Origin of the sequence: Nocardioides psychrotolerans (assembly GCF_900113685.1) — a bacterium.
Classification (GTDB): Bacteria; Actinomycetota; Actinomycetes; order Propionibacteriales; family Nocardioidaceae; genus Nocardioides; species Nocardioides psychrotolerans.
Genome location: NZ_FOQG01000012.1, coordinates 56,374 through 154,178 on the forward strand (window position 1 = coordinate 56,374; position 97,805 = coordinate 154,178).

95 protein-coding genes, 1 rRNA gene, 1 pseudogene and 1 riboswitch (1 of these 98 running past the window's edge) are annotated in these 97,805 nt (G+C 71.0%); of the genes and pseudogenes, 79 read left to right on the forward strand and 18 right to left on the reverse strand.

Going from position 1 to position 97,805, the window contains the following annotated elements; translation table 11 throughout:
- From secF to BM204_RS14680, 3 genes are all read left to right on the forward strand, one after another.
- On the forward strand, positions 1–436 hold the final stretch of the coding sequence (secF, locus tag BM204_RS14670) for a protein translocase subunit SecF (protein WP_091114777.1). 806 nt of this gene lie to the left of the window's left edge; 436 of the gene's 1,242 nt are visible here — the last part of the coding sequence; its start codon lies beyond the left edge, outside the window; the stop codon is at positions 434–436.
- Between the two features lie 9 nt (positions 437–445).
- Positions 446–988 (forward strand): adenine phosphoribosyltransferase, encoded by a 543-nt coding sequence (locus BM204_RS14675; RefSeq protein WP_091114780.1) that lies wholly within the window; start codon positions 446–448, stop codon positions 986–988.
- 112 nt (positions 989–1,100) lie between these two features.
- Positions 1,101–3,332, forward strand: coding sequence for a RelA/SpoT family protein (locus BM204_RS14680; protein ID WP_174813022.1), 2,232 nt, complete (start codon positions 1,101–1,103; stop codon positions 3,330–3,332).
- A gap of 40 nt (positions 3,333–3,372) precedes the next feature.
- Here the strand turns inward: BM204_RS14680 and BM204_RS14685 are convergent, their stop codons facing one another.
- Positions 3,373–4,602: a DUF349 domain-containing protein gene (locus BM204_RS14685; RefSeq protein ID WP_091114784.1), complete on the reverse strand. Its 1,230-nt coding sequence runs from the start codon at positions 4,600–4,602 to the stop codon at positions 3,373–3,375.
- A 96-nt stretch (positions 4,603–4,698) separates the two neighbouring features.
- Here BM204_RS14685 and BM204_RS14690 point away from each other — a divergent pair, with 96 nt between their 5' ends.
- The 21 genes from BM204_RS14690 to BM204_RS14790 all read left to right on the forward strand — a co-directional run bounded on the left by BM204_RS14690 (position 4,699) and on the right by BM204_RS14790 (position 27,078).
- Positions 4,699–5,370 (forward strand): MBL fold metallo-hydrolase, encoded by a 672-nt coding sequence (locus BM204_RS14690; RefSeq protein WP_091114785.1) that lies wholly within the window; start codon positions 4,699–4,701, stop codon positions 5,368–5,370.
- A gap of 1 nt (position 5,371) precedes the next feature.
- Positions 5,372–6,742 (forward strand): histidine--tRNA ligase, encoded by a 1,371-nt coding sequence (gene hisS, locus BM204_RS14695; RefSeq protein WP_091114788.1) that lies wholly within the window; start codon positions 5,372–5,374, stop codon positions 6,740–6,742.
- Entirely contained in the window at positions 6,739–8,529 is a 1,791-nt protein-coding gene (aspS, locus tag BM204_RS14700; RefSeq protein WP_091114791.1) for an aspartate--tRNA ligase, read from the forward strand. Before hisS ends, aspS begins: the two co-directional genes overlap by 4 nt.
- 259 nt (positions 8,530–8,788) lie before the next feature.
- Positions 8,789–9,724 (forward strand): ABC transporter permease, encoded by a 936-nt coding sequence (locus tag BM204_RS14705; protein ID WP_246166247.1) that lies wholly within the window; start codon positions 8,789–8,791, stop codon positions 9,722–9,724.
- A 77-nt stretch (positions 9,725–9,801) separates the two neighbouring features.
- Positions 9,802–11,547, forward strand: coding sequence for an ABC transporter substrate-binding protein (locus BM204_RS14710; protein WP_091114796.1), 1,746 nt, complete (start codon positions 9,802–9,804; stop codon positions 11,545–11,547).
- A 127-nt stretch (positions 11,548–11,674) separates the two neighbouring features.
- Positions 11,675–12,682 carry an ABC transporter permease gene (locus BM204_RS14715; protein ID WP_091114799.1) on the forward strand — a complete coding sequence of 336 codons (1,008 nt, stop codon included), beginning with the start codon at positions 11,675–11,677 and terminating at the stop codon, positions 12,680–12,682.
- 11 nt (positions 12,683–12,693) lie between these two features.
- Entirely contained in the window at positions 12,694–13,773 is a 1,080-nt protein-coding gene (locus tag BM204_RS14720; protein ID WP_091114954.1) for an ABC transporter ATP-binding protein, read from the forward strand.
- Positions 13,773–15,053, forward strand: a complete 1,281-nt coding sequence (locus tag BM204_RS14725; protein ID WP_091114801.1) for an ABC transporter ATP-binding protein — start codon at positions 13,773–13,775, stop codon at positions 15,051–15,053. Before BM204_RS14720 ends, BM204_RS14725 begins: the two co-directional genes overlap by 1 nt.
- Before the next feature lie 37 nt (positions 15,054–15,090).
- Positions 15,091–16,416, forward strand: a complete 1,326-nt coding sequence (locus BM204_RS14730; RefSeq protein WP_091114957.1) for a replication-associated recombination protein A — start codon at positions 15,091–15,093, stop codon at positions 16,414–16,416.
- A gap of 35 nt (positions 16,417–16,451) precedes the next feature.
- The gene (locus BM204_RS14735) at positions 16,452–16,976 is read left to right on the forward strand and encodes a hypothetical protein (RefSeq protein ID WP_091114804.1); all 525 of its coding nucleotides are present in this window, start codon (positions 16,452–16,454) and stop codon (positions 16,974–16,976) included.
- A complete protein-coding gene (locus BM204_RS14740; protein WP_174813017.1) occupies positions 16,973–17,287 on the forward strand; it encodes a DUF6167 family protein in 315 nt (104 codons plus the stop codon). Before BM204_RS14735 ends, BM204_RS14740 begins: the two co-directional genes overlap by 4 nt.
- Complete coding sequence (gene alaS, locus BM204_RS14745) at positions 17,287–19,995, forward strand: alanine--tRNA ligase (RefSeq protein ID WP_091114805.1); 2,709 nt, start codon at positions 17,287–17,289, stop codon at positions 19,993–19,995. The genes BM204_RS14740 and alaS overlap by 1 nt, the downstream gene beginning before the upstream one ends.
- Positions 19,995–20,456 (forward strand): Holliday junction resolvase RuvX, encoded by a 462-nt coding sequence (gene ruvX / locus BM204_RS14750; RefSeq protein WP_091114808.1) that lies wholly within the window; start codon positions 19,995–19,997, stop codon positions 20,454–20,456. Before alaS ends, ruvX begins: the two co-directional genes overlap by 1 nt.
- On the forward strand, positions 20,449–21,651 hold the full coding sequence (gene mltG / locus BM204_RS14755) for an endolytic transglycosylase MltG (protein WP_091114810.1): 1,203 nt from the start codon (positions 20,449–20,451) through the stop codon (positions 21,649–21,651). The genes ruvX and mltG overlap by 8 nt, the downstream gene beginning before the upstream one ends.
- Before the next feature lie 13 nt (positions 21,652–21,664).
- The gene (locus tag BM204_RS14760; RefSeq protein ID WP_091114812.1) at positions 21,665–22,477 is read left to right on the forward strand and encodes a shikimate dehydrogenase; all 813 of its coding nucleotides are present in this window, start codon (positions 21,665–21,667) and stop codon (positions 22,475–22,477) included.
- Positions 22,474–23,196: a prepilin peptidase gene (locus BM204_RS14765; RefSeq protein ID WP_091114814.1), complete on the forward strand. Its 723-nt coding sequence runs from the start codon at positions 22,474–22,476 to the stop codon at positions 23,194–23,196. The genes BM204_RS14760 and BM204_RS14765 overlap by 4 nt, the downstream gene beginning before the upstream one ends.
- Before the next feature lie 40 nt (positions 23,197–23,236).
- Positions 23,237–24,415: a chorismate synthase gene (gene aroC, locus BM204_RS14770; protein ID WP_091114816.1), complete on the forward strand. Its 1,179-nt coding sequence runs from the start codon at positions 23,237–23,239 to the stop codon at positions 24,413–24,415.
- On the forward strand, positions 24,412–24,924 hold the full coding sequence (locus BM204_RS14775) for a shikimate kinase (RefSeq protein ID WP_246166248.1): 513 nt from the start codon (positions 24,412–24,414) through the stop codon (positions 24,922–24,924). Before aroC ends, BM204_RS14775 begins: the two co-directional genes overlap by 4 nt.
- Entirely contained in the window at positions 24,921–26,051 is a 1,131-nt protein-coding gene (gene aroB, locus BM204_RS14780; protein WP_091114819.1) for a 3-dehydroquinate synthase, read from the forward strand. Before BM204_RS14775 ends, aroB begins: the two co-directional genes overlap by 4 nt.
- The gene (locus BM204_RS14785; protein WP_091114821.1) at positions 26,048–26,491 is read left to right on the forward strand and encodes a type II 3-dehydroquinate dehydratase; all 444 of its coding nucleotides are present in this window, start codon (positions 26,048–26,050) and stop codon (positions 26,489–26,491) included. Before aroB ends, BM204_RS14785 begins: the two co-directional genes overlap by 4 nt.
- 20 nt (positions 26,492–26,511) lie before the next feature.
- Positions 26,512–27,078, forward strand: a complete 567-nt coding sequence (locus BM204_RS14790) for a hypothetical protein (RefSeq protein WP_091114824.1) — start codon at positions 26,512–26,514, stop codon at positions 27,076–27,078.
- 93 nt (positions 27,079–27,171) lie between these two features.
- Here the strand turns inward: BM204_RS14790 and BM204_RS14795 are convergent, their stop codons facing one another.
- Positions 27,172–27,573, reverse strand: a complete 402-nt coding sequence (locus BM204_RS14795) for a hypothetical protein (RefSeq protein WP_091114826.1) — start codon at positions 27,571–27,573, stop codon at positions 27,172–27,174.
- A 197-nt stretch (positions 27,574–27,770) separates the two neighbouring features.
- Between BM204_RS14795 and BM204_RS14800 the strand changes: the two genes are divergently transcribed.
- The 8 genes from BM204_RS14800 (at position 27,771) to BM204_RS14835 (ending at position 34,962) form a co-directional block, all read left to right on the forward strand.
- Complete coding sequence (locus tag BM204_RS14800; protein ID WP_143099779.1) at positions 27,771–28,574, forward strand: SIMPL domain-containing protein; 804 nt, start codon at positions 27,771–27,773, stop codon at positions 28,572–28,574.
- A 112-nt stretch (positions 28,575–28,686) separates the two neighbouring features.
- Complete coding sequence (gene efp / locus BM204_RS14805; RefSeq protein ID WP_091114831.1) at positions 28,687–29,250, forward strand: elongation factor P; 564 nt, start codon at positions 28,687–28,689, stop codon at positions 29,248–29,250.
- A complete protein-coding gene (gene nusB / locus BM204_RS14810) occupies positions 29,250–29,657 on the forward strand; it encodes a transcription antitermination factor NusB (protein ID WP_091114834.1) in 408 nt (135 codons plus the stop codon). Before efp ends, nusB begins: the two co-directional genes overlap by 1 nt.
- Positions 29,658–29,669: 12 nt before the next feature.
- Entirely contained in the window at positions 29,670–30,464 is a 795-nt protein-coding gene (locus BM204_RS14815; RefSeq protein WP_170259171.1) for a DUF1206 domain-containing protein, read from the forward strand.
- Positions 30,465–30,509: 45 nt separating this feature from the next.
- Positions 30,510–31,883: a dihydrolipoyl dehydrogenase family protein gene (locus BM204_RS14820; RefSeq protein ID WP_091114840.1), complete on the forward strand. Its 1,374-nt coding sequence runs from the start codon at positions 30,510–30,512 to the stop codon at positions 31,881–31,883.
- 113 nt (positions 31,884–31,996) lie between these two features.
- Positions 31,997–33,388: a MinD/ParA family ATP-binding protein gene (locus BM204_RS14825; RefSeq protein WP_091114842.1), complete on the forward strand. Its 1,392-nt coding sequence runs from the start codon at positions 31,997–31,999 to the stop codon at positions 33,386–33,388.
- A 53-nt stretch (positions 33,389–33,441) separates the two neighbouring features.
- A complete protein-coding gene (locus tag BM204_RS14830; protein WP_091114844.1) occupies positions 33,442–34,452 on the forward strand; it encodes an NADPH:quinone reductase in 1,011 nt (336 codons plus the stop codon).
- Positions 34,453–34,506: 54 nt separating this feature from the next.
- Positions 34,507–34,962: an NUDIX hydrolase gene (locus tag BM204_RS14835; protein ID WP_091114847.1), complete on the forward strand. Its 456-nt coding sequence runs from the start codon at positions 34,507–34,509 to the stop codon at positions 34,960–34,962.
- On the opposite strand, the gene BM204_RS23300 is transcribed toward BM204_RS14835, so the two are convergent.
- The 3 genes and pseudogenes from BM204_RS23300 to BM204_RS14850 form a co-directional block, all read right to left on the reverse strand.
- A complete protein-coding gene (locus BM204_RS23300; protein ID WP_091114849.1) occupies positions 34,946–35,338 on the reverse strand; it encodes a YkvA family protein in 393 nt (130 codons plus the stop codon). The genes BM204_RS14835 and BM204_RS23300 overlap by 17 nt on opposite strands.
- Before the next feature lie 400 nt (positions 35,339–35,738).
- Positions 35,739–35,900, reverse strand: a pseudogene (locus BM204_RS23560) (TetR family transcriptional regulator); the annotation flags it as partial.
- Between the two features lie 232 nt (positions 35,901–36,132).
- Positions 36,133–36,540: a PPOX class F420-dependent oxidoreductase gene (locus tag BM204_RS14850; protein WP_091114852.1), complete on the reverse strand. Its 408-nt coding sequence runs from the start codon at positions 36,538–36,540 to the stop codon at positions 36,133–36,135.
- A 173-nt stretch (positions 36,541–36,713) separates the two neighbouring features.
- Here BM204_RS14850 and pyrR point away from each other — a divergent pair, with 173 nt between their 5' ends.
- From pyrR to ligD, 20 genes are all read left to right on the forward strand, one after another.
- The gene (gene pyrR / locus BM204_RS14855; RefSeq protein ID WP_091114856.1) at positions 36,714–37,310 is read left to right on the forward strand and encodes a bifunctional pyr operon transcriptional regulator/uracil phosphoribosyltransferase PyrR; all 597 of its coding nucleotides are present in this window, start codon (positions 36,714–36,716) and stop codon (positions 37,308–37,310) included.
- Positions 37,307–38,296, forward strand: coding sequence for an aspartate carbamoyltransferase catalytic subunit (locus BM204_RS14860; RefSeq protein ID WP_091114859.1), 990 nt, complete (start codon positions 37,307–37,309; stop codon positions 38,294–38,296). The genes pyrR and BM204_RS14860 overlap by 4 nt, the downstream gene beginning before the upstream one ends.
- Complete coding sequence (locus BM204_RS14865) at positions 38,293–39,591, forward strand: dihydroorotase (protein ID WP_091114861.1); 1,299 nt, start codon at positions 38,293–38,295, stop codon at positions 39,589–39,591. Before BM204_RS14860 ends, BM204_RS14865 begins: the two co-directional genes overlap by 4 nt.
- Entirely contained in the window at positions 39,588–40,766 is a 1,179-nt protein-coding gene (gene carA / locus BM204_RS14870) for a glutamine-hydrolyzing carbamoyl-phosphate synthase small subunit (protein ID WP_091114863.1), read from the forward strand. Before BM204_RS14865 ends, carA begins: the two co-directional genes overlap by 4 nt.
- Entirely contained in the window at positions 40,766–44,113 is a 3,348-nt protein-coding gene (carB, locus tag BM204_RS14875; protein WP_091114866.1) for a carbamoyl-phosphate synthase large subunit, read from the forward strand. Before carA ends, carB begins: the two co-directional genes overlap by 1 nt.
- The gene (locus tag BM204_RS14880) at positions 44,113–45,201 is read left to right on the forward strand and encodes a quinone-dependent dihydroorotate dehydrogenase (protein ID WP_091114869.1); all 1,089 of its coding nucleotides are present in this window, start codon (positions 44,113–44,115) and stop codon (positions 45,199–45,201) included. Before carB ends, BM204_RS14880 begins: the two co-directional genes overlap by 1 nt.
- Before the next feature lie 97 nt (positions 45,202–45,298).
- Entirely contained in the window at positions 45,299–46,462 is a 1,164-nt protein-coding gene (locus BM204_RS14885) for an alpha-hydroxy-acid oxidizing protein (RefSeq protein WP_091114872.1), read from the forward strand.
- A gap of 29 nt (positions 46,463–46,491) precedes the next feature.
- On the forward strand, positions 46,492–47,307 hold the full coding sequence (gene pyrF / locus BM204_RS14890) for an orotidine-5'-phosphate decarboxylase (protein WP_091114873.1): 816 nt from the start codon (positions 46,492–46,494) through the stop codon (positions 47,305–47,307).
- A complete protein-coding gene (locus tag BM204_RS14895; protein ID WP_091114876.1) occupies positions 47,304–47,762 on the forward strand; it encodes a hypothetical protein in 459 nt (152 codons plus the stop codon). The genes pyrF and BM204_RS14895 overlap by 4 nt, the downstream gene beginning before the upstream one ends.
- Positions 47,763–47,914: 152 nt before the next feature.
- Complete coding sequence (gene mihF, locus BM204_RS14900; RefSeq protein ID WP_091114878.1) at positions 47,915–48,235, forward strand: integration host factor, actinobacterial type; 321 nt, start codon at positions 47,915–47,917, stop codon at positions 48,233–48,235.
- On the forward strand, positions 48,228–48,827 hold the full coding sequence (gene gmk, locus BM204_RS14905) for a guanylate kinase (protein WP_091114881.1): 600 nt from the start codon (positions 48,228–48,230) through the stop codon (positions 48,825–48,827). The genes mihF and gmk overlap by 8 nt, the downstream gene beginning before the upstream one ends.
- A gap of 35 nt (positions 48,828–48,862) precedes the next feature.
- Positions 48,863–49,195, forward strand: a complete 333-nt coding sequence (rpoZ, locus tag BM204_RS14910) for a DNA-directed RNA polymerase subunit omega (protein ID WP_091114885.1) — start codon at positions 48,863–48,865, stop codon at positions 49,193–49,195.
- Positions 49,196–49,226: 31 nt separating this feature from the next.
- Positions 49,227–50,462, forward strand: coding sequence for a bifunctional phosphopantothenoylcysteine decarboxylase/phosphopantothenate--cysteine ligase CoaBC (gene coaBC / locus BM204_RS14915; protein WP_091114962.1), 1,236 nt, complete (start codon positions 49,227–49,229; stop codon positions 50,460–50,462).
- 76 nt (positions 50,463–50,538) lie between these two features.
- Positions 50,539–51,726 (forward strand): methionine adenosyltransferase, encoded by a 1,188-nt coding sequence (metK, locus tag BM204_RS14920; RefSeq protein ID WP_091114887.1) that lies wholly within the window; start codon positions 50,539–50,541, stop codon positions 51,724–51,726.
- Positions 51,727–51,925: 199 nt separating this feature from the next.
- Positions 51,926–53,962, forward strand: coding sequence for a primosomal protein N' (locus BM204_RS14925; RefSeq protein ID WP_091114889.1), 2,037 nt, complete (start codon positions 51,926–51,928; stop codon positions 53,960–53,962).
- Positions 53,963–53,987: 25 nt separating this feature from the next.
- Entirely contained in the window at positions 53,988–54,533 is a 546-nt protein-coding gene (gene def, locus BM204_RS14930; RefSeq protein WP_091114891.1) for a peptide deformylase, read from the forward strand.
- Positions 54,533–55,459 (forward strand): methionyl-tRNA formyltransferase, encoded by a 927-nt coding sequence (fmt, locus tag BM204_RS14935; RefSeq protein ID WP_091114893.1) that lies wholly within the window; start codon positions 54,533–54,535, stop codon positions 55,457–55,459. The genes def and fmt overlap by 1 nt, the downstream gene beginning before the upstream one ends.
- A gap of 34 nt (positions 55,460–55,493) precedes the next feature.
- The gene (locus BM204_RS14940) at positions 55,494–55,907 is read left to right on the forward strand and encodes an MmcQ/YjbR family DNA-binding protein (protein WP_174813019.1); all 414 of its coding nucleotides are present in this window, start codon (positions 55,494–55,496) and stop codon (positions 55,905–55,907) included.
- 28 nt (positions 55,908–55,935) lie between these two features.
- A complete protein-coding gene (locus tag BM204_RS14945) occupies positions 55,936–57,315 on the forward strand; it encodes an RsmB/NOP family class I SAM-dependent RNA methyltransferase (protein ID WP_091114963.1) in 1,380 nt (459 codons plus the stop codon).
- Positions 57,316–57,317: 2 nt separating this feature from the next.
- Positions 57,318–58,301, forward strand: a complete 984-nt coding sequence (ligD, locus tag BM204_RS14950; protein WP_091114897.1) for a non-homologous end-joining DNA ligase — start codon at positions 57,318–57,320, stop codon at positions 58,299–58,301.
- Here ligD and ggt read toward each other — a convergent pair.
- Positions 58,298–60,190, reverse strand: coding sequence for a gamma-glutamyltransferase (ggt, locus tag BM204_RS14955; RefSeq protein ID WP_091114900.1), 1,893 nt, complete (start codon positions 60,188–60,190; stop codon positions 58,298–58,300). The two genes, ligD and ggt, sit on opposite strands and share 4 nt — an antisense overlap.
- 111 nt (positions 60,191–60,301) lie before the next feature.
- Here ggt and rpe point away from each other — a divergent pair, with 111 nt between their 5' ends.
- The 5 genes from rpe (at position 60,302) to ribH (ending at position 64,853) form a co-directional block, all read left to right on the forward strand.
- Positions 60,302–60,964 carry a ribulose-phosphate 3-epimerase gene (rpe, locus tag BM204_RS14960; protein WP_091114901.1) on the forward strand — a complete coding sequence of 221 codons (663 nt, stop codon included), beginning with the start codon at positions 60,302–60,304 and terminating at the stop codon, positions 60,962–60,964.
- A gap of 188 nt (positions 60,965–61,152) precedes the next feature.
- Positions 61,153–61,282: riboswitch (FMN riboswitch) on the forward strand.
- Positions 61,283–61,363: 81 nt separating this feature from the next.
- On the forward strand, positions 61,364–62,446 hold the full coding sequence (gene ribD, locus BM204_RS14965) for a bifunctional diaminohydroxyphosphoribosylaminopyrimidine deaminase/5-amino-6-(5-phosphoribosylamino)uracil reductase RibD (RefSeq protein WP_246166249.1): 1,083 nt from the start codon (positions 61,364–61,366) through the stop codon (positions 62,444–62,446).
- Positions 62,447–63,088 (forward strand): riboflavin synthase, encoded by a 642-nt coding sequence (locus tag BM204_RS14970; protein WP_091114903.1) that lies wholly within the window; start codon positions 62,447–62,449, stop codon positions 63,086–63,088.
- The gene (locus tag BM204_RS14975; RefSeq protein WP_091114904.1) at positions 63,085–64,368 is read left to right on the forward strand and encodes a bifunctional 3,4-dihydroxy-2-butanone-4-phosphate synthase/GTP cyclohydrolase II; all 1,284 of its coding nucleotides are present in this window, start codon (positions 63,085–63,087) and stop codon (positions 64,366–64,368) included. Before BM204_RS14970 ends, BM204_RS14975 begins: the two co-directional genes overlap by 4 nt.
- Complete coding sequence (gene ribH / locus BM204_RS14980) at positions 64,365–64,853, forward strand: 6,7-dimethyl-8-ribityllumazine synthase (RefSeq protein WP_091114906.1); 489 nt, start codon at positions 64,365–64,367, stop codon at positions 64,851–64,853. Before BM204_RS14975 ends, ribH begins: the two co-directional genes overlap by 4 nt.
- Here ribH and BM204_RS14985 read toward each other — a convergent pair.
- Positions 64,841–66,994 (reverse strand): molybdopterin-dependent oxidoreductase, encoded by a 2,154-nt coding sequence (locus tag BM204_RS14985; protein ID WP_218031233.1) that lies wholly within the window; start codon positions 66,992–66,994, stop codon positions 64,841–64,843. The genes ribH and BM204_RS14985 overlap by 13 nt on opposite strands.
- A 118-nt stretch (positions 66,995–67,112) precedes the next feature.
- On the opposite strand from BM204_RS14985, the gene BM204_RS14990 reads away from it, so the two are divergent.
- From BM204_RS14990 to BM204_RS15000, 3 genes are all read left to right on the forward strand, one after another.
- On the forward strand, positions 67,113–67,376 hold the full coding sequence (locus tag BM204_RS14990; RefSeq protein WP_091114969.1) for a phosphoribosyl-ATP diphosphatase: 264 nt from the start codon (positions 67,113–67,115) through the stop codon (positions 67,374–67,376).
- Between the two features lie 62 nt (positions 67,377–67,438).
- A complete protein-coding gene (gene hisG, locus BM204_RS14995; RefSeq protein WP_091114973.1) occupies positions 67,439–68,281 on the forward strand; it encodes an ATP phosphoribosyltransferase in 843 nt (280 codons plus the stop codon).
- Entirely contained in the window at positions 68,265–68,735 is a 471-nt protein-coding gene (locus BM204_RS15000; protein ID WP_091114909.1) for a PH domain-containing protein, read from the forward strand. The genes hisG and BM204_RS15000 overlap by 17 nt, the downstream gene beginning before the upstream one ends.
- Here the strand turns inward: BM204_RS15000 and BM204_RS15005 are convergent.
- From BM204_RS15005 to BM204_RS15035, 8 genes are read right to left on the reverse strand one after another with little or no spacing between them, the layout of a single operon-like run.
- Positions 68,700–69,623 carry an aldose 1-epimerase family protein gene (locus tag BM204_RS15005; RefSeq protein WP_091114911.1) on the reverse strand — a complete coding sequence of 308 codons (924 nt, stop codon included), beginning with the start codon at positions 69,621–69,623 and terminating at the stop codon, positions 68,700–68,702. The genes BM204_RS15000 and BM204_RS15005 overlap by 36 nt on opposite strands.
- A gap of 47 nt (positions 69,624–69,670) precedes the next feature.
- Positions 69,671–71,413, reverse strand: a complete 1,743-nt coding sequence (locus BM204_RS15010) for a sulfatase family protein (RefSeq protein ID WP_143099780.1) — start codon at positions 71,411–71,413, stop codon at positions 69,671–69,673.
- 9 nt (positions 71,414–71,422) lie between these two features.
- Positions 71,423–72,043, reverse strand: coding sequence for a uridine kinase family protein (locus BM204_RS15015; protein ID WP_174813021.1), 621 nt, complete (start codon positions 72,041–72,043; stop codon positions 71,423–71,425).
- Complete coding sequence (locus tag BM204_RS15020) at positions 72,021–73,259, reverse strand: amino acid deaminase/aldolase (RefSeq protein WP_091114915.1); 1,239 nt, start codon at positions 73,257–73,259, stop codon at positions 72,021–72,023. Before BM204_RS15020 ends, BM204_RS15015 begins: the two co-directional genes overlap by 23 nt.
- On the reverse strand, positions 73,259–73,918 hold the full coding sequence (locus BM204_RS15025) for a hypothetical protein (protein ID WP_091114917.1): 660 nt from the start codon (positions 73,916–73,918) through the stop codon (positions 73,259–73,261). Before BM204_RS15025 ends, BM204_RS15020 begins: the two co-directional genes overlap by 1 nt.
- Before the next feature lie 30 nt (positions 73,919–73,948).
- The gene (locus BM204_RS23000) at positions 73,949–74,164 is read right to left on the reverse strand and encodes a hypothetical protein (RefSeq protein WP_218031234.1); all 216 of its coding nucleotides are present in this window, start codon (positions 74,162–74,164) and stop codon (positions 73,949–73,951) included.
- Positions 74,165–74,200: 36 nt separating this feature from the next.
- Entirely contained in the window at positions 74,201–75,001 is an 801-nt protein-coding gene (locus tag BM204_RS15030; protein WP_218031235.1) for an ABC transporter substrate-binding protein, read from the reverse strand.
- The gene (locus tag BM204_RS15035) at positions 74,998–75,663 is read right to left on the reverse strand and encodes an ABC transporter ATP-binding protein (RefSeq protein WP_091114919.1); all 666 of its coding nucleotides are present in this window, start codon (positions 75,661–75,663) and stop codon (positions 74,998–75,000) included. The genes BM204_RS15030 and BM204_RS15035 overlap by 4 nt, the downstream gene beginning before the upstream one ends.
- Before the next feature lie 29 nt (positions 75,664–75,692).
- Here BM204_RS15035 and BM204_RS15040 point away from each other — a divergent pair, with 29 nt between their 5' ends.
- The 5 genes from BM204_RS15040 to BM204_RS15060 all read left to right on the forward strand — a co-directional run bounded on the left by BM204_RS15040 (position 75,693) and on the right by BM204_RS15060 (position 78,778).
- Positions 75,693–76,199 carry an SseB family protein gene (locus BM204_RS15040; RefSeq protein WP_091114921.1) on the forward strand — a complete coding sequence of 169 codons (507 nt, stop codon included), beginning with the start codon at positions 75,693–75,695 and terminating at the stop codon, positions 76,197–76,199.
- 303 nt (positions 76,200–76,502) lie between these two features.
- A complete protein-coding gene (infC, locus tag BM204_RS15045) occupies positions 76,503–77,216 on the forward strand; it encodes a translation initiation factor IF-3 (protein WP_091114975.1) in 714 nt (237 codons plus the stop codon).
- Between the two features lie 84 nt (positions 77,217–77,300).
- Positions 77,301–77,495 (forward strand): 50S ribosomal protein L35, encoded by a 195-nt coding sequence (gene rpmI / locus BM204_RS15050; RefSeq protein WP_091114978.1) that lies wholly within the window; start codon positions 77,301–77,303, stop codon positions 77,493–77,495.
- A gap of 72 nt (positions 77,496–77,567) precedes the next feature.
- Positions 77,568–77,960 carry a 50S ribosomal protein L20 gene (gene rplT / locus BM204_RS15055; protein ID WP_091114924.1) on the forward strand — a complete coding sequence of 131 codons (393 nt, stop codon included), beginning with the start codon at positions 77,568–77,570 and terminating at the stop codon, positions 77,958–77,960.
- A gap of 20 nt (positions 77,961–77,980) precedes the next feature.
- Positions 77,981–78,778: a TrmH family RNA methyltransferase gene (locus BM204_RS15060; protein ID WP_091114927.1), complete on the forward strand. Its 798-nt coding sequence runs from the start codon at positions 77,981–77,983 to the stop codon at positions 78,776–78,778.
- Between the two features lie 58 nt (positions 78,779–78,836).
- Here BM204_RS15060 and BM204_RS15065 read toward each other — a convergent pair whose 3' ends face one another.
- A complete protein-coding gene (locus BM204_RS15065; RefSeq protein ID WP_091114930.1) occupies positions 78,837–80,486 on the reverse strand; it encodes a hypothetical protein in 1,650 nt (549 codons plus the stop codon).
- Positions 80,487–80,636: 150 nt separating this feature from the next.
- Here BM204_RS15065 and BM204_RS15070 point away from each other — a divergent pair, with 150 nt between their 5' ends.
- The 3 genes from BM204_RS15070 (at position 80,637) to pheT (ending at position 85,409) form a co-directional block, all read left to right on the forward strand.
- Positions 80,637–81,701, forward strand: a complete 1,065-nt coding sequence (locus tag BM204_RS15070; RefSeq protein WP_246166251.1) for a sensor histidine kinase — start codon at positions 80,637–80,639, stop codon at positions 81,699–81,701.
- Between the two features lie 118 nt (positions 81,702–81,819).
- Positions 81,820–82,932 carry a phenylalanine--tRNA ligase subunit alpha gene (pheS, locus tag BM204_RS15075; RefSeq protein ID WP_091114933.1) on the forward strand — a complete coding sequence of 371 codons (1,113 nt, stop codon included), beginning with the start codon at positions 81,820–81,822 and terminating at the stop codon, positions 82,930–82,932.
- Complete coding sequence (pheT, locus tag BM204_RS15080) at positions 82,929–85,409, forward strand: phenylalanine--tRNA ligase subunit beta (RefSeq protein WP_091114934.1); 2,481 nt, start codon at positions 82,929–82,931, stop codon at positions 85,407–85,409. The genes pheS and pheT overlap by 4 nt, the downstream gene beginning before the upstream one ends.
- A gap of 21 nt (positions 85,410–85,430) precedes the next feature.
- Here pheT and mgrA read toward each other — a convergent pair whose 3' ends face one another.
- Both mgrA and BM204_RS15090 read right to left on the reverse strand, forming a co-directional pair.
- Entirely contained in the window at positions 85,431–86,477 is a 1,047-nt protein-coding gene (gene mgrA / locus BM204_RS15085) for an L-glyceraldehyde 3-phosphate reductase (protein WP_091114935.1), read from the reverse strand.
- A gap of 12 nt (positions 86,478–86,489) precedes the next feature.
- On the reverse strand, positions 86,490–87,284 hold the full coding sequence (locus tag BM204_RS15090; protein ID WP_091114936.1) for a maleylpyruvate isomerase family mycothiol-dependent enzyme: 795 nt from the start codon (positions 87,282–87,284) through the stop codon (positions 86,490–86,492).
- An 88-nt stretch (positions 87,285–87,372) separates the two neighbouring features.
- Between BM204_RS15090 and argC the strand changes: the two genes are divergently transcribed.
- The 11 genes from argC to BM204_RS15145 form a co-directional block, all read left to right on the forward strand.
- On the forward strand, positions 87,373–88,407 hold the full coding sequence (gene argC, locus BM204_RS15095; RefSeq protein WP_218031236.1) for an N-acetyl-gamma-glutamyl-phosphate reductase: 1,035 nt from the start codon (positions 87,373–87,375) through the stop codon (positions 88,405–88,407).
- Complete coding sequence (locus BM204_RS15100; protein WP_091114937.1) at positions 88,404–88,916, forward strand: ACT domain-containing protein; 513 nt, start codon at positions 88,404–88,406, stop codon at positions 88,914–88,916. Before argC ends, BM204_RS15100 begins: the two co-directional genes overlap by 4 nt.
- Positions 88,913–90,064, forward strand: coding sequence for a bifunctional glutamate N-acetyltransferase/amino-acid acetyltransferase ArgJ (gene argJ / locus BM204_RS15105; protein WP_091114938.1), 1,152 nt, complete (start codon positions 88,913–88,915; stop codon positions 90,062–90,064). The genes BM204_RS15100 and argJ overlap by 4 nt, the downstream gene beginning before the upstream one ends.
- Positions 90,061–91,023: an acetylglutamate kinase gene (gene argB / locus BM204_RS15110; protein ID WP_091114939.1), complete on the forward strand. Its 963-nt coding sequence runs from the start codon at positions 90,061–90,063 to the stop codon at positions 91,021–91,023. Before argJ ends, argB begins: the two co-directional genes overlap by 4 nt.
- Positions 91,020–92,198: an acetylornithine transaminase gene (locus tag BM204_RS15115; RefSeq protein WP_091114940.1), complete on the forward strand. Its 1,179-nt coding sequence runs from the start codon at positions 91,020–91,022 to the stop codon at positions 92,196–92,198. The genes argB and BM204_RS15115 overlap by 4 nt, the downstream gene beginning before the upstream one ends.
- Positions 92,192–93,124, forward strand: a complete 933-nt coding sequence (gene argF, locus BM204_RS15120) for an ornithine carbamoyltransferase (RefSeq protein ID WP_091114941.1) — start codon at positions 92,192–92,194, stop codon at positions 93,122–93,124. The genes BM204_RS15115 and argF overlap by 7 nt, the downstream gene beginning before the upstream one ends.
- A complete protein-coding gene (locus BM204_RS15125) occupies positions 93,121–93,687 on the forward strand; it encodes an arginine repressor (RefSeq protein ID WP_091114942.1) in 567 nt (188 codons plus the stop codon). The genes argF and BM204_RS15125 overlap by 4 nt, the downstream gene beginning before the upstream one ends.
- Positions 93,684–95,114 carry an argininosuccinate synthase gene (gene argG / locus BM204_RS15130; protein ID WP_091114943.1) on the forward strand — a complete coding sequence of 477 codons (1,431 nt, stop codon included), beginning with the start codon at positions 93,684–93,686 and terminating at the stop codon, positions 95,112–95,114. Before BM204_RS15125 ends, argG begins: the two co-directional genes overlap by 4 nt.
- Complete coding sequence (argH, locus tag BM204_RS15135) at positions 95,114–96,550, forward strand: argininosuccinate lyase (protein ID WP_091114944.1); 1,437 nt, start codon at positions 95,114–95,116, stop codon at positions 96,548–96,550. Before argG ends, argH begins: the two co-directional genes overlap by 1 nt.
- Before the next feature lie 3 nt (positions 96,551–96,553).
- Positions 96,554–97,162: a DNA-3-methyladenine glycosylase gene (locus BM204_RS15140; RefSeq protein ID WP_246166252.1), complete on the forward strand. Its 609-nt coding sequence runs from the start codon at positions 96,554–96,556 to the stop codon at positions 97,160–97,162.
- A gap of 465 nt (positions 97,163–97,627) precedes the next feature.
- Positions 97,628–97,805: ribosomal RNA gene (locus BM204_RS15145) — 16S ribosomal RNA — on the forward strand; the annotation flags it as partial.

Sequence of the window (97,805 nt, forward strand, 5' to 3'; positions counted from 1 at the left end):
CGTGAGCGCCGTCCAGCTCGGTGCCAGCTCGCTGCAGGACCTCGCGCTCGCGCAGTTCGTCGGCATGGCCGTCGGCGTCTACTCCTCGATCTTCCTGGCCCCTCGGGTGCTGGTGCACCTCAAGTCGGGGGAGAGCGAGGTCGTCCTCCAGGAGCGCCGCGCCAAGGCCCGCGCCAAGGCGCAGGCCGACCGCTACGCCACCGTGCCGTCGTTCGTCGAGGACATGCCGGTCGCGGCCGGTCCCGACGACGACCTCGACGAGGACGACGACGAGGGTCGCCCGGTCACCCGGTCCGCCGTTGCCCCGCCGCGTCAGCCCGAGGCGAGCGACCGCGGTCGTGTGGCGCCTCCCGCGCGAGGCCCGGTCAAGCAGGGCAACGCCTCCGGTCGGGTCCAGCCCGTGCGACAGACGAAGTCCAAGCGCGGCAAGAAGTGAGCCTTGCCGGTGAGTGAGGAGGCCCGCGAGGCGCTGGCCCGCCTCGTGGTCGACGTCCCCGACTTCCCCGAACCCGGCATCGTCTTCAAGGACATCACTCCTCTGCTCGCCGATCCGTCCGGCTTCGCGGCCGTGGTCGCGGCCCTGGCCGCGGGTGGTCGTGACGCCGACGGTGTCGTCGTGGTCGACAAGGTGGTCGGCATGGAGGCACGCGGGTTCATCTTCGCCGCCCCCGTCGCGCTGGCGCTGGGCGTCGGGTTCGTGCCGGTGCGCAAGGCCGGCAAGCTGCCGCGGGCCACGCACGGCGTCTCCTACGCCCTGGAGTACGGCGAGGCCACGCTGGAGCTCCACGAGGACGCGATCGGGGCCGGCGACCGGGTGCTCGTCATCGACGACGTGCTCGCCACCGGCGGGACGGTCGCGGCGACCGTGCAGCTCATCGAGCGGTGCGGGGGAGTGGCCACAGCGGCGGCCATGCTGCTGGAGCTCTCGTTCCTGCCGGGCCGAGCGACGATCGGCGACCTTCCGCTGACCGCGCTGATGGTCGTGTGAGCCGGACTAGACTCTCCACGTGACCGAGGAACGCACGGGCCCCCCGACGCGTGTGCGCGCGCCCGAAGCCACCCCGGCCGGCTCCGACCAGCAGCCACCGTCGGCGCGCAGCATGCGCGCGCGCCTGGCCCGCATGGGCACGCGTGCCCAGACCGGCAACCCCGTGCTCGAGCCGTTGTTCCGCGCCGTACGCGCCAACCACCCCAAGGCCGACCTGGTGCTCCTCGAGCGGGCCTACACGACCGCCGAGACCATGCACGGCACGCAGATGCGCAAGAGCGGTGACCCTTACATCACCCATCCGCTCGCGGTGACGACGATCCTCGCCGACATCGGCATGACCGAGTCGACCCTGGTCGCGGCGCTGCTGCACGACACGGTCGAGGACACGCCCTACACGCTCGAGGCGTGCCGCGCCGACTTCGGTGACGAGGTCGCCCGGCTCGTCGACGGCGTGACCAAGCTCGACAAGGTCCAGTACGGCGACTCGGCACAGGCCGAGACCATCCGCAAGATGATTGTCGCGATGTCACGCGACATCCGGGTCCTGGTCATCAAGCTGGCCGACCGGCTCCACAACATGCGGACCCTGCGCTACGTCCCGCAGAAGAGCCAGGAACGCACCGCCCGCGAGACCCTCGACATCTATGCGCCGCTGGCCCACCGCCTCGGCATGAACACCATCAAGTGGGAGCTCGAGGACCTCGCGTTCGCGACCCTGCACCCCAAGATCTACGACGAGATCGTGCGGATGGTGGCCGAGCGCGCCCCGTCGCGCGACTCGTTCCTGGCCGAGGTGATCACCCAGGTCGAGAAGGACCTGCGCGACGCCAAGGTCAAGGGCACCGTCACCGGACGGCCCAAGCACTACTACTCGATCTACCAGAAGATGATCGTCGGCGGGCGCGACTTCTCCGACATCTACGACCTGGTCGGCATCCGGATCCTCGTCGACGAGGACCGCGACTGCTACTCCGTGCTCGGTGTCCTCCACTCCCGGTGGAACCCCGTGCTCGGGCGCTTCAAGGACTATGTCGCGATGCCGAAGTTCAACATGTACCAGTCGCTGCACACGACCGTGATCGGTCCGCAGGGCAAGCCGGTCGAGATGCAGATCCGCACCTTCGCCCAGCACCGCCGGGCGGAATACGGCGTCGCGGCCCACTGGAAGTACAAGGAGGACGGCCGCACCGGCGCCGACACCGAGCGCATGGGCGACAAGGACGACATGTCGTGGGTGCGCCAGCTGCTCGATTGGCAGAGCGAGGTCGAGGACCCGGGCGAGTTCCTGGAGTCCTTGCGCTTCGAGATCAACCGGGCCGAGACGTATGTCTTCACCCCGCGCGGCGACGTGATCGCGCTGCCCGCGGGCTCGACCCCGGTCGACTTCGCCTACGCCGTCCACACCGAGGTCGGCCACCACACGATCGGCGCGCGCGTCAACGGCCGCTTGGTCCCGCTCGAGTCGACGCTCGAGAACGGCGACGTCATCGAGGTCTTCACCTCCAAGGCTGCCAACGCGGCCCCCTCCCAGGACTGGCTGACCTTCGTCCGCTCGCCGCGCGCCCGCTCCAAGATCCGCCAGTGGTTCACCAAGGAACGCCGCGAGGAGGCCATCGAGCAGGGCAAGGACCAGATCGCCAAGCTCATGCGCAAGGAGGGCCTGCCCCTCAAGCGGCTGCTGTCCCACGAGTCGCTCATGCAGGCGGCTGCCCACTTCAAGATCGCCGACGTGTCCGCTCTCTACGCCTCGGTCGGCGAGGGCAACCTCAGTGCCCAGGCCGTCGTACGACGGGTCATCGAGCTGCACGGCGGCGACGAGGGCGCGCGGGAGGACCTCGCCGAGGCGGTCACGATCACCGGTCGCCGTGGCCGGTCGAAGGTGTCCAGCGGCGGTGACTCCGGGGTCATCGTCAAGGGCTCACCCGACGTGTGGCTCAAGCTGGCCAAGTGCTGCACACCGGTCCCGCCCGACGACATCCTCGGCTTCGTCACCAAGGGTGGGGGAGTCTCGGTGCACCGTTGTGACTGCACCAACGCCACCTCGCTGCTCCGGCAGCCCGAGAAGGTGCTCGAGGTCGAGTGGGCCCCGACCGGCCAGTCGACGTTCCTGGTCAACATCCAGGTCGAGGCCATCGACCGCGCCCGACTGCTCTCCGACATCACGATGGTGCTCTCGGACGCCCACGTGAACATCCTCAGCGCCAACCTCTCCACGACCCGCGACCGGGTCGCCAAGAGCCGCTTCACCTTCCAGATGGCTGAGGCCAAGCACCTCGACACGGTCCTCAAGGCCGTCCGCGGTGTCCCGGGCGTCTTCGACGCCTATCGGGTCACGCAGTAGCGCGACCCGCCGCTCTCGCTCGTTGCTCGCCGGGCCGTGCTCAACCGGAGAATTCGTCGGACGCGCGTTTGGCCATCTCGAGGAACGCCCGTCGGGAGGCGAGGTTCTCCTCGAGCTCCTTCACCTTCGCGGCATTCCCCGCAGTGCGGGCCTTCTCGAGGTCGGCCTCGACACCGGTGATCGCGGCCTGGAGCTTCGCGACCATGTCATCGGCGCGCGCGGACTTCTCGGGGTCGGACTTGCGCCACTGCTCTTCCTCGAGCCCGCGGATCGTCTGCTCGACGGTGCGCATGCGGCCCTCGAGGTCCTTCATGCGGTCACGGGGCACCTTGCCGGCGGCGTCCCACTTGTCGGCGAGGTCGCGGAAGGTCTTCTTGGTGGCCTCGACGTCGGTGACGGGAAGCAACGCCTCGGCCTCGACGATCAGCGCGTCCTTCACCTCCGCGTTGGCGGCGAACTCCTGGTCGAGCGCGGCGTTGGCGGCGTCGCGTGCCCCGAAGAACGCGTCCTGGGCGCCACGGAAGCGCGCCCACAGCTGGTCGTCGACGTCCTTGGGCGCAGGACCCGCGGCCTTCCAGTCACGCATGAGGTCGCGGTAGCGGCCCGCGGTGATGCCCCACTCGGTCGAGGAGGACAACGACTCGGCCTCGGTGGCCAGACGCTCCTTGACGACCCGGGCGGAGTCGCGCTTCTGGTCCTGCTCGGCGAAGTGGGACTTGCGGCGTCGGGTGTAGGCGGTGCGGGCGCCGGAGAAGCGCTTCCACAGTGCGTCGTCGGAGGGGCGGTCGATGCGCGGGAGTGCCTTCCACTCGTCGAGCAGCTCACGCAGCTTGTTGGCGCCGTGGCGCCAGTCGTTGCCGTCGGCGATCTTCTCGGCCGCGGCGACGAGCTTCTCCTTCTGCTCCTTCGCCTCGGCGGACTTCTTCGCCTTCTCGGCGCGCTTGAGTGCCCGCTGCTGGGCGATCACCGGTCCGAGCGAGTCCAGTCGGCCGGTGAGACCGGCCAGGTCGCCCACCGCGTTGGCCTCGACCAGCTGTCCGCGCACCATCTTGATCGACTCGGTCGCCTCGTCGGGACCGAGCACGCCGGAGCGCACGCGCTGGTCGAGCAGCGAGACCTCGGTCTCGAGCGCCAGGTAGCGGTCGGTGTAGAACTTCAGGGCTTCGTCGGGGGTCCCCACGGGGTACTGGCCGACGGCTCGTTCGCCCTCGGCGGTCTTCACGTAGACGGTGCCGTCGTCGTCGACACGACCCCATTCGGTGCTCGTCACTGCCAGTCCCTCATTCGGTCGCCTGCATAGCAGTGGCCCACCCTAGTGCCAGAGACCGCCGAGACGGCGCCGTGTCGGTCTCGATAGTGTTACCGAGTGTTGATCGCCGGCTTCCCCGCAGGTCCTTGGGGCACCAACTGCTACGTCGCCGCCACCGGCCCGGGCAGCGAGTGCGTCGTCATCGACCCCGGCAAGGACGCTGCAGCGGGCGTCGCGGAGGTCGTGCGCGAGCACCGTCTCAAGCCTGTAGCGGTCCTGGTGACCCACGGGCACGTCGACCACATGTGGTGCGTCGCCCCCGTCGCCGGCACCTACGACGCCACGGCCTGGGTCCACCCCAGCGACCGCCACCTGCTCAGCGACCCGATGGCCGGCATGTCCCGCGAGACCACCGCGATGCTCCTCGGCGGCGACTACACCTGGGCCGAGCCCGACGACGTCCAGGAGCTGAGCGACAACCAGGTGCTCGAGCTCGCCGGTCTCAGCTTCGTCGTCGACCACACCCCGGGCCACACGGAGGGGTCGGTCACGTTTCGCACGCCCTACGACCAGGCCGAGATCTCGGAGGTGATGTTCTCCGGAGACCTGCTCTTCGCCGGGTCCATCGGCCGCACGGACCTCCCCGGAGGCGACCACCCCACGATGCTGCGCAGCCTCGCCCAGAAGGTGCTTCCGCTGTCCGACGACATCGTGGTGCTCCCCGGCCACGGCGAGCAGACCTCCATCGGCCGCGAGCGCGTGACCAACCCCTACCTCCAGGACCTCTGAGATGGCAAAGACACCCCCGCGTGGTCCGCTCAGCGGGTTCCCCGAGCTGCTTCCTGAGCAGCGCTTCGTCGAGCAGCAGGTCATCGACACGTTGCGCCGCGTCTTCGAGCTGCACGGCTTCGCCGGCATCGAGACCCGCGCCGTCGAGCCCCTCGATCAGCTGCTGCGCAAGGGCGACACCTCCAAGGAGGTCTACCTCCTGCGTCGCCTCCACGAGGAGTCCGCCGAGGGCCACGCCGGGCTGGGCCTGCACTTCGACCTCACCGTTCCCTTCGCCCGCTACGTCCTGGAGAACGCCGGAAAGCTGGCCTTCCCGTTCCGCCGCTACCAGGTCCAGAAGGCCTGGCGCGGCGAGCGGCCGCAGGAGGGCCGGTTCCGCGAGTTCACCCAGGCCGACATCGACATCGTCGGTCGTGACTCGCTCGCGTTCCACCACGACATCGAGGTCACCCGCGTCATGGTGGACGCCCTGACGCGCCTGGACTTCCTGCCTGCCTTCCGCCTGCAGGTCAACAACCGCAAGCTCATCCAGGGCTTCTACGCCGGCCTCGGCCTCGGCGCCGACGACACCGACGAGGTCATGCGCCTGGTCGACAAGCTCGACAAGCTGTCGGTGGACAAGGTGCGCGAGCTGCTCCTGGCCGATGCCGGCATCTCGGCCGCCGACGCCGACAGGGTGCTCGAGCTCGCCACGATCCGCTCCGACGACGACGGCTTCGTCGAGCAGGTGCGTGCCCTCGGTGTGGAGCACGAGCTCCTCGACGAGGGCCTGGCCGAGCTGGCCGAGCTGGTCCGCGGCTGCGCCGACCTGGTCTCCGACCGGGTGCGCGTCACGGCCGACCTCTCGATCGCTCGTGGCCTGGACTACTACACCGGCACGGTCTTCGAGACCCGTCTCGACGGTTACGAGTCCATGGGCTCGATCTGCTCCGGTGGTCGCTACGACGCGCTCGCCAGCGACGGCCGTACGACGTACCCCGGCGTCGGCATCTCCCTCGGCGTCAGCCGGGTCGTCGTCCCGCTGCTGGCTCGGACCGGTCTGACCGCGTCGCGCTCGGTGCCCAGCGTGGTGCTGGTCGCGGTGGTGGACGAGGAGGGTCGGCCCACGAGCAGTGCGGTCGCCGACGGCCTGCGCCGACGTGACATCGCCTGCGAGGTCGCGCCCGACGCGGCCAAGTTCGGCAAGCAGATCCGTTACGCCGAGCGGCGTGGCATCCCCTTCGTCTGGTTCACCACGACGACCGAGGACGGCACGGTGACCCACGAGGTCAAGGACATCCGATCGGGGGAGCAGGTGAGCGCCGACCCGGCCGCCTGGACCCCACCCACCGATGACCTGCGACCGCAGGTCCTCTTGAAGGAGCAGCAGTGATCCGCACCCATGACGCCGGCGCCCTCCGCGCCGAGCACGTCGGTCAGACCGTCACCCTCGCGGGCTGGGTGGCCAAGCGCCGCGATCACGGTGGCGTGGCCTTCCTCGACCTGCGCGAGGCCAGCGGTGTCGTCCAGGTCGTCGTGCGTGACGAGGCCGTCGCCCACGCGCTGCGCAGCGAGTTCTGCATCAAGGTCACCGGGCAGGTCAGCGCCCGCCCCGAGGGCAACGCCAACCCGGGCCTGCCCTCCGGCGAGATCGAGGTCATCGCCGACGACCTCGAGGTCCTCAGCGCCGCGGCGCCGTTGCCGTTCCCGATCGACGACACGGGTCACAAGGGTGGGGACGTGGGGGAGGAGGCGCGGCTCAAGCATCGCTACCTCGACCTGCGTCGCAGCGGCCCCAACGCGGCGCTGCGCCTGCGGTCCAAGATCAACAAGGCCGCGCGCGACGTCCTCGACTCCCACGACTTCGTCGAGATCGAGACCCCCACGCTGACGCGCTCGACGCCCGAGGGCGCCCGCGACTTCCTCGTGCCCGCCCGCCTGCAGCCGGGCAGCTGGTACGCCCTGCCCCAGAGCCCCCAGCTGTTCAAGCAGCTGCTGATGGTCGCCGGCATGGAGCGCTACTTCCAGATCGCGCGCTGCTACCGCGACGAGGACTTCCGCGCCGACCGGCAGCCGGAGTTCACCCAGCTCGACATCGAGATGAGCTTCGTGGACCAGGAGGATGTCATCGAGCTGATGGAGGACGTCCTCGCCGCCATGTGGAAGCTCATCGACGTCGAGATCCCACGCCCGCTGCCGCGCATGACCTACGCCGAGGCCATGCGACGCTTCGGCTCCGACAAGCCCGACCTGCGCATGGGCCTCGAGCTCGTCGAGTGCACCGACTACTTCAAGGAGACGCCCTTCCGGGTCTTCCAGGCGCCGTACGTTGGCGCGGTCGTCATGCCCGGCGGCGCGAGCCAGCCGCGCAAGAAGCTCGACGCGTGGCAGGAGTGGGCCAAGCAGCGCGGTGCCAAGGGCCTGGCCTACGTCCTGGTCCAGGAGGACGGTGAGCTGACCGGGCCGGTCTCCAAGAACATCACCGACGACGAGAAGTCCGGCTTGGCCGCCCACGTCGACGCGAAGCCGGGCGACTGCATCTTCTTCGCCGCCGGCCCCGCCAAGTCGAGCCGGGCCCTCCTGGGTGCCGCGCGCCTGGAGATCGGTCGTCGCGGTGAGCTGATCGACCAGAGCGCCTTCGCCTTCACCTGGGTTGTCGACGCGCCGATGTTCGAGCCCAGCTCGGACGCCGTCGAGAGCGGCGACGTCGCCGTCGGAGCCGGTGCCTGGACAGCGGTGCACCACGCGTTCACCGGCCCCAAGCCGGAGTTCGCCGACACCTTCGACACCGACCCGGGCAGCGCCCTGGCCTACGCCTACGACATCGTCTGCAACGGCAACGAGCTCGGGGGTGGCTCGATCCGGATCCACCGCGAGGACGTCCAGAAGCGGGTCTTCGCGGTGATGGGGCTGAGCGAGGCCGAGTCGCAGGAGAAGTTCGGCTTCCTGCTCGACGCCTTCAAGTTCGGCGCACCCCCGCACGGCGGCATCGCCGTGGGCATGGACCGCATCTGCGCGATCCTCGCCGGGACCGACTCGATCCGCGACGTGATCGCCTTCCCGAAGTCCGGTGGGGGCTTCGACCCGCTCACCGCAGCACCCGCGCCGATCACGCCCGCACAGCGCAAGGAAGCCGGCGTGGACGCCGTCATAGAGAAGGATTCTGCGACCCGTCCCTGATCCGCAAGAGAAACCAGTGGACAAGTGCGCTGAGACCAGATCGTTACGCGGGGGAGACCCGTAGTGCGTGCTGTGTCACATAGAGTCCGGGGCGGCGCACAGGGCGCACCCGGGACGATCTTCCGGTCCGCCGACGAGTGGCAGCAGACTCTGCCTGGACGAGGTGAGCATGTCGACACCCACGATGGGGTCCGAGACTCTCGGGCACTTGAGTGACGAGGCAGAACCTGGCGGCGATCCGACCGCCACGAGGAGCCCGGTGTCGGGTAAGTCGCCCCTGGCGATCGCAGCCGGTCGACTGCGTCGCGACAAGGTCGCGATGGTCTGCCTGAGCATCGTGATCATCTTCGCGCTGATCGCCATCTTCGCCAGCCAGATCGCGTCCCTGTTCAACGTCACGACCCAGCCGGGCAACCCGTCACAGCAGCTCGACTTCATCAACGACGGGATGCCACTGAAGGGCCCGCCCCGCAACGGCTTCGACCCCGAGCACCCGTTCGGCATCGCGCCCAAGACCGCCAAGGACAACCTGGCCAGCTGGCTCTACGGTGCGCGCACCTCGATGCTCATCGCGACGTCGGCCACCGTCGTGGCCTCCCTCGTGGGGATCGTGCTCGGGCTGGTCTCCGGCTTCGTGGGTGGCGCGGTCGACAAGGTCATCTCCTTCGTCATCGACCTGTTCCTGACGCTGCCGTTCCTGCTGATGGCCCTGGTGATCGCCCCGATCCTCAACGAGCGCTTCGCCCTGACGCCTGATCGCTACCAGACCATGCAGGTGGTGTCGCTGATCGGCATCCTGGCGGCCTTCGGCTGGATGGGCGTCGCCCGTCTGGTGCGTGGTGAGGTGCTCTCACTGCGCGAGCGCGAGTTCATCCTCTCCGCGCGGGTGATCGGCATGCCGACCACCCGCATCATGGTCAAGGAGCTGCTGCCCAACCTGGTGGCCCCGATCGTGGTCGCGATCTCGCTGATGCTGCCGGCGTTCATCGCCGCCGAGGCCGGTCTGGCCTTCCTCGGGGTCGGCATCACCCAGGGCGAGTCGTGGGGCCAGACGATCCTGCTGGCGAGCGCCTACTTCGAGCTCTACCCCCTCTACCTGTGGGAGCCCCTGCTCGGCATCGTCGTGCTGGTGCTCGCCCTCAACCTCCTCGGCGACGCGATCCGCGACGCCGTCGATCCCAAGACCCGACGCTAGGCGTCGGTCCTCCCCCAAATGTTGTCGCGGGCTGGGGCCCGTGGCACGGATGAAGAAAACAGAGAGGCTGGACAACCATGAAGCGCACTAAGTCGCTTGCCGTTGTCGCAGGCTTCGCCATGGTCACGCTTGCGGCCTGTGGTGGAGACGGCGGAGGCGGAAACGCAGGGGGCAACAGCCCTAGCGAGTTCATCAACCCGGAGTCCGACTTCGGGAAGGTCGCCGACGCCGAGGGGCCCGCCCCCGAGGTCGAGGGCGCCACCACCGGTGGCACCATCACCGTCGCCATCCCGGGCGACCCCGGTCCGGAGGACCTCGACCCCGCCAACGGCTGGTCGGTCCTCGGCAACTCGATCCAGCAGGCGCTCACGCACCGTTCGCTGGTCCAGTTCCGTCGTGACCAGGAGACCGGCGCGATGGAGCTCGTGCCCGACCTCGCCACCGACCTCGGTCGTCCCAACGAGGACTTCACCGAGTGGACGTTCACCATCAAGGACGTCAACTGGGAGAACGGCAACCCGATCACCGCCGAGGAGGTCAAGTACGGCGTCGAGCGCACCTTCGACTCCGAGACCTTCACCTCAGGCCCCGGCCAGGTCTACTCCGTGTCGAATTTCGACTGCGGCGAGGGCTACACCGGTCCGCAGGACGGCGACTGCCCCGGCATCACGGTCGACGGCCAGGACATCACGTTCGCGATGCAGGGTCCCTTCCCGGACATGGACTTCTGGTCCACCTTCATGGCGATCGGTCCGATCCCGCTCGAGAACTCCGAGTTCCCGGCCTACGGTCGCATGCCCCTCTCCAGCGGCCCCTACAAGATCAAGGAGTTCCGCGTCAACGAGTCGCTGACCCTTGAGAAGAACCCCGAGTGGGACGCCGCGTCCGACCCGGCCCGTCACCAGTACGCCGACGAGTGGGTCTTCAAGTTCGACCAGGACCAGGAGAAGACCGACCAGCTGCTGCTGAGCGACTCTGCCGACGCGCAGACCACCGTCTCCAACGGCCTCGGTGCGACCAACGTCGCCGCGCTGCGGGACGCCCTGGGCGACAACTTCATCCAGCAGACCGGTCAGTGCGTGAGCTACCGCACGCCTGACTACACCAAGATCGACGACATCAACATCCGCAAGGCGATCGCCTGGGCCTACGACTTCGAGAACATCACTCTCGCGGGCGGCAACATCCCCGGCGTGACCCGGATCCCGGCCAGCACGATCATGCCTCCGGGCATGTCGGGTCGCAAGGAGTACTTCCCGGACACGGAGCAGTTCGTCTACGACCCCGAGAAGTCGAAGGCCCTCCTCGCGGAGGCCGGCGCTGAAGGCTACAAGCTGACGTTCGTCTACGACGACTCCGACGCCGAGGCCAAGGCTGCGGCCGAGCAGGAGAAGAAGGGCTACGAGAACGCCGGCTTCACCGTCGAGATGATCCCCTACCAGGAGGACGCCTACGCCCTCTGGGACGACGCCGAGAGCCCGATCAACGCCAAGCTCAACCTGCGCTCGGTCAACTGGTGCTCGGACTGGCCGTCCGCGTCCACGATGATCCCGCCGCTGGTCGAGAGTGGTCAGCCCTACAACACGTCGTACTTCTCGGAGACCGAGGTGGACGACCGCATCAAGGAGATCGCCACCCTGCCTCTCGAGGACCAGGCTGCGGCCTGGGGCGACCTGGACGAGCTCATCGGCACGAAGTACTTCCCGATGATCCCGACCGCCTACCGCAACGACCTGTTCGGTGCGGGCAGCAAGATCGGTGGCTTCACTGGTGACGCCGCCATGAGCGCGATCTACTACAAGGACCTCTTCGTCATCCAGTGACCTAGGTCCAAGAAGTAGTTCCGTTCGACACGGACACCAGGATGGGGGTCGGGCCACGGCCCGGCCCCCATCCGGTCCGCTCTTCTCCAGCCACCGTGGAGTGCTTCCACGCGAGAGGTTCGCAGCGATGTTCGCCTACATCATCAAGCGCCTGATCTCCGGCGTGATCGTCGTCATCTTGGTGTCGATGGCCGTGTTCGCCCTGTTCTGGTTCGGTCCTGAGGATCCGGCCCGTCCGATCTGCAACCAGCAGACGGGCAACCGGTGCACGCCCGATCGCCTTGAGAACTTCGAGGAGCAGATGGGCTACAACAACGGGTTCGTCTCCGAGTACGCCGCCTATGCCAAGGGGATCTTCGCCGGTCGCCAGATGGAGATCGGGTCGACCCAGATCGACTGCGACGCCCCGTGCCTGGGCTACTCACACCGGACCTTCAACCTGGTCTGGGAGGAGCTCATCGACCGAGTGCCTGCCACGATCTCGGTGGCGGCGGGCGGTGCTGTGCTCTACCTCCTGCTGGGTGTGCCCATCGGGGTCGCCGCCGCGCGAAGACGCGGCACGCTCGGTGACAAGCTCCTGGTGAGCTCGTTCCTCGTCATCAGCTCGGTCCCTTACTACCTCTTCGCCCTCCTGGCGTGGCTCTACTTCACGCTCATCTGGCAGGTGCCGATCCTCGGCGACAGTGGCTACACGCCGCTGACCGACAACCCGGCCAAGTGGTTCGGCGGTCTCCTGCTGCCCTGGTTGTGCCTGGGGATCTTCGGCTGCACGCAATACACCCGCTACACCCGTGGCGCCATGGTCGAGACGCTGAGCGAGGACTACATCCGCACGGCCAAGGCCAAGGGCCTCAAGCCGAGCACCGTCGTCTACCGCCACGGCCTGCGCAGCGCGCTCGTGCCGGTCGTCACCGTCTTCGGCATCGACCTCGGTGTGCTGCTCGCCGGGACGATCTTCACCGAGCGGATCTTCGAGATCCAGGGGATCGGACGCTGGGGGCTCCAGGCCGTCCAGAGCTTCGACCTTCCTGTGGTGTCGGCAACCGCCCTGTTCGGCGCCATCATCATCGTCATCAGCAACCTGATCGTCGACGTGATCTACAGCGTGCTCGACCCGCGAGTGAGGCTTTCGTGACCATCCACAACATGCCGTCCTCGAGCACCGGGAACGGCGACCCCGATGCGTTCCTCGTCGTCGAGGACCTCAACGTCGAGTTCCCCACCCCTGACGGGCCCGTGCAGGCCGTCCAGGACCTCAGCTACCGCGTGGGCCTGGGCCAGACCCTCGGCATCGTGGGCGAGTCCGGCTCGGGCAAGTCCGTGTCGTCCATGGCCGTCCTCGGCCTCCACGACGCGCAGCGCTCCACCATCACCGGGTCGATCAAGATCGGCGGCCAGGAGGTCGTCGGGCTCAACGAGCCCGGCCTGCGCAAGCTGCGTGGCAACGCGGTCTCGATGATCTTCCAGGACGCGCTGGCCGCGCTGCACCCCTTCTACCGGATCGGCGCTCAGCTGGGCGAGGCCTACCAGGTCCACCACTCGTCCGCCTCCAAGCGGGACGCCCGCCGCAAGTCGATCGAGATGCTCGACCGGGTCGGCATCCCCCAGCCCGACAAGCGGGTCGACGACTTCCCGCACCAGTTCTCCGGTGGCATGCGCCAGCGCGCGATGATCGCGATGGGCCTGATCAACGACCCCTCGTTGCTGATCGCCGACGAGCCCACGACGGCGCTCGACGTGACGGTGCAGGCGCAGATCCTGGACCTCCTCCAGGACCTTCAACGTGAGTTCAACTCCGCGGTCATCATCATCACCCACGACCTCGGCGTCATCGCCGAGATGGCCGACGACGTCCTGGTGATGTACGCCGGCCGCGCGGTCGAGTACGGCCCCTGCAAGGAGATCCTGGTCGCCCCCGAGATGCCCTACACCTGGGGCCTGCTCTCCAGCATCCCGGACGTCATGGCCGACACCGACGCGCGCCTGATCCCGATCCCCGGCAACCCGCCGAGCCTGCTGTCGCCGCCGAGCGGCTGCTCGTTCCACCCGCGGTGCGTCCACGTCGACAAGGTGCCGGGCGCGCTCTGCGCGACGACGCTGCCCGAGCTGCTTCCCGGGGGTCGCGGCCCCCACCACCTGAAGAGATGCCATCTCGCCAACCCGGCCGAGATCTTCCGCACCGAGGTCCTCGCCGAGATCGCGCCCAAGATGGTCGAGGAGAATTGATGGCCGACCAGGACACCACCACCGACGACCTGACGCCGGAGCGCTCGCGACCCGGGTCCGAACCACAGCTCAAGCCCCAGGTCCTGAGCTTCGACGAGGTGGCCGCCCAGGCCCACACCGCCGCGCAGCTGGACCTCTCCCGCGGTTCGGTGCTCGAGGTCGACAACCTCAAGATGTACTTCCCGGTCAAGGCCGGTGGTCTCATCCGCCGCAAGGTCGGCGACGTGCAGGCCGTGGACGGCGTCTCGTTCCAGGTGCCGCGCGGCGGCTCCCTGGGCCTCGTCGGTGAGTCGGGCTGTGGCAAGTCGACCACCGGTCGCCTGATCACGCGCCTCTACCAGCCCACCGGCGGCAAGATCCTCTTCGAGGGCCGCGACCTGGCCGACCTCAGCAACAAGCAGCTCAAGCCGCTGCGCCGTGATATCCAGATGATCTTTCAGGACCCCTACACCTCGCTGAACCCACGTCACACGGTCGGCTCGATCATCGGAGCGCCTCTCGAGGTCCACAAGGTCGTGCCCAAGAACCAGATCCTGCCGCGAGTGCAGGAGCTCCTGGAGATCGTCGGGCTCAACCCCGAGCACTACAACCGCTACCCCAACGAGTTCTCCGGCGGTCAGCGTCAGCGCATCGGCATCGCCCGCGCCCTCACGCTGAACCCGAAGCTCCTGGTGGCCGACGAGCCCGTCTCCGCCCTGGACGTGTCCATCCAGGCGCAGGTGATCAACCTGCTCCAGGACATCCAGAAGGAGTTCGACGTCGCGTTCCTCTTCATCGCCCATGACCTGGCGGTCGTGCGTCACTTCTGCCCGGAGGTGGCGGTGATGTATCTAGGCAAGATCGTCGAGATCGGTGACCGCGACAGCATCTACAGCAACGCGCACCACCCCTACACCCAGGCGCTCCTGTCGGCGGTGCCGGACGTCAAGCAGGCCGCCATCGGTGGTCGGCGTGAGCGGATCCGGCTCGAGGGCGACGTCCCCAGCCCCATCAACCCGCCGTCGGGATGTCGGTTCCGCACCCGCTGCCCGATCGCCCAGGAGATCTGCGCCAAGCACGAGCCGCCATTGCTGCAGATCGGCAAGCGCCACAAGGTCGCCTGCCACTTCCCGGGTCCGATCCACCAGCACCCGGACAAGCCCATCACCGCGCGTCTGCTCGGCACCGACGACGCCGGCAGCCCCGACCCGGGTGCCACGCCGAGCTCGCAGATCGCCAACAAGCCGGGTTACGACGACACCTGGTACGACTTGGATGCGAAGACGTTTGGACGAGCCTGACGGCCTGTTCGACACACCGGGGAAGTCGGCGCCCCGCATGGGCGCCGGCTCCCTGGCAGGCAATACGCACTCCTCCGCGCCGCTGGCGGTGCGGATGCGACCCCGCACGCTCGACGAGCTGGTCGGTCAGGCGCAGCTGAGAGCGCCGGGGTCTCCGCTGCGCCAGCTGATCGAGGGCGACCAGTCGATGTCGCTGCTGCTCTGGGGCCCTCCTGGCACGGGCAAGACCACGATCGCGGCGATCCTCAGCCAACAGACCGACCGGCGCTTCGTCGAGGTCTCGGCGGTCTCTGCCGGGGTCAAGGAGGTCCGCGCGGCCATCGACGGCGCGCGTGCCGAGCTGGTCAACGCCGGGCGCGAGACGGTCCTCTTCGTCGACGAGGTGCACCGCTTCAGCAAGGCCCAGCAGGACGCCCTGCTGCCGGGCGTGGAGAACCGTTGGGTCACCCTGGTCGCCGCGACGACGGAGAACCCGTTCTTCTCGGTCATCTCCCCGCTCCTCTCACGCAGCCTGCTGCTGCGCCTGGAGTCGCTCACCGACGACGACGTCAGACGGGTGCTCGACGACGCGCTCGCCGACGAGCGGGGCCTGGGTGGTCGCTTCACGGTGGAGCCCGAGGCGCTCGACCACCTGGTCCGCCTGGCGGGTGGTGACGCGCGCCGCTCGCTGACCTACCTCGAGGCCGCGACGGGGGCAGCCGTGGCCCGACAGAGCGACGTCGTCGACCTGTCGGTCGCCGAGACCGCCGTGGACCAGGCCGCCGTCCGCTACGACCGCCAGGGTGACCAGCACTACGACGTGACCAGCGCCTTCATCAAGTCGATCCGTGGCTCCGATGCCGACGCCGCCGTGCACTACCTCGCCCGGATGATGGAGGCCGGCGAGGACCCACGATTCATCGCGCGCCGACTGGTGATCCTGGCCAGCGAGGACATCGGTCTGGCCGACCCGACCGCCCTGACCACGGCGGTCGCAGCTGCCCAGGCCGTGCAGCTGATCGGGATGCCGGAGGCCAGCTTCAACCTCGCCCACGCGACCATCGCACTGGCCGTGGCCCCCAAGTCCAACGCGGTGACGCTGGCGATCGGCGCTGCGAGCGCCGACGTACGCGCCGGCAAGATCGGGCCGGTCCCATCGCACCTGCGCGACGCCCACTACGCCGGTGCGAAGCAGCTCGGACACGGCTCAGGACCTCAAGGCGGCTACAAGTACAGCCACGACGAGCCCTACGGCGTGGCCGAGCAGCAGTACGCCCCCGACGTGGTGCTCGACCGGGACTACTACCGCCCCACGAGCCTCGGTGCAGAGGCCCAGGTCAAGGAGCGCTGGGAGCGCATCCGACGGCTGATCCGCGGCTCCTGAAAGGCAGGCCCGGCCCCGCGATAGGGTCGGGCACTGTGAACGAGGAGTGGACCGTGCAGGCGTGGACCGTGGTGGTCGCGCTCCTCGTGCTGCTCACCCTCACCGTCGGTGGGATCCTGCTGACGCTCCTGGGACGGCGCCGGGCAGTCGCGGAGCGCGCTGAAGCCCTCGCCGGCACGGCCGCCCTGCAGGAGCGTCTCGACGCCCTCGAGCGTCGGCTGGCGACGCCTCCCGCGAGTGCCTCGGCCGTCGAGGACCGGAACTACGTCATCACCCGCATCGGCTCCGACGACGAGGAGTCCGATCGGCTCCCCGCGACCCGCGTCGACGGGCCGCTCTTCGCCGACCTGGTGCTGCGCGAGAGCGTCGTCCAGGCAGCCTCGCTGGTGGCCGGACTGCGCCGCGCGTTGGCTCCCGAGATCCGCAACCGGATCCGCTTCGAGATGAAGCGCGAGGTCAAGCGGGCCCGCAAGCAGCGGCGCGCCGACCTGCGCGGCGCTCGCCGCGACTGGGAGGCGCGGCAACGCGCCGGCACGCTCGACGAGGGCTCCGCCGCATGAGCCGCGGCCTCTGGTTCGTCGCCGGGGCCGGGGCCGGGGTCTATGCCATGATCCGGGGTCGCCGTGCCGCCGAAGCCCTGACCGTTGACGGCCTGCGTGACCGCGTCGGTGCCGCCGTCGTGGGAGCGCGGATGTTCCGCGACGAGGTGGCCCAGGGCAAGGCGGAGGCCGAAACCGACTTGCGGCAGCGCACCGGGCTCGGGCCTCATGGGGCACACGAGCTCGGGGTCGCGGCAAGCTCGACCAACCAACGAGGCCGCTCGACCCACGAGGTGGACCCACTGCACCAAGACAAGGAAGGCACCAGCTGATGGACACCGCGGAGATCCGCCGACGGTTCGTGGCGCACTTCGAGGCCGCCGGTCACACCGTGGTGCCCTCGGCCTCGCTGCTCGCCGACGACCCCAACCTGCTGTTTGTGCCGGCGGGAATGGTGCCCTTCAAGCCGTTCTTCCTGGGGCAGGAGACGCCGCCCTACGACCGGGCGACCAGCATCCAGAAGTGCGTGCGCACGCCCGACATCGAGGACGTCGGCAAGACAACGCGTCATGGCACGTTCTTCGAGATGTGCGGAAACTTCTCCTTCGGCGACTACTTCAAGGAGCGGGCCATCGAGCTGGCGTGGAGCCTGCTCACCAAGCCGGTCGCCGAGGGCGGTTACGGGTTGGACGAGTCGCGGCTCTACCCCTCCGTCCTCGAGGGCGACGACGAGGCGATCGGTTACTGGATGAAGGTCACCGGCCTGCCCCGGGAGCGCATCGTCCAGCTCGGCAACAAGGAGAACTACTGGTCGATGGGAGTCCCGGGTCCGGGTGGCCCCTGCTCGGAGATCCTCTACGACCGCGGGCCGGAGTGGGGCCCGGAGTTCGACGTGGCGACGCTCGGCCCGGACATGCCTTTCGAGCTCGAGGACCGGCTCCTGGAGATCTGGAACCTCGTCTTCATGCAGGACGAGCTCTCCGCGGTGCGGTCGAAGGAGGACTTCGACATCGCCGGCTCGTTGCCGAAGAAGAACATCGACACCGGCATGGGCCTGGACCGCGTCGCGCTGCTGCTCCAGGGCAAGGCGAACATGTACGAGATCGATGTCATGTACCCCGTCATCGCGAAGGCCGAGGAGCTCACCGGCAAGCGCTACGGCGACAACCACGAGGACGACGTCCGGTTCCGAGTCGTCGCCGACCACGTCCGGTCCTCGATGATGCTCATCGGCGACGGGGTCACGCCGGGCAACGACGGTCGCGGCTACGTCCTGCGTCGTCTGCTGCGTCGCGCGGTCCGGTCCATGCGCCTGCTCGGGTGCGAGGACCGCGTGCTCCCGGAGCTGATGCCCGTCTCTCGCGACAAGATGGGGGAGACCTACGCCAACCTCATCTCGGACTGGCCGCGCATCTCGCAGGTGGCCTTCGCCGAGGAGGACGCGTTCCGCAAGACGCTCCAGGCCGGCACCCAGATCTTCGACCTCGCCGCCACCGACGTGAAGTCGTCCGGTGCCACGATGCTGTCCAGCGAGCGCGCCTTCGCGCTGCACGACACCTTCGGCTTCCCGATCGACCTGACGCTCGAGATGGCCTCCGAGGCCGGACTGACGGTGGACGAGGCCGGCTTCCGCGCGCTCATGGTCGAGCAGCGCGAGCGCGCCAAGGCCGACGCCCGCTCCAAGAAGGGCCAGCACGCCGACACGACCGTCTACCGCGGGATCCTCGACGCGCACGGCCCCACCGAGTGGCTCGCCTACGAGACCGACCAGACCGAGTCCAGCGCCCTGGCGCTGCTGGTCGGCGGCGCTCCTGCGCGCTCGCTCGCCCAGGGTGAGATCGGCGAGCTGGTGCTCGACCGCACCCCGTTCTACGCCGAGTCCGGTGGGCAGGTGGCCGACGCCGGCACCATCGTGTTCGACGGCGGCAGCCTCGAGGTGCTCGATGTGCAGCGCCCCGTGCGTGGCCTGGTCGTGCACCAGGTGCGCGTCGTCGACGGCGAGCTGGTCGCGCCAGGCCCGACCGGCGGACAGGGGTTGCTGCACGCCCGAGTCGACCCCGACTGGCGCGTCGGCGCCCGCCAGGCCCACTCGGGCACCCACGTGGTGCACGCCGCGCTGCGTGACGTGCTCGGCCCCACCGCGCTGCAGTCCGGCTCCTACAACCGCCCGGGCTACCTGCGTCTCGACTTCGGCTGGACCACGGGGCTGAGCCCCGAGCAGGTGCGCGACATCGAGCAGGTCTCCAACAACGCCCTGCGTGCCGACTTGCCGGTCGGCGCCGACTACATGAGCCTCGAGCAGGCCAAGGAGTGGGGTGCGATCGCGCTCTTCGGCGAGACCTATGACAACACCAAGGTGCGTGTCGTCGAGATCGGCGGACCGTGGTCGCGCGAGCTCTGTGGCGGCACGCACGTGTCGCACTCCTCGCAGATCGGCACCATCGTCGTCACGGGTGAGGCCTCCGTCGGCTCCGGCAACCGCCGCATCGAGGCGTTCACCGGTGTCGAGGGCTTCGCCTACCTCGCGCGTGAGCGCGACGTCGTCGGCCAGCTGACCGGGCTGCTCAAGACCCAGCCCGACGACCTCGTCGGCCGGGTCAGCGACCTGGTGGAGCGCCTGCGCCAGGCCGAGAAGGAGATCGAGAAGGGCCGTGTCGCCCAGCTCCTGGCCGGTGCCGGCCGGCTCGCCTCGTCGGCAACCCGGGTCGGCGACGTCAGCGTCGTGGCCCAGCGCGCCGACGGAGCCGGCGGGGGAGACGTGCGCACGCTCGCGCTCGACGTCCGCAGCCGGATGAGCGCCGGCGAGCCCGGCGTCGTGGTGATCATCGGCGGCGTCGAGGGCAAGGTCGCCGTCGTGGCCGCGCTCAACGACGAGGCCCGCTCGCGGGGGCTCTCCGCCAACGACCTGGTCCGCGCCGTCGGCACGCTCCTGGGCGGCAAGGGCGGTGGCAAGGACGACGTCGCGCAGGGTGGCGGCACCGACGCCTCCCGCGTCGACGAGGCCCTTGCCCTCGTCCTCGCCGAGGTGGCCCGCGCCTGATGCGCCACGGCGTACGACTCGGCATCGACCCGGGGGATGCCCGAATCGGGGTCGCCCGCAGCGACCCCACGGGCTTCCTCGCCACCCCCGTCGAGACCGTACGACGAGGCAAGGGCGACCTGCGCCGGCTGCAGGCCATCCTGGTCGAGGAGGAGGCCGTCGAGGTGGTCGTCGGGCTGCCCCGGTCGCTCTCGGGGCGGGAGGGGCCGGCGGCCGTGAAGGTCCGCCAGTTCGCGGGCTCCCTGGCGCGCCGGGTCGCGCCCGTGCCGGTGCGGCTGGTCGACGAGCGACTGACCACCGTGTCGGCGGAGGCTATGCTGCGCGACCGTGGCAAGAAGGGCGTCAAGCGCAGAGCTGTCGTCGACCAGGCCGCCGCCGTACTGATCCTGCAGCATGCACTGGATACCGAACGCGCCACCGGGATGGCGCCGGGTGAGATCGTGGAGGAGACCCATGAGTGACCCAACGCCGGACCCGGTGCCGGACGAGCACACCGAGCCCCGTGACGACCCCCATGACGACCTCCACGAGGGCAGCGTCATCCCCGTGTCGGGTGCCGGGGGCTCACGGCGTCGCAGGCGCCGCGGTCGTGGCTGCCTCCCGGTGCTGATCGTGCTGGCCGTCCTCGGCGGCCTGCTCTACGTGGGCGTGACCAAGGGCGTCGAGGTCATCAAGGACCAGTTCAGCGAGGCCGCGGACTTCGCCGGCCCTGGGAGCGGCAAGGTCAACTTCGAGGTCGAGCCGGGCGACACCTCCACCGACATCGGCCGCAACCTCAAGGACCAGGGAGTCGTCGCCTCGGTCGACGCCTTCGTGGCCGCTGCCAACGGCGAGCCCCGCGCAGGCGGGATCCAGGTCGGCTTCTATGCCCTGAAGAAGGAGATGTCGGCCGAGGACGCGCTCCAGGTGCTGGTCGACCCCGCCAACATCATCTCCAACGCGATCACGTTCCCCGAGGGCCTGCGCGTGGTCGACATCCTCGACATCTTCGTCGAGAACACCGACTTCAAGCGCCGCGACTTCGAGAAGGTCCTCGACAACCCGGGCCCGCTCGGTCTGCCGGGCTACGCCGAGGGCAACGCCGAGGGCTACCTCTTCCCCTCGACCTACGGCTTCGGGCCCAACGAGACGCCCACCTCGATGCTCACCGCGATGGTCGACCGCTGGAAGCAGGCGGCTGACGACGCCGGTCTCGAGGACGCCGCCGCGGCGCTGGACCTGTCACCGCACGAGCTGATGACGGTCGCCAGCCTCGTCGAGGCGGAGGGTCGTGGCGACGACATGCCGAAGATCTCCCGCGTCATCTACAACCGGCTCGACGACGTCGACGGTCCGACGATCGGTCGCCTCCAGATCGACGCGACGGTCAACTACGCGCTGGGTCGCGAGCTCGTGGCGATCCCGACCCTCGACGACCTCGAGGTCGACTCGCCCTACAACACCTATGCCAACGCCGGATTGCCGCCCGGGCCGATCGAGGCACCCGGAGACGCCGCCATCCAGGCGGCCAGCAACCCGGCCGACGGCGACTGGTTGTTCTACGTGACGGTCAACCTCGAGACGGGCGAGACCAAGTTCACCGAGAGCTACGACGAGTTCCTGGCGTTCAAGGACCAGCTGCGCGACTACTGCGCCACCCAGTCCGACCGCTGCTGATGAGGTGCCCGGCGTGAGGTGCGCCGTCCTGGGCGACCCCATCGCGCACTCGCTGTCGCCGGTGCTGCACCGGGCCGGCTATGCGGCGGTCGGGCTCGACTGGACCTACGACGCCGTCCGGGTGCCGGCGGGGGGACTGCGCGACTTCATCGCTTCCCTGGACGGCACCTGGCGCGGGCTCTCCCTGACGATGCCGCTGAAGCGCGAGGCCATGGCGCTCGTCGACGAGGTCACCTCGCGCGGGAGGCTCGTCGGCGCGGTCAACACGCTGCTGCTCGTCGACGGGAGGGTCGTGGCCACCAATACCGACCTCACCGGTGCCGCCGCCGCCGTCCACGAGAGGTACGACGGGCCCGTCCGCTCGGCGAGCATCCTCGGCGCGGGTGCCACGGCAGCGTCGACGGGGCTGGCGCTGTGCGACCTCGGCGCCACCACGATCACCCTCCTGGCGCGCTCTCCCGAGCGGGCCCGGGAGACAGTCGAGGCGATCGGTCGACATCCCTCGCGTCCGACCGTCGACGTCGGCTCTCTCGACGACGTCCCGACCGGTGACGTGCTGGTCAGCACGGTGCCGGCTGGTGCGCAGACGCCCGCGCTGGTCGCGCGGTGCTCGGGGGTCCCGGTCGTGTTCGAGGTCCTCTACGACCCGTGGCCGACGCCGCTCGCTGCCGGCGTCGAGCGGGACGGACGGGTGCTGGTCAGCGGGCTCGACCTGCTGGTCCACCAGGCGGCGCACCAGTTCGAGATCTTCACCGACCGGGAGGCCCCGCTCGCAGTGATGCGCGCCGCCGGTGAGGCCGCGCTGGCCGAGCGGCGTCCCGCGTGAGCGACGACCTGGCCGGCCTGCTGGTCGGTCTCGTGCTCTGCGGCCTCACCGGGCTGTTCGTCCCGCGCCTGATCGCCCGCGTGCCCGAGCCGGAGGACGACCCTGACCTCGACCCGCCCAAGGAGACCTATGTGGCGATCGCCGCGTTGCCCGGTCTCACCTGGAAGGGCGCGCTCGCCTCGGCGCTCGCCGGTGCGTTGGTCGGCACCGAGGTCGGGCTCGCCTGGCCGCTGCTCTTCCTGCTGCCGCTGGTGCCCGTCGGAGTCGCGCTGACGGTCATCGACTGGCGGACCATGCTGCTGCCCACGCGCATCGTCGCGCCGTCGTACGTCCTGGTCATGGCGCTGGTCCTCCTCGCCGCGGCGCTGAGCGGTGACACCGACGACCTGGTCCGGGCCGGGTGGGGCTGGCTGGTCTACGGCGGGTCCTTCTTCGTGCTGTGGTTCATCCACCCGCGCGGCCTGGGCTACGGCGACGTCAGGCTCGCGGGCGTCCTCGGCATCGCGCTGGGCTACCTCGGCTGGGGCGAGCTGCTGGTCGGTCTCTACGCCGGGTTCCTGCTCGGCGGCGTCGGCGGGGGACTGCTCTCGCTGCTGCGGATCGTGGAGCGCCGGGCCTTCCCGTTCGGACCGTTCATGCTCGTCGGCGCCCTGGTGGGCGTCGTCGGGGGAGCCCCGCTCCTGGACGCCGCCTTCGGTGGGAGTCTCGTCGGGGGATGACCGGCGTGACGTCCGCGGGGGTCAGTGGAAGACTGAGCCCATGTTGCGTTGGCTCACTGCGGGCGAGTCCCACGGCCCGTCCCTGGTCGCGATCCTCGAAGGCCTGCCCGCTCACGTGCGGGTGACCACCGAGGACATCGGCGACTCCCTGGCCCGTCGACGCCTCGGCTACGGCCGCGGCGCCCGGATGAAGTTCGAGCGGGACGAGGTCACCATCACCGGTGGCGTCCGGCACGGGCTCACCCAGGGTGGTCCGGTCGCGCTGCAGGTGGGCAACACCGAGTGGCCCAAGTGGGAGAAGGTCATGGCGGCCGACCCCGTGGACGCCGACGAGCTCGAGTCCCTGGCGCGCAACGCCCCGCTGACCCGGCCGCGTCCCGGTCACGCCGACCTGGTCGGCATGCAGAAATATGACTTCACCGACTCCCGCCCGATCCTCGAGCGCGCCTCGGCCCGGGAGACCGCGGCCCGCGTGGCGCTGGGTCGCGTGGCCAGCAACTTCCTCGAGCAGGCCGTGGGCGCCCGGATCGTCTCCCACGTCATCGAGCTCGGCGGCGTCCGCGCCCCCGACGGCCTGTGGCCCGATGCCGACGACCTCGAGCGGCTCGACGCCGACGAGGTCCGCTGCCTCGACCCCGACACCTCCGCCGCGATGGTGGCCGCGATCGACCAGGCCCACAAGGACGGCGACACCCTCGGCGGCGTCGTCGAGGTCGTCGTGCACGGCCTCCCGCCGGGCCTCGGCTCCCACGTGCACTGGGACCGCCGCCTCGACTCGCGCCTGGCCGGCGCTCTGATGGGCATCCAGGCGATCAAGGGCGTCGAGGTGGGCGACGGCTTCGCGCTCGCCGCGACCCCTGGGTCGCTCGCCCACGACGAGATCGTCCCCACCGACGAGGGCATCCGCCGCACGTCGGACCGCTCCGGCGGCACCGAAGGCGGCATGACCACGGGGGAGGTGCTGCGCGTGCGCGCCGCGATGAAGCCGATCGCGACCGTCCCGCGCGCCCTGCGCACCGTCGACGTGAGCACCGGCGAGGCGACGGTGGCGCACCACCAGCGCTCCGACGTCTGTGCCGTGCCCGCGGCCGGGATCGTCGCCGAGGCGATGGTCGCGCTCGTCCTGGCTGACGCCGTCGTCGAGAAGTTCGGCGGCGACTCCGTGCAGGAGACCAAGCGCAACGTCGACAGCTACCTCGCTGCCTTGAGGTACCGATGACGCTCGCTGTGATCGTCGGCCCCATGGGCGCCGGCAAGTCGACCGTGGGAGCCCTGCTCGCGGAGTCCCTGGGCGTCCTCGCGCGCGACAGCGACACCGACGTCGAGCGCATCGAGGGTCGCTCGATCTCCGACATCTTCGTCGACTCCGGTGAGCAGCACTTCCGGGTCCTGGAGAAGGCTGCGGTCGCCGACGCGCTCGCCAGCCACGACGGTGTGCTGTCGCTGGGCGGGGGTGCCGTGCTCGACCCCGACACCCAGGCGCTGCTCGCCGGCCACCGCGTCGTGTTCCTCCGCGTCGGTCTCTCCGAGGCGGTGAAGCGCGTGGGTCTCGGCACCGGCCGCCCACTGCTCCTCGGCAACGTCCGCGCCCGCATCAAGGCCGTGCTCGACGAGCGGGCCCCCGTCTACGAGTCGCTCGCCGACTTCACCGTCGACACCGACGGTCGCACCCCGGCGGAGATCGCCGACGAGGTGCGCCAGGCCCTCGAGCAGGTGGCCCGGCCGTGACCTCGACCCCGGCGACGAGCTCTGCGGCCGGAGCCAGCGTGCTCCACGTCGGCGGCGCCTCGCCGTACGACGTCGTGGTCGGCGCTGGCGTCACCGACCGCCTTGCGGCGATGCTGGGCAGCTCGGTGCAACGGATCGCCTTCCTCTACGCGGGGCGGCTCGGTGAGATCGCCCAGCCGGTGGTCGACGCGTTGCGCGCCGACTACGACGTGCTCGCCCTCGGGCTGCCGGACGGTGAGGCGGCCAAGACCGCCGCGACCGCCAACGACTGCTGGGAGGCGCTCGGGGCCGCCGGCTTCACGCGCTCCGACGCCGTCGTCACCTTCGGCGGCGGAGCCACCACCGACCTCGGGGGCTTCGTCGCGGCCAGCTGGCTGCGCGGTGTCCGGGTCGTCCACGTGCCCACGACCCTGCTGGCGATGGTCGACGCCGCAGTCGGGGGCAAGACCGGCATCAACACCGGGGCCGGCAAGAACCTCGTCGGCGCCTTCCACGAGCCGGCCGGCGTGCTGTGCGACCTGGCGCTGCTCGAGACGCTGCCGCGTGCGGAGCTGGTCGCCGGGCTGGGCGAGGTCGTCAAGTGCGGGTTCATCGCCGACCCGGAGATCCTGCGGCTGGTCGAGGCGACCGAGCCGGAGGCCCTGACCCCGGGCTCGGTGGTGCTGCGTGAGCTCGTCGAGCGCGCCATCCAGGTCAAGATCGACGTGGTCGTCGACGACCTCAAGGAGACCGGGGGAGCCGACGGCCATCCCGGTCGCGAGGCCCTCAACTACGGCCACACCCTCGCGCACGCGATCGAGCGCGCCGAGGACTACGCGATCCGCCACGGCGAGGCCGTCGCGATCGGCTGCGTGTTCGTCGCCGAGCTGGCCGGGAGGGTCGGGCGACTCGCGCCCGACGTCGTCGCGCGCCACCACACCGCCTTCGCGCGGGTGGGCCTCCCCACGAGCTACGACGGCGCCGACTTCGACGAGCTCCACGCCGCCATGCGGGTCGACAAGAAGGCGCGCGGTTCCCAGCTGCGCTTCGTGGTCCTCGACGACCTCGCCCGCCCGAGCGTCCTGGCCGGTCCGTCCGAGGACGACCTGCGCGCGGCCTACGACGTCATCACCGGTGGTCCCCGGTGACCACCGAGCGGAAGGTGCTGGTCCTCAACGGCCCCAACCTCGGACGCCTGGGCCGTCGCCAGCCGGAGATCTACGGCACGACGACCCACGCCGAGCTGGCGCACCTGTGCGTCACGTGGGGAGCCGACCTCGGCCTCGAGGTCGAGGTGCGTCAGACCAACCACGAGGGCCAGCTCCTCGACTGGCTCAACGAGGCCGCCGACGACCACACCCCCGTGGTCCTCAACGCTGCCGCGTGGACCCACTACTCCTGGGCGATCTTCGACGCCTGCGCCCAGCTCACCGCGCCGCTGGTCGAGGTCCACATCTCAGATCCGACCCAGCGCCCCGAGGTCTTCCGCCACACCTCCGTCGTCACCCCCCACGCGGTCGAGGTGGTCGCCGGGCACGGCATCGACGGATATCGCCTGGCGCTCGAGAGGCTCTGTCGCACGCCATGACTTCCCGAGGGTCCCGTGCCGTGCGCATCGCAACCGTCCCGCTCGTCGGGGCCGGCCTCGGAGCGCTGGTCGGCGGAGTCCTCGGACGCGCGGCGATGTATGGCATCGCCCTGCTCAACCCCGAGGCCACCGGGCGACTGAGCGACGACGGCTTCGTCATGGGCCGCTTCACGCTCGCCGGGTCGCTCAGCCTCGTGGCCGTTGGCGCGTTCCTCGGTCTCCTCGGCGGTGTCATCTATGTGGTCGTGCGGGGGCTGCTCTTCGGACCTGGCTGGTTCCGGGTGGTCTGCGTCGGGCTCGGCGCTGGCGTGCCGGTCGGCAACCAGGTCGTCCACGTCGACGGTGTCGACTTCACCCTCCTCCAGCCGGTCTGGCTGTCCGTGGCCCTCTTCGTGGCGATCCCCGGCCTCTACGGCGTCCTGCTCACCCTCGTCGCCGAGCGCCGCCTGCTCTGGCGCTGGCCGGTCGGCGGCGCGCCTCGCGGACGCCTGGTCGTGATGTCGCTCTGGGGGGCGCGGGCGGCCGCGTTGGCGCTCGGATCGGCGTCGCTGGTCGAGCTCGTCGGCAAGGTCCGCGAGCTCAGCTGAGCGTCGACGCACGAGTCCGGACGCCACACCACGCAGGCCGGGCGCGGGCTCGACCTGCGTGGGTGGGTTGGGGGGGGGCTTGGGTGTGACCTCTCAGGGAAGCGGGGCGATCCAGGTGAGGGAGGCCGTCTCGAAACCATTGAGGAGCAGCGCGCCACCAGAGGTCTGGGTGACCGTGGTGGTGACGAACTGACCGGCACTGAGGTTGATGACACAGGTGACGTTGACGAACGTCGAGCCTGTCGTCGCCGCGCTGTCCCGGTCGAAGCAGGCCGGGCCAACAGGACCGGGCGCGCCGTCGGCGCCAGCCGGGCCCGGGGCACCGGCGGCACCTGTGGGACCGGCAGGTCCAGCAGGCCCGCGGTTGCCCTTGAGCGTCGTGCGCGCGGCGGGGCTGAGGTCCTTGGCAGCGATGCTGCCGTCCTTGATCTGCTTGCCGGTGATGAGCGTCGCGCGGGCCGCGCTGCTCGCCATCGCCGGACCGTCGATCGCCACGAAGGGCGAGCATCGCGATCGCGATGCCGGCCCACTGACTGCGGAGGGTGGTCATCCTCGGAGACAAGAACTGCTGCTGCGGCCGGGACCGGAGGTCTGGACCACCTGGCCGGAACCGCGTTCCGGGTCCTGGCGTCCAAGCGCGCAACCGACGCTCGGAGGATCCCGTGGACAAGAACGCTGACAGGAACATCACCGTGAGCACGACCGGTCTGCTGGTGGCAGCGCTCGCCGTGCTGGCCCTCCTCGTCGCCTACCTGCTCGGCGGGTCGGGTGGCACACCGGCCGCCCAGGCGGTTATACCGAGCCAGACGGTTGAGGGCACCGGTGTCGATCCCCGCACCCTCACCATGACCGGCGTCGGCGAGGCGACCGCCGTACCCGACCAGGTGACCTTCGACCTATCGGTGCGGATGAAGCAACCCGAGCTAGACGCGGCGCTCGACGCGGCGAGCCTCACCATGACGCGCGTGCGGGCGGCCCTCGAGGCGGAAGGGGTGGAGCGCAAGGACGTGCAGACCACCGGGCTGGAGATGCATCCGGTCTACGACTACCCGCGCTACTCGTCTCCCGTGCTCACGGGCTACCGGGTCACCCAGAGCGCCGCCGTGCTGGTCCGGGAGCTCCGCTCGGCCGGCGGAGCTGTCAGTGCCGCGATCGACGCCGGCGGCAACGCCGCGCGGGTCGGCGACATCGCCCTCAAGATCGGTGACCCCGAGGCCGCCCTCGGCAAGGCCCGCCGGCTCGCTGTCGAGGAGGCCACCCTCAAGGCGCAGGAGTACGCCGAGGCGACCGGCGAGGAGCTCGGCGCGGTGATGACGCTGCGCGAGGTGGACGCGACGTCACGCAGCGCGATCGACGACCGGCCGCTCACCTACGAGGTGGCTGCGGCCTTCCGCTCCTCGGCCGACTCCGCTCCGCTGCCGCTCAGCGCCGGGCGCGCCGACCTCGGCGTCACGGTGCAGGTCGTCTGGGAGCTGGCTGCCGAGGACAGCAGGTAGGGCGGTGGCGCATTCGGCGGGGAGGTCGGGCGCGGCTAGACTCGTCGGCTGTTGCCCGCTACGGACCGGGTGATGCTCGACCCCCCTCAGACACGAAGGCTGAATCGCGCGCATGGCATCGACCAACGACCTCAAGAACGGCATGGTGCTCAACATCGACGGTCAGCTGTGGGCCGTCGTTGACTTCCAGCACGTCAAGCCCGGCAAGGGCCCGGCGTTCGTGCGGACCAAGCTCCGCAACGTCGAGTCGGGCAAGAACGTCGACAGGACCTTCAACGCCGGCACCAAGGTCGAGACCGCCACGGTCGACCGCCGCACCATGCAATACCTCTACAACGACGGCACGTCGTTCGTCTTCATGGACACCGGCACCTACGAGCAGACCGAAGTCAGCCCGGAGGTCCTGGGCGACGGCGCCAACTTCCTCCTGGAGAACCAGGACGCGATCGTCGCGACCAACGAGGGCCGCGTGCTGTTCGTCGAGCTGCCTGCCTCGGTCGAGCTCATCATCGCCTTCACCGAGCCCGGCCTCGCCGGTGACAGCGCCACCGGCCGCACCAAGCCCGCGACGCTGGAGACGGGCCACGAGATCCAGGTCCCGCTGTTCATCAACCAGGGCGAGAAGGTCAAGGTCGACACTCGTGACTCCTCCTACCTGGGTCGCGTCAAGTCCTGATGGGTGCTCGCTCCAAGGCCCGCAAGCGCGCGCTCGACGTCCTCTACGCCTCCGAGATGCGTAGGGAGTCGCCCAACGACGCCCTGGACCGGCTCATCACGGAGGGGGAGGCGCCCAACAACGCCTACACGGTGACCCTGGTGCGCGGAGTGGTGGAGCACCAGGTCGAGATCGACGGCCTGCTCGCGTCCTTCGCCGAGGGCTGGACCCTCGACCGGATGCCGGCCGTCGACCGCAACGTCCTGCGCATCGGGGTCTGGGAGCTGCTCCACGCTGACGACGTGCCCGACACGGTCGCGGTCTCCGAGGCGATGGCGCTGGTGCGTGACCTCTCGACCGACGACTCGCCGCCGTTCGTCAACGGCATCCTTGGGGCGATCCAGCGCTCCAAGACCGCTCCTGCCTGACATGATCTGATGATGAACAACGTCGACAGCCAGGACGCCGTGGACACCGCGGGACGCATCGGACTGGTCGCCTACGGCGTCGTCCACCTCCTCGTCGGGTGGCTGGCCCTCCAGCTCGCCTTCGGTGAGAGCTCCGGCTCCGCCTCCAGCACGGGAGCCATCCAGGAGCTCTCCACCCAACCGCTGGGCGGTTTCTTGGTGTGGGTCGTCGCGATCGGCATGTTCCTGCTCGCGCTGTGGCGCCTCGAGGACGGCTTCCTCGGTCGTGGGCACGAGGACTCCTCCGACCGCGTCAAGGCCGGCGTCGTCGCCGGCTTCAAGGCCGTCCTCTACGTCACTGTCGGCATCAGTGCCCTCAAGGTCGCCCTCGGCTCCGGGTCCTCCGGTGGCGGTGGGTCCGACACCATGACGGCCAAGGCGATGGACCTGCCCGGTGGTCAGCTGCTCGTGGGTGCCGTCGGGCTGGGGATCATCGCCTACGGGGTCCGCCTAGTGTGGATCGCCTGGAGCGAGTCGTTCCTGAAGAAGATCGACGGCAAGGACCGCGGCGGCAACACGGGATCGGCCTTCAAGTGGCTCGGCAAGGCCGGCTACGCCGCCAAAGGCGTCTCGATCGCCGTCATCGGCAGCCTGTTCGTCTACGCAGCCGCCACGCATGAGGCCAAGAAGTCGGGCGGGCTCGACCAGGCGCTCCGCGAGATCCTCCAACAGCCGTTCGGCCCCGTCCTCCTGACGCTGGTCGCGCTCGGCATCATCGCCTACGGACTCTTCGCGTTCGCCCGCGCCAAGCAGGACTCCCCGGACTGAGCCGCGGCCCTGTCGGGTCCTTGGACGGCGTGCGAGGCTGAGGCCATGAGCGCAAGAGACGTCGACGTCGTGGTGATTGGGCTGGGACCGGGCGGCGAGTTCGCCGCACAGAAGCTCGCCGAGGCCGGACTGCGGGTCGTCGGGGTGGAGCAGGGCCTGGTGGGCGGCGAATGTCCCTTCTACGGGTGCATCCCCTCCAAGATCATGATCCGCGGAGCGGGCACGCTGGCCGAGGCACGCCGTGCCCCGCTGCTCGGTGGGCCGACCGACGTGACGCCCGACTGGAGCCTGGTCGCGCGTCGCATCGACAAGCAGGCCACCAACCACTGGAACGACGACGCCCACGTCGATCGGCTCGTCGAGGCCGGTGTCGAGGTCATCCGTGGCCGTGGCCGCCTCGACGGTCCCGGTCGGGTCCTGGTCGACGGCGCGGACGGGGACGGGCACGAGTTGGTGGCCCGCCGCGGGGTGATCCTCAACGCGGGGACGATGCCGGCCACCCTGCCGATCGACGGCCTGGCGGACACGCCGTACTGGACGAACCGCGAGGTCGTGAAGGTCACCGAGCTGCCGAGCAGCCTGGTGGTCATCGGCGGCGGGCCGATCGGTTGCGAGCTGACGCAGGCGTTCGCGCGCTACGGGGTCGAGGTCACGCTCCTCGAGGTCGCCGACCGGATCCTCGGCCCGGAGGAGCCCGAGAGCAGCGAGGTCATCCACGGGGTCCTCGAGAGCGAGGGCGTCACGATCCGCACGGGGGTGAAGATCGGCAACGTCAGGCACGACGGGCGCTTCCACGTCGACCTCGGCAGCGAGGTCGTCAGCGCCGACCAGCTCCTCGTCGCAGCCGGTCGCAGGACGTTGCTGACCGGCATTGGGCTGGAGACCCTGGGGCTCGCCGACGACCTGAAGATGATCGAGACCGACGAGCGGATGCGCGCGGGAGAGCGGCTCTGGGCGGTCGGGGACGCGACCGGCAAGGGAGCGTTCACGCACGTCTCGATGTATCAGGGTGCGGTCGCCGTGCGCGACATCCTCGGCGAGGACGGGCCGTGGGCCGACTACCGCGCGGTCAGCCGGGTGACGTTCACCGACCCGGAGGTCGGGTCGGTCGGGATGTCGGAGAAGCAGGCGCGCGACGCTGGGCTGCAGGTCGTGGTGAGCGTGGCCGACATCGCCGAATCGAGCCGCGGCTGGATTCACCAGGTGGGCAACGAGGGCGTGATCAAGCTGGTCGCCGACGCCGACCGGGGCATCCTGGTGGGGGCATCCGCGGTGTCCCCGGCGGGTGGAGAGGTGCTCGGGCTGCTCGCCGCCGCGGTGCACGCCGAGATCCCGATCTCCACGCTGCGCACGATGCACTTCGCCTACCCGACCTTCCATCGCACCATCGAGGTGGCCCTCGCCGGCCTGGAGTTCTGACCCCTCGCGCCACCTCTCGGCCCGACCTGGGGGTTTGAGCGCCGTCTCGTTGGACAGACTGCCGCGCAGGCGCACGCCCGTCGGCCCCCTGGCTCGGAACGAGAAGGACTGTCATGACCCAGCACCCGCACGACCCCGCACACGCCCCGGACGAGCGGGAAGCCTCCGACACCAGTGACCGGCTCTACACGCCCGAGGAGCTCCACGCCTACGGCGGGCGAATCGCCCCACTGGCCCCGCCTGCCCCACCGGCCCCGCCTGCGCCGTCTGCGCCGCCGCGGCGCCCTGACCCGCTGAGCGACCCGCTCACGGACCCGCTGCCCGGCCAGGTTGCTGCCCCTCCGGCGCCGCCGGTGATCCAGTTACCGCGCAGCCCTGCCCCGTTCGCACCCCCACCTGCCCCCGGCGCCGGACCGCCGGGGCCGCCGCCGGCCGCTCCGCCCAGCGCCCCGCCCGGCGCCCCGACCAGCGCGCCCACCGCCGCACCTGCACCGGAACCGCCTGCACCCGCGGCGGCCGCGGCGGCCGCCGTCGTGCCTGCTCCGCAGCCGGAGGGTGAGGTGCGCCGGTTCATGACGGCGACCGACTTCCTGGACCGGCGTGACAACGAGCTGGAGAACGGGCCTGCGACGTGGGGCTGGCGCGGCAAGGTACGGCGCTGGAGCGGCGGGCTGGTCCAGCCCAAGATGGGCCCCAAGGAACTGGAGTTCGAGGGCCACCGCTCCGCGATCCAGCGTGACTTCGACGGCCCGCGCACGATCGCGTTCATCAACCCCAAGGGCGGCGCAGCCAAGACGACCGGGGTGCTGGCGGCCGGCTACACGTTCGGCACGGTCCGCGGCGGCGGCGTCGTTGCGTGGGACAACAACGAGACCCGGGGCACCCTCGGCATCCGCGGCACGCGCAGCAACCACCGCAACACCACCCGGGAGCTGCTCGAGGACCTCGAGCGCTTCAGCGACGTCTACCAGTCGCGCATCGGCGACCTCGGTGCGTTCGTGCGCTCCCAGGGCGACGCCCACTTCGACGTCCTCGCCTCCGACGAGCGACCCGACGTCACCGGGACGATCCGAGCCGAGGACTTCGGAGCGGTACACACGCTGCTCGAGCGCTTCTACCGGGTGATCCTGGTCGACACCGGCAACAACATGCGCGCGGAGAACTGGCTGGCCGCCGCCGAGGCCGCCGACCTGCTCGTCATCACCAGCACGGTGCGCGAGGACACGGGCTACAGCGGTCTGTGGATGCTCGACGCGCTCCAGGACGCGGGCATGCAAAACCTGAAGTACAAGGCAGTCACGGTCCTGTCGGACCCCTCCGCCCAGGTCGACAGCAAGCTCGCGCACGACCTCGTGCAGGTCTACGAACAACGCACGCGTGCTGTCTACCGCGTGCCCTACGACCCGGCGCTCGTGTCCGGGTCGGTCGTGCCCTACGCGCAGCTGTCCGAGACGACGAAGATGTCGTGGCTGCGGGCGTGCGCGGGGATGGCCGCGGCGCTCTGACCCGGTGACGGTGACGGTGGAATGTCTGAGCGACGCGCGGTGCTGGGACTGACATGCGAGCAGTCGTCTACTCCCAGACCGGTCCGTCCTCCGTCCTGAGCCTCGTCGAGCGCGACGTCGCCGAGCCCGGCCCCGGGGAGGTCCGGGTTCGGGTCGTGCGGTCAGGCGTGAACCCCACCGACTGGAAGTCCCGCGCCGGGATGTCACAGGGCCATGACGAGGTCGTGCCGGGGCAGGACGGGGCAGGTGTGGTCGACGCCGTCGGCGTGGGCGTCGAGGACCTGGCCGCAGGGGACCGCGTCTGGCTGGTCCTGGCGCAGCACGGCCGGGCCTACGGCACGTCGGCCGAGCTGACCGTCCAGCCCGCCGAGCGCGTCATACGCCTTCCCGACGAGGCCGACTTCGACCTTGGGGCAAGCCTCGGTGTCCCTGCCGTCACCGCACACCGTGCCCTGACTGCCGCCGAGGGGGGTCCGACCCGTCTGGGGCCCGGCGCCCTCGAGGGCCGGACCGTCCTGGTCGCTGGTGGAGCAGGGGCCGTCGGCAACGCCGCCATCCAGCTCGCCCGCTGGTCCGGCGCGACCGTGATCACCACGGTGAGCAGCGACGAGAAGGCCGTGCTGGCTCGCGCCGCCGGTGCGCAGCACGTCGTCAACTACCGCACGTCGGATGCCGCCGCGGAGATCCTCACCATCGCTCCCGACGGTGTCGACATCGTCGTCGAGGTGGCCCCGGCCCAGAACAACGAGCTCGACCTGGCCGTGGCGAAGAACCGCGGCACGATCGCGATCTACGCCAACAACGGTGGCGACTCCTTCTCCGTCGAGATCCGTGCCACGTTCTCCCGCAACCTGCGCTACCAGTTCCTGCTGCTCTACACGCTCGGCGCCGACCTCATCGCGGCGGCGGCCGAGGACGTCAACGCCGCGATCGTTGCTGGTGCGTTGCGCGTCGGCGAGGACGCCGGCGTGCCGCTGCACCATTTCCCGCTGGAGGAGACCGCCGCGGCGCACCAGGCCGTTGAGGACGGCGCCATCGGCAAGGTCCTCATCGACATCGGGTGACGGTCGCGGCGATCTGCCACGAGCCCTGGGCGCGCCCGCTTGTAACGTGGGCGGATGCCGGTCCCTGACTTCGTCGTCCGCCTGCGCGAGAGCATCGGACACGACCTGCTGTGGCTCCCGGGAGTCACTGCGGTCGTCCTGCGTGACGACGAGGTGCTGCTGGTCGAGCGCTCCGACAACGGTCGATGGGCGCCGGTGACCGGCATCGTCGACCCGGGGGAGCACCCCGAGGTCGCCGCGGTGCGCGAGGCGCTGGAGGAGACCGGTGTCGTCTGCGAGATCGAGTCGCTGGTCTGGGTGGACGTGACGCCGGTGATCACCCACGTCAACGGCGACCTCGCTCAGTACCTCGACCACACCTACCTCTGCCGCTACGTCTCCGGGGAGGCGCGCGTGGGCGACGACGAGTCGCTCTCCGTGCGGTGGTGCGAGCTTGACGACCTGCCAGAGATGGAGCCGGTGCTCGTCGAACGGATCCGGCGCGCGGCGGGAGTCAGAGCAGGCGCTTGAGCGTCGCCAGTCCCTGCGGCGTGCCCGGCCAGTGCCGGTCGAGAGCGTCCGGTCCGGCCCGGCGCGCGACGGAGCGAAGCGCGAGGGCCACGACGACGACGTCGTCGGCGTAGCCCACCACCGGGATCACGTCGGGCACCAGATCGATCGGCAGCAGCAGGTAACCCAGGGTCAGCCCGAGTCGCCAGCGCACCCCGCGGGGGAGCGTCGGGTCGACAGCAAGCCGGCGCAGGAGGCGTACGACGTCCGGCAGGAGGCGCAGCGCGTCCTTGACCGTCGTGGGGTCGTCGTGGCGACGGCTGGCGGCGTAGAGCACGCCGACGAGCGCTGCCCACGCCACGAGCAGGCCCCCGATGACCCCCAGCACCACGTCCACGGGAGCAGCGTGTCATGCGGAAGGGCGGCCGGTCAGGTCGATGGCGAGGCGGGAGAGCAGTTCCTGTGCCGCAGGGAGCGGCATCGGGTCCTCCCGGCCTGCACAGCGCGACGGCGAGGCCGTCGACTGCTGCGACCAGCAGGTCGAGGTCGCCTGCTTCCGGCCGGTGGTCGAGGGTGACGTCGAGGAGGGCGCGGTCCTCGCCGCGTGCCCACCACAGGGTGTGGCGCAGCGTCTCCTGGTTGCGCTCCAGCTCGCACCACCCCAGCCAGGCGCGGACGTCGGGCAGCTCATCTGGCTCGCGCGGGAGGAAAGCCAGGACACCGTCTCGCCGTGCGCGCTCCTGCATCCTGGCCGTCCGTGCCCTGCTGGTGGCGAGGGCTGCGACGGCCAGCATGTGCTCGCGCGAACCGTAGTGAAGGCTCAGCGTGGCCGGGCTCAGGCGGCACTCGTAGGCGATGGTGCGCATGGTCAGGGCAGAGGCGCCCTGGGTGGCGAGCAGGTAGTTCACCGCGTCGGCGACGGTGCCGATCCGGGTTGTGGTGTCAAGGAGTCGGGGCATGCAGCGATGTCACCACGCATCGGTTGCGTCGTGCCCGGCTCCTCCACAGGGAGCGATGGATGCCGGTGGAAGGCTGGGTTCGTCGTTGCTGATGGCGCGGGTCCTGGGGTCGCCAGGGGCAGGGGCAGGTGCCCGTCTGGGGTGGTCAAACGTTTGGCCACCTCGCGAGACGGCCGTCGGGTGCGGACTCACCCGCGCTTCGGCCCCGCGCCCGGCCCCGCCTCGGGAGGACTCAGTCCTTCGCCGCACCCCACCCGTGCCACCGATCGACCACGAACCACGCGTTGACGCGCGCGCTGTCGCGGGTGGGGTAGGGCCGGTCGGCGTAGTGGGTGCTCAGCCGGTCGATGCCGACGAGGTCGTCGTCGTCGCTGATCTCGACGACGCGACCGATGAGGGAGACGTGGGTATACCAGTCGCCGCCGTCGAGCACGGTGAGCGTGACGCGCGGGTCGCGGCGCACGTGCTTCACGCGGACCCGGGTGTGGTCCATGTTGAGCAGCACCCGGTCGTCGTCCTCCAGCGCGTACCACGTCGCCACGGAGACCGGCGCGCCGTCGGAGCGGAGGGTCGTGATGACCGCGGGGTTGGGCTTGAGCAGCAAGGCACGGACGTCGTCGGGGAACGGCAGCTCGGGCATGGGGGACCTCCTGAGATCGGTCCTGCCAACCTAGCCAACGACCGCAGCTGTCCGCCGATCGAGAAGCCGACGGTCCCGTAGGTCCGTTCCCTCACCGCTGCGGTAGCGTGACGCCCGATCGACATCCTTTAACGAGCCGTCCTGTGAGGCGGAGAAGGAGGTCAAGCACGCTCGTGTGTGCCCAGCCTGCCCCCGGACCGACAGACCCCGCTGGCCCCCCTCCGGGACGCGTGGTCCTCGACGCCCGTGACATCTCCCGGGCCTTGACCCGCATCTCCCACGAGATCCTCGAGCGCAACAAGGGCGCCGACGACCTCGTCCTGCTCGGCATCCCCCGCCGCGGCGTCCCGCTCGCGCAGCGGATCGCCGCCCGCATCTCCGCGGTCGAGGGGATCGAGGTGCCGGTCGGCTCGCTCGACATCACCCTCTACCGTGACGACCTGCGGATGAAGCCGGCGCGAGCGCTGCTGCCCACCGAGATCCCCTCCGGAGGCATCGACGGCAAGGTCGTCGTGCTGGTCGACGACGTCCTCTTCTCCGGGCGCACGATTCGCTCGGCCCTCGACGCCCTGGGCGACGTCGGCCGGCCGCAGGCCGTGCGCCTCGCCGTCCTGGTGGACCGGGGGCACCGTGAGCTGCCCATCCGCGCCGACTTCGTCGGCAAGAACCTGCCGACCTCGCTGGTGGAGCGGGTGAGCGTCCGGCTCGCCGAGACCGACGAGATCGACGCGGTGTCGATCGACGGCCCGCCCGAGTGGAGCGAGGCATGAAGCGCCACCTGCTCAGCGCCGCCGACCTGACGCGCGACGACGCGATGCTGGTCCTCAAGACCGCCGAGGAGCTGCGCTCGCTGGCCGACCGGCCGATCAAGAAGCTGCCTGCCCTGCGTGGCCGCACGGTGGTCAACCTCTTCTTCGAGGACTCCACCCGCACCCGCATCTCCTTCGAGGCGGCGGCCAAGCGGCTCAGCGCCGACGTCATCAACTTCTCGGCGAAGGGCTCCAGCCTGTCCAAGGGCGAGAGCCTGAAGGACACCGCGCTGACCCTGGAGGCGATGGGCGCCGATGCGGTCGTCGTACGCCACGGCGCGAGCGGTGCCCCGCACCGCCTCGCCCACTCCGGCTGGGTGCGCTCAAGCGTCGTCAACGCCGGTGATGGCACCCACGAGCACCCCACCCAGGCCCTGCTCGACGCGTTCACCATGTGGCGCCACCTGGGCAAGGACGGTGCCCGGAGCGGCGACAACCTCGAGGGTCGCCGCGTGGCGATCGTCGGTGACGTCCTGCACAGCCGGGTCGCTCGCTCCAACGCGCTGCTGCTCCAGACGCTCGGTGCCGAGGTCACGCTGGTCGCCCCGCCGACGCTCTTCCCGGTCGGCATCGACACCTGGGGCGTCGAAACCTCCTACGACCTCGACGCGGTGCTGCCCAAGGCCGACGTCGTGATGATGCTCCGCGTCCAGCGCGAGCGGATGAACGCCTCGTTCTTCCCGACCGCACGCGAGTACTCCCGCCGCTACGGCCTCGACGGCAAGCGGATGCGGGCCCTCCAGGACCACACGATCGTCATGCACCCCGGGCCGATGGTCCGCGGCATGGAGATCACCGCCGACGTGGCCGACTCCGACCGCTCGGTCATCGTCGAGCAGGTCACCAACGGCGTCGCGGTCCGCATGGCCGTCCTCTACCTCCTCCTCAGCGGCGCCAACGGCTCCGACCACCACGGGGAAGCACCAGAAAGCGAGACCGACGCGTGAGCGCGTACTTGATCAGAGCCGTCTCCATCCTCGGCGGAGACGCGACCGACCTGCTCCTGCACGGGGGCGTCGTCGCTGCCATCGGCGCCGACCTGACCGCGACCGGCGACACGGGCGACACCGTGGAGATCGACGGCACCGGCCTGGTCGCCCTCCCGGGCCTCGTCGACCTGCACACGCACCTGCGCGAGCCGGGACGCGAGGACGCCGAGACGGTCGAGTCCGGCACCCAGGCCGCCGCCCTGGGCGGCTTCACCGCGGTCCACGCGATGGCCAACACCGAGCCGGTGGCCGACACCGCCGGGGTCGTCGAGCAGGTCTGGAGGCTCGGCCGCGAGGCGGGCTACTGCGACGTCTACCCGATCGGCGCGGTCACGGTCGGTCTCCAGGGCCAGCAGCTCGCCGAGCTCGGTGCCATGGCCGACTCCGCGGCCCGCGTCCGGGTGTTCTCCGACGACGGCAAGTGCGTGAGCGACGCGGTGCTGATGCGCCGCGCGCTGGAGTACGTCAAGGCTTTCGACGGCGTCATCGCCCAGCATGCGCAGGAGCCGCGCCTCACCGAGGGCGCCCAGATGAACGAGGGCGAGCTCTCCGGGCGCCTTGGCCTGACCGGCTGGCCGGCCGTCGCGGAGGAGGCGATCATCGCCCGCGACTGCCTGCTCACCGCGCACGTCGGCTCCCGTCTCCACGTCTGCCACGTCTCCACCGCCGGCTCGGTCGAGATCGTCAGGGATGCCAAGCGCAAGGGCTGGAACGTCACGGCCGAGGCGTGCCCCCACCACCTGCTGCTCACCGACGACCTCGCCCAGACCTACGACCCGATCTACAAGGTCAACCCGCCGCTGCGCACCGCCGCCGACGGCGCCGCCCTGCGCGCCGGTCTCGCAGACGGGACGATCGACATCGTCGCCACCGACCACGCGCCGCACCCGCACGAGGACAAGGACTGCGAGTGGGCCGCCGCCGCATTCGGCATGCTGGGTCTCGAGACCGCGCTGTCGATCGTGCAGGAGACGATGGTCGACCCCGGCCTGCTCGACTGGGAGGGCGTTGCGGACCGGATGTCCTACGCGCCGGCACGCATCGGTCGCATCGCCGACCACGGCCGGCCGATCGAGGTGGGTGCGCCCGCCAACGTGGTGCTCTACGACCCGGCCGCCCGCCGCACGGTCGTGGCGTCGGAGTCGGCGTCGCTGAGCCGCAACACGCCGTACGCCGGCATGGAGCTGCCCGGCCGCGTGGTCGCCACGTTCCTCCGCGGCACCGCCACCGTGCTCGACGGGAAGCTCCAGTGAGCGCCCGTGCCGCGGGGCCGGCCCTCCTCGTGCTCGAGGATGGACGCACCTTCCACGGCGAGGCCTACGGCGCGACCGGAGAGACCTTCGGCGAGGCCGTCTTCAACACCGGCATGACCGGCTACCAGGAGACGCTGACCGACCCTTCCTACCACCGCCAGGTGGTGGTCATGACGGCTCCGCACATCGGCAACACCGGCGTCAACGACGAGGACTCCGAGTCCAGCCGGATCTGGGTCGCGGGCTACGTCGTGCGTGACCCTGCACGGGTGCCGAGCAACTGGCGCTCGCAGCGCTCGCTCGACGAGGAGCTGCGCACCCAGGGCGTCGTCGGCATCTCCGGCATCGACACCCGAGCACTCACCCGCCACCTGCGCGAGCGCGGTGCGATGCGGGTCGGCATCTCCACCATCGAGACCGATCCGTCGGCCCTGCTCGCCCGGGTCATGGCCTCGACCGCGATGGCCGGAGCCGAGCTGGCGAGCGAGGTCTCCACCCGTGAGGCCTATGTCGTTCCGGCGATCTCGACAGGCTCGACCGACGGGGCTCGCCCCCTCCGGGTCGCCGCCCTCGACCTCGGGATCAAGACGATGACGCCCCACCGCATGGCCGAGCGCGGCGTCGAGGTGCACGTGCTGCCCGCGACCTCCACGCTCGAGGAGGTGCTGGCCCTCCAGCCCGACGGCCTGTTCTTCTCCAACGGTCCCGGTGACCCGGCGGCCACCACGCACCAGGTCGAGCTTCTCCAGGGTGCCCTGGCCCAGGGCCTGCCCTACTTCGGGATCTGCTTCGGCAACCAGCTCTTCGGCCGCGCGCTCGGCTTCGACACCTACAAGCTCACCTACGGCCACCGCGGGATCAACCAGCCGGTCATGGACCGCACGACCGGCAAGGTCGAGGTGACCGCACACAACCACGGCTTCGCCGTCCGGTGGCCGGACGGGATCCCGCTCGACGATCGTGTCCAGACGCCCTACGGCGTCGCGAGCGTCAGCCACGTCTGCCTCAATGACGACGTGGTCGAGGGGCTCGAGCTCCGCACGCCCGAGGGGGCGCTGAAGAGTTTCTCGGTCCAGTACCACCCGGAGGCGGCCGCCGGCCCGCACGACGCGGCCTATCTCTTCGACCGCTTCGTCCAGCTCATGGAGTCGTCCACCACCGAGGGAGCACGCTGATGCCGAAGCGCGAGGACATCAAGAGCGTCATGGTGATCGGCTCCGGGCCGATCATCATCGGCCAGGCCTGCGAGTTCGACTACTCCGGCACCCAGGCCTGCCGTGTGCTGCAGGAGGAGGGGATCCGGGTCATCCTGGTCAACTCCAACCCGGCCACGATCATGACCGACCCGGAGTTCGCCGACGCGACCTACGTCGAGCCGATCACCCCCGAGTTCGTCGAGAAGGTGATCGCCAAGGAGCGCCCGGACGCGCTGCTCGCGACCCTCGGCGGCCAGACCGCCCTCAATGCCGCGATGGCGCTCGACAAGGCCGGTGTCCTGGAGAAGTACGACGTCGAGCTGATCGGCGCGTCCATCGAGGCGATCGAGCGGGGCGAGAACCGTCAGGTCTTCAAGAAGATCGTCGAGGAGCTCGGCGGCGAGTGCTCCACGTCGGTCATCTGCCACACCATGGACGACTGCCTTGGTGCGGCCGACCAGCTCGGCTACCCGATGGTGGTGCGCCCCAGCTTCACCATGGGCGGCACCGGCTCCGGCATGGCCTACGACGAGACCGACCTGCGCCGCATCGCCGGCGCCGGCCTCGCGGCCAGCCCGACCACCGAGGTGCTCCTCGAGGAGTCGATCATCGGCTGGAAGGAGTATGAGCTCGAGGTCATGCGTGACACCGCCGACAACGTGGTCATCGTCTGCTCGATCGAGAACGTCGACCCGATGGGTGTCCACACCGGTGACTCGATCACCGTCGCGCCCGCGATGACGCTGACCGACCGCGAGTACCAGGCGATGCGCGACCTCGCGATCGGCATCATCCGCTCGGTCGGCGTCGACACCGGGGGCTGCAACATCCAGTACGCCGTGAATCCCGAGGACGGTCGCCTGATCGTCATCGAGATGAACCCGCGGGTGTCGCGCTCGAGCGCGCTGGCCTCCAAGGCGACCGGCTTCCCGATCGCCAAGATCGCCGCCAAGGTGGCGATCGGCTACACCCTCGACGAGATCGCCAACGACATCACCACGCGCCCCGACGGGCGGAGCACCCCGGCCAGCTTCGAGCCGACGCTGGACTACGTGGTCGTGAAGATCCCGCGCTTCGCCTTCGAGAAGTTCCCTGGAGCCGACCGGACCCTGACGACCCACATGAAGTCGGTCGGCGAGGCGATGGCGATCGGGCGCAACTTCACGGAGGCGCTGCAGAAGGCGCTGCGCTCGCTGGAGGCTCCGTCATCAGGGCCAGGGTCCGCGGTCTTCGACTGGCACCAGGAGTGGGTCGAGCTCGACAAGGACGCCCTGCTGCACGAGATCGAGGCGCCGCACGACGGGCGCCTCAAGAAGGTCATGGACGCGCTGCGCGCCGGTGCGACCGCGCAGGAGGTCTTCGACCACACCAAGATCGACCCGTGGTTCATCGACCAGCTGCTGCTGATCAACGAGATCGCCGAGGAGGTCACGGCCGCACCCGAGCTGACGCCGACGCTGCTGCGTCGCGCGAAGCGGCACGGCTTCTCCGACACCCAGATCGGCAAGATCCGCGGCATGACGCCCGACGTCGTACGCGGGGTGCGGCACGCGCTGGGCATCCGACCGGTCTACAAGACCGTCGACACGTGTGCCGCGGAGTTCGCGGCCTCGACGCCCTACCACTACTCCTCCTACGACGAGGAGAGCGAGGTGCAGCCGCGTGAGCGGCCGGCCGTGATCATCCTGGGCTCCGGGCCCAACCGGATCGGGCAGGGCATCGAGTTCGACTACTCCTGCGTGCACGCCTCGCTGGCGCTGAGCTCGCCGTCGATGCCCAACGGTGGCTACGACACGATCATGGTCAACTGCAACCCCGAGACGGTCTCGACCGACTACGACACCTCCGACCGGCTCTACTTCGAGCCGCTCACCCTCGAGGACGTGCTCGAGATCGTGCACGCCGAGACGTTGGCCGGCCCCGTCGCCGGCGTGATCTGCCAGCTCGGCGGCCAGACCCCGCTCGGCCTGGCCCAGGGCCTCGAGGACAACGGCGTCACCATCGTCGGCACCTCGCCCGCTGCCATCCACCTCGCGGAGGAGCGCGGCGCGTTCGGCCGGGTGCTGCGCGACGCCGGGCTGCCGGCGCCCAAGTACGGCATGGCGACCAGCTTCGAGGATGCTCACCGGATCGCGGCCCAGATCGGCTACCCGGTCATGGTGCGACCGTCCTACGTCCTGGGCGGACGCGGCATGGAGATCGTCTTCGACGACGATTCCCTCGAGGGCTACATCGGCCGTGCCACGCAGATCAGCCCGGCCCACCCGGTGCTGGTCGACCGCTTCATCGACGACGCGGTCGAGATCGACGTGGACGCGCTCTACGACGGCACCGACCTCTTCCTCGGCGGCGTGATGGAGCACATCGAGGAGGCCGGCATCCACTCCGGCGACTCCTCCTGCGCGCTGCCGCCGATCACCCTGGGGGCGGCCGAGATCCTACGGATCCGCAAGGCGACCGAGGCGATCGCCGCGGGTGTCGGGGTGCGCGGGCTGCTCAACATCCAGTTCGCCCTGGGCTCCGACGTGCTCTACGTCCTCGAGGCCAACCCGCGCGCCAGCCGCACGGTCCCGTTCGTCTCCAAGGCCACGGCCACGCCGTTGGCCAAGGCAGCTGCGCGGGTGATGCTCGGGGAGTCCATCGCCGAGCTGCGCACTGCCGGTCTCCTGCCGGCCGAGGGCGACGGGGGCACGCTGCCGGCCGACCAGCCGATCGCGGTCAAGGAGGCGGTGATGCCGTTCAACCGGTTCCGCACCCCCGACGGCGCGCAGGTCGACACCATGCTCGGCCCGGAGATGAAGTCGACCGGTGAGGTCATGGGCTTCGACGCCGACTTCGGCACCGCTTTCGCCAAGGCGCAGGCCGCGGCCTTCGGCTCCCTGCCGCGCTCGGGCAAGGTGTTCGTCTCCATGGCCAACCGCGACAAGCGGCACATGATCTTCCCGATCAAGGTGCTCGCCGACCACGGCTTCGAGATCCTCGCGACCCAGGGCACGGCCGAGGTGCTGCGTCGCAACGGCGTGCAGGCCACGATCGTGCGCAAGCACTTCGAGGGCGAAGGGCCCCACGGCGAGAAGACGACCGTCCAGCTGATCCTCGACGGAGAGATCCAGCTCGTCATCAACACGCCCAACGGCTCTGCCAGTGGAGGGGGCTCCGGCACCCATGCGCGGGTCGACGGCTACGAGATCCGCACCGCAGCCGTGATGGCCAACATTCCCTGCATCACCACGGTGCAGGGACTCGGCGCCGTCGTGCAGGGCATCGAGGCGCTCGAACGCGGCGACATCGGCGTGCGGTCGCTTCAGGACTGGGCCCGCCGCTGATGACGCCGTACTCCCTGCTCTTCGACCACGGCTTCGCCCGGATCGATCCCGAGGTCGCCCACCACCTGGGCTTCCGCGGGCTGCGGGCCGCGGCACCGGTGCTGAAGGGCATCGACCGGGTGGTCGGCGCCGGCCAGCCGGTGGAGGCGCTGGGCCTCACCTTCCCCAACGTGCTGGGGATGGCGGCCGGCTTCGACAAGAACGCCGTCGGCATCGACGCGCTCGGGGCGCTCGGCTTCGGGCACGTCGAGATCGGCACGGTCACGGGGGAGGGGCAGCCGGGCAACCCGACCCCGCGTCTCTTCCGGCTCACCGACGACCGTGCGGTCGTCAACCGGATGGGCTTCAACAACGACGGTGCCGAGGTGGTCGCGCAGCGGTTGGCACGGCGCGCCGCGGCTCAGGTCCGTGCGGGACGCGACGACAGCGACCACGAATCCCCGCCGCGCACCATCCTGGGGACGAACATCGGCAAGACCAAGGTCGTGCCCGACGACGACCAGGCCGCGGTCGAGGCCGACTACGAGAAGAGCGCGCGGCTGCTCGCGCCGCACGCCGACTACCTCGTCGTCAACGTCAGCAGCCCCAACACCCCGGGCCTGCGCAACCTGCAGTCCGTCGAGAAGCTCCAGCCCCTCCTCGAGCACGTACGACGGACGGCCGACGAGGCCGCCGACCTGGCTGGCCGCAGCACCAGGGTGCCCCTGCTCGTCAAGATCGCCCCGGACCTCGCCGACGAGGACGTGCTGGCCGTCGCCGACATGGCGCTGGCCATCGGGTTGGACGGCATCGTCGCCACCAACACCACGACCTCCCGCGAGGGGCTGCGCAGCCCCTCGCGAGAGGTCGATGCGATCGGTGCCGGCGGGCTCTCGGGTCGTCCGCTCGCCTCACGCTCGCTCGAGGTGCTGCGGATGCTCAAGCAGCGGGTCGGTGCGGACCTGACGCTGGTCGGTGTCGGCGGCATCACCACCGTCCAGGACGCGCAGGACCGGCTCGACGCCGGAGCCGACCTGCTCCAGGGCTACACGGCCTTCATCTACGAGGGTCCGCTGTGGCCGCGCCGTGTCCTGCGGGGCCTCGGATGATGTGTCTCGACAGGCTGGCCGGGCGCCCCTTCGTCACTCTCGCGACCGCTCGACCTCCCCGCGTGATCCACCCCCTCGCGGGCCCGGGGGTGGCGTGGTGAGCTTCGGTGACTACCAGATCGAGCTCTACCTCGCGGCACTGTCGGGGGTCCTGCCCCCGCACCCGTTCACCTTCGCTGACCTCGAGCGCGACGCGCTGGCTGCCCTCCCGCCCGAACTGCGGACCTACGTGGCCGGCGGCAGTGGTGATGAGTCCACGCAGCGCGGCAACGTCGAGGCGTTCGAGCGGTGGGCGCTGGTGCCGCGGATGCTCGCAGGCGCGGCCGAGCGCAACCTGTCCGTCGAGCTGTTCGGCAAGCGGCTCACGAGCCCGCTGATGATGGCGCCGGTGGGCGTCATCGGGATCTGCACGCCCGACCAGCACGGCGACATCGCCACGGCGCAGGTCTCGGCGCAGACCGGCGTACCGATGATCGCCTCGACCCTGATGAGCGACCCGCTCGAGGAGGTCGTGTCCCACACCGGGGAGACACCCTCGTGGTTCCAGCTCTACACGCCGAAGGACCGTGACCTCGCAGCCTCGCTCGTCACGCGCGCGGAGCAGGCCGGCTACGACGCCATCGTGGTCACCCTCGACACGTGGGTGCCCGGCTGGCGACCACGCGACCTGGCGAGCGGCAACTTCCCGCAGCTGCGGGGCAAGGCGCTGGCCAACTACACCTCCGACCCGGTGTTCCAGTCGATGACCGGCCCGGACCCTGACCTCGCCACCACCGTCCTGACCTGGGTAGGCACCTTCGGCAACCCGTTGTCGTGGGACGACCTGCCGTGGTTGCGCTCGCTCACCGACCTGCCGCTGGTGCTCAAGGGCATCTGCCACCCCGAGGACGCCCGGCGCGCGCTTGACGGGGGAGTCGACGGCATCTACGTCTCCAACCACGGCGGCCGCCAGGCCAACGGTGGAGGCTCCGCGCTCCAGTGGCTCCCGGGCGTCGTCGACGTGGTCCGGGAGCACGGTGCCGCCCCGGTGATCTTCGACTCGGGCGTGCGCACCGGCGCCGACGTCGTGAAGGCGGTCGCCCTCGGTGCCGACGCTGTCGCGGTCGGGCGGCCCTATGCCTACGGGCTCGCGCTCGGCGGCGTGCCCGGCGCCGTGCACGTGCTGCGGTCGTTGCAGGCCGAGGCCGACCTGGTCATGGCCGTCGACGGCTACGCCACGCTGGCCGACCTCACCCGCGACGCGCTCGTGCGCTGCGACTGACCCCTTCCCACCGCACGACAGGAGACCCCATGACCTTCGGAGCCCGCCTCCACGCAGCCATGGCCGACCGCGGCCCCTTCTGCGTCGGCATCGACCCGCACGCCGGCCTGCTCCAGGAGTGGGGGCTCTCCGACGACGTGGCCGGGCTCGAGCGCTTCGCGCTGACCGTGGTGGAGGCGGTGGCTCCGGTGTGCTCGGTCGTCAAGCCCCAGTCGGCGTTCTACGAGCGCTTCGGCAGTCGTGGCATCGCGGTCCTCGAGCGGGTCGTCGCCGACTCGCGGGCCGCCGGTGCCCTGGTGCTGCTCGACGTCAAGCGCGGCGACATCGGCTCCACCTCGCAGGCCTACGCCGATGCTTACCTCGACCCGACCTCCCCGCTGGCCTCCGACGCGATCACCGTGAGCCCCTACCTCGGCTTCGGCTCGATCAGCCCGATGATCGACACCGCCCGCAAGCACGACGCCGGGGTCTTCGTCCTCGCGCTCACCTCCAACAAGGAGGGCCCGGAGGTCCAGGCGGCTCGCACCGAGGGTGATCAGAGCGTCGGCGGGCTGATGATCGAGCACCTGCGCCTGCTCAACGCCGGCGCCGAGCCGCTGGGCTCCTTCGGTGCGGTCGTCGGCGCCACGATCGGGGAGACCGACGTGGACCTCGACTTCAACGGTCCGATCCTCGCGCCCGGCTACGGCGCCCAGGGCGGCACGCCCGACGACATCCGCCGGATCTTCGGCCCGGCGACCGGCAACGTCCTCGCCAGCAGCTCACGCGAGGTCCTGCGGCTCGGACCCGACCTGAGCGCGATGCGCGACGCCGTGCATGCCGCCAACGAGGCGTTGCGCGGATGAGGCGTCCCGTCGTCGAGATCCTCCTGGTCGCCCTCGGGACCGTCCTCCTGGGCGGCCTCTCGGCGTGTGGTGAGGGCGACCGCTTCGAGGGCTACTGCGCGGAGGTCGAGGAGCAGCAGGAGCCCCTCAGCGAGGCGTTCGCCGGGGGCGGTCCGACTGCCCTGATCGAGGCGCTGCCGAGCTTCCGGGCGCTGCAGGAGAAGTCGCCCGACGACATCTCTGACGAGTGGGGGCTGCTCGTGGGTCGCATCGAGACGCTGGTCGAGGCGCTGGACGCAGCCGGGGTCGACGCGGCGTCGTACGACCGCGACGACCCGCCGGAAGGGCTGTCCACCGACGAGAAGACCGTCATCGACGCGGCGGCGGGGGAGCTGGCGACACCCGCCACGGCGGCGGCCCTGGAGGGCGTCCAGCAGCAGGCTCGCGACGTCTGCAAGGCACCCCTGAGCTTCTGACCGTGACGCGCGATGCCTGCGCCGACTGGGGAAACCAGCCGAACTGGAACAGGTTCTCGTCGCGCAATTGCCGCTCCGTCGGGGTTCTGACTAGATTGACCCCTCAGCGGCGCTGCTCCCGCCGCACTGACGACCGAGAAGGACCGTTCCTCGTGGCTCTGCCCCACCTGACTCCCGAACAACGCCAAGCTGCGCTCGACAAGGCTGCCGCCTCCCGCCGCGAGCGGGCCGAGGTCAAGAACCGCCTCAAGAATTCCGGTGCCTCGATCACCGACGTGCTGCGCCAGGGCGAGACCAACGAGGTCATCGGCAAGATGCGCGTCGTCGACCTGCTCCAATCGATGCCCGGTCTGGGCAAGGTCCGTGCCCGCCAGACCATGGAGCGCCTCGGCATCGCCGAGAGCCGCCGGGTCCGCGGGCTCGGCACCAAGCAGGTCGCCGCCCTGCAGCGCGAGTTCGCCCCGGGTGAGTGACACCGCGCACGCGACCCGTCCCACCAGGCTAGTCGTCCTGGCCGGTCCCACCGCCGTCGGCAAGGGGACCGTCGCCGCAACGATCAGGGAGCACCACCCCGAGGTCTGGATCTCCATCTCGGCGACCACCCGCGCGGCTCGGCGCGGCGAGGTCGACGGCGTGCACTACTGGTTCGTGTCCGACGAGGAGTTCGACCGGCTCGTGGCCGAGGGTGAGCTGTTGGAGTGGGCGGTGGTCCACAAGGCGGCTCGCTACGGCACGCCGCGTCGCCCCGTCGAGGACGCGCTGGCCGCCGGCCGCCCAGCGATGCTCGAGATCGACCTGCAGGGGGCGCGGCAGGTCCGCGAGACCATGCCAGGGGCCTTGTTCGTCTTCCTCAAGCCGCCGTCCTGGGACGAGCTGGTGCGCCGACTGGTCGGTCGGGGGACCGAGACGGAGGAGGAGCGGGAGCGTCGGCTGGACACCGCGCGGCACGAGCTGGCCGCGGAGGCGGAGTTCGACGTCACCATCGTCAACCACGAAGTTCACGCTGCGGCCGATGAGTTGGTAGCCTGGATGGTGCTCGACTCCGAGCAGCATCCCCATCAGTAGTCATTTCCAGCCAACCGACTTGTGAGGCTTCACGCGTGTCTGCCCCCAACATCGACGCTCAGGGTGTCACCAACCCCTCGATCGATGACCTGCTCACCAAGACCGACAGCAAGTACAAGCTGGTCCTCTACAGCGCCAAGCGCGCCCGCCAGATCAACGCCTACTACTCCCAGCTGGGCGAAGGCCTGCTCGAGTACGTCGGTCCCCTCGTGGACACCCATGTCCAGGAGAAGCCCCTCTCCATCGCGCTGCGCGAGATCAACGAGGACCTGCTGACCTGCGAGGACGTCGACCCCGCGGAGCTCGCCGCCGAGGAGGCCGCTGCCAAGCAGGCCGCCATCGACGCCTCCTTCACGTCGCACGAGTGATCCGCTGACCACCAGCGACTCTCACGTGGCCGTGTCCCCGACGGGGACACAGCCACGTGTCGTCCTGGGAGTCGGCGGCGGCATCGCGGCCTACAAGGCCTGCGATCTGTTGCGCCGCTTCACCGAGTCCGGCCACGACGTCACGGTGACGCCGACGGCCGCGGCCCTGAAGTTCGTCGGTGCCCCGACCTGGGCAGCACTCTCGGGCAAGCCGGTCTCCGCCTCGGTCTGGGACGACGTCCACCAGGTCCCCCACGTGCGCATCGGGCAGACCGCCGACCTGGTCGTGGTCGCCCCGGCGACGGCCGACCTGCTGGCCAAGGCCGCTCACGGCCTCGCCGATGACCTGCTCACCACCACCCTGCTGACGGCCCGCTGCCCGGTCGTCTTCGCCCCGGCGATGCACACCGAGATGTGGGAGCACCCCGCCACCCAGGCCAACGTCGCCACGCTGCGCGCCCGCGGCGCTCTGGTGATCGAACCCGCCGAAGGACGCCTCACCGGCAAGGACACCGGCAAGGGCCGCCTGCCCGAGCCCGGCGAGATCTTCGCGGTGTGTGTCGACGTGCTCGCCCGCGGCTCCGCCGCCTCGCACCAGGACCTCGCGGGTCGCCGCGTCGTGGTCTCCGCCGGTGGCACCCGTGAACACCTCGACCCGGTCCGCTTCCTCGGCAACCGTTCCTCAGGCCTCCAGGGCTATGCGCTGGCCCGCGCGGCGGTCGCCCGTGGCGCCGAGGTGACCCTGGTGGCCGCCAACGTCGCCCTGCCTGACCCGGCCGGCGTCAAGGTCGTGCGCGTCGAGACGACCGCCGAGCTGCACGCCGAGGTCGTCGCGGCCGCCTCCGGTGCCGACGCGGTGGTGATGGCCGCAGCCCCTGCCGACTTCCGGCCGGCGGGCGTGAGCGGAGCGAAGATCAAGAAGGCCGAGGACGGCTCTGCACCCAGCATCGAGCTGGTGCAGAACGCCGACATCCTCCACGAGATCTCCCACGACCGGAGCCGCCCTGACGCGGTGATCGTCGGCTTCGCCGCCGAGACCGGCGACGCCACCGGCACCGTGCTCGAGCTCGCCACCGCCAAGCTTGCCCGCAAGGGCTGCGACCTGCTCGTCGTCAACGACGTCAGCGGGGGAGCGGTCTTCGGCAGCTCCGACAACGAGGCGGTGATCCTGGCCGCCGACGGTGAGGTGACCGACGTACCCCGTGGGTCGAAGACGACCGTCGCCCACGTGATCTGGGACCACGTGGCCCGCCGATTCGGTGCGTGAGACGGGCATCTTGCATGCTGGCACCAGCAAATACCCTTGACCGGGTCGAGTTCACCTAACGGGAGTGAGTAACGCTGTGGTGGGACGTCTTTTCACGTCGGAGTCCGTGACCGAGGGTCACCCCGACAAGATCGCTGACCAGATCAGCGACTCCGTGCTCGACGCGATGCTCGAGCAGGACCCGCACAGCCGGGTCGCCGTCGAGACGCTGCTGACCACCGGCCTCGTCGTCGTGGCCGGAGAAGTCACCACGACCGGTTACGTCGACATCAAGGCCAAGGTCCGCCAGCGGATCCTCGACATCGGCTACGACTCCTCCGAGAAGGGCTTCGACGGCCACTCCTGTGGCGTCATGGTCGCCATCGGTGGCCAGTCCGGCGACATCGCGCAGGGCGTCGACACCGGTCACGAGAGCCGCACCGGCTCCGTGGACGCGATGGACAAGCAGGGTGCGGGCGACCAGGGCCTGATGTTTGGCTACGCCTGTGACGACACCGACGTGCTGATGCCGCTGCCGATCGTGATCGCCCAGCGCCTTGCCGAGCGCCTCTCCGCGGTCCGCAAGGACGGCACGATGCCCTACCTGCGTCCCGACGGGAAGACCCAGGTCACGATCGAGTACGACGCCGACAACACCCCCGTGCGCGTCGACACCGTCGTGCTCTCCTCGCAGCACGCCGAGGAGGTCGAGCTCGACACCCTCCAGGCCGACGTCAAGAAGCACGTCATCGACCACGTGCTCGAGAGCATCGACTTCCCCTCCGAGGGCTACCGTCTGCTGGTCAACCCGACCGGTCGCTTCGTCGTCGGCGGCCCCATGGGTGACGCCGGCCTGACCGGTCGCAAGATCATCGTCGACACCTACGGCGGCATGGCCCGTCACGGTGGCGGCGCCTTCTCCGGCAAGGACCCCTCCAAGGTCGACCGCTCGGCTGCCTACGCCATGCGCTGGGTCGCCAAGAACGTCGTCGCCGCCGGCCTGGCCCGTCGCTGCGAGGCCCAGGTCGCCTACGCCATCGGCAAGGCGCAGCCTGTCGGGGTCTTCATCGAGACCTTCGGCACCGGCACCGTCCCGGACGAGAAGATCCAGGAGGCCGTGCTCGCCGTCTTCGACCTGCGCCCCGCCGCGATCATCCGCGACCTCGACCTGCTCCGCCCGATCTACACCAAGACTGCGGCGTACGGCCACTTCGGCCGCGAGCTCCCCGAGTTCACCTGGGAGCGCACCGATCGCGCCGACGCCCTCACGGCCGCTGTGGAGTGACTTCGTCACTCGATGGGGAGCACTCGCTTCGCTCGTACTCCCGGGCCGGCTAAGGCACCTCGCACCACACGTTCGGCCCGACCGCGGGAGACCGCGGTCGGGCCGTTCGCCGTTCGAGACCGCCCTCGGCGGTCGAGCCGAGCCGAAGCCCGAGGACAGGGCGTACGACGACGTCGGCGCGCGCTGGTAGACATCTGCCATGACCGGACCGGAGGAGCAGCCAGAGCTGGTCCCCGGCATGGTCCGGGCGACGGTGAGGGCATCCCAGGCCAAGGCGCGCGCGACCAAGGAGCGCCAGGCGGCGCAGGCCGCGGTGGCCACGCACGACCCGGTCGCCCGGGTGCTGGTCGACGTGCCGTTGGCCCATCTCGACCGCACCTTCGACTACGCCGTGCCGGAGGCGATGGACGCCGGGGTGCGACCGGGCGTGCGGGTCAAGGTGCGCTTCGCCGGGCAGGACCTCGACGGCTACGTCGTCGAGCGCGCCGCCACGTCCGACCACCCGGGCACGCTCGCCCCGCTGCGCCGCCTGGTGAGCGACGAGCCGGTGCTCAGCCCGGCGATCGTCGCCCTCGCCGACGACCTCGCCGAGCGCTACGCCGGCACGCGATCCGACGTGCTGCGCCTGGCCGTCCCCCCACGCCACGCCACCACCGAGAAGGAGCCGTCCACGCCGGCGCCGCCGCTGGGGTCGTTGCCTCCGGCACCGCCCGGCTGGGGCGACCACCCCCAGGCCGCCGCCTTCCTGACGCACCTGCGCGCCGGTGGGGCCCCGCGAGCCGTGTGGGGCGCTGCGCCGGGCGCCGACTGGCCGGCCCTGGTCGCCCACGCCGCGGCAGAGACCTACGCCGGCGCGCGGGGAGTCCTGGTCTGCGTCCCTGACGGCAAGGACGTCGCGCGCCTCGACCGCGCGCTCACCGAGCGCCTCGGCCCGGGCCATCACGTGGCGCTGACCGCGGGGCGCGGACCGGCGGCGCGCTACCGCGAGTTCCTGGCGATCAGCCGGGGTGCTCGCCGCATCGTCGTCGGCACCCGCGGGGCTGCCTTCGCACCCGTGCACGACCTCGGCCTGATCGTGCTCTGGGACGACGGCGACGACCTGCACGCCGAGCCGCGCGCGCCCTACCCCCATGTCCGGGAGACGCTTCTCCTGCGCGCGGAGCGGGAGGGAGCAGCAGTCCTCGTCGGCGGGTTCGCCCGCAGCGTCGAGTCCGCCTACCTGCTCCGCTCGGGCTGGGCGCACGAGCTGGCCCCGGCCCGCGACGCGTTGCGTCGGGCCGTCACCGTGACCGTCGCGGGTGCGACCGAGTGGGAGCTCGAGCGCGACCCGGGCGCGCGCTCCAGCAGGATGCCCCGACAGGTGCACGAGGTGATCGGCCGCGCCCTCGAGCAGGGACCGGTGCTCGTGCAGACCCCGCGCCTGGGCTACGTCACCGCGCTGGCCTGTGAGCGCTGCCGCACGCCCGCGCGCTGCACGGCCTGCCAGGGCCCGCTCGTGCTGAGCGGGCCCAGCCAGCCACCGGCCTGTCGGTGGTGCGGCACCACCGACCCGGCGTGGTCGTGCGGGGAGTGCGGTCATCGCGGCCTACGCGCCCCGGTGCTCGGCGACGCCCGCACCGCCGAGGAGCTGGGCCGTGCCTTCCCGGGATCCCGTGTGCTGGTCTCCTCGGGGGAGCGGGTGCTGGCCGAGGTCGATGACAGCCGCGCCATCGTGGTGGCCACCCCGGGTGCCGAGCCCGTCGCCCCCCACGGCTACGCCGCCGTCGTCCTGCTCGACACCTGGCTGCTCCTGGGCCGCACCGACCTGCGCACCGACGAGGAGGCCCTCCGGCGCTGGTGCAACGCGGTCTCCCTCGTCCGGCCCGGGGGACAGGCCGTGGTCGTCGGGGACCCGGCCCACGCTGCCCTGCAGGCGTTGGTGCGCTGGGACCCGGGCGGCTTCGCCGAGCGGGAGTCGACCCAGCGGCAGGAGGCCCACCTCCCACCGGCCTCGCGGCTCGCCACGATCATCGGGGAGCCCGGTGCGGTCGACGACGCGGTCACCCTGCTGGCGGCCCCGGAGGCAGCCGAGGTGCTGGGCCCGGTCGACCTCGGCGACGACGAGTGCCGCGTCGTCATCCGCGTCCCGCGGGCCCAGGGACCTGCGTTGTCCGCAGCGCTGCGAGAGCTGCAGCGCGTCCGGTCGGCCCGCAAGCTCGACGCGGTCCGCATCCAGGTCGACCCCGTCAGCCTCTAGACCATCGGCTCCCTAGACTGGTTCCATGCCCATCCAGCCGATCCGTCTCTTCGGCGACCCCGTGCTGCGCAAGCCCGCGCTCGAGGTCGTCGACTTCGACAAGGAGCTGCGCAAGCTGGTCGAGGACCTCACCGACACCATGCTCGACGCCCCCGGCGCGGGCCTCGCCGCGCCCCAGATCGGGGTCGGGCTGCGCGCCTTCACCTGGTACGTCGACGGCGAGGTCGGCCACCTGATCAACCCGCGCCTCGAGCTGTCGGCCGAGCTCCAGGACGGCCTCGAGGGCTGCCTGTCCCTCCCCGAGCTCACCTACGAGTGCCAGCGGGCGATGTCGCTCGTGGCCCACGGTTTCGACATGCACGGGGAGCCGGTGACCATCCAGGGCTCCGACCTGCTCGCCCGCGCCATCCAGCACGAGACCGACCACCTCGACGGGGTGCTCTTCATCGACCGCCTCGACACCGCTACCCGCAAGGCGGCGATGAAGGAGATCCGCGAGTCGGAGTGGTTCGGCCTCGAGCGGCCTGCCGTCAAGCTCAGCCCCCACGCCACCCGAGGTCTCGGGATCTGATGCGCCTCGTCTTCGCCGGCACCCCTGACGTCGCCCTGCCCGCTCTCGACGCCCTCCTGGCCTCCGACCACGAGGTCGTCGGTGTCGTCACCCGGCCCGACGCGCCGTCCGGTCGGGGCCGCAAGCTGGTCGCCAGCCCCGTCGCCCAGCGCGCCGAGGAGCTCGGGCTGCCGGTCCTCAGGCCGACCCACCCGCGTGAGCCTGACTTCCAGGCCGAGCTGCGCGCGCTCGAGCCCGACTGCTGCCCGGTGGTGGCCTATGGCGCCCTGCTGCCCCAGTCGGCCCTCGACATCGCGCCGCTCGGCTGGGTCAACCTGCACTTCTCGTGCCTGCCCGCCTGGCGCGGCGCTGCCCCTGTCCAGCACTCGATCTGGGCCGGGGACGAGGTCACCGGTGCGACGACGTTCCGGATCGTCAAGGAGCTGGACGCAGGGCCGACGTTCGGGGTCATGACCGAGCGCATCCGCGACGACGACACGGCCGGCGACCTACTGGCCCGGCTCGCCGAGGGCGGCGCCGGCCTCTTGGTCGCCACCATCGATGGCCTGGCCGACGGCTCGATCCAGGCCCGCGAGCAGCAGGACGAGGGCGTCTCGTTCGCCCCCAAGATCAACGTCGACGACGCCCGCATCGACTGGGCCATGGCCGGCCACCTCATCGACCGCCAGGTCCGGGCGTGCACGCCGGCCCCCGGCGCCTGGTCGCTCTTCGAGGGTGAGCGCATCAAGATCGGCCGGGTCACGGTCGTCGACGAGCAGGTGCCGGTCGGCGTCATCGACGTCCGCAAGAACCACGTCCTGGTCGGCACCGGCACCTACGCCGTGCTGCTCGGGGAGGTCAAGGCCTTCGGCAAGAAGCAGATGGCGGCGGCCGACTGGGCCCGCGGGGCGCGTCTCGAGTCGGGCACCAGGCTAGGTGTTGCGTGACCGCGGTGTCACGGGTTCGCCTAGGTTGTCGATCATGAGCCGCCCGGCGACCCCCGACGACATCGCCGAGATCTGTCTCGCCCTGCCCGAGGTCGAGCTCGGCACCTCCTGGGGCGACCGGCCGACCTACCAGGTCCCGCGCGGCGACAAGGGCAAGGGCTTCCTGCTCTACCGGGCCCCGGGCAAGACCGCGATCGACCCCGAGACCGGTGAGCCCTACGACGATCTCCTGGTCATCACCACGCCCACCGAGGCCGAGAAGCAGGCGCTGGTCGACGACCCCGACCTGCCGTTCTTCACCATCGACCACTTCCGCGGCTACCCCGCCGTTCTGGTGCAGCTGTCGCGGCTCGGCGAGATCAGCCGCGAGGAGCTCGCCGAGATCATCACCGACGCCTGGGCGTCCAAGGCACCCAAGCGCCTCGTCCGGGAGCTCCTCGGTGGCTGACCAGGCGCCGCGGCGGTCGGGTCCGGCCGTGCGACCGCCGGCCCCTCGACCAGGATCGGGCAAGGCGGCTGCCCGCCAGGAGATCGACCCTGCCCGCCAGGCTGCCTACGAGGTGCTGAAGGCGGTGCGCGTCGACGGTGCCTACGCCAACCTGGTCCTCCCGGCTGTCATCCGTCACTTCGGGCTCGACGCCCGCGACGCGGCGTTCGCCACCGAGCTGGCCTCCGGCACGCTGCGGCGCCGCGGGACCTACGACGCGATCATTGCCGCGTGCGCCGACCGGTCCCTGCGCAAGATCGAGGAGAAGGTGCTCGACGTCCTGCGGCTGGGCACCCACCAGCTGCTCTCGATGCGGGTTCCTGACCACGCCGCGATCAGCACGTCCGTCAACCTCGTGCGCACCAAGGGCACCTCCGGCGCGGGCAACTTCGCCAACGCTGTGCTGCGCAAGGTCTCCGAGCACGACCTCGAGGAGTGGATCACCCGCGTCGCACCGCGCAAGCCGCCCAGCCGCTACGCCGAGGTGGCCTTCAGCCACCCCGTGTGGATCGTCGACGAGCTGCGCAAGGCCGTCGGCGAGAGCGAGCTCCACGCCGTGCTGGCCGCCGACAACGAGCCGCCGCGCGTGACCCTCGTGGCGCGCCCCGGGCGGTCCACGGTCGAGGAGCTGCCCGGCGAGCCCACGCCCTACTCGCCCTACGGCGTGGTGCTCGAGGGTGGGGACCCCGGCGCCGTGCCCGCGGTGAAGGACGGTCGTGCGGGAGTGCAGGACGAGGGCTCCCAGCTGGTCGCCGCAGTGCTGGCCGCTGCCATGGTCGAGGGTCCCGACGAGCGGTGGCTGGACCTGTGCGCCGGCCCCGGTGGCAAGGCGGCGCTGCTCGCGGCCCTCGCGGGGGAGCGCGGCGCGGAGGTCCTGGCCGTCGAGCGCCAACAGCACCGCGCCCGCCTCGTCGCGCGAGCGTTGGCCGGGTCGCCGGGGGTGCTCGGGATCGTCACGGCCGACGGCACCGCGCCACCGCTGCGCGCCGGGAGCTTCGACCGGGTCCTGGTCGACGCGCCGTGCACGGGCCTGGGCGCGCTGCGTCGACGGCCCGAGGCGCGCTGGCGGCGCAAGCCCGATGACCTGTTCACCCTGGTGCTGCTGCAGCGCCAGCTGCTGACCTCCGCCCTGGCGTTGACGCGCACCGGGGGCGTGGTCCTCTACGCCACGTGCTCGCCGGTCACCGCCGAGACCGACGACGTCGTCAGCTCGGTGCTCCAGGGCCGCGACGACGTCGTCCTCGAGGACGCGCGCGCCCTGCTGGCGCAGGTGCCCGACTGCGATGGTCGGCTCCCCGGGACCGTGCAGCTGTGGCCGCACCGCCACGGCACCGACGCGATGTTCATGGCGCTCTTCCGTAAGGTCTGACCATGGCTGCTGGGAAGTCCGCGCCGCCCGCCATCGAGGTCGAGGTGGACGGCCGGGTGATCCGGGTGAGCAACCCCGACCGGGTCTACTTCGGTGAGTCGGGGGCCACGAAGGCTGACCTCGTCGACTACTACCTCGCCGTCGGCCCCGGCATCCTCAACGCGCTCTTCGAGCGGCCCACCATGCTGCACCGCTTTCCGAAGGGGCTCGCGGGCGACAAGGTGCACCAGAAGCGGATCCCGCGGGGGGCGCCGCCCTGGGTCGAGACCGTGCAGCTGCACTTCCCCCGCTGGAACCGCACCGCCGACGAGCTCTGCGTGACCGAGCTCGGGGCGGTGATCTGGGCAGTGCAGATGTCGACGGTGGAGTTCCACCCGTGGAACAGCCGACGCGAGGACCCCGAGAGCCCCGACGAGTGGCGCATCGACCTCGATCCGGGGCCGCTCTCGGACTATGCCCAGGTGCGCCGGGTCGCCCACGTCGCCCACGAGGTGCTCGACGAGCTCGGGGCGGTCGGCTATCCCAAGACCAGCGGCGGGTCGGGCCTCCACGTCTACGTCCGGATCCGCCCCGACCACGGTCACAAGGCCGTACGACGAGCCGCGCTCGCCTTCGCCCGTGAGGTCGAGCGTCGGGCCGCCGACGACGTGACCACGACCTGGTGGCGCAAGGACCGCGACCCCCACAAGCTCTTCGTCGACTACAACCAGAATGCCCGCGACCACACGATCGCGGCCGCCTACTCCGTGCGCGGCGTGCCCGACGCCCGCGTCTCCACGCCGATCCGCTGGGACGAGGTCGACGACGTCGATCCCCGCGACTGCACGATCTTCACCGTGCCCGACCGGTTCGCCGAGCTGGGTGACCTGCACGCGGGGATCGACGGCGACGTCTTCGACATCACGCCGTTGCTCGAGTGGGCGGACCGCGACGAGCGCGCCGGGCAGGAGACGCCCGACGAGCCCGAGGCGCCCCAGCCCGGCTAGCGCGCCGCCCGCACGACGTACGCCGCGCCGCCGCCCCGCCGCACGGGCTCGGCGACGGCGACGACCCGGCCACCGCGGCCGAAGCGGATCGCGGTGGCGGCCCCGATGTCGGAGGCGCTGGTGAGCCCGTCGCCGGACGGCACCAGGTCGTGGCCGTAGAGCTCCTCGAGGGCCCTGCCGTAGGCGGTGATGAAGGCCGGCTCGGCCGTGACCGTGGCGGTGTTGCGCTGGGACGCGCGCGGTGCCGCGATCGCCTCGGGCAGGCTCATGCCGAGGTCGACGTGGTTGACCAGCACCTGCAGCACCGTGGTGATGATCGTGGAGCCGCCGGGGGAGCCGAGGGCGAGAAACGGCCTGCCGTCCTTGAGCACGATCGTCGGCGACATCGAGGAGCGCGGGCGCTTGCCGGGCTGGATCCGGTTGGGGTCGGCCGGGTCGTAGACGGTCGTGAAGTCCGTCAGCTCGTTGTTGAGCAGGAAGCCCTTGCCGGGCACGACGATCCCCGAGCCACCGGTCTGCTCGATGGTGAGCGTGTATTCCACGACGTCGCCCCACCGGTCGGTGACGGTGAGGTTGGTGGTGGAGATGTTCTCGGTGTCCTCGTCCGGCTCCGTCGTGGCGGCGGTCGCGCCACACGTGCCGTCGTAGTCGTCGACGTCGCCGGCCTCGGTCGGTTTCGCCATCGCGGTGTCGCCGATCTGGCAGGCGCGCTCGGCTGCGAACCGGTCGTCGAGGAGGTCGCGCAGTGGCACGTCGACGTACGCCGGGTCCCCGACGTAGGCGCCGCGGTCGGCGAACGCGAGGGCACTGGCCTCGAGGTAGTGGTGCAACGCCTCGGGGGCGTCCATCGCGCCGAGGTCGTCGCCCTCGAGGATGTTGAGCGCCTCGCCGACCGTCGAGCCCCCGCTGGAGGACGGGGCCATCCCGAAGACGTCGTAGCCGCGGTAGCGCGTGCTGGTCGGTGCCTGGGCGCGCAGCCGGTAGTCGCGCAGGTCGCGGACGGACATGGTCCCGGGAGGCACGGGCAGCGTGGTCGCGTTGCTCGTCGGTGGGTCCTGCACGGTGCGCACGATGAGGCGGGCGAGTGGCCCGGTGTAGAACGCTGCCTTCGTGCCGCGTCTGCCGATGGCGGTGAGGGTGTCGGCGAGGTCGGGGTTGCGGAACGTCGAGCCCACCGCCGGCGCCTTGCCACCCGGGAGGAACAGCCGCCGGGTCGCGGGGAAGGCCGCGAAGCGCTCGCGGTTGTCCTCGGTCTGTTGATGGAAGGTCGCGTCGACCCTGAACCCGTTGCGGGCCAGGGCGATCGAGGGCCGGAGCGCCTGCTCGAGGGACTGGGTGCCCCAGCGGCGCAGCGCCGTCTCCCAGGTCGCGGGCGTGCCGGGCGTGCCGACCGAGACGCCGCTGGTGACGAGGTCGGGCGTGAACGGGTAGGGCTCGCCGGTCTCGGGGTCGATGAACGCGTCGCTGGGCATCCGGCGGGGTGCGGTCTCGCGACCGTCGAGCGTCTGCACCGTGCGGGTCTTCGCGTCGTAGTGGACGAAGTAGCCACCACCGCCGATGCCGGCGCTGTAGGGCTCGGTGACGCCGAGAGCCGAGGCCATCGCGACGGCGGCGTCCGTCGCGTTGCCGCCCTTCTTGAGGACGTTGAGGCCGACCCTGCTGGCGTAGGGGTCGACGCTCGACACCGCGCCGCCGTAACCGGTGCTGGTGGCAGTCTTGGGGGGTGCGGCGATCGGCTTGGCCTGCGCGGCGCCGGCCGGAGGGGCGCCGGCCGGTGGTGCGGTTGCTAGGGAGGCGCCGGCGGAGGCTGCCTCGACGGCTCCGAGTGCCAGACCCCCGGAGAGGGTCAGGCCGAGGAGTACGGCGAGCGGACGTTGGGCGCGTGACATCTGAAGTGCCTCCCGAGACAGAGGTGGTGGCGTGGTCGCCTGGCTTGTGCTGCCGGTCCCCACCTTGGGCGATCGGATGCGGTCCTGTCGAGGGCCCTAGGATCACTGCTCGTGGGAATCCAGATCACGCCGAGCATCCTGAACGCCGACTTCGCCCAGCTGGGTGCGGAGGTCGCACGCATCGGCAGCGCCGACTGGGTGCACGTCGACGTCATGGACAACCACTTCGTCCCCAACCTGACCTTCGGGCCGACGATGGTCGAGGCGCTCGCACGCTCCACGGACATCCCCCTCGACGCGCACCTGATGATCGAGGACGCCGACCGCAACGCCCTGACCTACGTCGAGGCCGGTTGCGGCTCGGTCACCTTCCACGTCGAGGCCGCTGCAGCACCGGTCCGCCTGGCCCGCGAGATCCGTGCCGCCGGGGCCCGCGCCAGCATGGCGCTGCGCCCCGCGACCCCGATCGAGCCCTACGAGGACCTGCTCCCCGAGCTCGACATGCTGCTGATCATGACCGTCGAGCCCGGTTTCGGTGGCCAGAAGTTCCTCGACCTCTGCCTGCCCAAGATCCGCCGCGCCCGGGCCATGATGGTCAAGCACGGCATCGAGACCTGGCTCCAGGTCGACGGCGGCGTCTCTCTCGAGACCATCGAGCGCTGTGCCGAGGCCGGCGCCGACGTCTTCGTCGCCGGCTCGGCCGTCTACTCCGCCGCCGACCCCGACCGGATGGTCGCCGAGCTGCGCGCCGCCGCCGAGGCCGTCACCGCCTGACTCGGCGTCGCTCCTGTGCCGGGTCACCGAGCCGCGCCAGGACTGCAACATCGCGCCGACTCGGGCGCTTGGACGCGCCCCGCGCGCCTGGCCAGGGGAGGGAAGAGGGCTCGGTGAGACGCTTAACACGGACTCCCCTCGGTCGCGCGGGCGAGGCTGTGGCATCCTGAGAGTGACGAGTTCTCAACTCGCGTGCTCTGGGGTCGGTGTAATTCCGAGCCGGCGGTGAAAGTCCGCGACCCGGTCACCGCCAGTGACCGGTTGATCAGGTGCAACTCCTGGACCGACGGTGAAAGTCCGGATGGGAAGCGCACGCAGATGACGTCGACGCACGCCGGTGACGGCTGCGCCACGTCATCGTTGCCCCGGAGTCCGCGACCGGATGCGAGGGGCGACCTCATGAGCTTCACCCCAGCCGAGCAGGCCGCGATGACGCGCGCCCTCGAGCTGGCGGCGACCCCGGGCGTCCCGATGGTCGCCGACACCCGTCGGGTCGGGTGCGTGCTGCTGGCCGACGACGACACCACGGTGGCCGAGGGCTACCACCGCGGCCCCGGCACGCCCCACGCCGAGGCCGCAGCGCTGGCGCAGGCAGGCGAGTCAGCGCGCGGTGCCACCGCCGTCGTCACCCTCGAACCGTGCCACCACACGGGTCGCACCGGCCCCTGCACGGAGGCGCTGGTCGCCGCCGGCGTACGACGGGTGGTCTACGCCGAGTCCGACGCCAACCCGGTCGCGGCTGGTGGTCGGGCCCGGCTGGAGGCCGCCGGCATCGAGGTCGAGACAGGGCTGATGGCCACCGCCGCCGACGCGCTGGCCGGGGTCTACCAGCTGGCCCAGCGCGAGCAGCGCCCCTTCGTGACCTGGAAGTTCGCCACGACCCTCGACGGACGCAGCGCGGCCGCCGACGGCACCAGTCGCTGGGTCTCGAGCGCCGCCGCGCGTCGCGACACCCACCGCCTGCGCGCGCTGTGCGACACGATGCTGGTCGGGAGCAACACCGTGGCGGTCGACGACCCGCTGCTGACCGTGCGCGACGAGCACGACCGACCGGTCGGGCCGGAGCGTCAGCCGTTGCGTGCGGTGATGGGGGAGCGCGACCTCGACCCGGCGCGCCGGGTCTTCAACACCGATGCGGAGACCGTGCACCTGCGCACCCGCGATCCCCACCGCGCGCTCGCGGAGCTCTTCGTCCGCGACCGTCAGCACGTCTTCCTCGAGGGTGGGCCGACCCTGGCCGCGGCCTTCCTGCGCGCTGGTCTCGTCGACGAGATCGTCACCTACGTCGCGCCGATGCTCCTGGGCGCCGGCCGCAGTGCGGTCGGTGACCTCGGAGTCACCACCATCGCCGAGGCGTTCCGTCCGGTGGTCACCGACGTGACCGTCCTCGACCCGAGTCCCGCCGACGGTGCAGCCGGCGAGCAGCCCAACATCCGCCTCACCCTGCGGCCCGCGCGCCTGCACCAGCAGAAGGAGCACTGAATGTTCACCGGAATCGTCGAGGAGCTCGGCACCGTCGCCGCGGTCGAGGACCAGGGAGACGCGATCCGTCTCACGGTCCGGGCCAGCACCGTCCTGAGCGACGCCGGTCTGGGCGACTCGATCTCTGTCAACGGCTGCTGCCTGACCGTCGTCTCCCACGACGGCGTGCAGTGGACCGCCGACGTCATGCAGGAGACGCTCGACAAGACCAGCCTCCAGGGCGTCAAGCCCGGCGACCGGGTCAACCTGGAGCGCGCTGTCACCGCCGAGAAGCGTCTCGGGGGGCACATCGTGCAGGGTCACGTCGACGGCGTCGGCCACGTCGTGAGGAGAAGCCCCAGCGAGCACTGGGAGGTCGTCGAGATCTCGATGCCGCCCGAGCTGGGCCGCTACCTCGTCGACAAGGGCTCGATCACCGTCGACGGCGTGAGCCTCACGGTCGTCGAGGCCCACGACACCACGTTCACCGTCAGCCTCATCCCCGAGACGCTGGCGCGCACCACCCTCGGGTCCCGACAGCCGGGAGACCGCGTCAACCTCGAGGTCGACATCATCGCCAAGCACGTCGAGAAGCTCGTCCGTGCCTACACGCAGGACGCCGGTGCCACCGCGGGCACCGGCACCACCAAGGAGCAGTCATGACCGACGAGAGCACGTCCCACGACCGGGTGCGTCTCGACTCCATCGAGCGCGCCATCGCCGACATCGCGGCCGGCAAGGCCGTCGTCGTGGTCGACGACGAGACTCGCGAGAACGAGGGCGACATCATCTTCGCCGCCAGCAAGGCGACGCCGGAGCTGATGGCGTTCACGATCCGCTACTCCAGCGGCGTCATCTGCGTGCCCATGCCGGCTGACATGCTCGACCGGCTCGAGATCCCGCTGATGACCCCGCACAACAAGGACAAGCTGCGCACCGCCTACACGATCTCGGTCGACGCCCGCGACGGCGTCAGCACCGGCATCTCGGCCGCCGATCGGGCCCACACCGCCCGCGTGCTCGCCGACTCGGCCACCGAGCCGTGGGAGATCACCCGGCCGGGCCACGTCTTCCCCCTGCGCTACCGCGAGGGTGGTGTCCTCGTACGCCGTGGCCACACCGAGGCGGCCGTCGACCTGGCCACGCTGGCCGGGCTCACCCCCGCCGGGGTGCTGGTCGAGGTCGTCAACGACGACGGCACGATGAAGCGCGCGCCCGAGCTGCGGGCGTTCGCCGACGAGCACGACCTGGCGATGATCTCGATCGACGACCTGGTCCGCTACCGGCGCCGCCACGAGAACCTCGTCGAGCGGGTCGCGGAGACCCGGCTGCCGACTCGCCACGGTGACTTCACGGCCTACGGCTATCGCATCACCGTCGACGGCAGCGAGCACATCGCGCTCGTCTACGGCGACGTCGGCGGCTCCGAGCCGGTGCTGACCCGGGTGCACTCCGAGTGCCTCACGGGTGACGCCTTCGGCAGCGCCCGCTGCGACTGCGGTCCCCAGCTCGACGAGGCGCTCGAGCGGATCGTGACCGAGGGTCGGGGTGTCGTGATCTACCTGCGCGGCCACGAGGGCCGGGGGATCGGCCTGGTGGCCAAGCTGCAGGCCTACCAGCTGCAGGACGGCGGCCGCGACACCGTGGACGCCAACCTCGACCTGGGTCTCCCGGCCGACGCGCGCCACTACGGCACTGCCACCCAGGTCCTGCGCGACCTCAAGGTCGAGAGCGTCCGGCTGCTGACCAACAACCCCGAGAAGGTCAGCAACCTCGAGGACTTCGGCATCCGTGTCGCCGAGCGGGTGCCGCTGACCCCGCACCCCAACGACCACAACCTGGCCTACCTGCTGACCAAGCGGGACCGCATGGGCCACCACCTGCCCGACCTCGACGAGCCCCTGCTCGACGACGCGGGTCTCGACGAAGGGGCTGTGCGATGAGCGGCCACGGAGCACCCGACCAGGCGCCGGTCGACTGTCATGACCTGCGGGTCGCGGTCGTCGCCGCCAGCTGGCACACCGTCGTGATGGACGGCCTGATCGCCGGCGCCCAACGGGCGCTCGACGCCCACCAGGTCGAGGCGTCCGTGGTGGTGCGGGTGCCCGGCACCTTCGAGCTGCCCGTGGTGGCCTCGGCGTTGGCCGCCCAGGGCTATGACGCGGTGGTGGCCCTCGGCGTCGTCATCCGTGGCGGCACCCCGCACTTCGACTACGTGTGCAACGCCGCGACCGACGGGCTGACCCGCGTCGCGCTGGACCACACGACGGCGGTCGGCTTCGGCGTCCTCACCTGCGACACCGAGCAGCAGGCCCTGGACCGGGCCGGGCTCGAGGGCTCGATCGAGGACAAGGGCTGGGAGGCTACTGCGGCCGCCCTGCTGACCGCCCAGACCATCCAACGGGTCCAGCGGGGCTACGGGGCCTGAGCGACGCGCACCCTCGTCGCGTTGACCGCGGCGTTGCCCGACAGGGCGTCGACGAGGGTGCTGTCGGTCAGCAGGTTGACGTTGACGCCGGGGCGGGCGCTCGCGGTGCTCCAGCGCGATCCCTCGGAGTCGTGGCCCCAGCCGTGCGGGATGCTCACGACACCGGGACGCACCTCGTCGCTCACGTCCAGCGGGAGCCGGACGCTGCCGACGCTCGAGGTGACCTCGACGACGTCGCCGGCGCTCAGGGCGCGCGCAGCCGCGTCGTCGGGGTGCATCAGCGCCGTGCAGCGCTCCGCGCCCTTGACCATGGCCGGCACGTTGTGGAGCCAGGAGTTGTTGCTGCGCAGGTGCCGGCGTCCGATCAGCTGCAGGTCGAACCCGTCGGCCTCCGCCCCGAGCCGTACGCCGGTCGGTGCGGGCGGCAGCGCGTCGAGCAGCTCCGCGGGGGCGAGGTGGACCGTACGGTCCGCCGTGCGCAGGATCCCCGGCAGCCGGGGCTCGAGAGGCCCGAGGTCGATGCCCCCGGGAATCGACCGGACCCGCCGTGCCGTGAGCCCGCGCCGACCGCGCGGGAGACGTGACCCGCGGGCCTTGCTGAACGGGCCCTGCGGTCCGACCAGGATCAACAACGAGGTGACCTGGTGCGCGTCGACGACGCGCAGCACCCGCCGCACGACCCGGCGCAGCACCCCGGAGCCCGGGCCGGCCAGCTGCTCGGTGGCGAGGCCGAGCAGGATGTCCCAGTCCTCCAGCGCATCCGGTGCCGGCTCGATCGCCCGCGGCGACCAGCGCGCGTTGTTGCGCACGCTGAACGCCGGGAACACCACGTCCAGCTCGGAGCGCTCGAGCTGGCTGACCGGCGGCAGCACCAGGTCGGCCAGCCGCGAGGTCTCGGTGAGGTAGAGGTCGACGCAGACCAGGAAGTCCAGTCCCTGCAGGGCTTCCTGCATGGCCCGGCCGTCCGGGATCGACAGCGCCGGGTTGCCCGACGCGACGACGAGGGCGCGCACGCGCCCGGGGCCTGGGCGGGTCATCTCGTCGGCCATCGCCGCGACCGGCAGCTCGCCGTTGAGGTCGGGCAGGCCGGCGCCGCGGCTGCGGTAGGTCCCGTGCGATGAGGCGCCCCACAGCAGCCGCAGCACCCGCCCGAGGTCGACCGGGGGTGTGGTGAACATCGCGCCGCCGGTGCGGTCCAGGTTGCCGGTCACGACGTTGAGGACGTTGATCAGCCAGTGCGTCACCGTGCCGGTCGTGTGGTGGCACACGCCCAGTCGCCCATAGGCGACCGCGCTGCGCGCGAGAGCGAAGTCGCGGGCCAGCCGCTCGATGCTCGGAGCGTCGATGCCGCACGCCGCGGCGGCCCGCTCGGGCGTGCGGTCGGCGACGACCCGTCGTACGTCCTCGAGGCCGGAGGCCCACACCGGAACCCGGTCGAGCCCGTCACGGAAGACCACGTGGAGCATCGCCAGCAGCAGGTGCGGGTCACCCCCGGGCCGGATCGCCACGTGCTCGGAGGCGAGCCTGGCGGTCTCGGTGCGGCGGGGGTCGACGACGACCACACGACCGCCCCGCGCCACCACGTCCTTCACCCGGCGTCGGGCGTCGGGCATGGTCGTGATGGAGCCGTTGGAGACGGCGGGGTTGGCGCCGAGCACCAACAGGTGGTCGGTGTGGTCGATGTCGATGATCGGCAAGATGGTGTGGTCGCCGAACATCAGCTCCGAGGCGAGGTACTGCGGGAACTGGTCGATCGACGCCGCTGAGAAGACGTTGCGGCTGCGCAGCACCTTCTTGAGGCCCTCGATCGCGAGGACCGCGGTGGAGTGGGCGGTCGGGTTGCCGAAGTAGGCGCCGACAGCGTCGCGACCGTGTTCGCGTCGTACGGCGCGCATCCGGCGTCCCGCGAGGTCGAACGCCTCGGCCCAGCTGATCTCCTCGAAGACGTCACCCACGCGGCGCAGGGGCGTGCGCAACCGCTCCGGGTCCTCGTGCAGCGCCTTGAGCGCGGTGCCCTTGGGGCACACGTAGCCACGGCTCAGCACGTCGTCGGGGTCGCCCTCGATCCGGAGCACCACGTCGTCCTGCACCGTGACGCGGATGCCGCAGTGGGCCTCGCACAGCGGACACTGGCGCTGCACGACCGTAGGCTCCGCCGGGGGCACGCCAGCAGGGGCGACCGTGGGCTGGGCCACAGGACCCGGGGTGAGGGTGGACACGGTGCAGAGGCTAGCGTCCACCCCCGTAGGCTGGCTGATCGTGAAGACGTTCGACGAGCTCTGGGCCGAGCTGAGCGAGAAGGCCCGGACCCGCCCTGAGGGCTCCGGCACCGTGCGCGAGCTCGATGCCGGCGTGCACACCATCGGGAAGAAGCTGGTCGAGGAGGCCGCCGAGTCCTGGATGGCCGCCGAGCACGAGGGCAAGCATCGGGCCGCGGAGGAGATCAGCCAGCTGCTCTACCACGCGCAGGTGCTCATGATCGCCCTCGACCTCGACCTCGACGACGTCTACACCCACCTCTGAGGAGGGACCCCGTGTCCGATCCCACCAGCACCGATCCCACCAGCTCGCCCGGGCAGTCCCGTCTGCTGCGCGTCGCCGTCCCCAACAAGGGATCGCTCTCGCAGTCGGCCTCCGACATCCTGCGCGAGTCCGGCTACCGCCAGCGCACGGACTCCAAGGAGCTCACGCTCATCGACGTCGAGAACGGCGTCGAGTTCTTCTACCTCCGCCCGCGCGACATCGCGCTCTACGTCGGCGAGGGCACCCTCGACGCCGGCATCACCGGCCGCGACCTGCTGCGCGACTCCGGCGCCAAGGCCGACGAGGCGCTCCAGCTCGGCTTCGGTCGCAGCACCTTCCGCTTCGCCGGCCCCGCCGGTGCCTTCTCCGACCTCAGCCAGCTCGCGGGCACCCGCATCGCGACGTCCTACGTCGGCGTGGTCCACGCCTTCCTCGAGGAGCGCGGGATCGACGCGACCGTCACCCGCCTCGACGGCGCCGTCGAGACCAGCATCCAGCTCGGGGTCGCCGACGTGATCGCCGACGTCGTGGAGACCGGCAGCACGTTGCGCCAGGCCGGCCTCGAGACGTTCGGCGAGCCGATCCTCCAGTCCGAGGCCGTGCTGATCACCCGCACCGGCGACGTGCCGTCCGGCTTCGAGGTCTTCAAGCGCCGCGTCGACGGCGTGCTCGTGGCCCGCAGCTACGTGATGATGGACTACGACATCGAGGAGCGGCACGTCACCGCAGCGGTCGCTTTGACGCCGGGCATCGAGGGCCCCACCATCTCTCCGCTGCATCGCGAGGGCTGGGTCGCCGTCCGGGCCATGGTGCCGCGCGCCGGCGCCCAGCGCCTGATGGACGAGCTCTGGGGCATCGGTGCTCGCGGCATCCTCACGACGGACATCCATGCCTGCCGTCTCTGAGCCCGGGAGGGTCCCGCTGCCCCACACCTGGCGCCCGCTGGGCCCCCGGATCGCCGGCATCGCGGCCTTCGGTGCGCTGGTCGTGGTCATCCTCTTTCTCTGGCTGAGCTTCGACGACGAGACCCGTGCCTCGGTCACGCCCTTCCAGCGCGGCACCGTGCTGGCGCTCGGGCTCCTCGGTTTCGTCGTGATCTACGCGGTGGTGCGCTCACGCGCGGTCGCCCGGACCGACGGGCTGCTCGTGGTCAACGGCTACCGACGACACCACTACGCGTGGGCCGAGATCATCGCGGCGCGACTGCCCTCGGGTGCGCCGTGGGTGACGCTCGACCTGGCCGACGGCACCACGGTGTCCGTGTTCGCCATCCAGGGCTCCGACGGTCAGCGGGCCCGCATCGCCGTGCGTGAGCTGCGCGCGCTAGTCGACAGCGCGCACCCCCCACGAGACCGATAGCTCGTCGCCCGGCTCGCCCGTGGGCGCGAGCGTGACGAGGTCCTCCCCCGAGCGGAACGCGTCGGCGCCGGCACTCATCGGCTCCACGGCGATGGAGCGCCGCTCGAGCCCGGGGACGTCGTCGGCGGTGTAGAGCAGCAGCCACCGCACGTGCTCGTCGACCCACAGCGCCACGCCGCGACCGGTGGCCGGGTCGCGCAGCTGGGTGGTGGCGATGCCATGGCGGTCGCGGGCGAGGTCGGTGAAGGTGTGGTTGAGCTCGACGCCCCGCAACGGCCGTGCCACGCGGAAGTCGTACGACGTGCCCTCCACCGACTCCCGGCCGACCGGCAGCAGCCGCTCGTCCGTGAGCGTGCGGGTGTTGGCGGGCAGCGTGAGCTCCCACGTGTCGACCGGCCCGGGACCGACGCTGAGGTAGGGATGGGCGCCGCACGCGTAGGGCGCCGGCGTGGTGCCGGTGTTGGTCGCGGTCTGGGTGACCGTGAGGCCGTCGGCCGACACGTCGTAGGTGACGTGGAGGTCCAGCGTCCAGGGAAAGCCGCTCTGCGCCATCAGCCGGTACTGCAGCGACACCGAGTGTCCCGTGTGCTCCTCGACGCTCCAGGCGACCCAACGGGCCAGGCCGTGGGAGGCGTTGCCCCGCCGGGGCTCGGTCAGCGCCAGCTGGTGCTCGGTCCCGCCGAACGAGTAGCGGCCGTCGCGGATCCGGTTGGGCCACGGCATCAACAGCTGACCGCGGCCGCCGTAGGACATCTCGTCCTCGCCGAAGCCGTCCACGAGCGACCGCTCGGCGTACGTCAGGGAACGCAGCGCCGCCCCGCTCTCGGTGACCACCGCGCGATAGCCGCCCCCGCTGATCTCGAACTGGTCGCCGCTGGGAGGGATCACCCGAAGACCCTAGGCCGAGTCGGCGCGATGTCGCGGCCGTGTCCGGCTCAGAAGCCGTAGACCCGGGTGACCTTGCGCCAATAGGCGCGCGTCATGGTGGCCGTCTGCTGCGAGGTGGCGCGCAACGACGCGGGCAGCGGCACCCGGCAGGTGTCGCCCGCGCAGCTGCGGCTGCGCCACCAGACCCGGTGGAGGTCCTGCTCGACCGCGCGGTAGGCGCGACGGCCGTGGACGTTCTGCAGCTGGAGCGGGTCGCGCACGAGGTCGTAGAGCTCGTGCTCACCGGTGCGGTTGCGGATGTAGGAGTAGCGCGCGGTGCGGACGCCGATGGAGGTGCGGGGACCGGAGAACCCGGGGGAGCGGATCCCGCGGCCCTCGGTGCCGGTGGCCTCGTCGACGACCGGTGTGACCCAGCCGCGGTCGCCCCGTCGCATCGTGGTCAGCCGCGAGGTCCCGTCGGCCCGCAGCGGCGGGCGCGCGTTGCCGAGGTCCAGGATCGTGGCGGACACATCGATGGTGGTGATCGGGTCGAAGCGGTCGGCGTGGCGCCGCATGCCCGGGCCGGTGACGACGAAGGGCACCCGCAGGGACGGCTCGTGGGCGCGGACCTTGCCGCTGCGCCGGCGGTGCTCGCCGAGGAAGTAGCCGTTGTCGGAAGTGAACATGAAGACCGTGTCGCGCCACTCCCCGGACCGCTTGAGCTCCTTGACGAGCCGGCCGATCTGCTGGTCCATGACGTAGACGGCCTCGGCACGCTGCCGCGTCATCGTGCGTACGGCGGCACGCTCGCGCGCGCTGAGCTCCGGTTGGATCCGGAAGGACCGCGGCTTGTCGGAGATGTCGCGCTCGCTCGGACCGCCGCCGCGGGGCAGCCCCGCGCCGCGGTTGATCAGCCCGTCGAAGCGGCCACGCACGGAGCGGGGGCGGGCTGGGGTGCGCACGTCCTGCGGGCGCCCACGCGCGTCGGTGAGGAAGCGGGGCGGGTCGTCGGGCTCGGTCGGTCCGCCGAAGTGGGGTGCGACGTAGTTGACGTACATGAAGAAGGGCTTGGCGCGACGGCTGAAGGAGCGCGCCATGTCGACGGAGAAGCTGCCGACCACGAACGAGCTGTACGTGCCGCGGTGGGACTCGTCGACGCGCCCGTTCACGTTGAAGGGCGTGTCCATGTAGTGGTAGGTGCTGCCCCGGACGCTGGGGACGCCGGGATCGATCGACGCGCGCCAGTCGTCCCAGCCGCGCGGGACGTAGCGGAAGGAGGGACGCCCGCTGACGCGCGATCGCGCCGGGCCGTAGCGATTGAGGTACTTGCCGACGAATCCCGTGGTGTAGCCGGTGTCCCGCAGCGAGGTCGCGAGCGTGCGCGAGTCGTCGAAGGCGCCGTAGCCGTAGGGGTCCTCGTGCGAGAAGACCCGGTGGTTGTGCGCGTATTGGCCGGTGAGGAACGACGCGCGTGCCGGGCAGCACAACGGGTAGGGGGAGAAGGAGTTCTGGAAGGTCAGGCCGTGCTGGACCACGGTGGCGCGCAGCGCTGGCATGAAGCGCAGCTCGTCGACGCGCATGTCGTCGGCCATCACGACGACGATGTTGGGCTTGCGCCCGCGCTCCGGGGCCGAGGTCGCCGCCGCGCCCGCCCCGCCCGAGCCGACCGGCACGGCCGTGCGCCCGGGCACCAGCTCGTCGGCGCTGCCCGGCACGGGCGACGGGCCGGGAAGGAGGAGGGCAGCGGCCAGCAGGACGACACCGACCCCACCGGCCAGCACCGCCCGCGACAGCCTGGACCGGGGGAGCACGCTCACAACCTAGGTGACGCTTCCCGGGGGATCCTGGTTCGCGGGCGGGGCGTCGGTCACACGCGGCAGCTCGACCCCGGTGCCGTCGACGGCCAGGTCCGCGCGCTCACGGGTCCCCTCCCGGGCGAAGTGCCGTGCCTCGTCGACCATCCACCGGCGCCACTGCTCCTGGAGTCGTACGCCGTCGCGCGCGACGCCGCGGGTCAGGCGCAGGTCGGCCGGCACCTCGACCCACACCAGCACGGTGCAGAGCGCGGCGTGCGCGGCCGAGCCGGAGCCGACGCCCTCGAGCACCAGCAGCGGGGCCGGGGGGACCGTGCGCGTCTCGACGTACGCCTCAGCGACCCAGTCGTAGCGCCGGTAGCTGCCCGGCCGTCCCGCGGCCAGGGGGTCGAGGATCGTCGAGAGCTGGTCGGCCACGCCGGGGAGGCCGCCCCAACCGTCGTAGAGGTCGTCCATGTGCACGACCGGGCTGCCGGTCAGCGTGGCGACTGCTCCGGCCAGCGTGGTCTTGCCCGACCCGGCCGGACCGTCGAGGCAGAGCAACCGACCAGCCCCGAGCGTCGCCGACCGCGAGCCCAGCAGGTCGACGACGATCCCGGCGACCTCAGAAGGCGAGACCGTGGCCACGGTAGGACCGAACCTCGTCGACGAAGGCCTCGCCGCTCAGCAGCTGCACCGTGGTGGTGTGCTCGAAGAGCTCGCCGGACTTGGCGTGGCGGAACCACACCAGGTCGCCGATGGCCAGCAGGCCTGCGGCGTTGCCCGTGAGCGGGGTCTGGACCTCGCCGGCGCCCTCGAGCCCCGTCAGGCGCAGGCCGGCCGGCGCCCACGGCGTGGGGAGGCGGTCGGCGCCCGCAGCCCCGGAGGCGACGAAGCCACCGCCGTGGACGGTGGCGATGTCGGGAGAGGGTCGCCGCACGACGGGCACGCCGTAGAAGGCGGCCGGGCGCGCCTCGAAGGACTGGTAGTGGTCGAAGAGCGTGGGGACCAGCAGGCCGGAGCCGGCGGCCACCTCGGTGACGACGGGGTCGGCGACGGTGGCCTCGACCGAGCCGGAGCCGCCGGCGTTCCAGAGCTCCAGGTCGACGATCTGGCGCAGGGCGTCGGCGATCTCGCGGCGCCGGACGGTGAGCTGGGTGAGCGACATCGACTTCAGCCGCCGCACGACCATCGACCTCGCTCGCGCGGTCGGCACGTCGTCGGGCACGCCGGCGACCTGGCCCTCGTAGGTCATCGCGCCGACCAGCCGGAAGCCCGGCCGGTCCATCACGGTGCGGGCCAGGCGGGTCACCGATGCCGCGTCGAAGAGGGGGGAGCGCTTGGGGCCGACGTGCTGGTGGCCCATGCGGAGCCCGGCGTCGATGTCGATCGCGACCCGGACCGGGACGGCGTGGGAGGCGCGCACGGAGTCGACGACGTCGAGGTGGGCGATGTCGTCGATCATCAGGGTGATCCGGGCGGCTGCGCGGGGCGACGCGACCAGGCGCTCCAACGCGGCGCGGTCGACGGTCGGGTAGGCGACAAGCAGGTCGTCGGTGATCTCCTGCTCCTCGAGCCAGAGTGCCTCGGCCAGCGTGTAGGCGAGCACCCCCTCGAATCCGTCGCGGGCCAGGACCCGCCGCAGCAGGGCCGGCACCCGGACCGACTTGGAGGCCACCCGGACCGGGGTGCCGGCGGCCCGACGCACCAGGTCGTCGGCGTTGGCGTCGAAGGCGTCGAGGTCCACGACCATCAGGGGCGTGGGGAGCGGCTCGTCGTGCGCGGCCACGGCGGCGCCCAACCGGGCCCAGAGCCGGTTGCGGTCGACGAACGAGGACGAGCCGGCAGTCGCTGGCGGGGCCATCAGCTGATGCCGCGCTTGCGCAGCAACGCCTCGATCTCGGCGAGGTCGTCGTCGATCGCGGGTTTGCCGCGCCCGCGAGCCGGCAACGTGTCGGGAGCGACGGCACGCGGGGTGACCTCTCGGCGTGCCTCGAGGGCGCGCCCGGCGCCGAACAGCACGACCGCGACGCCCGCCGTGATGACACCGAGCCACACGAAGGGGTTGAAGACCAGCGTGGTCGCCCAGTCACCGACCGCCCCGACGATGCGGGTCAGCATCTGCAGGGACTCGGTGAGGTAGGCGGCGAGCGGCAGCAGGGTGATCCCGGCGCTCTTCAGGGCGGCGGCCAGGCCCCGACGCTGGTAGGCGTACCAGGTCCAGATCCCTCCCAGGAGGGTGAGCGCCAGCGTGAGCGCTCCCCACGTCACGTCGTCCACCTCCCCAGGGTGGCACACGGACGGGGAACGCCCCGTCAGGCCGGCACCGCCACGCACCGGGCCGACGCCCGCCCACAGGTGGGGCGAGACCTCCAGCTCGCGCGCCGGGGCGTACGTCGTCTGGTCATTGCTCAGCTCACTCCTCAGGGACAGCAGCCACGGGGCGTGCACCCACACCGCCTCACTGGTGTCGCGGGAGAGGGTGTGGATGCGCAGCCCGAAGCGCAGGGTCCGACCCGCCAAAGGTCGGCAGGAACCAGTGCAGGTCGAGGCTCATCCCTGGCCCCCCTCGGTGAACTCGTTGAACTGGTCGATGAAGAACGGGGCGACGTCGAAGGACTCGGGCAGCAGCTCGTTCTCCACGAACGCGTCGGCCATCGCCTGCTCGGAGTCGATGACCGCCTGGTCGACCGGCACCACCACGATGTCGCGATTCATGACCGCCGCGAGGGTCACGTCCTCGGGCAGACCGGTCTCCTCGGCCCACACCGCGGCCCACTCCTCCTTGTGCGTGGAGGACCAGACCTAGGCCTCGGCGATCTTGGCGAGGTAGTCCTCGAGGGCCGCGGTCGTCGCAGGGTCGGCCAGGGCGGCGTCCGAGGCGACCTGGAAGGTGTAGCCGTTGGCGAGCTCGGCGCCGTCGGCGATGACCTTGGCCTTCTCCTCGAGCTCGGCCTGCGAGGTGAAGGGCTCCCAGATCGCCCACGCGTCGATGTGACCCGAGCTGAAGGCGGCGAGCGCATCGGCCGGCTGCAGGTTCTGGATCTGGACGTCGGAGTAGGCGACGCCGGCCTCCCGGAGCTGGGCCAGCAGGTTGTAGTTGGCCGAGCTGCCCTGCGCGACGGCGACCTTGCCGCCCTCCAGGTCGGAGACCTCGTCGATCTCGGAGTCGGCCGGCACGACGATCGCGTCGCCAATTCCGCCGTAGGTCGCCGCCTGGACGACCTTGAGCTCGCTCTCCGCGGCAGCCGCGAACAGCGGCGGGGTGTTGCCGACCCCGCCGACGTGCAGCGAGCCGGCGCCGAGCGCCTCGAGGAGTGGGGGACCCGAGGTGAACTCCTGCCACTGCACCTCGTAGGGCAGCTCGTCGAGCAGGCCCGAGGCCTCGAGCAGCGCCTTGGAGCCGCCCTTCTGGTCGCCGACGATCAGCGTGACCTCGGAGAGGTCGACCGAGCCGTCGTCGTTCACGGCGCCCTCGTTGCCGGTGGCGTCACCGCCGCAGGAGGAGAAGGCGAGGGCGGCCAGCAGGCCGACGGCGACCAGGCCGCCCAGGCGCGTACGACGACCGGTGGTCCGGGTGGCGGTTCGGGTGCTGCGGGGATTCATGCTGCTCCTTGCTCGGTGCGGTTCTTCCGGGGGTTGCGGCTCGGGTTGGGCGGGGTGGGCCGCACGCCCAGGGCACGCATGACCTCGGCTCGCGTCTCCGCGATCTCGGGCTGCGACGGCGCCCGGTCCGAGCGCGGCAGGGTGACGTGCCAGGTGTGGGCGAGCTCGCCCTCGGCGATGACGATCAGCCGGTCGGCCAGCGCGAGCGCCTCGTCGACGTCGTGCGTCACGATCAGCACGGCCATGGAGTGGCGGCGCCACAGCTCGATGACGAGCTGGTGCATCTCGATGCGGGTCAGGGCGTCCAGCGCGCTGAAGGGCTCGTCGAGCAGCAGCAGCGACGGGTTGCTCACCAGGGCGCGGGCCAGCGACACGCGCTGGGCCTGGCCCCCGGAGAGCTGCAGCGGCCACGCGTCGAGCTTCTCGGCGAGGCCGACCTCCTCGAGCGTCTTCTCGGCCAGCGCGGCGCGGGAGCGACGCTCCGGCGTGTTGAGCAGCGCCAGCTCGACGTTCTCCTGGACCCGGCGCCAGGGCAGCAGGCGCGGCTCCTGGAAGGCGACCGAGCTGCGGCCGTTGATCTGCACCTCACCGGCCGGTGCCTTGTCGAGACGCGCCAGGCTGCGCAGCAGCGTGGACTTGCCACACGTCCGACAGGACGGGATGGTCCGCGCCCCTCCGGCACAATGGGCCCATGACCGACCGCCGCCTTCTCGGACCGGGCTTCCCCGGTGACGCCGGTAGGGCCGACCCCGCCCTGCGCGACGCCCTCACGGCGTACGCCGCGTCCCCGGCGCGCTATGCCGACGCCCTCACCGTGCTGGCTGCGGCGCGCCTGCTGGTGCCGGTGGTCGCCGTCCTGGGCGAGGTGGAGGTCGACGAAGCCGGCCTCACGCACGACAAGACCAGCGACATGGCCGCCGTGATGCTCGAGGGTGCCGACGGCCGCGTCGCCATGCTCGCCTTCACCGGCACCGACTCGCTGGCCGCGTGGGACCCCGAGGCGCGACCGGTCCCCGTGACGTCGGTGATGGCGGCGCAGGCCGCCCGCCAGGAGGGTGCCGCCGCACTCGTGGTCGACGTCGCCGGCCCCGTCGCCTTCGTGGTGGAAGGCGACGACCTGACCGGCATCGCGGCCGAGTGGGCCCTCACGACCGTCGCCGGCCGCTCCGCCTGGCTGCGGCCTGCGGGCGACGGCTGAGGGAGTGCCTGAGGAGGCACCCGAGGCGCTGATTGGAGTCCGAGGGGAATCGTCGACTACGATCAGGTGTTGACCGATCAGTCCGGCTTGCCGGACCGATCACACAAGCGGAGATCAAGCACCACACGTCTCCCACCCGCATCGACCGAACCAGGTCGTCGGGTCCGGTCCCGAAGGCCCTGGCCCTCGCACCGAGAGAACATTCTCGGCGCAGTTCCACGGCACTCGGAGTCGCGTCGCTCCGGCGGCGTGTCGTGACTGGCTTCCGCTTGAGCAAGCGGGAGCCGTTCTTCATTTGTGGCGGTGCCCGATCCCGAACACACTGGAGGACACATCAGCACCGAGCTTCGTATCAACGAGCGGATCCGGGTACCCGAGGTCCGCCTCGTCGGTCCCAACGGAGAGACGGTCGGCATCGTGCCGACCGACCAGGCCCTCAAGCTGGCCCAGGAGGCTGACCTCGACCTCGTCGAGATCGCCCCCCAGGGCAAGCCGCCCGTGTGCAAGCTCATGGACTACGGGAAGTTCAAGTACGAGAACGCCCAGAAGGCCCGTGAGGCGCGCCGGAACCAGACGAACGTCATCATCAAGGAGATGAAGCTTCGTCCCAAGATCGACGCGCACGACTACGAGACGAAGAAGGGTCACGTCGTGCGGTTCCTCCGCGCGGGCGACAAGGTCAAGATCACGATCATGTTCCGCGGTCGCGAGCAGCACCGCCCCGAGCTGGGCTTCCGGCTGCTGCAGCGTCTGGCCGAGGACGTCACGGAGCTGGGCTTCGTCGAGTCCTCGCCCAAGCAGGACGGCCGCAACATGATCATGGTGCTCGGCCCGCACAAGAAGAAGGCCGACGCCAAGGTCGACATGCTCGCCGACAAGGAGACCAAGATGGCCGAGCGTGCTGCCGTCGTGGACGCCGAGAAGGCCGAGCGGGACGCCGCCCACGCCGCAGGACCGGTCGCGCAGAAGAAGGAGCGCGGCCGCTCCGAGAACCTCGATCCCGAGATCGAGGCCTGAGACCCCGACCGGCCCCGTGCCGGTCCTGACCGCCGATCGGTGGTCACGCGTGCCGTGACCACGACCGACCAGAAAGAGATCAAGATGCCGAAGAACAAGAGCCACTCCGGTGCCGGCAAGCGCTTCCGCGTGACGGGCACCGGCAAGATCCTTCGCGAGAAGGCGGGCAAGCGCCACAACCTGGAGAAGAAGTCCTCCAAGGTCACGCGCCGCCTGACCGGCACGGTGGTGGTCGCCAAGGCCGACACCAAGCGCGCCAAGAAGATGCTCGGCATCTAAGTCCTCGCCCACCCCCAATCGATGGTCGAGCACGACGCTGACCACTGAGCACGAGCATCAAGGAGTACCACCATGGCACGCGTCAAGAGGGCAGTGAATGCCCAGAAGAAGCGTCGTACCACTCTCGAGCGCGCAGCGGGCTACCGCGGACAGCGCTCGCGGCTCTACCGCAAGGCCAAGGAGCAGGTCACCCACTCCCTGGTCTACAGCTACAACGACCGCCGCAAGAACAAGGGCAACTTCCGCAAGCTGTGGATCCAGCGCATCAACGCCGCCGCGCGTGCGCAGGGCATGACCTACAACCGCTTCATCCAGGGCCTCAACCTCGCTGGTGTCGAGGTCGACCGCAAGATCCTGGCTGACCTGGCCGTCAACGACATCGCCACGTTCAACGCGATCGTCGAGACCGCGAAGGCCGCGCTGCCCGAGGACGTCAACGCGCCCAAGGCCGAGGCGTCCGCCTGACCTCGCACGACGCGCCGCCCGTGACCCCGGGCTCGCCCCTCACCGCAGGGAACAGCCGGGTCAAGGACACGCGCAAGCTCAGCCGCCGCTCGGACCGCTCCGAGCGGCGGTTGTTCCTCGCCGACGGCCCGAGGGCTGTCGAGGGGGCGCTCTCGCGCGCCGGGTGCGTGGTGGAGGTCTTCGCGACCCCGGCCGCCACCGAGCAGCACACCGACCTCGTCGCCGCGGCTCCCGTGTGGACCCTCGTCGACGAACGCGCCCTGGCCTCCCTGAGCGACAGCGTCAGCCCGGCGGGGGTGGTCGCTGTGTGTCGCTTCCTCGACCGGCCACTGGAGCACCTGCTCGACCCTGCCCCTCGGCTGGTGGCGCTGTGCGCCGACGTGCGTGACCCCGGCAACGCCGGCACGGTCATCCGCAGCGCCGACGCCGCCGGGGCGGACCTGGTCGTCATGGCCGGCAGCTCGGTCGACGCCTACAACCCCAAGACCGTGCGTGCCAGCGTGGGCAGCCTGTTCCACCTGCCGCTGGCCGTCGAGCCCGACGCGGCAGCAGCCGTGCGGGCCGCCAAGGCCGCAGGGCTCGTCGTGCTCGCTGCCGACGGTGGTGGAGACATCGACCTCTACGACGCCGGCGAGCTGCTCATCCAGCCCACCGCGTGGCTCTTCGGCAACGAGGCGTGGGGACTCCCCGCCGAGCTGGCCGCCCTCGCCGACCACCGGGTGGCGATCCCCATCCACGGCCGCGCCGAGAGCCTCAACCTCTCGACGGCCGCTGCGCTCTGCCTCTACGCCTCCGCCACCGCCCAGCGCGCCCACTGAAGCGGTGCCGGGCTCGCCGGCCACCCGCACGCCTGCCAACCGTCCTCGTGGGCGCGCCTCAGAAGGTCGACGTCCGGACGACGCGCCAGCCGCCGTCCTTGCGCACGACCTTGAGCGCGATGGTCCGCCGGCCGCCGGTGAGCAGGTAGGTGGACGGCGAGAAGTCGTCGAAGGCCCGGACCCGCGTGCAGGTGCCCTCCCGTGGCAGCCTCACCCGCTGGATCGTGCGCCAGGTGTCGCCGTCATAGCGCTGCAGCACCCGCGGCCACCCCTTCGGCCCCCCGTGGAGACGCACCACTGCGTCAGGGGCGATGGGGAAGACGAAGCCGCACGGCGCGGGTGCCCGCACATGCAGGCCCACGATGCCGTCGGGGGAGACGATCTTCGTCGACTGGGCAGCGGGCACCGCGAGCAGGCTGCGGTCGGCCGACGTGCCGAGAGGCCGGCCGGCGATGTCGATGACCTGCCAGGCCGTGCCATCGCTGCTGACCAGCATCCGCGCCAGGCGCGGGGGGGCGGCCTGATAGCCGTCCGTGTACGGCGGGTAGTCGCCGTCGGCGCGCTCGACGAGGTAGCAGTGGAGCGAGATCGCGTGCACCCGCAACCGCTGCTGACCGAAGGTGCTCTCGGCGGTGCAGCCGGGGAACCGGTGCTCGTAGCGCAGCTCGCGCGGCGCCCACTCCTGCGCGTCCTCGTCGTAGCGCTGGGTGAAGACCCGGCGGCGGTCGGGGCTGCCGTAGGCCACGAGCGGCTGGCCGGCCACGTCGGAGAACGACGTGTGGATGGCCCGGTGAGGGGAGCCCTCGTAGGCGACCAGGCCAGGTGCGGTGTCCGGCGCACGGCTGCTCAGCAACCACGGCGAGCCGGCGTCCGCGCGACGGATCACGAAGCGCGCCGACCGCTCGGAGCCGCCCCCGACGACCTCGAAGGCGCCGCGGTTCTCCAGGCTGCCCTCGGTGCAGCCCGGATCGACCCCCTCGACCTGCGATGAGCTGATCTCCCCGGACAGCGTGCGCTCGTGCACGCCGACCACGCACGCCTCGCCCGGGCTCTCGGGCCCGAGCACGGTGACGGTGCCGTCATCGGTGACGACGAGGGTCTCGCCGCCGCTGTCGTAGTTGAAGGAGCTCCGGCGCAGCGGCAGGAAGCCCTCGCTCGCGCCCCACTCCACGAAGTCGCCGCTGCCCCCGGCCAGCCAGGCGGCGTACGAGCCGTTCGGCGAGATCGCCGGCGGGCGGTAGGCCTCGCCGGGCAGCTCGCGCTTGCTCCACGTGCGTAGGTCCTGCGTGACCAGCGCGACGCTCGAGGCCGGCGCCTGGTCCTCGTAGTAGGGCGTGTCGCACTCCAGCAGCAGCGCGACGCCACCGGCCGAGGCGCGGCCGGAGATGTCGCCGCAGGTCACGCGGTTGGCGCCGCGGAAGAGCAGCCGTGGCGCAGACCAGGTGAAGGTCGCCTCGTCGAGGTTCTGCACCATGACGTGCTTGGGGTCGGGGGCGCCGACGGCGATCGTGCCGAGGCCGGGTGACCTGTAGACCCGGGCCTTGAGGTGGCGGTAGGACGCCGGGGCGTCGGCCCGCCGCTCGGACGCAGCCTGGTCGGACGCAGCCTGGTCGGACGCAGGGGCGTCGGTCGCCGCCGCGTCGGCGCCCGCTCCGACGACGAGGGCGGACAGCAGGGCCGCGATGACCCGCTTGGTGGCTGGACGCATGGTGTCTCCTCCGAGAAGCGTGTGAGAAAGGGTGTCGCTCACATCGACGTCGGCAGTCGTCGGTGTGTTCGCCGACCGGCCTCATCGTTACCCTGCCGTGACGCGAGCGCCACGCCGCCCCCCGCGCCCGGCCCCTCGTAGGGTGCACCCGTGACCGCGAGCATCGAGAGTGCGCAGGAGCTGGCCGACGCCCTGCCCGACGGAGTGGTGGTAGCCGGCGCTGACGGCGCCGTCGTGCTCGTCTCGAGCGTCGCCGGACGGATGCTCGGTGGTGCGCCGGCCGACCTCGTCGGCCAACCCCTGGGCGAGGTCCTGGCCCTCCAGGACCAGGACGGCAAGGCGTGGCACGCCTGCAACACGCCCTACGACGGGCTGGCGACGCGCACCGCCGTCCCCGAGCAGCCGTGGCTGCTGCCCGACGGCACCGAGGTCCTCGTGGCCGCCCGCCTCCACCGGGAGTCCCTGCGCGACCCGGTGTCCCGGGTCGCGGTCACGCTGCGCTCGGGCCGGGGTCGGGCCCGCCTCGACCGGGAGCGCTCCGACCTCGTCGCGACCGTCGCTCACGAGCTCCGCTCGCCCCTGACCGGGGTGAAGGGCTTCGTCCAGGCGCTGCTGAACCGCTGGGACAAGCTCAGCGACGACCAGAAGAAGCTGATGCTGACCACGGTCAGTGCCGACTCCGACCGGCTCAGCCGGCTCATCGCGGAGCTGCTCGACGTGGCCCGCATCGACACCGGTCGGCTCCAGCTCTACCCCCGCCCCTCCGACGCCACCGTGCTGGTGCAGCGCATCGTGGACTCGGTCCAGGCCGGCACCTCACGCCACATCGAGCTCGTCGGCGAGGAGGACCTGCCCGAGATCAGCGTCGACCCCGACAAGTTCACCCAGGTCGTCACCAACCTGATCGAGAACGGCGTGCGCCACGGCGAGGGCACGGTCCGCGTGACGCTGGCGCCGCTGCCGGCGACCGCCGAGTTCGCCGGCGTGATCCTCATCGTGGACGACGAGGGTGCGGGCATCCCGATGGAGCTGCGGCGGCGAGTCTTCACCAAGTTCTGGCGCGGCGGCGCGCGCGGTGGCTCGGGCCTCGGCCTCTACCTCGTCAACGGCCTGGTCCGCTCCCACGGCGGCACGGTCGTCATCGACGACGCGCCCGGCGGCGGCGCCCGGCTGGTCCTCACCTGGCCCGCCGAGGACCGCACCGGCCCGCGCTGATCTCGGTTGCTGGATGGCAGCCGCGTCGGCACGAGCCGCCAACGTTCGAGACCTCACGCGTCCCGTCGGGGGGAACCCGTTCACGCGGGACCGCAGGACCTTCCTAGACTTGCTTCTCGTGTCAGGACCCAACACCGACTACGACCCCGTGGAGGTCAGTACCTTGCAGCCCGAAGAGGTCGAGGCAGCCCGCGACGCCGCCCTCGCGGCAATCGCCGAGGCGAGCGACCTCGAGGCGCTCAAGCAGGCCCGCACCGACCATGCGGGCGACCGCTCGCCGCTCGCGCTGGCCAACCGCGAGATCGGCGCCCTGCCGCCCCAGGCGCGCAAGGACGCGGGCCAGCGCATCGGTCAGGCCCGAGGCGCGGTCAACCAGGCGTTCGCTGCCCGCCAGACGGTGCTCGAGGCCGAGCAGGAGGAGCGGATGCTGGTCGAGGAGATCGTCGACGTCACGCTCCCGAGCGACCGCGTGCCCACCGGCGCCCGTCACCCGATCACCACAGGCTCGGAGCTGATCGCCGACATCTTCGTCGCCATGGGCTGGGAGGTCGCCGAGGGCCCCGTCCTGGAGGCGGAGTGGCTCAACTTCGACGCGCTCAACCTCGGCCCCGACCACCCGGCTCGCACCATGCAGGACACGTTCTGGACCGACCCGTCCGACGACGCGATGGTCCTGCGCACCCATACCTCGCCGGTCCAGGCACGCACCATGCTCACGCGGACACCCCCGATCTACGTCGTGTGCCCGGGCCGGGTCTTCCGCACCGACGAGTACGACGCCACGCACAGCCCGGTCTTCCATCAGGTCGAGGGCCTCGCGATCGACGAGGGCATCTCGATGGCCCACCTCAAGGGCACCCTCGACCACTTCGCCACGCAGATGTTCGGCGAGGGCATCACGACGCGCTTCCGCCCGTCGTACTTCCCCTTCACCGAGCCCAGCGCCGAGGTCGACCTGATCTGCTTCGTCTGCCGCGGGACCGGGCTCGACGGGGCGGGCAGCGAGAGCTGCCGCACGTGCCGGGGCGAGGGCTGGATCGAGTGGGGAGGCTGCGGCGTCGTCAACCCGCGGGTGCTGGCCGCCTGCGGCGTCGACAGCGAGCGCTACAGCGGCTTCGCCTTCGGCATGGGCATCGACCGCACGCTGATGTTCCGCCACGGCGTCGAGGACCTCCGCGGCTTCTTCGAGGGCGACATCCGCTTCACCACGACCTTCGGGAGCGACCTGTGAAGACCTCCGTCTCCTGGATCAAGGACTACGTCGACCTCCCGGCTGACGTCACGACCGAGCAGCTCGCTGCCCGGCTGACCGCCCTTGGGCTCAAGCTCGAGGCGATCGAGAAGCCCGGTGACCAGATCACCGGCCCGCTCGTGATCGGCCGGGTGCTCACGATGGAGCCCGAGCCGCAGAAGAACGGCAAGACCATCAACTGGTGCACCGTCGACGTCGGTGACGCCAACGGCACCGGGGAGCCCCAGGGCATCGTCTGCGGGGCGCACAACTTCGCCCCCGGAGACCTGGTCGTCTGTGTCCTGCCCGGGGGAGTGCTCCCGGGCGACTTCGCGATCTCCGCCCGCAAGACCTACGGCCACCTCTCGGCCGGCATGATCTGCTCCTCGCGCGAGCTGGGTCTCGGCGGGGATCACGACGGCATCATCGTGCTCCCCGCCGACGCCGGTGAGCCGGGGCAGGACGCCTTCGCCGTGCTCGGCCTCTCCGACGAGGTCATCGAGTTCGAGATCAACCCCGACCGCGCCTACGCGCTCTCCCTGCGCGGGATCGCTCGCGACGCCGCGCTCGCCTTCGACGCGCCGTTCCGCGACCCGGCCGCCCGCGAGGTCCCGCCCGCCGACGGCGCCGGCCACCCGGTCGTCGTCGACGACCCCACCGGCTGCCCGGTCTTCGTCGCCCGCACGGTGAGCGGCGTCGACCCGGCCGCGCCCACTCCCGACTGGATGGTGCGCCGGCTGACCCAGGCCGGCATGCGTCCGATCTCGCTGGCCGTCGACGTCACCAACTACGTGATGCTCGAGATCGGCCGCCCGATCCACGGCTACGACGCCGACAAGCTCACGGGAGCGATCCGCGTCCGCCGCGCGCAGGCGGGGGAGCGGCTGACCACCCTCGACGGCACCGACCGCGCGCTGTCACCAGAGGACCTCGTCGTCACCGACGACTCCGGCATCATCGGCCTCGGCGGCGTCATGGGCGGGGAGTCGACCGAGCTGTCCTCGACGACGACCCGCATCCTGGTCGAGTCGGCGCACTGGGACGCCACCTCGATGTTCCGCACCGGCAAGCGCCACAAGCTGACCTCCGAGGCCGGCAAGCGCAACGAGCGCGGCGTCGACCCCGTCGTCTGCGAGGCGGCCGCGGACCGTGTCGTCGAGCTCCTCATCGCCCACGGCGGCGGCACGGCCGAGCAGGGCGTCACCGTCGTCGGCACCCCGCCGGCCGCGCCGTCCATCACCATCGCCTACGACCTCTCGGCGCGGATCACCGGCATCGAGATCGATGCCGACACCGTCGTCACCCACCTCGAGGCGGTCGGCTGCACCGTGGTGCGTGAGCCCGAGACACTGATCGCCACCGCACCGACCTGGCGCCCTGACCTGACCGACCCCTACGACCTCGTCGAGGAGGTCGCCCGGGTCGTCGGCTATGACCAGGTTCCCTCCGTGCTGCCTCGCGAGGCGGCCGGTCGTGGCCTGAGCCGCGAGCAGCGGCTGCGACGCCGGATCGGCCGGCTGCTCGCCGGAGCCGGCTGCGTCGAGGTGATCAGCTTCCCGTTCGTGGGAGACGCGACGTTCGACGCGCTGGGGCTGCCCTCCGACGACCTGCTCCGTCACGCGGTCCGGATCGCCAACCCGATCTCGTCCGAGGAGCCGTGCTACACCACGACCCTGCTGCCGGGGCTGCTCAAGGCCGCCGCGCGCAACATCGGCCGCGGTGCGCCCGGGGTGTCGCTCTTCGAGACCGGCAGCGTCGCCTTCCCCGTCGATCGCGGTCCCGCGCCGATTTTCGGCGTCGACCGGCGCCCCGACCTCGATGAGCTCGCCAAGCTCCTCGAGACCCTGCCCCTGCAGCCGCTCCACCTCGCGGTCGTCCTGGCCGGCGAGAGCGAGCGGGCCGGCTGGTGGGGCGAGGGTCGCACCAGCGGCTGGGCCGACGCCATCGCCGTCTCTCGACGCCTGGCCGACGACCTGGGCGTCGAGCTCGAGGTGCGCTCCGCCGTCCGCGAGCCGTGGCACCCCGGCCGGTGTGCCCGTCTGTCGGTCGGTGACCTGGTGCTCGGCCATGCCGGGGAGCTGCACCCGAAGGTCTGCAAGGCGTTCGGGCTGCCTGCGCGCAGTGCCGCCGTCGAGATCGACCTCGACCTGTTGATGCGCGTGGCCGTCGACGTCGTGACCGGTCCCGAGCTCTCGTCGTTCCCGGTCGCCAAGGAGGACGTCGCGCTCGTCGTCGACGACTCCGTCGCCGCGGTCGACGTCGGGGAGGCGCTCCGCGAGGGTGCCGGCGAGCTGTTGGAGTCGATCCGGCTCTTCGACGTCTACACCGGCGAGCAGGTGGGCGAGGGGCGCAAGTCCCTCGCGTTCGCGCTGCGGTTCCGGGCGGTCGACCGGACGCTCACCGAGGAGGAGACGAGCGCGGTCCGCGACAGCGCGGTCGCCGTCGCGGCCGAGAGGTGTGGCGCGGTCCAGCGCTGAGCCGGGCCGCGCCCGGTGGGCTCAGGCGTCCGAGGACGCCGCCCAGAGGTTGATGCCCGAGTCGACGGCGTCCTGCTCGATGGCGTCGAGCTCCTCGCGGGCGATCTCGAGGCGGTCCAGCACCGCCAGGTTGTCGTCGAGCTGGGCGACGCTGCTGGCCCCGATCAGCACCGAGGTCACCCGCGAGTCGCGCAGCGCCCACGCCAGGGCGAGCTGGGCCAACGACTGGCCACGCCCCTGCGCGATCTCGTGGAGCCGGCGCACGTGAGCGAGTGTCTGCTCGTCGAGCAGCGACGGGTCGAGCGACGTGCCCTGGGCTGCCCGCGAGTCCGCGGGGATCCCGTCGAGGTAGCGGTTGGTCAGCATCCCTTGCGCCAGCGGCGAGAACGCGATGCAGCCGACGCCCTCCTCCTCGAGGACGTCGAGCAACGAGGGCTCACCGTCCTCGACCCAGCGGTTGAGCATCGAGTACGACGGCTGGTGGATCAGGAGGGGCACGCCCATGTCCCGCAGCAGCGCGGACGCCTCCCGGGTGCGCTGCGCGGAGTAGGACGAGATCCCGGCATAGGTGGCCTTCCCCGACTGCACGGCCGTGGCCAGCGCCCCCATCGTCTCCTCGAGCGGGGTCTCCGGGTCGAAGCGGTGGCTGTAGAAGATGTCGACGTGGTCCAGGCCCATCCGGGTCAGGCTCTGGTCGAGCGAGCCGAGGAGGTACTTGCGCGAGCCCCACTCGCCGTAGGGCCCCGGCCACATGTCGTAGCCGGCCTTGGTCGAGATCACCAGCTCGTCGCGGTAGGGACGGAAGTCGTCCTGGAAGATCCGCCCGAAGTTGGTCTCCGCCGATCCGTAGGGCGGCCCGTAGTTGTTGGCCAGGTCGAAGTGCGTGACGCCGCGGTCGAAAGCGCGGCGCAGGATCGCGCGCTGGGTCTCGATCGGCTTGTCGTCGCCGAAGTTGTGCCACAGGCCCAGCGAGACGGCGGGCAGCTTCAGCCCGGAGCGGCCGCAGCGGCGGTAGGCGTGCGACTCGTAGCGGTCTGCTGCGGCGAGGTAGGGCGGCGGGGTCGTCATGCCCTGATCTTGTCAGTCCAGCGGGGTGCTGACGGCCGCCAGGAGTGCGTCGTACGCCGCACGGTCACCGCTGACGGTGAGGTCACCGTCGTCGCGTCGCTTCCACAGCCACGTGTCGAGGTCCACGGAGCGGCCACTCACGGTCGCGGACGCCTCCCCGGGGTCGGTCAGCACGAGGTGGGCGCTGTCGTGGTTCTTGCCGGATTCCGGGTTGGTCCCGAAGAAGAGGCCAGGACGCACCCACAGGTCGGTGGCCACGTCGGTCAGCTCGATGCGGACCAGGTGCTCGGACGGCTCGAAGCGGCCCCACGGCGGCGCCTGGCCGCCGTACATCACCTCGAGGAGCTCCGCGACGCCGTCGGCCGCGAGCGAGGGATCCAGGGGGGTGACGGCGCCGGCAGCCTGCTCTGCGTCGAGGCGGTGGATCAGCGCCTCGTGGGCCTGGCGACGGTAGGTGAAGCCCACGGTCTGCTCGGGTGCCCATGACCACGCCGGCTCGGTCGGGTCGGCGGCCTCGAGCTGGGCGACGAGGTCGGCCGAGCAGGAGTCGAAGTGCGTGAGCAGCTCGCTGTAGGTCGTCGGGCGCGCGGGTCTGACCGCCGACTCGTCGGGCGCGGAGGGCCGGGTCCGGACCGTGTGCGCCCAGAACCACTGGACCTCGGCGAGGTGCCACACCAGGTCGGCGGCGTCCCAGTCCGGGCACGCCGGGACCCTGGCCTGCGGGTCGCAGTCCGTGAGAGCCTCGCGGAAGCGGGCCGACTCGAGGCGCACGTGGTCGAGATAGGTCGGGAAGTCCAGACGCGTCATGCAGCGAACCTAGGGCGGCGCGCCGACACCCGTCACTGGATTTTCCGCGACCCCCATCGCACATGAACATGCATAAGCATGTATAGTCATGCACATGACGGTCTCAGTCGCAGTAGCCGGTGCCAGTGGTTATGCCGGGGGAGAGGTGCTCCGGCTCCTCCTCGGGCATCCCGAGGTCGAGATCGGCGCGCTCACCGCCGGCTCCAACGCGGGCGAGCTCCTGGGCCCGCTCCAGCCTCACCTCGTGCCCCTCGCCGGGCGCCGCCTCGAGGCCACGAACCTCGAGACGCTGTCCGGCCACGACGTCGTGTTCCTCGCTCTGCCCCACGGCCAGTCCGGCGAGATAGCCGCCCAGTTGCCCGACAGCACCGTGGTCATCGACTGCGGCGCCGACTTCCGCCTGGCAGACGCGGCCGCGTGGGAGCAGTTCTACGGCGGCAGCCACGCCGGCACCTGGCCCTACGGCCTCCCGGAGCTGCCCGGCCAGCGCGAGGTCCTCGCCGGCGCCACCCGCATCGCCGTCCCCGGCTGCTACCCGACCGTCTCGACCCTCTCGCTCGCCCCCGCCGTCGCCGAGGGCCTCGTCGACCCCGACGTCGTCGTGGTCGCCGCGTCTGGCACCAGCGGCGCCGGCAAGGCCGCCAAGACCCACCTGCTCGGCAGCGAGATCATGGGCAACGCCAGTGCCTACGGCGTCGGCGGCGTCCACCGGCACACCCCCGAGATCACCCAGAACCTCTCCCGACTCGTCGAGGGAACCGTCAGGGTGAGCTTCACGCCGCTGCTGGTCCCGATGTCGCGCGGCATCCTCGCCACCTGCTCCGCCGCGCTGCGCGGCGACGTGAGCGCTGAGCGTGCCCACGCGGTCTACACGAGGTTCTACGTCGACGAGCCGTTCGTCCACGTCCTGCCCGAGGGGCAGTGGCCGCAGACCCAGTCGGTGACCGGCTCCAATGCCGTGCACCTTCAGGTCACCGTCGACGCCGCGGCCCGCCGGCTCATCGCCGTCGGCGCCGTTGACAACCTCGCCAAGGGCACCGGCGGCGCCGCCGTACAGTGCATGAACCTCGCCCTGGGCCTCTCCGAAGGCCTGGGCCTTACCACCGTTGGGATCGCACCATGACCGAGACATCCGAGACACCCGAGCCCACGGGGACAGAGCCCACCGAGCCCGCCGAGGCCACCGAGACCGAGACCGAGGCAGCTGCGCCGGAGCGGGTCTTCACCCTCCAGCAGTTCCCCGAGAAGCTCGCGATCGTCAAGCTGCCCCCCGGGGCCGAGATCCCCGAGTGGGCAGAGTCGTCCTCGCTGTTCTCGATCACCGCCACGGCGACCGAGACCTCGCTCATCTGCGCCGGGCGCAACGTGCCCACCAAGCAGGTCGCCCACAAGGGCCTCACCGCGTTCGCGGTGATGGGCCAGCTCGACCTGACGATGGTGGGCGTGCTCGCCGACCTCCTCGTGCCGCTCGCAGAGGCCGAGCTCAGCGTCTTCACGATCTCCACCTACGCGACCGACTGGATCCTGGTGCCGGTCGCCAAGGCCGAGGTCGCGGCCGAGGCCTGGCGACGACGGGGCCACACCGTCGACCTCGCCGTCCCCGTCACGCCTCCCCGGAAGAAACGCTCATGACCATCACCTCACCCGCCGGCTTCCGTGCCGCCGGTGTCGTCGCAGGCCTCAAGTCCACCGGCGCCAAGGACCTCGCCCTCGTCGTCAACGACGGTCCCACCCATGACTCCGCCAGCGTCTTCACCGCCAACCGGTGCAAGGCCAACCCGATCCTGTGGAGCCAGGAGGTCGTCAAGGACGGCGTCGTGCGCGCGGTCGTCCTCAACTCCGGTGGCGCCAACTGCTACACCGGCCCCGACGGCTTCCAGACCACCCACGCGGTCGCCGAGCAGGTTGCCACGCGCGTCGGCATCGGTGCCGGTGACGTGGTTGTCTGCTCGACCGGCCTGATCGGCCTGGCCAATGACCGCGATCACCTGCTCGCCGGTGTCGACGCGGCATACGACGCCCTGGCGGCAGACGGTGGCAACGCGGCAGCCGAGGCGATCATGACGACCGACTCGGTGAGCAAGCAGGTCGTCGTCGAGGGCGCCGGCTGGTCGATCGGCGGCATGGCCAAGGGCGCGGGCATGCTGGCGCCGCAGCTGGCCACCATGCTCGTGGTCATCACCACCGACGCCGTCGTGCCGGCCGCCGACCTCGACCAGGCGCTGCGTGCCGCCACCCGGGTCAGCTTCGACCGGCTCGACTCCGACGGCTGCATGTCGACCAACGACACCGTCACGGTCATGGCCAGCGGCGCCAGCGGCATCACGCCCTCGCTGCCGGACTTCACCGAGGCCCTGACCCAGGCCTGCACCGACCTGGCCATGCAGCTCCTGCGCGACGCGGAGGGTGCCGACCACGAGATCGCGATCACCGTCCTCAACGCCGCGAGCGAGGACGAGGCCGTCGAGTGCGCCCGCAGCGTGGCCCGCAGCAACCTCTTCAAGGCCGCGGTGTTCGGCCACGACCCCAACTGGGGGCGCGTCCTGGCCAGCATCGGCACGACGCAGGCGACCTTCGACCCCGCCGACCTCGACGTCGCCATGAACGGCGTCTGGGTCTGCAGGAACTCCACCCCGGCCGAGGACCCCACCACGGTGGACCTCGAGCCCCGCGAGGTCAGCGTCACCATCGACCTCAAGTCCGGCGACGCCCGCGCGACCGTCTGGACCAACGACCTGACCCACGCCTACGTCCACGAGAACAGTGCCTACAGCTCATGACTGACCTGACCCCCGAGAAGACCCCCGAGAAGGCCCCCGGAAAGGCCCCCGGGAAGCCCGACCCGGCCAAGGCCCTCGTCCTGGCCGGAGCCCTCCCGTGGCTCAAGGCCTACCACGGCAAGATCGTCGTGGTGAAGTACGGCGGCAACGCCATGACCGACGACAACCTCAAGCGCGCCTTCGCCGAGGACATCGCCTTCCTGCGCTTCGCGGGCTTCAAGCCCGTCGTCGTGCACGGCGGCGGCCCGCAGATCTCCAAGATGCTGGACAAGCTCGGCATCGAGTCGGAGTTCAAGGGCGGCCTGCGCGTCACCACGCCCGAGGCGATGGAGGTCGTGCGGATGGTGCTCGTCGGTCAGGTCCAGCGTGAGCTGGTCGGGCTGATCAACGAGCACGGTCCCCTCGCGGTCGGACTCTCCGGCGAGGACGCCGGGTTGTTCACCGCCGAGCAGACCAACACCATCGTCGACGGCGAGGAGGTCGACCTCGGCCTCGTCGGCGAGGTTGCCAGCGTGCGGCCCGAGTCGGTGCTGGACCTGATCGAGGCCGGCCGGATCCCGGTCGTCTCCAGCGTCGCGCCCGACGTCGACGGTCAGGTCCACAACGTCAACGCCGACCTGGCCGCGGCCTCGCTCGCGGTGGCCCTGGGGGCCGAGAAGCTCCTGGTGCTGACCGATGTCGAGGGCCTCTACCTCGACTGGCCCAGCTCCGACGACGTCATCGGCGAGATCAGCCCCGAGGCCCTGGAGGAGCTCCTGCCGAGCCTCGCCAGCGGCATGGTCCCGAAGATGCGGGCCTGCCTGGAGGCCGTCCGCGGTGGCGTCAAGCGCGCCACCGTCGTCGACGGGCGTCAGCTGCACGCGGTGATCCTGGAGCTCTTCACCAAGGAGGGCGTCGGCACCCAGGTGTTGCCCGGGGTGGAGACCAAGACCCGCAAGGCGAGGGAGATCGCGACATGAGCGAGCCCACCTGGGGCGAGCGCTACGCCGGCTCGCTGATGAACACGTTCGGTCCGCCGAAGACCACGCTCGTGCGCGGCCAGGGCGCGCACGTCTGGGACGCCGACGGCAAGGAGTACGTCGACTTCCTCGGCGGCATCGCCGTCAACGCCCTCGGCCACGCCCACCCGGCGCTCGTCGAGGCAGTCTCGACCCAGATGAGCACGCTCGGCCACATCAGCAACTTCTTCGCTAGCGAGCCGCAGGTGGAGCTCGCCGAGAAGCTGCTCTCGCTGCTCGGTGCCCCCGGCAAGGTGTTCTTCACCAACTCCGGAGCCGAGGCCAACGAGGCCGCCTTCAAGCTCACCCGCCGCACCGGTCGCACCCACGTGGTCGCCGCCGAGGGCGGGTTCCACGGCCGCACCATGGGCGCCCTCGCGCTGACCTCCAAGGAGGCCTACCGTGCGCCCTTCGAGCCGCTCCCCGGCGACGTCACCTTCGTCCCGTACGGCGACCAGGACGCGCTCGCCGCAGCGGTCACCGACCGCACGGCGGCGATCCTGCTCGAGCCGATCCAGGGGGAGGCCGGTGTCGTCATGCCGCCGGACGGCTACCTCGCAACCGCACGGGCGATCGCCGACGAGCACGGTGCGCTGCTCTGGTTCGACGAGGTGCAGACCGGGGTCGGGCGCACCGGCCGCTGGTTCGCCCACGAGACCTCCGGCGTCACGCCCGACATCGTCACGCTCGCCAAGGGGCTGGCAGGTGGCTTTCCCATCGGGGCCTGCATCGGGGTCGGCGCCGCCGGCGCGATGCTCGAGCCCGGCAACCACGGCACGACCTTCGGGGGCAACCCCGTCGCGTGCGCCGCTGCCCTTGCCGTCATCGCCACGATCGAGTCCGAGCACCTCCTCGAGCACGTCACCGTCCTCGGCCAGAAGCTGCGCGACGGCCTGGCCGCCGACCCACGGGTCACCGAGGTGCGCGGTGAGGGACTGCTGGTCGGTCTCGACCTGTCAGCGCCCGTCTCGGCCCACGTGGCGGCTGCCGCGATGGCCCACGGCTTCATCATCAACAACCCGACCCCGGGCCGGATCCGCCTGGCCCCACCGCTCGTCCTGACGACCGACGACGTGGACGCGCTGCTCGCGGCCTGGCCCGCGATCCTCGACGACGCGATGGCGGCTGGATCGTGAGGCATCTCCTCGCCGACGACGACCTCAGCCCGGCCGAGCAGGCCGAGGTGCTGCGCCTCGCGGCGGAGCTGAAGGCTGCGCCCTTCAGCGCCCAGCCGCTGGCGGGTCCCCACACCGTGGCGATGATCTTCGACAAGCCGACCCTGCGCACCCAGTCGTCGTTCGCGGCCGGGGTGGTCGAGCTCGGCGGCCACGCCATGCTGGTCGACGGGCACCTCGCCGGCATCGGTGTGCGCGAGTCGGTCGCCGACGTGGCCCGCATCCTGGGTCGCCAGGCTGCGGTCGTCGTCTGGCGCACCTACGCGCAGGCCAAGCTGGAGGAGATGGCGGCCTACGCCGGCGTCCCGGTCGTCAACGCTCTCACCGACGACTTCCACCCCTGCCAGCTGCTCGCCGACCTGATGACCATCCAGGAGCACAAGGGCGACCTCGCCGGCCTCCGAGTCGCCTTCGTCGGCGATGCGGCCTGCAACATGGGCAACTCCTGGCTCCTCGCCGGCGCCACAGCCGGCATGCACGTCGTGCTCAGCGGCCCCGAGGGCTACCTCCCCGAGGACCACATGTTCACCCGTGCGGCGGCCATCGCGGCGACCACCGGGGGATCGGTGCGCGGCGAGGCCGACGCCGTCGCAGCCGTGACCGGTGCCGACGTCGTCGTGACCGACACCTGGGTCTCCATGGGCAAGGAGGACGAGGCAGCCTCCCGCGAGGCGGCCTTCGCTCCCTGGTCGGTGACCACCGAGCTGCTCGCCCACGCCGACCCGGAGGCGATCGTCCTGCACTGCCTCCCGGCCTACCGCGGCAAGGAGATCGCCGCGGACGTCCTCGACGGCCCGCGCTCGGTGGTCTGGGACGAGGCCGAGAACAGGCGTCATGCCCAGAAGGCCGCGCTGGTCTTCCTACTCGGGGCATCGGGTGCGCCATGACCGAGGCGATGCGACCCACGACCAAGAACGCCCGGCACCAGCTGATCATCGAGCTGGTGACGCATCACGAGGTGCACTCGCAGGGTGAGCTGGCCGACCTCCTAGCGGCAGACGGCGTCCACGTCACCCAGGCGACGCTCTCGCGTGACCTCGTCGAGCTCGACGCCGTCAAGGTGCGCTCGACCTCCGGCCCGCTCGTCTACGCCGTGCCCGGCGAGGGCGGCGATCGTCGGCCTTCGGCGCCGGGGGAGACCCAAGCAGCCGTGCAGCGCCTCTCGCGGCTCTGCAGTGAGCTGCTCGTCAGCGCCGACTCCTCGGCCAACCTCGCCGTCCTGCGCACGCCTCCCGGTGCCGCGCAGTTCCTGGCGTCGGCCTTCGACCGGGCCGAGCTGCCCGACGTCCTCGGCACCATCGCCGGCGACGACACCGTCCTCGTCATCAGCCGCAACCCGGACGGCGGGGCCGACCTGGCCCGCCGCTTCCTGGCCCTGGCCGACGTCCACCAGTCCACCCCCACGGTCGATCTCCACTCGGCCACCTCGCACCTGAAGGAATCCTCGTGAGCAAGGTCCTGACCTCCCTCCCCGTCGGCGAGCGCGTCGGCATCGCGTTCTCCGGTGGCCTCGACACCTCCGTCGCCGTCGCCTGGATGCGTGAGAAGGGTGCCGTTCCCTGCACCTACACAGCCGACATCGGCCAATACGACGAGCCCGACATCTCGGGCGTCCCCGGCCGGGCCATGGCCTACGGCGCGGAGCTGGCCAGGTCCGTCGACTGCCGGCCCCAGCTGGTCGAGGAAGGCCTCGCGGCGCTGGCGTGCGGCGCGTTCCACATCCGCTCCGGCTCGCGCACCTACTTCAACACCACGCCCCTGGGCCGCGCCGTGACCGGCACGATGCTGGTGCGTGCCATGCACGAGGACGGCGTCGACATCTGGGGCGACGGCTCGACCTTCAAGGGCAACGACATCGAGCGGTTCTACCGCTACGGCTTGCTCGCGAACCCCGACCTGCGCATCTACAAGCCGTGGCTCGACGCCGACTTCGTCCACGAGCTCGGCGGCCGCACCGAGATGAGCCAGTGGCTCACCGAGCGCGGTTTGCCCTACCGCGACAGCCACGAGAAGGCCTACTCCACCGACGCCAACATCTGGGGCGCCACCCACGAGGCCAAGACCCTCGAGCACCTCGACGTCTCGCTCGAGACGGTCCAGCCGATCATGGGCGTGAAGTTCTGGGACCCCAGCGTCGAGATCCCCACCGAGGACGTCACGATCCGCTACGAGGCCGGGCGCCCGGTCGCCATCAACGGAATGACGTACGCCGACTCGGTGGCGCTGGTCCACGAGGCCAACGTCATCGGTGGCCGCCACGGCCTGGGGATGTCCGACCAGATCGAGAACCGGATCATCGAGGCCAAGTCCCGCGGCATCTACGAGGCCCCGGCGATGGCGCTGCTCTGGATCGCCTACGAGCGCCTGCTCAACGCGGTCCACAACGAGGACACCATCGCCAACTACCACGCGGAGGGCCGCCGCCTGGGTCGCCTGATGTACGAAGGCCGCTGGTTGGACCCGCAGGCACTGATGATGCGCGAGGCCATCCAGCGCTGGATCGCCTCGCTGGTCACTGGCGAGGTCACGCTGCGGTTGCGTCGCGGTGAGGACTACACGGTCCTGCGCACCGCCGGGCCGGCGTTCTCCTACCACCCGGACAAGCTCTCCATGGAGCGCACCGACAACGCCGCCTTCGGCCCCACCGACCGCATCGGGCAGCTGACGATGCGCAACCTGGACATCGCCGACTCGCGCGCCAAGCTCGAGATGTACGCCGCGCAGCCGCTGGACCAGGGCCAGGTGCTGGTCGAGAACGGCACGCTGTTCGGCGAGCTGCCGGCTGGTGGCGCGGAGCGGATCACCGACAACCCGTCCGCACGTGACGCCGAGGACCAGGCGCTCGACTACGCCGCGATGGAGTCCGGGACCGACTGATGGGCGAGAGCGGCACCACCAACGAGGGCAAGCTCTGGGGCGGCCGGTTCGCCGGAGGTCCGTCGCCCGAGCTCGAGGCCCTGTCGCGCTCCACCCACTTCGACTGGCGCCTGGCGCCCTACGACCTGGCCGGCTCGCGGGCCCACGCGAGGGCGCTGCACCGCGCAGGGCTGCTCAGCGACTCCGAGCTGGTCGAGCTGCTGCGCGGGCTGGACGTCCTGGGGGAGCGCTTCGAGGCCGGCACCCTGCTGCCGGACCCCAGCGACGAGGACGTCCACGGAGCGCTGGAGCGCTTGCTGCTGGAGGAGGTCGGCGCCGACACCGGCGGCCGCATCCGCGCCGGTCGCAGCCGCAACGACCAGATCGCCACGCTGTTCAAGATGTTCCTGCGTGACCACGCCCGGGTCGTCGCCGGTCAGGTGCTCGACCTCGTCGAGGTCCTCGCCACCCAGGCCCGTGACCACCTCGGCCCCGACGGGCCGAGCGTCATGCCCGGGCGCACGCACCTGCAGCACGCCCAGCCGGTCCTCCTGGCCCATCACCTGCTCGCGCACGCCTGGGCGTTGCTGCGCGACGTCGACCGGATCGCGGACTGGGACGCCCGTGTCGCCGGCGACTCTCCCTACGGATCCGGCGCGCTCGCCGGGTCCAGCCTCGGTCTCGACCCGATCGGGGTCGCCGACGAGCTGGGCTTCAGCGGCTCCTCGGCCAACTCGATCGACGGCACGTCCTCGCGCGACTTCGTCGCGGAGCTGGCGTTCGTCACCGCTCAGGTCGGAGTCGACGTGAGCCGCCTGGCGGAGGAGGTCATCCTCTGGTCGACCCGGGAGTTCGACTTCGTGGCGCTCCACGACTCCTGGTCGACGGGCTCGAGCATCATGCCGCAGAAGAAGAACCCCGACATCGCCGAGCTGGCTCGGGGAAAGGCAGGTCGTCTCATCGGCAACCTGACCGGCTTGATGGCGACACTCAAGGCTCTGCCCCTGGCCTACAACCGCGACCTCCAGGAGGACAAGGAGCCGGTCTTCGACTCCATCGACACCCTCGAGGTGCTGCTGCCGGCCTTCACAGGCATGGTCGCCACCTTGACGTTCAACACCCCACGCCTGGCCGAGCTGGCGCCCCAAGGCTTCTCCCTGGCCACCGACATCGCCGAGTGGCTCGTCCGTGCGGGCACGCCCTTTCGGATCGCCCACGAGGTCGCAGGGGCCTGCGTACGCCGTTGCGAGGAGCTCGGCATCGAGCTCCACGAGCTGACCGACGAGCAGTTCGCCGAGATCTCACCGACCCTGACCCCCGGCGTGCGTGAGGTCCTGACGGTGGAGGGCTCGGTGTCGTCCCGCAACGGGCGCGGGGGCACCGCTCCCGTCCGGGTCCGCGAGCAGCTCGACGAGCTCCTCACCCGGGCTGCTGCCCAGCGCGAGCACCTGGCCTGAGTCGTGTCCCGCGACCTGCGCGAGATCCTGTCGAGACAGGCGTCGGAGGTGGCGCCCGACCTGCTCGGCTGGCGGCTCAGCCACACCACCGACGAGGGGACCGTCACCGTCGCGCTCACCGAGGTGGAGGCCTACCACGGCGCGGACGACCCAGCCAGCCATGCGTTCCGCGGCCCGACGCCACGCAACCGCGTGATGTTCGGGCTCGCCGGCCACCTCTACGTCTACCGCTCCTACGGCATCCACTGGTGCGCCAACGTGGTGACGGGGGAGGGCGGCACGGCCTCAGCGGTCCTCCTGCGCGCGGGGCGAGTCACCGAGGGCAACGACGTCGTACGTCGCCGCAGGGGGGAGCGAACCGCGGAGTGCTGCTGGGCCCGCGGCCCGGGCTGCCTGGGGCAGGCGCTCGGTCTGACGGGGGGACACAGCGGCGTCGACCTGCTGGGGGACGGGGCTCTCGTGCTGCGTCCGGGCGCGCGGACGCTACCTGGCACCCGCGCCACCGGTCCACGGGTGGGGGTGAGCCGCGCAGCCGACGTGCCGTGGCGCTTCTGGCTAGCTGGAGAGCCCTCCGTGAGCGCCTACCGGCGCGCACCGACCGCGTCCACCTAGTCCGCGACGAGCTATTTGGTGTGTCCCCGCTCACATCGACGGCTGCAGGATCGGTCGGCCGCGGCGGCGACCGCAGCGCCTGGCGCCTCGGGAGGTGACCGATCTGGACAAGTTTCGGACCAGGCGCCAAGCCCTCTGACCTGCGCAAACTCGAAAACCACGCGCCGTGCCCGGGCCACGCCGGGCCTGGGAGGCCACCCCCGAGTTGACGGCCCCTGGCCTTGCACGTAATGTTCTCCGGGTTGCCCCAGCCGGGCCCGAAAGGGCCAGAAGGCGGAGAGCGACAGCCCCAGGCTAGGACCGGAGACGGTCCCTGTTCGGTGTGCGTCTGATCTTTGAGAACTCAACAGTGTGTCATAGTCGATGAATTAGTTTGTATGCCCTTATGTCAAAGTTTGGGTTGTTTTTTCGGCATTAGATAGATCTGGCAATTGTCAGTTTTGTTTTTTGTCAGTGATGGAATTTTCTACGGAGAGTTTGATCCTGGCTCAGGACGAACGCTGGCGGCGTGCTTAACACATGCAAGTCGAGCGGTAAGGCCCTTTCGGGGGTACACGAGCGGCGAACGGGTGAGTAACACGTGAGTAATCTGCCCTTCACTTGGGGATAAGCTTCGGAAACGGGGTCTAATACCTGATACGAC

What these genes read in the sequence shown, in the direction of transcription:
- BM204_RS14720 (WP_091114954.1), top strand. Translation starts at nt 12,694, where the DNA reads ATGCCGTCCTCGAGCACCGGGAACGGCGACCCCGATGCGTTCCTCGTC.
- BM204_RS14730 (WP_091114957.1), top strand. Translation starts at nt 15,091, where the DNA reads ATGGGCGCCGGCTCCCTGGCAGGCAATACGCACTCCTCCGCGCCGCTG.
- BM204_RS15020 (WP_091114915.1), bottom strand. Translation starts at nt 73,259, where the DNA reads ATGGCCCCGCCAGCGACTGCCGGCTCGTCCTCGTTCGTCGACCGCAAC.
- argC (WP_218031236.1), top strand. Translation starts at nt 87,373, where the DNA reads ATGCACATGACGGTCTCAGTCGCAGTAGCCGGTGCCAGTGGTTATGCC.
- BM204_RS14825 (WP_091114842.1), top strand. Translation starts at nt 31,997, where the DNA reads ATGACCCAGCACCCGCACGACCCCGCACACGCCCCGGACGAGCGGGAA.
- BM204_RS14815 (WP_170259171.1), top strand. Translation starts at nt 29,670, where the DNA reads ATGAACAACGTCGACAGCCAGGACGCCGTGGACACCGCGGGACGCATC.
- nusB (WP_091114834.1), top strand. Translation starts at nt 29,250, where the DNA reads ATGGGTGCTCGCTCCAAGGCCCGCAAGCGCGCGCTCGACGTCCTCTAC.
- mgrA (WP_091114935.1), bottom strand. Translation starts at nt 86,477, where the DNA reads ATGACGACCCCGCCGCCCTACCTCGCCGCAGCAGACCGCTACGAGTCG.
- efp (WP_091114831.1), top strand. Translation starts at nt 28,687, where the DNA reads ATGGCATCGACCAACGACCTCAAGAACGGCATGGTGCTCAACATCGAC.
- ggt (WP_091114900.1), bottom strand. Translation starts at nt 60,190, where the DNA reads ATGTCACGCGCCCAACGTCCGCTCGCCGTACTCCTCGGCCTGACCCTC.
- BM204_RS14835 (WP_091114847.1), top strand. Translation starts at nt 34,507, where the DNA reads ATGCCGGTCCCTGACTTCGTCGTCCGCCTGCGCGAGAGCATCGGACAC.
- BM204_RS15125 (WP_091114942.1), top strand. Translation starts at nt 93,121, where the DNA reads ATGACCGAGGCGATGCGACCCACGACCAAGAACGCCCGGCACCAGCTG.
- BM204_RS14830 (WP_091114844.1), top strand. Translation starts at nt 33,442, where the DNA reads ATGCGAGCAGTCGTCTACTCCCAGACCGGTCCGTCCTCCGTCCTGAGC.
- mltG (WP_091114810.1), top strand. Translation starts at nt 20,449, where the DNA reads ATGAGTGACCCAACGCCGGACCCGGTGCCGGACGAGCACACCGAGCCC.
- BM204_RS14725 (WP_091114801.1), top strand. Translation starts at nt 13,773, where the DNA reads ATGGCCGACCAGGACACCACCACCGACGACCTGACGCCGGAGCGCTCG.
- BM204_RS14710 (WP_091114796.1), top strand. Translation starts at nt 9,802, where the DNA reads ATGAAGCGCACTAAGTCGCTTGCCGTTGTCGCAGGCTTCGCCATGGTC.
- carB (WP_091114866.1), top strand. Translation starts at nt 40,766, where the DNA reads ATGCCGAAGCGCGAGGACATCAAGAGCGTCATGGTGATCGGCTCCGGG.
- BM204_RS15090 (WP_091114936.1), bottom strand. Translation starts at nt 87,284, where the DNA reads ATGACGCGTCTGGACTTCCCGACCTATCTCGACCACGTGCGCCTCGAG.
- BM204_RS14850 (WP_091114852.1), bottom strand. Translation starts at nt 36,540, where the DNA reads ATGCCCGAGCTGCCGTTCCCCGACGACGTCCGTGCCTTGCTGCTCAAG.
- BM204_RS14895 (WP_091114876.1), top strand. Translation starts at nt 47,304, where the DNA reads ATGAGGCGTCCCGTCGTCGAGATCCTCCTGGTCGCCCTCGGGACCGTC.
- argJ (WP_091114938.1), top strand. Translation starts at nt 88,913, where the DNA reads ATGACCATCACCTCACCCGCCGGCTTCCGTGCCGCCGGTGTCGTCGCA.
- BM204_RS14940 (WP_174813019.1), top strand. Translation starts at nt 55,494, where the DNA reads ATGAGCCGCCCGGCGACCCCCGACGACATCGCCGAGATCTGTCTCGCC.
- pyrF (WP_091114873.1), top strand. Translation starts at nt 46,492, where the DNA reads ATGACCTTCGGAGCCCGCCTCCACGCAGCCATGGCCGACCGCGGCCCC.
- rpmI (WP_091114978.1), top strand. Translation starts at nt 77,301, where the DNA reads ATGCCGAAGAACAAGAGCCACTCCGGTGCCGGCAAGCGCTTCCGCGTG.
- BM204_RS15000 (WP_091114909.1), top strand. Translation starts at nt 68,265, where the DNA reads ATGCCTGCCGTCTCTGAGCCCGGGAGGGTCCCGCTGCCCCACACCTGG.
- BM204_RS14680 (WP_174813022.1), top strand. Translation starts at nt 1,101, where the DNA reads ATGCGCGCGCGCCTGGCCCGCATGGGCACGCGTGCCCAGACCGGCAAC.
- ligD (WP_091114897.1), top strand. Translation starts at nt 57,318, where the DNA reads ATGGCTGCTGGGAAGTCCGCGCCGCCCGCCATCGAGGTCGAGGTGGAC.
- BM204_RS14925 (WP_091114889.1), top strand. Translation starts at nt 51,926, where the DNA reads ATGACCGGACCGGAGGAGCAGCCAGAGCTGGTCCCCGGCATGGTCCGG.
- BM204_RS14820 (WP_091114840.1), top strand. Translation starts at nt 30,510, where the DNA reads ATGAGCGCAAGAGACGTCGACGTCGTGGTGATTGGGCTGGGACCGGGC.
- BM204_RS15100 (WP_091114937.1), top strand. Translation starts at nt 88,404, where the DNA reads ATGACCGAGACATCCGAGACACCCGAGCCCACGGGGACAGAGCCCACC.
- BM204_RS14775 (WP_246166248.1), top strand. Translation starts at nt 24,412, where the DNA reads ATGACGCTCGCTGTGATCGTCGGCCCCATGGGCGCCGGCAAGTCGACC.
- hisS (WP_091114788.1), top strand. Translation starts at nt 5,372, where the DNA reads ATGGCAAAGACACCCCCGCGTGGTCCGCTCAGCGGGTTCCCCGAGCTG.
- BM204_RS14880 (WP_091114869.1), top strand. Translation starts at nt 44,113, where the DNA reads ATGACGCCGTACTCCCTGCTCTTCGACCACGGCTTCGCCCGGATCGAT.
- BM204_RS14970 (WP_091114903.1), top strand. Translation starts at nt 62,447, where the DNA reads ATGTTCACCGGAATCGTCGAGGAGCTCGGCACCGTCGCCGCGGTCGAG.
- BM204_RS15065 (WP_091114930.1), bottom strand. Translation starts at nt 80,486, where the DNA reads ATGCGTCCAGCCACCAAGCGGGTCATCGCGGCCCTGCTGTCCGCCCTC.
- ribD (WP_246166249.1), top strand. Translation starts at nt 61,364, where the DNA reads ATGAGCTTCACCCCAGCCGAGCAGGCCGCGATGACGCGCGCCCTCGAG.
- argH (WP_091114944.1), top strand. Translation starts at nt 95,114, where the DNA reads ATGGGCGAGAGCGGCACCACCAACGAGGGCAAGCTCTGGGGCGGCCGG.
- BM204_RS14975 (WP_091114904.1), top strand. Translation starts at nt 63,085, where the DNA reads ATGACCGACGAGAGCACGTCCCACGACCGGGTGCGTCTCGACTCCATC.
- BM204_RS15030 (WP_218031235.1), bottom strand. Translation starts at nt 75,001, where the DNA reads ATGAATCCCCGCAGCACCCGAACCGCCACCCGGACCACCGGTCGTCGT.
- fmt (WP_091114893.1), top strand. Translation starts at nt 54,533, where the DNA reads ATGCGCCTCGTCTTCGCCGGCACCCCTGACGTCGCCCTGCCCGCTCTC.
- BM204_RS14860 (WP_091114859.1), top strand. Translation starts at nt 37,307, where the DNA reads ATGAAGCGCCACCTGCTCAGCGCCGCCGACCTGACGCGCGACGACGCG.
- rplT (WP_091114924.1), top strand. Translation starts at nt 77,568, where the DNA reads ATGGCACGCGTCAAGAGGGCAGTGAATGCCCAGAAGAAGCGTCGTACC.
- BM204_RS14715 (WP_091114799.1), top strand. Translation starts at nt 11,675, where the DNA reads ATGTTCGCCTACATCATCAAGCGCCTGATCTCCGGCGTGATCGTCGTC.
- BM204_RS14740 (WP_174813017.1), top strand. Translation starts at nt 16,973, where the DNA reads ATGAGCCGCGGCCTCTGGTTCGTCGCCGGGGCCGGGGCCGGGGTCTAT.
- def (WP_091114891.1), top strand. Translation starts at nt 53,988, where the DNA reads ATGCCCATCCAGCCGATCCGTCTCTTCGGCGACCCCGTGCTGCGCAAG.
- alaS (WP_091114805.1), top strand. Translation starts at nt 17,287, where the DNA reads ATGGACACCGCGGAGATCCGCCGACGGTTCGTGGCGCACTTCGAGGCC.
- ribH (WP_091114906.1), top strand. Translation starts at nt 64,365, where the DNA reads ATGAGCGGCCACGGAGCACCCGACCAGGCGCCGGTCGACTGTCATGAC.
- ruvX (WP_091114808.1), top strand. Translation starts at nt 19,995, where the DNA reads ATGCGCCACGGCGTACGACTCGGCATCGACCCGGGGGATGCCCGAATC.
- BM204_RS15115 (WP_091114940.1), top strand. Translation starts at nt 91,020, where the DNA reads ATGAGCGAGCCCACCTGGGGCGAGCGCTACGCCGGCTCGCTGATGAAC.
- BM204_RS15040 (WP_091114921.1), top strand. Translation starts at nt 75,693, where the DNA reads ATGACCGACCGCCGCCTTCTCGGACCGGGCTTCCCCGGTGACGCCGGT.
- aroC (WP_091114816.1), top strand. Translation starts at nt 23,237, where the DNA reads ATGTTGCGTTGGCTCACTGCGGGCGAGTCCCACGGCCCGTCCCTGGTC.
- argB (WP_091114939.1), top strand. Translation starts at nt 90,061, where the DNA reads ATGACTGACCTGACCCCCGAGAAGACCCCCGAGAAGGCCCCCGGAAAG.